Below are 115,343 nucleotides of genomic sequence, written 5' to 3' on the forward strand. Positions count from 1 at the left end.
CTATTTGTTTAATAATCCGTCAGTTAAAACTCAACAGGTTTTCTTTAAAGAATTCCAAAAGATTAACGGAACCGTACTGTTAAAAAAACGCCATTAACCCAAATCCTCTGGGCCGCAATACAACAATTTCTGCTTTCGCATTTAGAATTTGTTCCCTGCCTTGCAATGACGGTAATACTTATGATAAAAATGCCTGAGAAAAAGCCAGAAGCTTATCTTCCTCAAAATGTTTGGCTGTAAATTGAATACTTAACGGCAAACCTGCTGTATTATTGCCCAATGGCAGGGCTATTGCCGGATTTCCGGTTAAAGATGGTAATACAGTAAAAATATCGGCCATGTACATCACCAGTGGATCTTTCATGTGATCACCTATTTTAAATGCGGGTGTTGGTGCCACAGGGGATAAAATCAAGTCATAATCTTTGAACAACTCATCCAGTTTTTCTCTGATTAATCTTCTTACCTGTTGTGCTTTTTGATAATAAGCATCGTAATACCCTGCGCTTAAAACAAACGTGCCTAGCAAAATACGCCGTTTTACTTCTTCGCCAAAACCTTCGGCACGGGATAGTTTATAAAGTTCGTTTAATGATTTTGCTTCTGTATTCCGGTGACCGTAATGTACCCCATCATAACGCGAAAGGTTGGAAGAAGCCTCTGCCGTTGTTAAAATATAGTAGGCAGGAACAAGGTAATCCAGCAAATCAAAAGATACATACTCTACAGTGTGACCTTTTTGTTTTAAATCTTCTATCGATTTTAAAATAGCAGATTTAATTTCAGGATCAAGCGCATCGCTTTCCATTGTTTCTTTTAAAACGGCTATTTTTTGTTTATTACTGTTATGAAGATGGGCAGGATAGTCTGGCACTTGTAAAGGAGAAACGGTACTGTCGTTTTCATCTGCACCGGCTAAAACCTGTAATAATAATGCAGCATCTTCTACAGAGGAGGTAATTGGACCCACCTGATCAAAAGATGAGGCATAAGCAATAACACCATAGCGTGAAATGCGACCATAAGTTGGTTTTAAGCCAATTTGACCACAAAAAGCAGCAGGTTGTCTAACCGATCCGCCTGTATCTGTACCTAAAGCAGATAAACACATATCAGCCTGAACAGCAACTGCCGAACCACCTGAAGAACCACCCGGAACAAGTTCTGAATTGGCAGCATTTTTTACTTCTCCAAAGTATGAAGTTTCGTTAGAACCGCCCATTGCAAATTCATCGCAGTTTAAACGACCAATAATAACGGCATCTTCCTGCAACAAACGTTTTACAACTGTTGATGAATAAGGGGATACAAAGCCATCGAGCATTTTTGAAGATGCAGTAACAATATGATCCTGGTAACAAATATTATCTTTAATGCCGATAACCATTCCTGCCAGTTTACCAGCAGTACCTTCTTCTATCTTTTGCTGTACCGCTTTAGCCTGAACTTCTGCCGTATAAAAAAACACCTCATTAAATGCATTGAGGTGTTCATTATCCTTAATCTGCTTAAAATAATAAGTCAGTAAATCCGGTAAAGTTAATTGCTTTTGCGAAATGAGCGTTTGTATCTCTTTAAGAGAGCTGTATTTCTTCAAAACTTAATAATATTGTGGTTAAACGGTTTTATCGCGGTTTGACGGATCTACCTGATCTCCGTCAGCCCCATCTTTACCATCTTTAAATTCTTTAACACCTTTACCTAAACCACGCATAAGTTCAGGAATTTTTTTACCCCCGAAAAGTAATAGCACAACGACTAAAATAATCACAATTTCAGGTGTACCGAGCATTGCTGCTATTGTTGTATTTAACATAACTTTTTGTTTAAACTTTTTGACTATCAGTTACAATTTTTTCATCTATGGGCGTGCTCACTGAGGGATGAGTAACATTTGATTCCACCTTCTCATCTTCAGCAGATGATTCGGTTGGATGATGACGTTCATTGTTATTATTTTTTACAGTTTCTTCTGCCATTTCTTTATCTAAATCCAGGGCATTAATATTTCTGTGAATTTCACGTTTTACACCATCAGAAGCATCTTTAAATTCTCTGATCCCTTTGCCCAGTCCTCTTGCCAGTTCAGGTAATTTTTTACCTCCAAATAACAAAAGTACCACTACTAAAATGAGTATGATCTCCGATCCACCCATATTTAAAAACTCTAATAACGTGCCTTGATACATCACTAATATAATTTATACAAATATAAACATTAAAACTGTCTTCTTTACTTACTAATCCAGGCTTCGGGGTTAAGCTTGTTCATTCCTCTCATCACTTCAAAATGCAGTTCTGCTACATCACCTGTATTTGCTACGGTACCAATTGTTTGCTTGGTACTTACTTTATCACCTTTGTTTACGCTAACCGATCTTAAATTTTTATAAACGGTGAAGTAATCACCATGTTTAATAACCACAAAGTACTGTCCGTAAATTAAGTTAACCATAAACACATCCCCTTCAAAAACCGCACGAACAGAAGAACCTTCGGCAGTGGTAATGTCAATACCTTCATTATTCATCGATGCCTGATCTACCTTATGCACACCAAAATGCTGTGTAATGGTTCCTGTTGCAACCGGGTAAGGCAATCGACCTCTGTTATTTTCAAAACCTGCAGATAATTTAGCCGATTCGGGTGTAGCGGTAAGCAACTCGCTATTTGTTTTTGCTTTTGCAGCCGGTGCCGCAGCCGGAGCTGGTCTGTTTTCTGCTTTAGCTTTTGCTGCCGCAATTCGGGCCTCCTCTGCTGCTCTTCTTCTGGCTTCTTCTGCTACCCTTCTTCTTTCTTCTTCAATTGCTCTCTGAATGGCCAGTTTAATTGCCCTGTCCATTTGAGCTTCCTGCTTTTTCTTAGTCGCAATATCCCGTTTAAATTGTTTTTCCTGTTTGCTAAGTTGATTCAAAGCTGCTGCCTGCTCGTTTTTATCTTTGCCAAGCCTTTCTTTTTCTTTCTCCTGATCTCTTAATAGCGTACTTTTCTCTTTCAGCGTTCTGTCCAGAATGACAATTTTACCATTAAGGTCTCTTTGTGTATTCTCAATATAACCGGCTTGTTTTTTACGGTACTGGCTAAATTGTTGTAAATATTTTATCCTTTTATAGGCCTGATTAAAATCTCGTGCTGCAAAAATGAACATCATTTTATCGTACGAATTTCTATTGCGTTGTGCAAAACGAATCATCCCTGCATACTCTTTTTTAAGGTCGCCTAACTGACCTTGTAACGTATGTACGGTATTGGTGTTCTGAGAGATTTGGTTATCTAGATTTTTTATTTCGGAATTGATGGTTCCAATCTTATCCTGGCGTAAGCGAATCTGTGCATTTAAGGCATTGATCTGTTGTAACGTTAGCTTTTTACCATTAGAGGTTTTACTAAGATTTTTTTGTAACTGCTCAATTTCACGCTGAATAGCTTCCTTTTTCCTTTTAAGTTCATTTGCCGTTTGCGCAGTAGCCGAAAGGCCAAAAACACAAAAAACAAGAATAAATACGAGTCTGTGTAGCTTCATTAAGCCAAAAGTATAAAAATTTTACAGTAAAATATATTAAAATTGAGATACAGGCTACTTAAATACCTATAGCAAAGGCATCTTCACTCAATCTTCACACTGGATGGCGAATTTATTGCAACCGTCCAAATTTCACTTCTATCTTTTAAGAAATAAACGGGGTCAGCTACTTTATAAATGAAGTTAATGTTTAGTTTACTACTGTAAATCTCTTTGGTACATTAAACGGAAAATCTACCGGAACATTGCCATCAATTTTTGTAAATTCTAAATTGATATTAATCTTTTTCCCGCCAGATAAGGTATTGATTTTCAAAGCACCAGGAAATAAATACTCATTCACATTCTGATAACCATCATAAGTTACTTTTAAGGCCTGACCGGCTTTAGCATCATTCAAATTGGTTTCTGACAGCTTGAATAAAGTATTGAATAAGAATTTATAATCAAGGTTATCTTTACTGCCCGATACGGTCCAAACGCCATTATCCATTTTTAAATCAGACTGACCGGTTAAATAATCATCAATGGCATTACCGGTTAAAATGGTCTGAAGGGTATTAAAATTAACCTGTTTATTAGTGAAATTATAAATATAACTGAACGGCTTTTTAATGTATTCACTTTTAGCCCTGTTCATAATTTTAATACTATCAGGTGTAATAAGTGCCCTTGCAGGCTCAAAAGCGCCGCCTAAAGCTGTTATGCTTACCCAAATTACTTCTTTATCTTTTATCCTGAAGTTCATGGTCACGTCGTTTGCATCACCCGCAATATCCAAATTGGCCTTAGCTTTTAAAGACAATGTATTAAACTTAAGCTGTTTGCTTTTTAATAAGGTTAAAGCTTCTTCTTTTGAATGATCTGTTTTAGTTTCTGTCTTTGTTGACGGTGCAACCACTATTTCACGTTTCGGCTTACACGCTGAAACAAAAGTTACCGCAAAAATTACGAGCAGGCTATTTAAAATATTTCTTTTCATTTATCTTTTTAATTAATACATCCGAACCATTACCGGCCTCTTTAGCTTTTTGCCACTGCAACAACGCAGCGTCTTTATCGCCCTTCATGTAAAGAATGTCGCCATAATGCTCCAGGTAAACACCATTCCTGGCACTATTGTTTTGTAAAGCCTTCTCTATCCAAGTTTGTGCCAAAGCATATTTTTGTTGCTTAAACAGAATGAAAGCATAGGTATCAGTTACCGATGAATTATTGGGCATGGCATTGGCAGCAGTTTCTGCATATTTAGCTGCCTTGCTTAAATCATCGTTCTTTAAAGCCAGGTAATAGGCATAATTATTCATAATTAAATAATTATCCGGTTCAATGGAAATGGCCTTTTCAAAAGCAGTTTTTGCAGCGGTAAAGTTATTTTGGTTAATATAGATATCGCCCTGAAGTGCATACACTTGTGCTTGCAAACTTTTATTCTCTACATCTAATTGCAGTGCATTTTTTAAATTGCTTTGCGCAAGATCAAGTTTGCCAGTTTTAAACAAGGCATAAGCCACATAATAATACAAACCCGCCTGATTAGGATAAATACTTAAAGCCTCATCTCCAACTTTTATGGCCTCATCGTAATGCCCAAGCAGCGTATGAATATTGATAACCTGTTCCCAAACCACATAAATCTGTTCGCTTAGTTTTAAAGCCGCCTGGTATTGAACCAATGCTTCTTTTAATTTATTTTGCTGGTATAGAACGTCTCCGTAAAGAGAAAGTGCTTTAACATCGTTGGGATTTTTTTCAGCAACAATTCTGCTTAATTCGGTAATATTTTTGGCTACAGCAGGCTGCTCCGATTTTGGAAAAAGTGCTGCAATTATTTTCACCTTTTCATTGTGCGGCATTTCTTCACTCTGAAAGGCCTGTTTTAAAGCTGAAAAAGCCGCATCATCATTTTTTTGCTTCCGGTAAATATCAGCCAGTCCAAGGTTCACCTCATAATTGTTCGGTTCCAGTTTCTGCGCTTTTTCCAACACTTTTAATGCTTCAGCATCATTGCCTTTTTGCAACAATAAACCGGCAGCATATAAATAATTTTTAACATCTGCCTGGTTACCTTCCAGAAGTTTAACAATATCACTTTCAGTTGCAGTACCATTTTGTTTAAAACGTTGTCTGGCATTCGTTAATTCTCTTGATGCCCCAAACTTCTGCTCAATGTCATTGTATGTTTTTTTAGCCTCTTCAATCTGGTTTGCCAGAAACTGTGCATTTGCCTTGTCAAAGTAGAAGGCATCTTGATCTGGCTGAAGGCGAATTAGCTGGCTAAAAACATCAACCAGTTCAGGCATTTTATTGGTTCGTTTATAAATTTCGCTCAACAAACGCCAATACCATTGATTATCCGGGTTTATTTTAACGGCCTGCTTAATATTTTGCTCGGCCTCACTCAGCTTATCCATGCGATAATTGGCATTGGCCAATTCAAAAAGGGCAGCATGATTATTTGGATCGAGATTTACGATTTTAGCAAAATTTGTAGAAGCAAGCGGATAATTTTCGGACATTTTTTCCCTTAAACCCGCAAAAAACAATTGTTTTACCATGTTGCTGTCTGCAACACCAGCCGCAACATTAATTTGTCCAAAAGCATGTACACTAATGAAACCCAATGTCAGCAGGAAATATTGTTTTTTAAACTTCATTGTGAATGCACTTAACAAATTATAAAACTAAGCCTTTCCGGTATGCCCGTAGCCGCCCTCGCCCCTTGAGGTTTCCGTTAATTCTTCAACAGGCTGCCAGCTAACGGTTTCATGTTTGGCAATAACCATTTGTGCAATGCGATCGCCATTATTGATTTTAAAATCTGTATCCGATAAATTAACCAGCAAAACTTTCAGCTCGCCGCGATAATCTGCATCAATGGTGCCCGGCGAATTTACGATACTAATTCCATGTTTATAAGCCAAACCACTTCTTGGCCGTATCTGCGCTTCGTAACCTACCGGTAATTCTATGTACAACCCTGTTGGAACCAGCATGCGCTGCAAAGGTTTTAAATTTATTTCCTCTGAAACTGAAGCACGCAAATCCATGCCCGCCGCATGAGCAGTTTCATATTGGGGTAAAGCGTGTCCGGATTTATTAATGATCTTGATCTCCATCGGTTCTAATTCCTCTTTAACATTTTCATCAGGTTGTCTTTTTCAAAATAGAAAATACCAATCAAAAATACGATCAGCAAGCCATTTCCAATGTAAATATTTTGATTGAAGACTCCAAAGGATAAATAAACCAATACAATAGAAATAACCAGGTAAGCCGTCATTCGTTTTAAATTGTATGGAATCGGGTAGTGTTTTTGTCCAAGAATGTACGATATAACCATAATTATAAAATAAGCTAGCATAGATACCCAAGCTGAACCCATATAACTGAATTTCGGTATTAAAATGATGTTCATTACTATGGTAAATATTGCCCCAACCAGCGAAATGTATAATCCATACCTGGTTTGATCTGATAAACGATACCAGATTGACAAATTCATATATATACCTAAACAAACGTACCCAAACAATAAATACGGAACAGCAGGTAAGCCTACCCAGTATTTTTCGGAAATAAAATGTTTAATAATTTCAATATTAGCAGTTAAGCCAACAAATAAAATGGTTAAAGCGAGTACAAAATAATATAAAATTGTAGCATAAGTTACCCTGGCATTTTTGTTTTTTGCATGGCTGAAGAAAAATGGTTCTGCTCCTAAACGAAATGCTGTATTAAAAATACTAATGAAGATGGCCAGTTTACAAACTGCTCCATAAATACCAATGTCATGATCGGCAATGTTGTTGGGAAGATACTTGCTTAATAAAATTTTATCCAGGTTTTCGTTAATAATAAAAGATAAATTTGCAACAAGCACTGGCCAGCTGTAACCAAACATATTGCCAAATAATGCTTTATTAAATCTGAACTGAATCTCTAAAAACTGAGGAATCAGCATTAATAAGGTAACCACACTTGCAATTAAGTTGGATACAAAAACATAACCAACCCAGCGGCCTTTATACCAGGTTGACAACCAATCGCTAAAAACATGGTTCTTGATAAGAAATGGGATAACGAAAATAAAAATAAGGTTAAAGCTTACAAATACTCCAATATTTAAAAAACGGATTACGCTGTAATGCATTGGTTTTCCATCTGCCCGTAATTTTGCAAAGGGAATTACACTTATGGCATCTACAAATAAAATCCAGACAAAAAATTTAATGTATAATTTCTGATCATTTAGCTGATCAAGGCTGCCATTTAAAGTAAACCTAGCCAGATAATCGGAAAAAACATGCCCTGTAATCAGGAATAAGATTGATATAAAGGCAATGACTAAAAAACTGTTGTTGTAAACTTCCTGCTTTTTATCTTCATGTTTATTTAAGTACCGGAAAAAGGTGGTTTCCATTCCAAATGCCAAAATTGGATTGATAATGGATGCGTAACTAAACATCTTTGTAAAAATCCCATATACGCTTGTTGGATAAACCCTTGTATAAATTGGCGTTAGAATAAAGTTAAATAGCCTGGAAAAAATAGTGCTTAAACCATAAACTAATGTTTGACCCGCAAACTTTTTATATACTGACATATTTTAAAGTAAGATGGATGAGGTAAAATGTTCAATCTTTTGATTTACCATAACAGATTCTTTTTTACAACTTCGAAGTTGCGGTAGTTTTTGAGTTCACCATCAGTTACTTCCACATTTTCTACTTTAGATTTTTCCGGTCCTTCTTTACACCAATCCATAAAAGCATCTAGTATAAATTGTTCCGCTTCTGCTTCAATATAAACAGAGCCGTCCTTTTCGTTTTTAACAAAACCTTTAATGCCCATCTGATCGGCAACGGCTTTAGTGCTTGCTCTAAAAAAAACGCCCTGAACTTTGCCCGAAACGGTTATATTAATGTGTTTTACTTTTGATGGATGATCATTCATTATGATTAGTTATGATGCAAAGTTATAAGTTGAGCGAATAAGTAGGGTATCTTTTGGTTGATATTGAAATTATATTCAGGAACTTCTAGAAACTCAATGCTGTTATCTTCTGCTTTTCCAGTAAAAATTCACCCCAAATCTCTTCTAAGATAACCACAGCAGGTCTGATTTCTTTAAGCATCGAGCTTATTTGTCCAATTTCCAGTTCACCATTTTCCAGGTCGCCCTCAAACATGCCCAATTTCGCTCTTGCCCTGCCTAAAAGTTCCATCAGCCTTGTACGATCTGCACCTTCAGCCTCTGCCAGTGCAATTGTATCAGCGAATTCATTTTTTAATAACCGCACCGGAACCAGTTTTTTCATGGCCAGTTTGGTATCCCCTTCAACCGACGATATTATTTTATTTTTAAATGCCGGATGCGCAGATGATTCTTCCGCAACAGCAAAAGCAGAACCAACCTGAACGCCCTGAGCACCTAAAGCAAAAGCAGCAAGCATAGCTTTTCCACTGCCAATTCCGCCAGCGGCAATAACCGGAATTTGTAATGCTTCGGTAATCATCGGAATTAAACAAAGTGTAGTGGTTTCCTCTCGTCCGTTATGCCCACCAGCCTCAAACCCCTCTGCAACAACCGCATCAACTCCTGCTTCCTGTGCTTTTAAGGCAAATTTTGTATTGGCTATAACATGAACAACCGTAATACCATGCGCTTTTAAAACCCCAGTCCAGGTGGCCGGATTACCGGCAGATGAGAAGACAATTTTAACACCTTCTTCAATAACGATATCTATAATTTCCTTAATATTTGGATACAACAAAGGAATATTTACTCCAAAGGGTAAGTTTGTTGCTTCTTTACATTTTTGAATGTGTGTGCGCAATACTTCCGGGTACATGGAGCCCGCACCAATAATGCCCAAACCACCCGCATTAGATACCGCCGAAGCTAAACGCCAGCCGCTACACCAAATCATACCGGCTTGTATAATTGGATACTTGATGTTAAATAGTTTACAAATTGCGTTCATGTTTATCTTAATGTTTCAGGATTAGCAAGATTAGTGGGATTTCCGGTGGCGTAATTTATAATATTTTCAAATGCTTTACCAAAATACAATTCGTAACTGTTTTGCTCTACATAACCCAAATGCGGGGTACAAATTACATTTGGCATTTTTAAAAGTTCAAAATCTGTATTATAAATGGGTTCTGTTTCATAAACATCTAATCCCGCAAAACCAGGCCGACCGGCTTTTAAACATTGTAATAATGCACCATCCTCTATTAATTCAGCTCTTGAAGTATTAACTAATAAAGCCGAAGTTTTCATTTGGCTTAAATCCGTTTCCTTTACGATTCCAAAAGTTGCTTCGTTTAAACGCAAGTGCAGAGAAATAACATCGGCAGTTTTAAAAAAAGCAGTTTTGCTTTCTGCAGCTTCAAGTCCATCTTCAATTGCATTTGCTCTTGATTTTTCACTCCCCCAGATTAAAACTTTTGCGCCAAAAGCTTTGGCATAACCAGCAATCATTTTCCCTATTTTACCATAACCCCAAATACCAATGGTTTTACCATAAACCGTTGTACCGATATTGGTTTGCCAATGACCATTTTTCATGCCCTCTATAGCATTTGGAATCTGCCGGAGCCCATTCATAATCAATATCCAGGTTAATTCTGCGGGGGCAATAGGCGAGCCAACGCCTTCTGCAACAACAACCTTATATTTTGAACAGGCTTCCAAATCCAAGTGGTTGGATATTTTACCCGTTTGGCTAATCATCTTTAAATTTGGTAATCGCGAAAGTAAGGATTCAGTAATGGCTGTTCTTTCTCTAATTAACACCAAAACTTCTGCATTTTTAATTTTTTCTGCTAAAACATCAGGATCCTTTTCTGTTTCATTTAGTATTAAAACATCGTGATCTTTTAGTAAACCGTAGCAGTTCAGTGTTTTTACTGCTTCCTGATAATCATCTAATATGGCTATTTGCATGGCTTTAAATTATCTTTTGAACCTCATCATTTTCTATTACGAAATCGTTGGAGAGATTAATCAAGTTTAAACCGGGTATTTTACCAGGCTCTAAAGTTCCCAGTTGTTTTTGCATACCCAAAAATTCTGCACCATTTATAGTGGCCCATTGCAAAAGATCTTCAAAACCAATATGTTTTTGAGTTTGCAGGGTTTTCATTTCAGACAGAATATTGAGTTGGTGATTGCTCGCTAAACTATCTGTACCTAATGTTATTTTAACTTCCTCATCCATTAATAAATCCACATCAGGGAGTTTATTTTCGATGTAAAGATTAGCCTCAGGGCAAAGACACCAGTACAAGTCAGCATGAGTTTTTTTTGCAAACTCTACATCAGCCTTATTGGTTACCGTGTTATGAACCAGCAATGTTTTTTGATTAATGCAAGGCAACCACGTTTGTAAAGATGTTTTTCCTGAGGGTTGAAAGAAATCGATATTAAGGTTCAAAAAGTCGTATAATTTTAAGAAACCTCCAGATTTTGTTTCAAAAAAGGAGTTTTCGTCGGTTGTTTCCTGATTATGTACACTTAAAAAAGAATTTTCGGCTTTTGCATATTCATTAATCAGCTGAAATAATTTTTCGGATACCGTATAAGGGGCATGTGGAACAATGGAAGATGGTAATGGATCAAATTGTAATTTTATTCCTCTGGCATGCTCCATAACGGCATCAGCCCTTTCAGGATTAAAACCTATCGCTTCGATAAAAGTATGGTAATAGATTTTGCTTACTTCTTTGATCTCTTTTGAAGCCGTTTGGTTAGAAATATCGCCCACAGCAACAATACCGTTTTTAAACATTTGTTCGTCTGCACTTTTCATGGCTGCAGTTATTTGTTCTGCATCGTTCTGCCTGCTTTTAATAACAGATTGCACAAACTCCACTAATCCGGTCTGTATTTGAATTGCCCCAAGCATGTGCGATAATTCCAAATGGCAATGTGTATTAATAAAGCCAGGCACTATAGCACCTTTATATTTATTGATATTTTGCAAATCCAGATTAACCGCCTCTTCTTCGGAAAGCACCTCTTTAATTTCACCTTTTCCGGTTACCACTACCACTCCATTTTTAATAGGTGACTGATTTACGGGGAAAACCCAATCGGCAGAAAAGTATTTTAGCATAATCACAAATTAAAGGGAATAACGGGAAGCAAAAAAATTTATTTTTTGATCAGAATATTTTGTCTGTAATATTGATTTTTTGAAATCTCTGCTAAATTACTAAGAAGAATAAGAGATTATATGAAAGAAAAAAAAGAGCCTCCTATCGGAATCGAACCAATGACCTACTGATTACAAGTCAGTTGCTCTACCAGCTGAGCTAAGGAGGCTTTAATTTTCTGCAATTATAGAAAAAAAACTTCTTTTTTAAAACGCGATTTAAAATTTTCAGTCCATTATTCTTTCCGCTATACTATTGCTTTATTTAATCCGGAACATAAATAATTGAATATCAAATTTATTCAACAATAATATAGCAGTACAAATTGTACAGAAAATTTTAGTGCTTAATTATAAGACAACATTAATCCTGCTTTTTGGCACACCTACTTAAACCGATTTTAAATTTAACAGAGGTAAAAGCAGTTCTTTCTGTTGCGCTTACCCCCATTATGTGGAGTTTCTCCACACTTTTATTTCCGTTCGAGAAGTCATAAAACACTCATAACAAGCTGTTTAAAAAAATAATTCTCCTTTGGCACCATTATGTAACCTTAGCCAGTATTGTTACACATATAAATTTTAAAATCATAACTATGAAAAAGTTCATTTTATCAGCAGCATTAGCTGTAGCGGGATTTACAGCAGTACAGGCAAGTGAAGTAAAAGATTTAAAAACTACTGCAATCGTTGCAGTTCAAGATAGCGTTACTAAAACTCCTGTTAAGTTAGAAGAACTTCCTGAGCCGGTTACTACAGCTTTAAAATCTGACACTTATAAAGGATGGGCAGCTACTGAAGCCTGGTTAGTAAAAGATGGAACTAAGGAATACTATTTAATTAATGTTAAAAAAGAAGCTGAAACTGGTTCAGTTAAAATTGACAAAGACGGTAAACCAGTTCAATAAACTAAATATCATCTATCTATAGGTAAAGTCGGGTAAAACTGACTTTACTTTAAAAAAGTATATTACTTAACAGTCCTTCAACAGGGCATCATTTAAAAAATACAACTATGAAAAAGTTCATTTTATCTGCAGCATTAGCTGTAGCAGGATTTACAGCAGTACAAGCAAGTGAAGTAAAAGATTTAAAAACGAATGCAATTGTTGCAGTTCAGGATAGCGTTACTAAAACTCCGGTTAAGTTAGAAGAATTACCTGAACCAGTAACTACTGCCTTAAAATCGGATACTTACAAAGGTTGGACAGCTACTGAAGCCTGGTTAGCAAAAGAAGGAACTAAGGAATATTACATTATCAACGTTAAAAAAGAAGCAGAAACTGGTTCTATTAAAATTGATAAAGACGGTAAGCCAGTACAATAACCCGAAATATTACATCTACCTAATAACAAAAGCCGGATTTTCTCTGGCTTTTGTTATTTTTGCTATATGGCGAGAATCCTGATTTTAGAAGACGATACAACTTTTGCTCAATTATTAGAAGGCTTTTTAATTAAAAATAAGCACGAGGTTACGCTTGTAACCCATATTCGCCAATCATTTAAATTAATTGAACATCAGGAATTCGATTTACTCTTAATTGATTACCGATTGCCTGACGGGACGGGATTTGAAGTTTTAACGCACATCCGTGATCTTGGCCTTTCCATTCCAATTATCATCATGACCAGTTTTAACGATGTTAGAACTGCTGTAAAATCAATTCAGCTTGGTGCTTTTGATTACATCACTAAACCAGTAAACCCCGATGAACTTTTAATGGTGATTAAAAATTCCTTATTAAAAAAGGAAGGCAAAATCAAAGAACAAAAGGATACCGGAACCGATTTTATAAAAGGTAAAAGTGCCATTGCCGATAAATTATATGAACACATTAACCTGGTGGCGCCAACGGATATGTCGGTCATTATACAGGGTGAAAGTGGAACAGGTAAAGAATATGCCGCCAGAACTTTACATAAACAGAGTAAACGGGCCAATAAACCTTTTATAGCGATAGATTGTGGTGCTTTATCAAAAGATTTGGCTGCAAGCGAACTTTTTGGTCACATTAAAGGTGCCTTTACCGGTGCTTTAAATGATAAGAAAGGACAATTTGAGGCTGCAGATGGTGGAACTTTATTTTTAGATGAAGTGGGTAATCTGAGTTACGAAGTTCAGATTAAATTATTACGTGCTTTGCAGGAGCGGGTTATTCAGCCTTTGGGCAGTACAAAACAAATTCCGGTTAATGTGCGGATTATTACCGCAACAAACGACGATTTGGCAAACAGTATGCAGCAGGGCGAATTTCGGGAAGATTTATATCACCGTTTAAACGAGTTTAAAATACAATTGCCTGCTTTAAGGGATCGTGGTAGCGATTTAGAATTATTTATCAATCACTTTATCCAGTTATCCAACCGGGCTTTAGATAGAAATGTAGAGCGTATTTCTAGTGATGCTAAAGCTTTATTATTGCAGTACGATTGGCCTGGAAATTTGCGTGAATTAAGTAATGTAATTAAAAGAATGGTGTTATTAAGCACTGGAGAGGTTGCACAAGTTGAGGCCTTACCAGATGAAATGATGATTTCTATTAATCAACAGCTTCCTAAAAACAGCTCTTCTGATTTAAAGGCGGTTAATGAATCCAATGAAAAAGCTTTGATTACCGAAACTTTAATTAAGGTAAAACACAATAAATCTAAAGCGGCTAAACTTTTAAATATCGACAGGAAAACTTTGTATAGCAAAATGGAACGCTACGGAATTGAATAGATCAATTTCTATTAAACCGACATCGAATGATCCATCTCTTCCATAAAATCAATCAGACTGTCCAACTTTTTAAGTTCCAATAAAATACCCTTCCTGTTTTTTTCGGTTAGTCCATTGCCGTCAATTTCTATTTCGAGTACCCTAAAAGCAGAAGCTAATGTTTTGGCGCCCATTTGTGCGGTTCGGCCTGCAAGACGGTGAACCAATAACCTGCTTTTATCCTGATCGTTTTGAATTAAACAATCTTTTAATTCCGCAGCATCCTCTTTACAATCTTGTTTAAATCTGGTTAATATCTTATCCAGTAATTGCTGATCGCCGAAGGTCATCTTTTCAATAGAAGAAAAGTCAAACTCCGGTTGTTCAGCCGGAATTTCTGTTCTTTCAAAAATGGACAATAAATCTACCGCACGGAATGGTTTCATAATCAGCCCATCAAAGCCTTCGCTGAGTACAATTTTCCTTTCTTCGGGTAAAACCTGAGCCGTAATGGCGAAAAACTTGACATGAGCAGGCAATTTCTTCCTTAAAATATGGCAAAGTTCAATACCTGACATTTCAGGCATACGCATATCGATTAAAACATATTTAAGATTTTCATCCGGCTCTTCCTGCAAAATATTGGCCACCTGATTAAAGCCTTTGAAAGGAATCTTGTTTTTTTCAAAAATCAATCCGCACAAATCAAGGATTAATCTATCATCATCAATCACCCAAACTTTTCCAGGTGTAACGATGGCAAAATGTTCCAAATCCAAAGCATCGTTTACCCGTTCATTGGTATACTCGTATTTCAGGTAAATATTAAATGTGGTGCCTGTGCCGGGTTTACTTTTAACATAAATTCTTCCACCCTGATTTTCTATCAGCGACTTCACAATTGTTAAACCTAAACCCGTTCCGGCTTGGTTAATTAAGTGTTTTTCGGGCGTTTCTATCTGTTCAAATTCTCTGAATATTTTATTAATATCCGTTTCTACAAAACCAATTCCCGTATCTTTTATGGTAAAGTTAAAGTGCAAATCATCTTCCTGTCGCTTGCAGGATACAGTTAGCGTAATTTCACCTTTTAGAGTAAACTTAACCGCATTGCCCAATAAATTAAACAGGATTTGCTTTAAGCGAAAGGCATCTCCTTTAACGAATTCAATCCCTGATAAATCTAAATCTACTATTAAATTAAGAGATTTTTGCTCAGCCAGTGGACGCATAACTGAAATCACTTCATCCAAAACTTTCTTGAGATCAAAAACCTGATTGTTAAAGCTAAATTCGCCGGAGATAATCCGGTTGTAATCTAAAACCTCATTTACAATCTGCAATAAATGAATGGATGACTGATAAATGGCATTTACATCTTTTTTGCTGGGCGAATCCTGTTGGGTAATTAACTCTGCATAACCTAAAATAGATTGTAAAGGGGTTCTTATTTCGTGACTCATATTAGAAAGGAACCTTTGTTTTGCCTTTCCATGATATTCTGCTTCATCTTTTGCAGCTTCGAGTTCTTTCCTGTATTTGTTGCTTTTTGTAATATCTGATAAAATAAGGTACAGCAGAATTACCGTAAGCAAAAAGAAAGCAATTAAAATGGCGGTAATTTGGGTAATGCCATCATTTACCACTTCTTTTGCCTGAATGCCGTTTAAATCTACCTGGGCAACGGCCTCGCCCTCTACCTCACGCAAAATTTGCAGCATTTGTGCGGTTAAGGCATTACTGGCATTAGATAAGTCGGCTTCTTTCTTTAAAAATTTCTGGCTCTTCAGGCGTTGTTCAAGTTCAATGTTTTTCAAAGAACCTGTCATGCTTTTCATAATGCTGTCTTCAGCCTTTGCATTTAACGTATCCCGTTTTACCTTAAACTCCTCGTTAATAATTTTATATACATCAGACTTCTTTTTGCCAAAAAGTTTACTTAAAAACCCTCTTGATTTAGCTTCTTCATCCGGTGCAACAGTTGTGGTTGAAGTTGTTGTTTCTGTAGTAAGTACGGCACTATCCGTTTGTATTGACCTTTTGGCAACAAGCTCATTCAATTTCTGAACTTCTTCAGAAAAAGATTTGGTGTTAACCAGCGTTTCTCTAACTTTTAAATAATTTACAAACTGTTTATCCCGGTCGGTTAGCAGGTTTTTAATCGATTTAATCCTGGCCAGCTGGGCAGAGTCGCCAACATACAGTTTTCGAAGCGTATCCAAACTGGATCTTAATTTTCTGGATTCTCTTAAAAAACTATAATCCCCCTGTTTATTAAAGGCCTCATCACGTTGAAGTTGATCCAAACGGGCTATTTTATGCGATAAATCGTTAACAATTCTTAACCTGTCATTCGGCGCCGAAATTTCTTCAACTGTACTCAGCATACGGGTAAATGCAAATTTACTGATCCCCCAGGCCAGCAACAGCGCTAAACAGGCAAATAAAAACCCGAAAATTACTTTACTTTTTACTGCCCTGAAAAAACGTTTTTGAATTACAGCCGCCATTTAAATTCTGATTGTTTACCCTTTACAGTATTTATAACGATTTTTTTGAAGAAAAGGGATGTGCCTATAGTTCGCAAATAACGTACCACATAACATTTATAAGTTAATAAGTACCTATAAACCTATTTTTTGTTTAAAAAATCTATTCGTGCCAGGCTCAAAAACATTGATTAAATGTTTAATTTTATCCACCAAGCCTGACAAACATTATGAATCGTATTGACCGCCTTTTTGGAATTTTAACGCTGTTGCAATCAAAGAAATACGTCACTGCGGATAAAATTTCAGAACGTTTTAATATGAGTGTTCGCACCGTTTACCGGGATATTAAAGCGTTGCAAGAGCAAGGCATTCCGGTTAGTTTTGAGCAACACAAAGGTTATTTTCTGGTTCAGGGCTATTTTTTACCCCCGGTTTCCTTTAATATGGATGAGGCTAATGCTTTGTTGCTGGTAGAAAGTTTGGTTTCGGGTTTTGCAGACCGTTCCATTATAGAACATTATGCTACTGCATTAACGAAGGTAAAAGCTGTTTTGAAATCAAGCCAGAAAGAAAAACTCGATAGCTTAAATCAGCACATTAAACTCCAGATACCCGAACGGTTGCGTTTCAACTTTGAATATATTTCCTTAATACAGCACGCCATTTCAGAAAAAAACCTGATTGAACTGGAATATAAAAATGTAAAGGAAGAAGTAAGCAAGCGTCAGGTTGAACCGATTGGATTAGTTTTTTATGCCTTTAGCTGGCATCTCATCGCCTGGTGTCACATTCGCAATAATTATCGTGATTTTAATCTTATTCGTATTATTGCTCTTAAAAATTTAGGCATACCTTTTAAAAAAGTTGAGCACATGCCTTTAAGTGATTACATGAGGATGCTACCTGTTGATTATTAGACCCATGACAATTTTTTCGGTAAGCACAGGCAAATCCAAAATACTTACTTTAGAAAAATTTTAAGCCCGTATTTTTGTTTCTTTTGATGTCAAAAGAAAAGAACCCGTCCGGTCAGGACAAAATTTTCACATTATTTTTTTACGCTGCCATAGGGCTGTCACTCTGCACTGTTTTCTTTGTTCAACATTAGTTAACGAATAGAAAAACAAAACGAAAACATGGAAATCATTAAATTATTATTGACGGAATTAGAAGGAGAAGCTAAAACAACCAAAAAATTTTTAGCGTTGGTACCAGCAGATAAATTTGGTTGGGCTCCGCATGAAAAAAGTATGAAAATGAAATCTCTGTCGGCTCATATTGCCGAACTTCCAGCCTGGATTTCATTAGCTTTAACCACCGATGAATTAAATTTTGCCACAACACCTTATGTTGAACCTGAAGTATCAAATGCTGACGATTTAGTAGCACTTTTTGAAAAAAGTTATGCAGATGGTAAGTCACATTTAGAAAAAGCTAATGAGGCCTTGTTAAGTAAATCATGGATTTTAAAAAATGGAGATCATGTACTGGCAGATTACACAAAATATGAAATGATCCGCCAAACTTTTAGCCAAATCATACACCACAGAGCACAATTAGGTGTTTATTTACGCTTATTAAACATTCCGCTTCCCGGAAGTTATGGCCCAAGTGCGGATGATCAATCCTTTTAATTAATAGATACGAAGGCGCAAAGAACATAATGGTGTAAAATCTCTTATGCATATCTTTTGCGTCTTCGTTGTTTATAATTGCTTTGGTACATTTAATGCATGAAAAACATTTTTGCAATTTGTGGCAGCACCAAAGCATCATCAACCAATCAACTTTATATCAAAGCAATTGGCAGATTGCTTCCAACTGATTTTAATCTCGAAGTGCTGCCTTCTATTGCAGATATTCCACATTTCAATCCCGATTTAGATATTGATCCTTTACCTGAAAGTGTAATCCGTTTCAGAAATAAAATCGAAAGGGCTGATGGTATTTTAATTTGCACACCTGAATATGCAATGGGCTTGCCTGGTTCATTGAAAAACGTGTTAGACTGGACCGTGAGCAGCGCTTCTATCTCTAAAAAACCTGTACTTTCTGTTATCGCATCGTCTCAGGGCGAAAAGGCTTTTCAATCGTTAATTGATATTTTAACTGTGATCGAAGCAGAAGTATTTCCATTATTAATTTCGTTTGCTAAAACTAAAATAAACGATCAGTTTAACATTACTGACAAACATACTTTAGAATCACTTCATACTCAGATTACCGATTTTGTTGAGGCGGTAAACAGATTAAGGGCTAAAAACAATTTATTTCCGTAAAATTGCAGCATGAACAACTCTTCTGCAACCCGTTTAAATAAATTCATCAGCGAAAGTGGATTATGCTCCCGTCGCGAAGCAGATAAGTTTATCGAACGGGGAAGCGTTTTTATTAATGGAAAAAAAGCCAAAATAGGTGATCAGGTTTTTGCCGGCGATCGGGTAATGGTTAATGGCCATAACATTGAGCCCAAAGAGGAAGAAAATTTTGTTCTGTTGGCTTTTAATAAACCCGTTGGGATTACCAGCACAACTGAATCTAACGTACGCGATAATATTGTTGATTATGTAAACCACAGCGAGCGTATTTTTCCAATTGGCCGTTTAGATAAAGATTCCTCAGGACTCATTTTCTTAACCAATAATGGTGATATTGTTAACAAGATTTTAAGAGCCGGAAACAAACACGAAAAGGAATACATTGTTTCAGTTAACAAACCTATAACCGAAGATTTTATTAACGGAATGGCTAATGGCGTTCCTATTCTGGGTGTAAATACCCGAAAATGTAAGGTTAAACAAATCAGCACCTTTGTTTTCAATATCATACTCATTCAAGGATTAAACAGGCAAATCCGTCGCATGTGTGAGCATTTTGGCTATGAGGTAACCAAGTTAGAGCGTACCAGGATTATGAACATTAACCTTAAAGGCATAGCCCTGGGCGAGTGGCGGGAATTTAATCCTGAAGAGATGGACAGCATGATGAAAATGATTGAAAAATCGTCTTCGTCAGAAAGTGTTACCAAAGTTAAAAAGCCGGCAAAAAAGAAAGGAAATTCATGGGAAGAAATTCCGGAGTTAAAACAAGAACAACCTAAAAAAGCCTTTCGCCCTTCTAAACCTTCATCTCATAAAGGGCCGGCTAAAAAATCTACCGGCAATTCAGGCAAGCCTGCTGCAAAAGGAAATGCTAACCATCGAAATTCAAGGCCTGTAAAGGGTAAACCTGCCAGCAAACAAAACTCCAGAAATAAGAGATAATTGCATAAAAATGATGAGTTTAAACTGACACCTTGCTAAGAGTTGTTTAATAATTGCAATCTTACACCTTGCATTACAACACATTAGCTTTCAATCTTTCTGCTTACACCTTTTTTAAGTATCTTTGCGGCAAATGGTAACAGTAAAAAAAACCGATATCCGTGCATTAGATTTGCCGCAACTGCAACAGCATTTTATAGCTATGCAGCAGCCTGCGTATAGGGCTAAACAGGTATATCAATGGCTTTGGGAAAAATCGGCAACGAGTTTCGAAGATATGAGCAATCTCTCTAAAGATTTGCGTAAAGTATTAGACGAAAGTTTTGCAATCAATGCTGTTCAAGTCAATAATTCTCAATTCAGTAACGATCATACCATTAAAAATACCTTTCGTTTAGCCGATGGAAACATTGTTGAGGGCGTTTTAATTCCATTGGAAGATCGTATGACCGCTTGCGTAAGTTCGCAGGTGGGCTGTAGTTTAACCTGCAAATTTTGTGCAACTGGCTACATGGATCGTAAGCGCAATTTAAATGCAGATGAAATTTATGATCAGGTTGTTTTAATTGATAAACAGGCCAAACAGAATTACAATAATCCATTAACCAATATTGTGTACATGGGTATGGGCGAGCCATTGTTAAACTATGCCAATGTATTAAAATCTATTGAGCGCATTACCGCACCTGATGGATTGAACATGAGTTATAAACGCATTACGGTTTCTACAGCAGGCATTGCCAAAATGATTAAAAAACTTGGTGATGATGGTGCAAAATTTAATCTTGCGCTTTCGCTTCATGCGGCTGACGATAAAAAACGAAATGAAATTATGCCAATTAACGAGGCAAATTCGTTAAAAGCTTTGGCCGATGCACTAAAATACTATTTCGCAAAAACTAAAAATCCGGTTACTTACGAATACATTGTTTTCAATCATTTTAATGATGAAATTTCTGATGCAATGGATTTGGCTAAATTCTGTAAGCATATCCCTTGCAAGGTTAACCTGATTGAATATAATCCAATTTCTTTTGCTGATTTTACCAATGCCGAAGGCGATAAAATTGATGCTTTTGCCAATTATTTAAAAGGCCAGGGCATTACCACAAACATCCGCCGAAGCAGAGGTAAAGATATTGATGCAGCTTGTGGCCAGCTAGCAGTAAAAGAAGAAGCAAAAAACTAACTTCACCATATTATTACTTATTATTTCCATTAATTTAGAGGAATGGAATTGTTCAGTTTTAGGTTTCTGGCTTGAAAATAATAGTACCAGGGTTACCTTATCCTGATAAAAGGAATTAACTAAAAAGACAGTTTTTTTTACATAGGAACAGCACAATAGTTTGTACCGGTTAATGATCAACGTTCTAACGGTTTAATTGCATGAAATTTTTATTAGGTGTTATTTTCGCTCTGAGTTTTATTTGCTGTCGTGCAAATATGGCAAAACCCTATAATGAAGGCTCAGAACATTCGCTGCTTCTTTTCGGGAAAGAAGTTAGTGTAAATAAAGAATTTATTAAGATTAATGTTATCAAAGACACTTCAGCATTAAGTGAGCATTTTTATTTGGCACACTACCTGATTTCTTATGAGTTGAATGCAGCTCAAAACCAATTATTACCCCTTTTATTTATTGCAATTGATTTAGAAAATAAACCCGTTATAAAATTAAATGGCAAGGTTATACAAATCGAAGACCTGAAAAAAAAATATGCCAAAGACTCACTGGGTCAGTATTCATTTATAAAGCCGTATCGTAACGATGAGGTAAATATATTTTACAAAAAGGACGAATCGAAAACGGTTAGCATAAGTAATTTGGTATACTTTAATGCCAATGTTATTGCAGGTAAAAATGTTATTACTGTAGAGTACAATGCTTCTTTGGGTAATAATAATTTTGGCTTTGTTAGAAATTTCGATCTCGAATATGCCTTATTTCCTTCAAAATATTGGAAATCTTTTGGGCCTATTCATATTGAACTTAACATACCCAAAGAATTAGGAATGAAATCCTCATCGATTGGAAATCCAGAAGTTAACGACCAAAAATACTCCTGGGTTTTAAATCAGGTTCCTGAAGAAGATTTAAAAATTTCACTTGGCCCGAATTTACCCTTCCTTGCTAAAATTTTAATTGCCATTAGCCCCTTTGGCATTGCTATTCTTTTTACATTAGGCACTATATTTATCCATTATAAAAAAGTTAAAAACCACAGGAAATCTCTAAAAACAAGTTATAACTGGGCTTTAGCCATTGGAATATTTCTTGTCCCGGTTTTATTTTACACAGTTTATTTTTCTTCCTTTTCCTTAATCGATTGGATCCTTGGTGATATTTCTTTGGATAAGCATGGGTATGTATTCTTGTTTATTTTCACCCTGCCCGTATTTTGGATTATTTATGGCCTCTTCTCATGGGCGGTCGACATTTCATTGAAAAGCAAATTTAAGCCTAAAGCAGAATTAATTGTTTAAATTAGCTTAAACGCTCAAAATAATGATTACTGCAAAATTATGGTTCGATGATTTAGTCGGACTTTTATTCCCTCGTTTGTGTAACGCCTGCGGCAGTTCGCTTGTTCACAGCGAAAATCAAATTTGCATTAAATGCCTTTACGATTTGCCTTTTACCGATTATCATACTCATGAAGAAAATCGTGTAGCCAGGCAGCTTTGGGGAAGAGTACCGTTAAATGCTGCAATGGCTATGCTTTATTTTAAAAAAGGAACTAAAGTGCAAAAGCTGATCCATAACCTGAAATACAATAACAAAACGGAGGTTGGTCTTATTTTAGGAAATCTGCTTGGCGAAAGATTAAAAACCAGTTCATTATATCAGGACATAGATTTAATTGTCCCGGTGCCGCTGCACCTCAAAAAATTTCGTTTAAGAGGTTACAATCAAAGTACTTTTATAGCAGCAGGCATTGCTCAAAAAATGAATGTTCCTTTTGATGACAGCATACTTTTGCGCAGCATTGCCACCGAAAGCCAAACCCGGAAAAGCCGGTACAACCGTTACGAAAATATGCTGGAAGTTTTTACAGTTAAAAATCAGCAAAGTGTTTTAAATAAACATATTTTAATCGTTGATGACGTAATTACCACCGGTGCCACTTTGGAAGCCTGTGCCAGCATCCTGTTAAATAATGGTGCTGCTAAGATTAGCATTGCAGCATTGGCTTTTGCAGATTAATTAAGTATCTAACCAAAACACCATTGTTCTCTTCCACAATTTTATCTAAGTTTGATTTATGCGTTTATTAATTTGTGGTTTATTGATTATTTCATCGTTTTTGCTGGCTTGCCGGAAAGATGAACGCATTACCTCAGATCCAAACGCCAGATTAAGTTTCTCAAAAGACAGCGTCTTTTTTGATACAGTTTTTACTTCTACCGGGAGCACAACATCAAGAATTAAAATCCTTAACCTAAACCCTGATGCCTTAAATGTCTCGGAAATTAAACTGGCCGGTGGAGCATCTTCTTCATTCAACATCAACATTAATGGAGAAAACACCAATCAAAAAGCAAATCTGATTATAAATGGGAAAGACTCAATAAACCTCTTTGTTAAGGTAACCATAAACCCCAGTACGGCTAATCTGCCTTTTTTAGTGCAAGATTCTATTATTTTAAACTCCAACGGCAACCGGCAAGTTATACAACTTTTGGCTTATGGGCAAAACGCAGTTTTTGTTAACAATGCGGTTATTAACACCAATGCAACCTGGGCAGGCGCACTACCTTACGTTGTAAACAATACGTTAACGGTTAAAAGCGGCTCTACTTTAACGATAGCTCCGGGCACTAAAGTCTTTTTCCATAAAGATGCAGGAATGCACATAGAAGGAAGCCTAAATGCTGCAGGAACGTTAAACAATCCTATTTTATTTTGCAGCGACAGACTAGAAGATAACTATAGTGATGAACCCGGCCAATGGAAAGGCTTATATCTAAAAAATGGAGGCAATGCACTTATTAAAAATGCAGTTATCAAAAATGCCTCCGTTGGCATTACCTCCGATTCGTTAGCTGTTAATGCAACCCCAAAATTAATTTTAAGCAATAGCATTATTAAAAACATGCAGGTTGCGGCATATATTGGCTATCATTCGGAATTAATTGCTTTTAATAACCTGATGTATAATTGTGGGAATTACCTTATTTATGGCATTGGCGGTGGCAATTACAATTTAAAACAAAATACATTGGTGGGTTACAATCCGGGCTTCCCACGTAAAACAGCTGCTTTAACCTTTTCTGATTATTTATCCGCATCTGCTTATAATAAAATGAAAATAGACCTGATCAACAACCTGATTTGGGGAAGTTTAGTAAACGAACTTGATGTCCAGCAAAAATCGAAAACGATAATACAAACCAATATCTCCAATAATCTGATCAAAACAGGAAATACCAGTTATAACACAAATGCTAATATCTTAAATGCTGATCCGCTTTTTATTTCAACGGCGGCTAATGATTTTCAGTTGTCAAGCGCCAGTCCCGCCTTAAAAAAAGGAGTTAATCTGGCTTCTGATGCTTATTTCAGCCTTTATTTGAATAAAGATTTAAAAAACAAGGCAAGAATTTTTCCCTCATCCTTAGGCTGTTACGAGAATTATTAACTTTTTTTACTTTCTCAAAAACTATTTCTGGCAAATTACGTTTATATACCCGAGAGCGTTAATTTAGATGGTAAGGGTCGATATATACTGAAAAGGATTGTCGACCCTTTACTTTTTGTAACCGATAATCGTAGTGGTTACCGAATTATCTAAACCGGATTGTAGCGGCATCCCCGATTTTTCATCGGGATACAGCGTAAAGCCGGAACATGCTGATATTTGAAATACTGGCATTGCTTTTCTTAAAGCAAAAGAGCCTCACAAATTAATGCAAGGCTCTTTTAATATAATTTCCCAAAAAGGTATTAGCAATCTATTTGTATAATGGGAAAGCGCCTACCAGTTTAATTACTTCAGCTTTCACCGCGTTTAAGTTCGCTTCATCTTCCGGATTAGTTAAAACCTGATCGATAAGCTCTACAATTTGTGCCATTTCTGTTTCTTTTAACCCACGGGTTGTAATTGCAGCAGTACCTACACGGATACCTGAAGTTACAAATGGTGATTTATCATCAAAAGGAACCATATTTTTGTTAACCGTAATTTCAGCTTTCTCCAAAGCATTTTCGGCAACTTTACCGGTAATGTTTTTATTTCGAAGATCGATCAACATTAAGTGGTTATCTGTACCACCTGAAATGATACCATACCCTTTGGCAACAAAAGCTTTAGCCATAGCCTGTGCATTGGCTGCAACTTGCTTAATGTACGTTCCGTATTCTTCTGTTAATGCTTCACCAAAAGCGATGGCTTTAGCTGCAATAATATGCTCTAACGGTCCGCCCTGAGTACCTGGAAAAACCGCCATATCAAGTAAGTTGCTCATCATGCGGGTTTCGCCTTTTGGAGTTTTTAATCCCCAAGGGTTTTCGAAATCTTTGCCCATCATAATCATACCACCACGTGGACCACGCAAAGTTTTATGAGTAGTGGTAGTCACAATATGACAGTGAGGAAGTGGATTGGCTAATAAACCTTTTGCAATTAAACCAGCCGGATGAGAAATATCTGCTAAAACTAAAGCACCAATTTTATCAGCTACCGCACGGATAAAGGCATAATCCCACTCCCGTGAGTAAGCAGACGCACCACAAATAATTAATTTTGGTTTTTCTGCAAGGGCTACTTCTTCTAATTTTTTATAATCAATAAGTCCGGTTTCTTTTTCTACACCGTAAAAAAATGGCTGATAAAGTTTACCAGAGAAATTTACAGGAGAACCGTGTGTTAAGTGACCTCCATGAGAAAGATCGAATCCTAAAATTTTATCTCCCGGCTGCAAAACGGCAAGCATTACCGCAGCATTAGCTTGTGCACCGGAGTGAGGCTGAACGTTTACCCATGCAGCACCAAACAATTCTTTAGCCCTGTCGATCGCAATTTGCTCTACAACATCCACTACCTGGCAGCCACCATAATAACGCTTTCCTGGCAGTCCTTCTGCATATTTATTGGTTAGTACTGAACCAGCAGCTTCCATAACCTGCTTGCTTACAAAATTTTCTGATGCGATAAGCTCTAAGCCATGCTCTTGTCTGCTTAATTCTTTATCAATAAGTTCAAAAATTTGGGTGTCGCGTTTCATCCTATATTGGTTTCTAATTTTTTGGCAAAAGTAAAGAATTTTATTGAGAGAGACGTTAGAAGAATGGACAATAGAATTAAACAATGTAATTACTATTCAACATTTTGGATAGTAATTCATCAAAAATAAAACAGATTACCGCATCTTTAATTTACAGCCTTTACATTGAAGTTATTATAACCGCTGCCAATTGTAATTTCTACAATTTGCTGCTGGAGCATTTCCAGAATGGCCAGGAAATTATAAACGAAATGAACTTTATTCTCTGAATTTTTTAATACCAACGCAAAATCAATCTGTTTATTAATATCAAGCAGGTTTGCAATAAAATGTTTTTGTTGCTCAATGGTATACGGATATTGCATAACCGTGTGTTTAACCTCTTCGCTGCGCAACTCATACTTTTGCATTGTGCGATGGTAAACCATCAAAAGTTTGTACAAATCCAATGATAAAAGTTCATCCTGATGGGTAGAAGATTCTGCCGCAAATGATAAATCATATTCAATATTTCCTCTGCGTTCCTGCAGCATTCTTAAATCTTCAAAAACTTTGAGTTCTTCTGCTGCCGTTTTAAATTGTTTATAGGCAATCAGTCGTGCAATTAAATCCAGTTCCGGATTAATTTCATTCCCAGTTTCATCAACTTCAATTCTGGGCAGCAGCATTTTTGATTTAATGCGCATTAAAGTTGCCGCCACTAAAATAAATTCGCTGGCAACTTCAACGTTTAAAGCCAGTAAACGGTGAATGTAAGCAAGAAAGTCATTGGTTATTTTTGCAATTTCGACATCCTGAATATTAAGTTCATCCCGTTCTATAAAAAACAGCAATAAATCGAAGGGGCCTTCGAATACGGGGAGTTTTATTTCGAAATTTTCTGCCTGCATCAGTTAAAACAAACATAGTAATTTTTTGTCTACCCATTAGCCTTATAACAAACCAATTATAATGATTTTAAATAAGCATTTTAAGCAACATTATGCTTTAAGGATTGTTTAAGTTAAGTAATCACTTTACACTTAATAGACGATTTTTCTTCAATATTAAAACAAAAATACCGTAATTTGTATCTTGTTTTTTACCAAAATACCGCATGCAAGTAAAAGCTGGCCCACTATTATCTAAAATTAACTACCCTGCTGATTTAAAGCAGTTTAGCGAAACTGACTTAGAACAAATAAGCCAGGAATTACGACAGTACATTATTGATGTAGTAAGCATAAACGGCGGCCATTTTGGCTCCAGTTTAGGCGTTGTAGAGCTAACCGTTGCCCTACACTATGCTTTAAACACACCATATGATAAATTAGTATGGGATGTTGGACATCAGGCTTACGGACATAAAATACTGACTGGCAGAAGAGATCTTTTTCATACCAACCGCATTTATAAAGGCATAAGTGGTTTTCCTAAAATTTCGGAAAGTGAATACGATACTTTTGGCGTAGGACACTCTTCCACTTCTATTTCTGCTGCATTGGGCATGGCAGTAGCCTCACAATTAAAGGGCGAAACAGATCGTCAGCATGTTGCCGTAATAGGTGATGGTGCTATGACTGCAGGGCTTGCCTTTGAAGGCTTAAATCATGCCGGAATTGAGAATAGTAATGTTTTAGTTATCCTGAACGATAACTGCATGTCTATTGATCCGAATGTTGGTGCATTAAAAGAATATTTAACCAGTATAACCACTTCTAAATCTTATAACCGTTTCCGGGATGACATTTCCAATGTGCTTACCAGTCTTTCTAAATTAGGCCCGAATGCACATAAGTATGTTAAAAAGATCGAGAAAAGTATAAAAGGAACGCTTTTAAAACAAAGTAATTTATTTGAAGCTTTAAATTTCAGGTATTTCGGTCCTGTTGATGGGCATGATGTAAAACGTTTAGCATCTATTATAAAGGATTTATCGGCTATTCCAGGTCCAAAGCTATTGCATTGCGTTACCGTAAAGGGAAAAGGCTTTGCATTGGCAGAAAAAGATCAAACGAAATGGCATGCACCAGGTTTATTTGATAAAATTACCGGAGAAATCAAAAAAAGTGTTCCTGATAAACCACAGCCTCCAAAATACCAGGATGTATTTGGACATACAATGGTTGAACTGGCCGAAGCCAATAAAAAAATTGTTGGTATTACACCAGCTATGCCTTCCGGCTCATCATTAAACATCATGATGAAAGCTATGCCCACAAGGGCATTTGATGTTGGGATTGCAGAACAGCATGCGGTTACATTTTCGGCTGGATTAGCAACACAGGGTCTGGTTCCTTTTTGTAATATCTACTCTAGCTTTATGCAGCGGGCTTATGATCAGGTAATCCATGATGTTGCCATTCAAAAATTAAATGTAGTTTTTTGTCTGGATCGTGCTGGTTTAGCCGGAGCTGATGGAGCAACGCATCATGGCGCCTATGATATCGCTTATATGCGCTGCATACCGAACATGATTGTAGCTTCGCCAATGAATGAAGAAGAACTCAGAAACCTGATGTATACTGCACAGCAGGAAAACATGGGTCCATTTGTTATTCGCTATCCACGTGGAAACGGGGTAATGCCAGATTGGAAAAGACCTTTCAAAGCATTGGAAATTGGTAAAGGACGTAAAATCTGCGATGGTGAAGATGTTGCCATATTAACAATTGGCCATGTAGGTAACTTTGCTGTAGAGGCTCGTGCAGAATTAAATAGCGAGGGCTATCACCCTGCGCATTATGACCTACGCTTTGTTAAGCCGCTAGATGAACAAATGCTGCATGAGGTATTCTCAAAATACAAACAAATCATTACTGTTGAAGATGGATCGCTTCCAGGTGGGGTAGGCTCAGCTGTTTTAGAGTTTATGGCAGATCATAATTACAATGCAAATGTAATCCGTTTAGGTATTCCGGATCATTTTATAGAGCATGGAGAACAGCCTGAATTATGGGCAGAATGTGGCTATGACAAAACTTCAATTATAGAGACAGTAAAAAAAGTAGCTGTGAAGCGCACAACAAATAGTATGGTAGGATAATTCTACTTCAATGAATATTAAAAAGGCCGGCAAATTAAATTTGCCGGCCTTTTTAGCTAGAAAATTATATGTGCTTAAAAATCGTGATATATATTTCTGAATGTGCTTCTTAATCCAATTGTAATTAAACCTGTATTGTTAGTACCTAAACTATTGCTTTCTCTCCTATAAGTACCCGCAACTTCTAAACGTAAATTATACTTAGGGTTTAATAAATACGCCACCTGACCTTTTACATAATATAAATCTGTACCTATTCCCTGCCCTATATGGCTTCCATATTGAACTGAACGGGTATCATAACTTTTAAAGATATCACCACCATAGTTCATATCAGCAGGATCTAAACCATATCTGGAATACAAGGCCTGTCCCTGGAAATCGAAACGCTTATAGCTATAATTCAACATTCCTAAAAACTCTCTAAAGTTAGCACCTCGTGGATGTGCTAAAGATTGGTTGTAATTGGCATAATTAGAGATTCTATCAAAATGAGCATAAGTATACGGGCGGGCAGTGTTAAACTCTGCTAAATAATTTAAACCTGGGACTTCAAAAAGATCAGATCCGCGAACACCGAATTGTATTGCAAATTTATTAGCCCAATAACCGTTCCCTGCAAAAAATTCTTTAGCAGTAAACTCATCAAACATAAACTGACCATATAAAGTAGTCTTCTTTAACAATTCATATTTAAGATTCACGCCTAAACGCATTTTATCAGGGGAAGTCGTATTTGTACTCTCTACTGAACGCAGAAACATGAACGGATGGATGTAATTAAAATCAAATCCTCTTTTTCCTTCAACTTCTGCATCTGCCCAGGTAACAGCCTGAAAGAAACCAACAGAAAAACGATTCGTTGCATTCCAATCCACATAGTGGGCTGCCATCCATTTACCACGATCTCCTAAACGCCTGTCTGAAGCTAATTTTGGAGCTCCGGGATCTAACATATAAGCAAAAATAGTTTGGTATTGTACACTACCCAATGCAGCTCTTACTCTGAAGAAAGAATAATTTGATGATACGTCAGAAAGTAACATGGAGCGATAACCATCACCAATAAAATTTTTATCATAGCCCAAAGCAAAATTTAAATATTTACTCGGAGTATAAGAAAGTAATGCCGTAACATAAGACCAATCCTGCTTATCCGTGCCCAATTTACCATAGCCTTGGCCCGGTACAACTTGATTTTGAACAATAAAATTATTTACATAATTAGCAAACTTACCTTGATTTTCAAATCCATTAAGGTAAAAAGAAAATTGCTTCCCTACATTACCCCCAACCTGAAAACCGCGGGTATTTAACCAGGTTGTTCTATTATTACTAATATCTCTCCCGATTTGGAAATCTGGAAGAAGATCAGCGTAAACATTGTAATCATCGTTTTTAAATTCCAAAAGATGTTCCTGAAATAATTTCCGGTGAACCCAACTCCTTTTATTCAAACTATCTGTGCCGGCATTCATTAAAGAATCATACTGCTGGCTCAATTTACTGTCATCAGCATAAAATCCTTTTATTGCGGAGTGAAATTTAGATTGCTGATTATAAATTGATGGGTTCAGTTTTTGATAAAACTGATAATCATAAGGGATAATTCTATTTGGAGTTTCCTGAGCTTTTGCAGATAAAACAAAAAAGGCCATAAAGGCCATGTAAAGATATTTTCTCATCAATATTAATCGTTTATAAGTTTATCTAACTCTTCAAAAACAGAGTTCTTACTTTTAAATTCGGGTACAAGTTTTTTCATGTTCATCACAACCTGTCTGTCATTACCAGACCTGGCAGATAAAATCAATTCATAAATCTGATTTTCAACATCTTCAAAAATATACTCCCTCACCTTCCCTATCATGATTTTTTCATGATGAGTAGGCATTGTATTTTCATTATCGTTGAGTAATTCTTCGTATAATTTTTCTCCTGGACGTAAACCAGAGTATTCTATCTTAACATCAACATTAGGTTCTAAACCAGCCAAACGAATCATTTTTTTAGCCAGCTCAACAATCTTAACAGACTTGCCCATGTCAAAGACGAAAATTTCACCGCCCTTACCCATACAACCCGCTTCAAGCACTAAGCGACAAGCTTCGGGAATTGTCATAAAATAACGGGTAATCTCCGGATGGGTAACCGTTACCGGCCCCCCCTTTTCAATTTGTTGTTTAAACCGTGGGATTACAGAACCGTTTGAGCCTAATACATTACCAAAACGCGTTGTAATAAATTTTGTAATAGGTTTAACATTTAGTTCATTAATGTAGCTTAATCCGTTACTAAAAATGAAACCAGCCGTACTTAAAGAATTATTAAGGGATTGCACATAAATTTCAGCAATTCTCTTCGAAGCACCCATAATATTGGTCGGATTTACAGCCTTATCTGTAGAAATCATCACAAACTTTTGGACACCATATTTAACTGCTTTATCAGCAATAGTTTTAGTTCCTAAAACATTCGCCTTAATTGCTTCAGCAGGATTATCCTCCATTAAGGGCACGTGTTTATAAGCAGCAGCATGATAAACGTAGTGAGGTTTATAGGTGCTAAACAACTTGTCCATCCGTTGTTCATCACGAACATCTCCCACAAAAGCATGAAAGTTTTTATTCCGGTTATTTTCTTCTAATTCTAAATATAATTCATGCAATGCGGTTTCACTTTGATCGCAAAGAATAATCAGGCCGACATCAAATTTGGATAACTGACGAACAATTTCACTTCCAATTGAGCCCGCCGCTCCTGTAATAAGAATCCTTTTATTATTAAGCATCTCCCCGATCCCGTCAATATCAATCTTAATGGATTTGCGATTCAGCAAATCTTCGATATTTAATTTTTGAATCTGTGCTGGCTGCAGCTTTCCATTTGTCCAAACATCAGCTGGTGGAATATTTAGAATTTTAATATCATTTTCCAGACATAAATCTACTATCTGATCTTTTCGTTCATCGGGAATGGTATAGGAAGCAAAGATAATTTCATCCAGTTGATGTTCCTGGATTAAATACTCCAGGTTTTTGGCATCTAATATTTTTACTCCATCAATGGTCTTTCCAACTTTACGTTCATCATCATCAACAAAAGCCATGATATTTTTATTTACCCTGGCATCATGATCAAATGTGCGTTTGGTTGCTAATCCGGCTTCACCCGCTCCATAAATAATAACTTTTTTCTTATCAAGCTTTAAGTTCTTAATATATAAGAAAAAGTACTTAATCATTACTCTATATGTAATTAATAGTAAAAAGCTAGTTAATCCATTAGTTATAAGAATAGTATTAGAAATTAACGGGCCATTAAAAAAGCTAATAAAAATGAGATTAAGTACAAAGAAGTTACCGTTTGCAATGAGTACGGAAAATAAGATTCTAAATGAGTCCTGAGCGCTGGTATAACGAATAATTCCAGTATAAGTTTTTATATGAAAAAATACAGCAATATTAATTACAGCCAGAATTAATAAATTTCTGGCAAGTTCAGGTATTTCCACTGCCGTTAAGTCCAGATTATGCTTTAGACTGTAAGCAAAAATCAAGGAAAACGAACAAATGATCAAATCTAATAAGAAGATGATCCAACGGGGAACAATATTGATTTGCGTAAACAAAATACTATAGGCTTTTTTTATATAAAGATAAGTATTAAAATCATATCAAAACTAAAATATAAATACTTATCTAGTGATACTACCAAACAACTATCCTGCCAAAAGTTTCAATTTATATGGTACAAATTTGGCTCCTTTACTTCTAAGCTACTCTAAGTTAAGAAGATGCTTCTTCCCTTCTAACTTAAAGCGGGTTAATAAAAACAATAAACCACAGATAAAAATTAAAATTAAATTAAGTAAAGGCGAATCTTTAGTCCAAAAAATCAGGCACAAATTTATTAATAACTGAAGAGCAAAATATAAGGTAGAGACTCTCAAATGTGGCCATTTTAACTCATTAGACAAATATTGATAAAAATGACTACGATGTGCCTCAAAGATATTTTCTTTTCTAATTACCCTAAAAAATATGGTAAAAACAGTATCCAAACCGTAAAGTAAAAATAATAAGATATAACTAAAGTTCTGCGTTTTTAAAACTAGCTGACCTATTAAAAAAATTAAAATAAAAGCTATACTTACACTCCCAACATCACCTGCAAAACATTTTGCTTTTTCTCTAAAATTAAAGAAATTAAAAACTAGTAGAGATAGGCCAGTAAGTATAATCAGATTTTGATTTGTAAAAGCATACAAAGTATTCAGATAAAATAACGTTATAATGGTTACTAAACTATATGCTCCGGTAATTCCGTTAATACCATCCATGAAGTTGTAGGCATTAATGGTTCCGATTACGAAAATAGCTGCAATAATTAACCAATACCAGTTAAAATCAAATAAATTCCATTGGTAAAACATTAAAGCAACTGCAAGTAAGTGTATGCTCAGTCTTATTTTATTATTTAATGTTATAATATCATCAATAAAGCTGATGCCAGAGATTAAAAATAATCCGATTATGAAATATGGATATTCAAAATCAAACAAAAAGCAGAACAGAATGGCCGCAACGGCAAAAATTATCCCACCTCCTCTAATTGTAACCTGCGTATGCGAGCTTCGGTGATTGGGTTTATCAATTATATTGAAATGATCGGCTATTTTGAAATAAAAAAACTCTATCAAAAACAAGGAAATCAAAATAATTACAGTAGAAAGAAGTGACATCATAATTTATAAAATGCAAAGATAAAGAATTAATCTATGTTTGATTAGCTATGTTCGTCTGGACTCTCTTTAAAAGATTTTGCTGTAATTGTTAACCCTGTTCTAGTACTTAATGGCAGGTCAATATTTAAGGCTTTTTTTAATTTTTGATTACTAACCACATAATTTTCTGTTAATTTGTTTAAACGCTCTGTATTCAAGGGTATTTTAAAAACATCGCCTAATTTTGCAATTCCCTTAATTAAAACAGAAGAAATCGCCCAAAGTTTAGGCTTTTTTGATAAAGATTCCGCTAAAATACTTACCACTTCATTAGTTGATAAAGCTTCATCATCTGCGACTTGATAAACTCCCGAAGGAACATCTTTCTCTAGTAAGTTTGCAATTACAAAACATAAATTTTTGACGCTTAAAAATGACCGTTTATTTTTAAATGCAGCTAAAGGATAAGGCACACCTTTCTGAACAAATTTATATAATAGATTTAGGTTACCTTTATTTCCTGGCCCATGAATCATACAGGGACGTAAAATATAATAAGACTTTCCTTCTGGCAAGGGTTGGCTTTCTATATATTTTTCTGCCATTAATTTCGATTTGCCATATGGAGTCTGAGGATTAGGAATACTATTCTCGGTTAACACATCATTTACAGTGTCTGCCGCAGCTTTAACAGAACTTACAAAAATAAATTTTTTAGCATCCGACTTTAAGAAAGCATCATACAGTTTTTTTGTCAATTCAAAATTTACTTGATAATATTCATCTGGATTTGATGTTTTTTTAAGATCATGGGCCTTACCGGCAAGGTGAATAATAAAATAGCTATGTGCCAAATCTTCAATAGAAATACCCATTAACTGCTGGCGATTAATTGTCTTTATCTGGAATTTTTCAAGGTTTTTTATTAGATTTTGACCAACAAAGCCAGTAGAACCAGTTATTAGTATACTCATAGAATTGATGCTATAAAATTTTATAATTGCAAATATTTCTTAAATATTTTTCTTTTTTCATCTTTAGAGGGATAATTTATCAAAACTGCATTAAATTGACCTTTATAAACAAATAGACTTCCAACACCGATACCTATTACACCATACTTTTCTACGATTTTCTCAATTTCCTCTATCGAGCTAAGTCCGCCCATTATAGTTATCGGTACTGAAATATATTGTGAAAAATACGACAATAAATTTAAATTTATCCCATTTTTAGTTCCATCCCCATCAATGCAATTGATAATTATTTCCCCTATTCCAAATTGCTGTAATTCTTCACAAATTTTAACCGGGTCTTTATCAATTAATTTTTTACCATTATCTGTAAGGATCGAATAATTTCCATTTGCATTAACTTTAACATCAAGAACACCAACCACACTCTGAGAGCCAATTTTTTCATTTAACTTTTGTATAATATTAATATCTTCAAATAATATGCTACTCAGTGCAATCTTTTCGATACCAAGATTAACTATGTCCACTGACTGTTTAACGCTTTTTATTCCCCCGCCATAACAAACCGGCATTCTGCACTGTTTTGCAATTTTTTCTAACAGCTCCAAATTTGGTGACATATTATTTGCAGAAGCCGAAATATCAAAAATCAATAATTCATCCGCCTCAAACTCACTAAAAATTTTCGAAGTATTAATTGGATCACCAATATAAGCTGGGTTTTTAAAATTAATGGTTTTAACCAATTCATCATTTGATATTAATAATGAAGGTATTATTCTTGGCAGTAACATCCTATAACTTAATAAAATTCTTTATCAATTCACTTCCATTCAAATGGCTCTTCTCCGGATGAAACTGCACTCCATAAATATTTTCTTTGGAAATAACAGAATGAAAATCTATACCGTAATTCGTTGTTGCCTGTACATTTTCTAAAAGATTGCATCTCACATAATAACTATGTAAAAAATAAAATTCTGGCCGTTGAGCTAAACCTTTCAGAAGTTGAGAGTTAGTATGAATAGATAAATCATTATACCCCATATGGGGAAGTCTGATGCTAAATTCGTTACTTTGCAATTTAAGTACTTCACCATCAATCCATCCCAAACCTAAATTCTTCCCTTCTTCACTTTTTTCAGTTAACATATGCATTCCTATACAAATACCTATAATTGGAATATTTTTATTAAACACTACTTGTTCTATAACATCACGTAATCCTGATCTATTGAAACTATTCATCGCATTATCAAAAGAGCCCACTCCCGGTAATATTAATCTATTAGAATTTAAAATATGTTCTTTTTTAGTAGCGATACAATAATTTTCACCCAATAATTTTAATAAAGATACAATGGCTTTTATATTACCAATTCCGTAATCAATTATTGTTGTCATCTATAAAGTCTTTTTTCTTTTCCAAACAATCTAAGCATTTTAGAACCTATTTTTATAAGCCTTATTTTATTGGGATAATCATAAGCTGTCTTATTGGGCTTGTTAAATATATCCATTAACTGATCTCTGTTTAAATCTAATTTATCAGCTATATATTCAAATTCTACAGCTAATAATTCCTGAGACATTTCAGGCTTGCTAATTCTTATCAATGCCTCCTCCCTGGTCATTTGTCCGGTTAATATTAAACTAGAAAAGTGTACTTTCCTTCTATCATACCCAAATTTATTTGGCAACCAATAATCCTCGTAAAAACGGGTAAATCGTGATTCATGATGCTTATGTTGGAAAGGCGTCCATTTAAATTTTCTCGCTAATAATCTTTCTGCTTCTATTTTAACAAATGGAGTATAATTTAATGGTGTAAAAACCTTTATACCATACATATACCTATTTAATATTTTATAGTCTAAAATATCCATTATCGGAAATTTTTTTAGCTCTTTAGTACCAAATTGTTTATGAATATTCCCAATAAGTCTCGAATCTACTCCGGGATATGCACCCCAGTCATTAGGTTCCCTGCAGCATTCAGTGCTAAAATTACCTCCCGTTATCACATATTTAATCTTATATTTTCTAGCAAACCTGTATAAAGAGGAGAAAAAAGCTGCATCCTGAGGAATATCTTGATCTGGTATTTGTGATTTAAGAAAAGACAATTGAAGATCCTTCATTTCTTCCCAATTTATTACATCTGTTACCAAGTCTAAATTTAAGCCTTGTACTAGATTATCAATATTTTTGGAAGCTATATGTGTATTCCAACCCGCATCAACATGATATAGCAAAGGACGTAAGCCCATAATTTCTTTTACAACATATGCAGCATAAGAACTATCCAATCCACCACTTATGCCAAGTATACAATCGAAATTTCCAGTCTTTACTGATTTTATTTTTTCAGCCATTTTATGTAAAAAAGCCTGTTGATTATTCCCAAATTTCCAGTTTGGGACAATATTATCTCTAAAATTTGTAAAATAATCACTTTCTCCCATTTCATTAAAAGAAATGTTGAGATCACTCGTATCCATAATTGTTTTTTGACAAATTTGATAATCCATAAATAATCATAAAATTATTCTATTAGCTGCGGAGGTATTGTTGTAATGCCCACAATATTATTAATATCAATTTATATGCCGTTTAATAAAAAGAATTAACTAACATAGGTAAGGTTTATTTATATTATTACACCATCTACAATATATTAATTCTATAGAACAGCTAGACAGTTGTTAAATAATCAAGGTTATAGCACAATATCATAGTCTCTTTAATCCAATTGGAATAAATTACCATTCATTAATTTCGTCCTATAGTGATAGTCAATAAGTTTCTGAAAAACTTCTTTTTGGGATGACTTAAATAAATTAGCTTTCTAAATTTTACTTCTTCAACCTAATTTTTGCGGATACTATTTATGTTACGTTTTGTTACAGTGTAATTTTATAAAATATTAGACTAATTTTCGTTTAAGAGCGTAACTACAAATGTACTACAGTTAATAATTAAAAACATAATGTATTGATTATAAGCAAAAAAATATGATCAATAGAATAATGAATCTGTCTGCCCGTTTTAGTTTTTCCTAAGGCATAAGTCAATATCGTCGACAATATTCTTTATAAACAATAGCTTATTTTTCACTTTATTTGTAATTAATTCAATAATGTCATTAGTTGATGTATTTGATTATTAGTTTTAAGTATAGATGCTTTTGCATTTCCATTTGCAGAGCACATAGCTTCAAATATGGAGAGTTCATCCATAGGATCAAAAGTGATGCTTGGTTCACATACTGCATAAACATATTCCATGTCTGATGCAATAATTTTACATCCGTTTTCTATAGCCTCTATTAGGGGAAGACCAAAACTTTCACATAACGATGGATAAATTAAATAGGTTGCGGATGAATAATATTTATTTAGTTCGCTTCTATCTATAAAACCTATATTTATTAAAGGGAAACCCTCTAATTGTTTAGTTACTATTATTTTTAAAATTGCCGGGTAATTACTAGATACCGTTAAGGTTAGAGTGCCATAACCGTACTCACTATAAAATTTACAAAACGCATTAATTAATCTAATATGGTTTTTGTGCGGATCCGCATTTGCAATATAAATAAAGCTATTCGGCACCCTAATAGTTTCTGTATGTTTAAAAATTAATGGATAGAAAGGAATTACCAGCATTTTATCTTCCGGAAGACAAAATACACTGTTCAAATTTTCTTTAATAGATTTACTTTGTACAATTAAATAGTTAGTATTTTTAAGTAAATATTTAAAAACCAATCCTTTTAACTTAAATATACAGGTCGTTTTTAACGGCACATCCTTTGGTATTTTCAAGTATAACGCTTGATGGAAATATGTATATACTTTGGCATCTATATTAATATTTGGTGCTAGATCCGCAAAGCATAATACTGTACTAAATGTTGCTTTATTACTTTTATAAAACTTATATCTATTATAAAGTGAGGCTTTCATAAATATAATAGTACTATTCTCTATGTTTCTAAATGATGATTGCATACGAGAATCAAGCAAATAAGTTACGTTCTTTTGAGATAATAATAGCTCGTCTATCAGGTATTCAAGTAACACCCTACCTCCCCCATTATTTATATATAAAGCATCTATTAAAATCATTAAACTTTAGCAACTATTTATTTTCTTGTTTAAATTGTCTAAATAAATGAATTATTTTAATCAGCAAAACATCTCTGTTAAAATTTTCTTGAAAATAGCGCCCACCATTTTCGCCCATTTCTACCAATTGATTGGTTGGCATTTGACGTAATTTTATAACTTGGCTAGCAAGCGCAATTGGATCCTCTGCATTTGCAGTAAATCCAGCATTCGCAGCTTTTACAATATTTGCTCCTTCACCATCTAATGATGCCAATATTGGTTTGGAACATGCTAAATAAGATTGCAATTTTGACGGTATAGTTAAACTAAAAATAAAATCCTTTTTTAGACTTACCAGTAAGCAATCTGCACAGGCAAAAAAATAAGGCATCTTTTCGACAGGGAAAGAACCCAGGAGGATGAAATTTCCTTCTAATCCATACTCCAATACTTTTTGATGCAAATAATGCTTTTTTCTACCATCGCCTAATATTATCCATTTTATATCTGGTTGCTCTTGAGCTACAATTTTTGCTGCCTCAATAATGGTCTCAAAATCTTGTGCCTCTCCTATATTGCCTGCAAACATAATTTTAAACCCATTTGGCAACAAGCTTAGACAGTCGTTATTAATTGCCGTTTTCTTAAAAAAAGTTTCTACGGTATTTGGATAAAATTCAATTTTTGAGTTATCAATTCCTTGCTCATTAATAATGTTTCGAAATCCTTCTGATTGTATCAGGATTTTATCACATCTTTTGTAAATCCATTTTGTTAAACTATCTAAAAATTTAATTATGCTTTTGTTGTGTATGCCACCAGCCGCTGTTACGCTATGTGGCCATAAATCTTGCACCCAGATAAAAAGGCTGGCTTTTTTTAACCACTTTAAAAAGATTGCTGGAATTGCAGTTGTTATAGGAGAAGGTTGAAAAACTAGGATATGATCAAACTTTCCTTTAATTGTTAAAGACCGAAGAGTTCCAAAGATCATAAATGAGAGGTAGTTGAATGCCAAATTTAGCCCTTTGCCATTATGGCGTCGGAATAATGGTGCCCGATGTATTTTAATACCATTCCAAATCTCAGTTCGTTTACCAAAAAATGAGTACCCAGAATAGTATTTGCCTTTTGGGTAGTTTGGCTTACCAGTCAGCACCTCTATCTCATGTCCCTTTTCTTGTAAACCCAAAACAAAATCATTTATTCTAAAATTCTCAGGCCAAAAGTATTGCGACACAACCAAAATCCTCATCTTAATCTACTTTAATCAAATTTGTAACTATACAAATCTTTGTGTTTGATCATCCAATCTTTCATTTCCTTAATCATAACTTCATATTCAGGCACTTCGTAATTAAAATCCTGTTTAGTTTTAATTAAAGATTTATCAACCTTATAGCCATCGTAAGGTGCAATTTCAACATCGGCTTTATTAAAAATATTTTTAAAAAGTGTAGTTAACTCGTACTTATTTATCTTTTTGTTATTAACCAGATGTTGCAAACCTATTGCATTTTGCAATATAGCCTGATGTACCGCTTTTGCAAGTTCAATAGTGGTTACACCACTCCAAAATGCTTCATTGTAGCCATTAATTTTCCCATTTTGTTGCATAAACCAATGAAATAAGCCTATGCCATCTTGTTTCAACTCCGGCCCTATAATCGAAGTTCTAATAGTTAGATTGTTACCATAAGTCACTTCTCCTAAAGCTTTTGTTTCTGCATAAAAACCTTGTCCGTCTTTTATGCTATCCTCAGTATATGAACCTTTTTTCCCATCAAATACACAATCAGTACTGATATGTATTAATTTGAAGTTAATTATCTTTCCAATCTTCGCTAAGAAATGTGGAAAGTAACTATTTAATAAAATAGATTTCTCAGGATTATCCTCAGCATCTCTATTTAATATACCAATACAATTAACTACATAGTCAGGTTTTTCTTTTTCTAAAATCTGACTTAAAACTTTAAAATCAGTCACATCAACTTGATAAGAAGGCGCATGGCTATCGGTGCCTCTCGCTACATCTATAATCTCAAAATTCGTATTTTCTTTTAGATATGTATAAATTACATGACCAGCCATGCCTTTTGAGCCAATAATAAACACTTTTCTCATTTGTTCCAAGTTACTCTATTTACAATTGATGTATAACTTTGTATTGCTTTAATTACTCTATTTGACGTATTTTCTACTTTATACTCCCAAGGAAGTTCGTCTCCACTGCCCTGAGTTCCTTTAACGACCTCAATGGCTTGTAGGATTTCATCTTTACTTATGCTGCCCAAGACAATGGAGCCAGCATCTATAGCCTCTGGTCTTTCTGTACTTGTTCTAATACTTATTGCTGGAAAATTCATCATAGCAGATTCTTCACTAATCGTTCCGCTATCCGACAATACGATATAGGATTGTTGTTGTAAATGAACGTAATCAAAGAAACCCAAAGGCTGCACATTTTGGATTAGCGGATGAAATTGGATATTTTTTTCTTTTATCCTCTTTTGTGTTCTGGGATGAGTGGAAAATATAATTGGCATTTGATACTTCTCTGCAACAGCATTTAGGCTTTCTGCAAGAATATCAAAATGATTTTTTAAATCGATATTTTCTTCTCTATGAGCACTTACAACAATGTATTTTCCATGTTCTAATTTAAGTTTATCAATTATAACAGAATTTTCAATTTGCACTGCATATTTACTGAGAACCTCTTTTAGGGGTGATCCTGTTACAAATACGTGATCTTTTCTAAAACCTTCACTTAATAAATATCTTCTACTATGTTCTGTATAGCACAAATTGATATCACTGATATGGTCTGAGATTTTTCGATTAATTTCTTCTGGAACATTTTGGTCAAAACATCTATTACCAGCCTCCATGTGAAAAATTGGAATTTTCAACCTCTTTGCAGCAATAGTTGATAATACACTGTTAGTATCACCTAATACAAGCAATGCATCAGGCATTTCATCATACAATACTTCGTAGGATTTTGCAATGACATTACCAATAGTTTCACCTAAATTTTTACCAGCAACACTTAAAAAATAATTTGGTCTTCGAAGTTCAAGGTCTTCGAAAAAAATCTCATTTAATTCATAGTCATAATTTTGACCAGTATGAATTAGGATATGATCAAAAAACTGATCACATTTTTTTATACATTCTGCTAACCTTATAATTTCAGGCCTGGTGCCTACTATAGTGGCTACTTTTAATTTTTTCATATGTTGTGTGTACTTACATCCATTTTTTATCACCACTTATACCATAATCCGTTGTCAAATCTATAATCATCATTTATAGATTCGGCCAATGTGACATCAGAAAAAATCATCAATTTTGAAGATGCCTCTAACGCTTGGAAACCAGTGGCCATCCCAGAAGGAATATTAAGTATCTCGTTGTTTTTGGAATTTAACAAAAACTCTTCGTAAGGCAAATTAGCAGATGGACTAGTCCAATCATCTGGCTCTACTAATATTACCTTAAATGACCCTTCAACAACATAAAACCATTTTTGCTCATATTGATGGCCCTGCCAAGCCCTAATAACTGTTTCATCAAAGTGCGTGGTCGTGTAAAAACGTTTAATCGGGTTCATATCGAAATCATTAAAGAATGTTAGCACTCCTCTATTATCGCTATGAACACCTCCTTTAATTAATGTTGCATGCATTATCAATCTAATTATCCTGGATATTGAGTTATATTCTTTTCATTAAACACTTCTTTTCTAATCAATGGAAGTTTCGAAAGCAAAACCTTCATTCCTTCCACATCTTCCTGTTTGGTGTTATGAGAATGATAATCCTCAATTTTGGAAATATCTTTTTCACCTTCAGAAAAGTATTGTGCATAATTTAAATCACGGTTATCAGCTGGTACACGATAAAATTCTCCCATGTCTTCTGCCTTAAGCATTTCCTCACGTGTACAGAGTGTTTCATAAAGCTTCTCACCATGCCTTGTTCCAATAACTTTAATCTTAGTATCAGAATTACATAGTTCCTTTAATGCTTGAGCCAAGTCTCCGATAGTTCCCGCAGGTGCTTTATTTACAAATAAATCACCTTGATTGCCATGTTCGAAAGCAAACAACACCAAATCAACAGCTTCGTCCAAAGACATTAAAAATCTAGTCATGGCAGGGTCGGTTATTGTTATGTCTTCACCATCTTGTATTTGCTGTAAAAATAACGGAATTACAGACCCTCTGGATGCCATCACATTGCCATACCTGGTTAAACAAACAGTTGTTACATTATTGGTAATGTTTCTTGACGCAGCTACAGCTACCTTCTCCATTAATGCTTTTGAGATACCCATAGCATTTATTGGATAAGCGGCCTTATCAGTACTTAAACAAATTACTTTAGTAACACTATTGGCTACAGCAGCTTCAATTACATTATGCGTTCCAAAAACGTTTGTTTTTGTCGCTTCTAATGGAAAAAATTCACAAGAAGGAACTTGCTTTAAGGCAGCTGCATGAAATACATAATCCACTCCTCGCATAGCATTTTCAACGCTTATATAATCTCTTACATCGCCAATATAGAATTTCAATTTAGGGTGATTTAGAGCAACCCGCATATCATGTTGCTTCTTCTCATCTCTAGAGAATATCCTTATTTCACTGAAATGATCTGTGTGAAGAAATCTATTTAACACGGCGTTACCAAAAGAACCTGTCCCGCCTGTAATCAATAATATTTTGTCTTTAAACATACTAGGTAATTAAATTAATAATGTCTTTTATCTTATTGTTTATGATAAGTTGTGTTTTGTTTTCATGGCTCTCTAAAAAAGCCAGCCTAATTTTCTCTGCCAAATCTTCCACCTTATTTGGGTCAAAGGTAGCCAAAGGATTAATTATATCATAAGTATAAGGCAAATCAGCTGCTAAAATCTTACATCCCGCCTCAGCTGCCTCTATAATTGGTAAGCCAAAACTTTCTGTAAGTGAAGGCGTTATAAATGTGTTACAATTACGATACAGAGATTCAATCTCTATAAAATTGCATCGCCCATGATTAATGATATTAACACCTTTATTTTGTAGCCTTTTTATTTCAGTTATTAACGAAATAAAATTTGGCGGAACTGTTAAATGGAGCGAAATGGGCAAATTATATTTATCCAAAAGATATTCCCATGCAAAAAGTAAAGTTAAATGATTTTTTTGCTTCACCCCATCAGCAACATATAAAAAATTGCCATTATTAATTTCAAGTTGCTTATTTACATTGGTAAAACGACCTGATTCATAAAAGGGTAATACCTTTATGGAGTTTATTGAAAGAGAAAGGCCTTTAGACAATAAATTTGCCATATTTTTAGTTTGCACAATCCAATTGTAGTCTTTCTGATTCTTATATCTAATGTATTGTCTTTTAAGCAAAAAGCTAAGCCTTGTAGTATAGCTATAATCCTTGTTTTTACTATCAAGAATTAAGGCATTATGAAACAGTATATATACCTCGCTTTTCTTTTTTTTAACAGGCGGAGGCACATTAGCAAAACAAAATACTTTAGAAAAGTCATTTTGTGTTTTTTTATAAAACTTTAACCTGTTGGCCTCGGTCGGTCCAAGAAAAACCCTTTGATTAACGGGTATCTCATTTATTATACCTGACTCTAATCTATTATCAAAAAGAAAAAAAAAATTAAAAATCTTTTGCTCAAAAATCAAATTTTTAATAAAATACTCTAAGAGTACCTTACCTCCACTTTGATTAATATAAATAGCATCTAGTAAAATCATATAACTACATTGTTCCTTTTGCTCTTACTAAGTTAAAATAATAAAGTAAGGTTTGAATCTTTCCTTTTCTCCTGATATTATTATTTAAGCAAAATTTTGCCGCTTCAAAACCTCCTTGAGATACCACCCGAATATAATTATCCAATAATAAAGCATTCTGACTAGATTTATTTATCACCGATTTTTTTAAAGAAATAAACATAGCAAGCCTTTTTTTAATTGACTGGATTTCATCAATACTAAAAATACGTTTTACTCTGTTTAATAAAGAAGCATTTGTATATGAGCCAGAAACATTTAGGTTGTGCTGGCGGTAGAGCAGTAAAGGTTGCTTAATGTATGAGAAGTGACCATTATTGATTGCACATATTAATGCCAACCAATAATCATGGTTTTCTGCTGTAGAAGGAATAGGTATTGACCGTTCTAACAACTTTTGATTGATTAGCATTGTACACCCGTAAATATAATTTTGGCTTAGTAATAAATTTAAGCTTGGCCTCGTTGAATAATCTGGAACAGCTAATTGCAGATCTTTCCCATTATGATCAATCATACGATATGTCCCATAAACCATTAAAGGCCCATCGGAACCATGAGCTTTCTCAAGCGTGTTCATCGCATATAAAGATCGTTCTATTTTATCTTCTAACCAAATATCATCCTGATCACAAAACATAACATACTGGGCATCTTTCGATACTTGGCTCATTAAAATAGAAAAATTCTGGCAACTTCTTACATTCCCTTTCAAATCAGTTAAAACATTAATTCGGTTATCTACATTTTCGAATTCTTTAATGATTTGTAAGGTTTTATCAGTTGAACCATCATCTCTAATTAGCAATTCCCAATTAGAGTATGTTTGAGCAATAATACTATTAATTTGGGCCTCAATGTAGGATTGTCCATTGTACGTTGCCAGTACAATGTTTATTTTACTATTAGTCATCTGCTTAACTTAATCATTAACGGCATATTATTCCCTTTAAATTTGTAATGATAATAGTTTAATATTTAGTAAATCTTGTTTTAACAACAACCAAAAACTTGTAAAACAAATATTTTGTGAAACTTCCATACCCAATAGTTTTCAGCGTATCAGATTCCCTTTTATAATCTCTAAATAAAGTTTTAGCCTGTTTCAGTTTGTTAAAAATTGAATTGGCATTACCATAGGTTACACCTAAAAGATTGCTACTATGCTGTCTATATTTAATTAAGGGAACATCAATTACCGATATTATGCCATATTTTGCAACATTCAGGGCTATCCAATAATCAAACATAAAATTATTATCAGCCAAAGGAAAAATTAATTCTTTTGCTTTTCTATTAAAAATTGATTTTGCACCTCCGACTGTACAACAAACGCACATATAATTAAAACTTGTAAACTTCATAGGATTTATACCTGTTGAATGCCAAAATGAATCAGAAATTATATTTAAATCAGAATCGCATATAATAGCATCGGTATGTACTAATATTGCTTTATATGGATTTAATAGTTCCAACATTTTAATTCTTTCATATGAAAATTCTATTTTACTTTTAAGCCATACATCATCTGCATCACAAAACATATAATATTCTGATTCTACAACCTCCAACAATCGAAAAAAATTATTTCTACATCCTAGATTTTTTCCTCCTTTGTCTATTTCAAAAATTTTATCAGGATATTTGATGCAATAATCAGAGATCACTACTGCTGTTTGATCAGTTGAACCGTCGTTACGAATGTAAAGTGTCCAATTTGTAAATGTTTGAGCTATAATGGACTCGATCTGCTCAGAAAGATATTTTTCCGCATTATAGGCTGCTAATAATATAGCTATTTCCCTGTTATTAGTACACATCATTTAAAAACTTGAACAAGTATAATGTAATATATATTTATATATAAATAAATTGCTGAAATCATTACTACAATAAACGACGAAATACCTCTTTCCTTTATCACATAAAATAATGACGGTATTAGTAATATCTCTACTATTCCTAATAACTCTGAGACCCTCATAGCCAGAATAGTATTCTGTGAAAACATCAAATAAAAAGCCAAAGATACCCCATATATTTTCAATAAAATTGTCATATATTTCACTTTAATATACAATGTTTCATAAAAATATAGAAACACATAGAATAAAACGTATTTAACAACATAAAGCAGATTAAATACATTTAGTGAATTACTTGCAATTTCTTGAGCCTCCTGATATGCTTGTATCTTATACTTAATAGTATCTATTGGGATTGCTAGCATAATATCAATCTTCATAAAATGCATAATTATCCCTATTGGTATTAATAGATAAAGTGAAATTTTCCACTTTGAACTCAGATGATCATTTGTTAGAAACCATAGTGGCAACAAAACAAGTGCGGAGTAATGGAAAAAGAAAGCTGCGACAGTAAGTAAGAAAAACTTAAAAAATTTTCTTTCACTTAATGGCACAATAGCTATGAGAAAGATTGCTGAAGCAACCCCAGCTCTAATCTGAGTAAAATCATGTAAAAGGTAATAGCTTCCAAAATAAGTTATGATTGCCAAGAATTTTAACTGAGTTAATTTTTCAATAGCATAATATTTTAAAGAAATTCCTATAATTGCGTATACGATTAATACAACCTGAAAATCATTAAAAATTTGACGAGCAAAACTGGATATTAAGGCAAAAGTGGGCTCTGCTAATAAAAGAATAAGGGGTGACTCATAATAATATTTATATGCTACTGAATCAGGATCTGAGCCTACTTCTCTAAGACCCGCAATTAATATCAGGACTAGGGCTGATCCCCAATAAATGAGCGCCTTATTAATTGGATCCTTTGCGAGGAAATTATATGAAAATCCAGCTAAAATTAAGCAAATAAGAGTTCCAAATAACAAAATAATCAACAGAGTCATTTAAATTAATTTTTAGATTCTAAAAATGATTTAACTCTATTTAATATTCCTATTCGCTTATTTAAGATAAATAATGAATAACCAAATGTTAATATGCCCAAAAAGAAAGAAAAACTATACTGAGGCCAACCTTTCAAAACATAAACTCCAAAGTATGCCGAAACAGCTAATAAAATTAACATAAAGAATATTTTAATAAATCCCTTATCAAAACCAAAACCATATTTAATTTTTACGACAGTCATTAATATAACGGAAATACCTATTGATGCAATCAAAGAAGATATGGCCAAACCGTTTAGACCCCAAACTTTATAGGCAAAAACATTACATATAAAAAGTAACCCATTACCAATTAAAGAATCATAAATTAAATATGCTTTTTTATCACCATTTGCTAATATTACATATGACATGATTAGCCATATTCCCCTAGCAAGTAATGATAAAGCTAGCAAACGTAACATGGGCACCATTATCAAGAACTCTTTTGAAAGTAAAACTTTAACAATAATTGGCGCTGCAGTTATTAAAATTACTGAAATAGGGGCAATAATGAGAGAAACAAGTTCGGCTTGTTGATTAACCATTACTTTAACTTTCTGCCTATCTTGAAAAATCGCTGAGAGGCGGGGAAAAAAATCAGAGGCCAGCACTGCAATAACAATAGCAATACTTTGTGTGGTAATAGACGAAATTCCTTGAAAGAAACCAACATCGGCTATTTTCCCATACCTGCCAATAAATATATTTGTTAAATAAGTAAATCCCGTTAATATAACCATTCCAAGCATCAAAACGGTACCTAATTTAAGTATAGGCTTCCCAGCAGCTATTGTCTCTTTAACTGTTAAATTGATAGTTTTATCAAGTTTTATTTTTCTAGTAAGGTAGTATTGTGTTATATACAAAATTAATGAACCACTAGCAATTGAGATAGCAATACCCAATATGCCAAAGTAGTAGAAGAGTGGTATGCTAATTAATAAACTTAAGAAAGCCCCTACTATTGAGGCCTTTGCAAGTGCGGTTAAATTACGCGTGCCCTGTAAAAAGACTGTTTGCCCGTTTGATAAGGCGGAAAAAAATATTCCGAGTGACAATATTAGAAAATGTATGCTATAATCAAAATTTTGAAAAGCTATTTTACTTAGCCAAAATGCGCCAAATAAACAAACAAGCAATCCAAAACATCCGACAGCCCACACCATTCGATTAAAGATTAAATTTATTCTGCTCAGTTTCTTCTCATCTCCATTCTCAAATTCTTGTGAGATATCGCGAACAGCACTTTGAAAAATACCAAAACTTGAAAAACTACTAATAATAGAAATTGTGGATTGAAAAATTGCATTAATTCCCATACCATGACTCCCAAATATTACTGCAATTAGCTTAGCCCTCAAAATTGTTATAAGCATTTGAATAGCCTGTGCGCCTCCAAAAACGGCTGTAGATTTTAAAGTCTTTTTGTAAGAAGAATCTTTATCCATTATAACGATATATTTTACTTAGGCCTTTAACCAATTCATCTTTTAAAATAATTGGAGAATAAGAAAGCTGTATTAAAGAATCATCAAACATTACCTACTATCCTTTTTAAGAATATTTTGCAAAAAGGATGATATAGATAGATACATTACTGTTAAAATTCCTGCCAAAATTCCCCCCAAAACAATGCCCTTTAAATAACCTAATTTTTTTTTTTCTAATGGATATATTGGTTGATCAATTACTTGTATCAATGGGGTTTCTTTCAATAAAGCCATTTTAGTCATCTCTAAATTTTTAGCCATTTCCGATAAGATTACTTTATTGGTTTCTGCAGAAAACTGTGCTTTTTGTACCGGAGCGACTCTCTGTACCTGTCTCGTTGGATTTAAATTGGGAGTGGCATCGGCTACAGCTACTGCAGTATAAATCGCCCCATTCATTACTGATCTTACAGAGTCTGTTTTAAGCTGCAAAATTTTTACATTTTGTAATGTTTTTTTTGTCTTGGTATTTACATAAAATTCATTTACATTTTTTACCAATTCATCATTAAAGGCTTTAGCAAAAAGCTCATCTTTAGCTTTTACATCTACCTGAATAGTGCTTAATTTTTTATCAGGTTTAGTTACAACCAAATAGTTTTTATTCAAATCCAACACAATTACACCTAAAATACTGTCCCGCAAGCGATTGGTTTTTAAAATAGGGAACCCGTCCTGAATGCTATCTGCTCTAAAGTTTAAACTAAGCAATTTAGGTTTCTCAGCCCATTTCTTTTTCAATTCATTGCTTTCAATAAAACGATCGATTAACAGTTGATTTTTTCCTTTAATTATTATACTAGACAACAAGGTTTTCTCCAACATTGACCTGGACTTATACAATTGCAAAATGTTATCACCCTGAAAAATCCCCCCTCCAGAGCCACCCAAATCAACACCTGCCATAGAAGCTAAACCCGCCAAATTACCCAGCCCTCCGCTACCCTTTTCATCTTCTAAAACAAAAGTAGTTGTTGCTGTATAGATAGGTTTTTTGAAATATGCATAAGCGAAGCCTGAGATGCCGCCTAATAAACCAAAAGATAAAATGATAATCCATTTAGATAAGAGGTATCTCCACCAATCTCGAATTTTAAGGAGGAGGTCTTTCAAAGAAATCTCGTCGCTTTCAGTACTTTTATATTGTTGACTCTCTGTTGTCATTTTTTGATTGATATAATAATTAAAGAAACTACCTCAACAAACTTACAATAATAGCGGCTAATGAAGCAACCCCTGTTCCTATGCCAATCCATGCTTGTGCTGAAATCCTCTCCCTCTCTGCCCTTTTAGGAACTAAAATCTCTGCACCTGGCTTAACCACAGGATAATTATTAAAGAATAAAAATTTACTTACAGCTGCAGCCGATCCATTTGCATATTTAATATAGGTACCGTTTTTTCTAGCACTAGAAGTAAATCCACCAGCCCCATTAATATATTGCCTTAAACTTTTACCGGGCAAATAAACTATACTATTGGGATTTAGAACCTCTCCAGTAACCTTTATAGTCTGTAAGGTTCTGGGAACGCGAATCACATCTCCATCTTCAACAATTAAATCATATTTAGATAATGTATCTTTTAGAATTCGGACTAAGTTAATACCAACCAAATCGCTTTGAATCAATTTTTGTTCTACTTCTGCTCTTATGGTATCCTTAACTCCTGCTTCTTGAGCCCTTTTTAAATTTAGGAACTTCTTATCTTCCTCATCTTTATTGTTAATGGCATTTTTATCTCCAGGATTTACTTTTTCAGCACCTGGCCTTTTTAGTGAAGCCCCATCAGGGTACGCATATGAAGTTAGACCACCAGCACGCTTAATCAAGTCCGAGATCCGCTCATTTTTATTAAGAATGGTATAAGTACCGGGATAAAGAACTTCTCCCTCCAATTTTACTTGTTTTTGTACAGTATAACCTTCAGAATTTCTCACTGAAATAATATCAAAGGGTTTAAGCACAAATGGCTCTCCTTCTAATTTTAGGTCGGGGTTAACATTTACAGTGAATACTTCAGCTGTACGGGCAGCAACGGAGGTTGCATCGCTATTTTTTAGCCTTCTTGAAATCTCAATACGATTTGGCGTAGCGCCTTCTTTAAATCCACCAGCCATTTGAATCACTGATTCCAATGTCATGTTATCAGCATACTCAAACGTACCTGGAGCTCTAACCTCGCCTTGAATACTTATTTTGTATTCATCTCTTAAATCAAATAAGGAAGAAATGGTAATTTTATCTTCTCTTTGCAGTGGAATATCCGTTTCGGTACCGGCTATAATTTTGGCCACATCAAAGGATATTAACGATTGTGTATTATCCGGGTTTAATCGGTTAATATAGCCACGATTTAAAAATGCATCCTCAGTTAATCCATCAGATTTATTAATTAAGCCACGCAAGGTTAACCCTTTATCTAATTCATAAACACCCGGACGAAAAACTGCACCCAAAATTTCAACACGATTTGCAAAGCGATCTAATATAGCTTCAACAACAAACTTATCGCCATTTTTAGGACTGTAAGAATCAAATTCTGAAGCGGAAATGTCTGAAATTTTACGTTCTCTATCTGTATTTTGAAAAGATTTTATTTTAGCCGTATAAGCCTGCGTGGTAAAACCACCTGCAAAATTTAATACATCCTGTAAGGTTTCTCCTTTAACAACTTCAAAAAAAGCAGGAACTTTTATTTCGCCGGTAATTTCCACTCGTTTATCAAATACGGGCACATTAATTACATCCTGATCTTGTAATCGAATATTATTTTGTTGAATACCTTTTCGAAGAAAATCATAAACATCAACCGTAGAAATAACTTTATTATTTCTTATTACCTGAATTTTACGGAAAGATCCGTTATGAGATGGTCCACCTGACGCATAAAGTGCATTATAAACGGTTGACAACGAAGATAAAGTGTAAGTACCTGGCTTAACTAGTTGCCCTGTTAAGGTAACTTTAATGCTCCTTATATTTCCTAAATTAATAGCTAAGCTTGTTCTTCCTGATCTTAACGATGGGTAAGTTTTAGCCATAGCACTTCTAATTTTTGATTCGGCTTGTTCAATAGTTAGCCCTCCAACTGAAATCCGACCTACATATTGAAGATTGATAACTCCATCAGGACTCACCTGAAGATTATAACTGGCTTCGTTATCCCCTGTTAAATCAATCAATAACTTGTCATCAGGGCCTATTACATAACTTTTCGGGGTAGCAATGCGCAAATTGGGTTCAAATGTTATTGCTCCATTTCTAAACATCTCTGATCCGAAGATTTTTGGCCCAACTTCTTCGTCTGCTACTTTTTTCTCATTATCTACTTTACCTCCATCCGTCGTTTCACTTATTTCACGACCAGTACTGGCAGGTTTGTCTTCAACTTTAATAGCTGCTCCTTGTTTACGAACTTTCTCAACTCTAAGGCGAAGTTTCTGGATTTCATCAGCTTTCATTCCCTGAGCTGCTGCCATTTGCTCTAGCTGGGCATCTCCGTAGCCAATAGATTCAGCTCTTTTAATCATCTGCAAAATTTGCGCATCAGATAATTCATCAACTTTTATGTTAGCATAATTAGTTTGCGCTAAAGATATCAAGCTAAAGCTTAAACAGATTATTAAAAGCGTTAATGATTTTAGTATTTGTTGTTTCATAAAATGTTTTATCACAATTCTGTTTTAAACAAGGTATTTAAACCTATATAAAATGTAATTATTCAAAATAATTAAGCGTTTTAAATCCGCCTTGTTTCAAAAATTCATCTTTCTTCATTAGTTGCAAATCTGCCAGAGCCATATCTTTTACTAATGCCCGTAAATCATATTTTGGATTCCAACCCAATTGAGTTTTAGATTTTGTAGGATCACCCAATAGCAAATCAACCTCAGTTGGTCTGAAATATTTTGAATCTACCCGAACTACAGTCATTCCTGGTTTCAAAAACTCAGTTTTAACGCCTAATTTGTCTGCAAGCTCTTCATCAATATCTATAATCACCCCTTTTTCGTACTCGTCTTTGCCGCTAAACTCAATTTCTATGCCAAGTTCAGCAAAACTCATTCTAACAAATTCACGAACAGTTGTAGTAACACCAGTTGCAATTACATAATCTTCTGGTTTCTCTTGCTGAAGAATAAGCCACATGGCTTCAATATAGTCTTTCGCATGCCCCCAATCTCTTTGTGCAGAGAGGTTTCCGAGATATAGACAATTCTGTAATCCTAAAGAAATTTTGGCTGCTGCCCGGGTAATTTTACGGGTAACAAAGGTTTCCCCCCGCAACGGACTTTCATGATTAAATAAAATTCCATTACATGCAAACATTTTATAGGCTTCCCGATAATTTACAGTGATCCAATACGCATACATTTTAGCAACAGCATAAGGAGATCTGGGATAGAAAGGAGTAGTTTCACTTTGTGGTACTGCCTGTACTAAACCATACAACTCAGATGTAGAAGCTTGATATATTTTTGTTTTTTCAGTCAAACCCAAAATACGTATTGCTTCCAATAACCTCAAAGTTCCAATCCCATCAGCATTGGCTGTATATTCTGGCATCTCGAAACTTACATGAACATGGCTCATTGCAGCAAGATTATAAATCTCATCAGGTTGCGTTTCCTGGATAATACGAATTAAGTTGGTTGAATCTGTTAAGTCTCCGTAATGAAGTTTGAAATGAACGTCCTTTTCATGCTGATCCTGGTATAAATGATCAATCCGATCAGTATTAAATGAAGAAGAACGTCTTTTTAAGCCATGAACGAAGTATCCTTTCTTTAGCAAAAATTCTGCAAGATATGCACCATCCTGGCCCGTTACTCCTGTAATTAAGGCAACTTTCATAAACTATTCCGTAGGTATTAAGCTTGCAAACATACGCAATAATTTAATTGTAAAAAAAATGCAACGTTATAATCTCGCATCAACTAAATTCCGGTCGATGAAAGATTTAGTATCAAAAATGATTGCTCCTTCATCCTTAAATGCTTTAAAATCGAGTGATAAGAACTGTTTATGGGCTACGGCTAGAATAACAGCATCATACTTTTTCGACTGATTATAATCTATTAAGTTAATTTTATATTCTTGCAAAACGTCATCTTTGCTTGCCCAGGGATCGTACACATCTACATCAATACTAAAGGAACTAAGTTCTTTAAAAATATCGACAACTCTCGTATTTCTGGTATCCGGACAATTCTCTTTAAAAGCAAAGCCCAGAATAAGCACTTTTGCATTCTTAATAACTTTATCTTTCGCAATCATCATTTTAATGACTTTGTTTGCCACAAACATGCCCATATTATCATTAACTCTTCTGCCTGATAAAATTACTTCAGGTTTATAACCTAATGATTCTGATTTATGTGCTAAATAATAAGGGTCTACACCAATGCAATGCCCTCCAACCAGTCCAGGTTTATAATTAAGAAAATTCCATTTTGTTGCGGCCGCAGATAATACATCAGAAGTGTCAATATTCATTCGGTCAAAAATTAGGGCAAGTTCATTAACAAATGAAATATTAACATCTCTTTGTGCATTTTCAATAGCTTTTGAAGCCTCTGCGACTTTTATACTGGGCGCAAGATGAGTGCCCGCAATGATTATACTTTGATACAGATTATCAACTAGCCGGGCGATTTCAGGATTTGATCCGGATGTAACTTTTTTTATTTTAGTTAAAGTATTTACTTTATCTCCGGGGTTAATCCTTTCAGGTGAATAACCACAGAAGAAATCTACGTTATATTTAAGTCCAGATATTTTTTCAAGAACGGGAACACAATCTTCTTCAGTACAACCCGGGTAAACAGTAGATTCATAAATAACGATATCTCCTTTTTTAAGCACAACACCTAACATCTTGGAAGCACTTAAAAGCGGCTCCAAATTAGGCTGTTTCAAATGGTCTATCGGTGTTGGAACAGTAACGATATAAATATTACTCTCACTAATTTCAGGGAGATGGGAACTAAATGTTAAACCAATAGAGTCGTTTTTATTATTTGAAACTATTTCTAATAATTCCAAATCTGCTTCCTGTGTATGATCCTGTCCCTTTTTTAATTCTGCTACCCTGTTTTCATCAATATCGAATCCAATTACAGGATATTTTTTCGCAAATTCCAGTGCCAATGGTAATCCAACGTAACCCAAACCTATAATTGCAATTTTTGGAAGTTCTGTCATTATTATTATTCTGAGTGCAAAGATATAGGTTTTAAATAAATGAATATGGTTTAGATATTTTCTTAAAAAAACTAGCCCAAACCTCTGGTGAGAGATTTGGGCTAAAAAAATAATTTATTTTTTTTATTTTATCTGTTTAAGCAAATAACTACCATAACCACTTTTTACTAATGGTGTTGCAATAGCCCTAAGCTGATCTGCGGTTATAAAACCCATGCGATAGGCAATCTCTTCTATACAACCAATTTTTAAGCCCTGACGTTCTTCAATAATCTGAACAAATTGTCCGGCCTGCATTAAGGAAGTAAAGGTACCGGTATCTAGCCAGGCTGTACCACGACTTAATACACCAACTTTTAGCTTTCCACGCTCTAAATATATACGGTTAACATCTGTGATTTCATATTCTCCACGAGGAGAAGGCTTAATGTTTTTAGCAATCTCTACAACCTCATTATCATAAAAATACAAACCAGGCACAGCATAATCTGATTTAGGTTTTTCGGGTTTTTCTTCTATTGAGATTGCCTTTTTATTTTCGTCAAATTCAACAACACCATATCTTTCTGGATCAGAAACCTGATAAGCAAATACTACCCCCCCTTCGGGATCAGAACTAGCCTGTAATAGCTTGGCCATTCCATCACCATGAAAAATATTATCACCTAATACCAAAGCTACTTTATCTTTTCCAATAAATTCTTCTCCAATTACAAAAGCCTGTGCCAATCCATTAGGCTCATGTTGTAGGGCATAACTAAATTTACATCCTAAATTGGATCCGTCACCTAATAATTTCTCAAAGTTAGGCAAATCATGAGGTGTTGAGATAATTAAGACCTCTTTAATGCCGGCTAGCATTAAAGTTGATAATGGGTAATATATCATCGGCTTATCATAAACAGGCATCATTTGTTTACTACAAGCAAGCGTTAAAGGGTGCAAACGTGTTCCGCTCCCTCCGGCCAGAATTATACCTTTCATATTAGAAATTTATATGGTTAGTGATTTTTTAATTGGTCTAAACATTTAACTAAACTATCTCTCCAATAGGGAATAGATAAATTAAATGTAGTTTTAATTTTCGTTTTATCCATTACCGAAAACGGTGGACGAATAGCTTTGGTTGGATAGGCAGATCCGGGAATTGGATTAACCCTTACCTTAGTTTCACTTATTTCAAAGATAGCCTTTGCAAAATCAAACCACGATGTTACGCCTTCATTGCTATAATGATATACACCATAAGCCTTACTTTCGGCAGCGATAATATCAAAGATAACGTTAGCCAAATCAATTGCGTAGGTTGGCGTACCTACCTGATCTGCAATAATATTTAATTCATCACGATCGGCACCAAGCTTTAACATCGTTTTCACAAAATTGTTAGCGTATTCTGAATACAACCAACTTGTACGAATAATAAAGTGCTGCTCTAAAATAGAAATAATGGCTTTTTCTCCGTCTAGTTTCGTAGCGCCATAAACATTAATAGGTTTCGCCACATCGTTTTCTGATAGCAACTTAACCACATCACCCTCAAACACAAAATCTGTTGATATGTGAATTAAACCTGCTCCATGTGCTTTGCAAACTTCAGCTAAATATTGAGCTCCTGTTTCATTGACAGCTTTAGCTAAGTCTTTTTCTTCCTCTGCTTTATCAACAGCCGTATACGCGGCGCAATTAATAACATAAGCAGGTTTTTCTCTTTCAAATAAAACTGCCAGAAGCTCAGGATTTAGAATATTTGCTTCTGCCTCTGCAGGAAAAACAATTTCCGTAATTCCTCTTCGACTTGCTACAGTTTTAAGGCATTGCCCCAATTGGCCACCAGCACCAATAACTAGTATTTTACCCATTATGATAATGATGAAAATGAATTCAATAAAAGGTCTTTTTCAGAAACAGATTCTTTTCCCGCAGGGATTAACCAATCAATATTCAAATCAGCATCATTAAACATAATACCTTGCTCTGATTCTTTATTATAGAAATTATCACATTTATAAAAAAACTCTGCAGTTTCACTCAAAACAGAGAAGCCATGTAAAAAGCCTCTTGGAACATACAGCTGAAGTTTATTTTCTGCACTTAGTTTTACAGCAATGTGCTTACCGTAAGTGGGAGAACCGATTCTTGCATCAACTGCTACATCTAAAACCTCACCTTTTAAAACACGCACCAATTTAGCTTGCGCAAACTCACCCGCTTGTTTATGCAGTCCCCTGATTACCCCATAGGAAGAAAAAGATTGATTATCTTGTACAAAAGCACCCGATAAACCTGTTTTTTCTTCAAATGTATTCCGGTTAAAACTCTCGAAAAAATAACCTCTTGGGTCTTCAAACACCTTTGGTTTAATAATCACACAATCCTTTAGCCCTGTTTGTTCTATTTCCATTATTTAGTATTGTACTGCTGTTCGTAATATGATTGATAATTACCTGAAGTAACATTATTTAACCAATCTTCATTTTGAAGATACCAGTCAACTGTTTTGGCCAAACCTTCTTCAAATTGTAGACTAGGGACCCAATCCAATTGATTCTGTAATTTAGAAGAGTCTATTGCATAGCGCAAATCGTGACCTGCTCTATCCGTAACATAAGTAATTAATTTTGCAGATGTTCCAGCCTCGCGGCCTAATTTTTGATCCATAATGCTACACAACAAATTAATAAGATCAATATTTTTCCATTCATTATGCCCGCCGATATTATAAGTATCACCCGTTTTAGAGTTATGAAAAATTACATCAATTGCTCTCGCATGATCTTCTACCCATAACCAATCCCGAACATTTTCGCCTTTGCCATAAACAGGCACTGGTTTATTATTTTTAATGTTATTAATGGCCAATGGAATTAATTTCTCAGGGAAGTGATGAGAGCCATAATTATTTGAACAATTAGAAATTACACAATCCATTCCATAAGTATCGTGATAAGCTCTTACAAAGTGATCAGAACTTGCTTTTGAAGCAGAATATGGACTATGCGGATCATAAGCAGTTGTTTCTGTAAACATACCATCTTCTCCCAATGCACCATAAACTTCATCAGTACTAACATGGTAAAATCTTTTTTTATCATAATCACCTTTCCAAAATTCACGGGCAGCATTTAATAAGTTTACTGTTCCGATAACATTGGTCATTACGAAAGCTGTAGGATCAGTAATTGAACGGTCAACATGGCTTTCTGCTGCTAAATGAATAACTGCATCAAAATTTTCTTTTTCAAATAGTTTGCTAATTGCTATGGCATCCGTTATATCTTCTTTAACAAATCTATAATTTGGCCTGTTTTCAATATCCGTCAAATTGGCCAGATTACCTGCATAGGTAAGCTTATCCAGATTTACAATTTCGTATTGCGGATAATTATTCACAAAGCGACGAACCACATGAGAGCCAATAAATCCTGCTCCACCGGTAATTAGAATTTTTTTCACAGTATAATATTTTACAGTTTGCTAAAATAACATAGAATTTGCAATTAAACAATTAATATGCCATAACCTAGAAAAATGGCTAACATATCAATTTAATATTTGTAATGGTTTTGTTTCAACTATTATTAAATAAAAGGCTTCCAAAATGTTCTCCATTGATTCGTATTGATCAAACACACTATTTTTATTCAAATCTTCTATGCTATATTGTTTACTAAAAGCTGCATATAACCACTCAAGCATTCCATAGCGTAACTTTTGTATTTTACGAAAAGTTAATTCCTTCTTTAAAATGGCGTAAGGGTCATTCCTGCTTATTATATCTAAAGAAGAAGCATCATACTGAGCCACATAATATTCATTTTCCAGAATAGATTTGTTTTGAAACTTTATTAACCATTCACCAAAGGTTTCAGTGTTATTATTAAATCTTCTTTGAGGCAAATATTTAATTTGCCTGTCAGCAATTAGATATCCGGCATTCATCAATTGCGTAAATTGATTACAGAAAAATAAGAAATCTTTTGCGTTTGTAACACATCTATCTTTTGATAAAGCCTTTTTAAACCATTTTCGTAAATATTTTTTATGCCCAGCCAACCCATCAATGCTGAAAAAATATTCTACAAAGAGAAAGGGGTCATCCTTATACTTATCCTCTAAAGCCAGGGGGCAAGTACTGGCAAAACGATTAACGTTATGATCATTTTCTTTGATTACTTTATCAAAGTCAAAAAATTGACTAGCTGCTTCTGTGAAACAGCATTCGTCAAAAGAGATTTTCTTAATGCTTTTCATAATATTTATACTAAATTTTGTATTTTTCAACCTACATTCGTATAATCAAATTTAATCAAAAAATTAGATTTTCTATATTTTATTATAAAATCTTATCAACATTTCAAATGACTGAAAACCAGAGGCTCAAAACATTAATTGATATTTTACATTTTAAAACGCAAAAAGATTTTGCTGAGAAGATTAAAATCCAGCAGGGCTCTCTTTCAGATATTCTTCGCGAAAAAAATGGAATGGGTATATCAAATGCGATTAAAGATAAGCTTAACCTTATTTTAGGTGTAAATATAGAATGGCTTGAAAAGGGTATTGGTGAACCTATAATTAAAGAGTCTATAATTTCCAAACCAAAGGAAGGTGTTCCGTACTATGATATTAGCTTATCCGACACGGATAAATTTCTTTTAGAAGAAGATCGTGCAGAATATTTAGTTAATTACCAGCCATTTAATGATTGTACGGCATATCTTCCTGTTTATGGAGATAGCATGTATCCTAAATATGCTTCAGGAGAAATTATTGCTGTAAAAGAAATTACCAATCACGAAATATTGCAATGGGGAGAGGCCTATATCATCATGACAGATGCTAAAACCAACAATCTAAGGAGTATTAAGTTACTTTTTGAGCACCAAAATAAACAGAAAATTATACTTCGCTCCTCAAATCCCGATTATAAAGGGGATATCATTGTAGATCGGGACAATATTATAGCCCTTTACATTATTAAGGGTAAAATTACAAGAAATTCGATTTAAAGATTTTCCAATGCAACACTCTCTTCCAGAGATTTGTACCAGTCTTCTCCGTATTTACGGATTAGCGGTCCTTTTAAAAAGCTATAAACCGGAACTTTTAATTCCCGTCCAAAACTACATGCATCATGGCAAATATGCCATCTATCATAATTTAAAACATCAAATTCAGGATATTTAGTAATCCGGATAGGATATAAATGACAGGAAATTGGTTTTTGCCAATCTACGATTCCCTGTTCATATGCCTTTTCGATAGCACATTTAGTAATCCCGCCTTCAAAAAGAACATAAGCACATTCTTTATTTTTATCAACACATGGGGTAGTTAAGTCGCCATCTTCATCAATAACATATACGCCTTGTTCTTCTATTGCTTTTATACCCTTTTCATTCAGAAGGTGTTTAATTTTTGGATAAATTTCCTCTAAAACAGCTTTTTCTTCATTATCCAATGGTGCGCCAGAATCTCCCTCAACACAACAAATACCTTTGCATTTATTTAAATTACACACAAAGTTTTCTTTTAAAACATCTTCGTGCACAAGCACCTGTTCTACTTCTATCATCATTATTCTTTTGCTAATGCATATTTTAAGCCCGCAGCCGACTTTAACTCCATGGTTACGGCACCTACAAGTATTTCAACCTGTGCCTTTACAGGAACGCGGTTTCCATCATCGGTAACCCATAAATATAAGCGACTGTCTTTTTTAAAGATACGGCCGGGTTTTATAGATGGGCTAAATTTTAAGCACCTTATATTTCCTAATTTATTTTTTACGGTTTCTTTGCCTACATATTCTATTTCGAGTGCCGAAATTTCATCTCCCAAAAAATAGTTGAGTTTAAATTTATCCCCAATTTTCAGTTTACTTATATCTAAACTTCTTGCAAAATAATAGGCAGAAACTAAATCAAAAGTTTGCGTGGTTGGTGTTGTAAAAGTTCCTCTGTTTGAAACAACCTTTTTTTTATCTTGAGAAAAACGTGCTTTATCCTGTCTTCTATAACTTGCTTCCCGAATATTTTCCTGGTAGAAATATGGTGTTAATTCCGTTTTATCAATATATGAATCGTAATGATCTCTTATTTTATAAAAAATATCAAATGTACCTGAGGTTTGTGCGTCAACGGTAAGTTTATACGTTTGTTTATTATCAAATTTCAGATCAGAATTGGTGACTTTTATTGTTGCTTCTGCAGCAGTAATAAAGCCATATCTAAGCTTGTACTGCAATGTTTCTCCTTCCTGAAAAACAGGCTCTTTTTTCAAAGGCAACTCTTGTGCACTTGTAAACAGTGCACATGCCGTGACTATTGCGATTAAAAATAGTTTTTTCATTTGCGTATTATTTTCATTTGTGGTGATCCTGCAATAATCTGAGTCATTAATTTGCAGTAATCATGATGAAGATATGCAAAAAGTAAACCAATTTTAATCTTTTCTCTTAAATACCGGAACGGTAGAACATGGTTCTCCAAACATAATGCTTTTAACCACCGGGGTTAACAAATTCGTAATTTCGACATAGCCTGCTACCGGAACATCAATATCTCCACAACCTTTTACCACCACGCGTTCGTTCGCATAAGTTTGAGGGTCTATTTTGGAGATCGCTTTTGAAAACATCACGGCTTCCAGGGTTTCCAAACTGCCAAAAACAACCTCATTAGCAAAAGGACTAATGCGGTTAGCCAGTAACATATAGGCCCATGTTGGAACTATTGCATCAGCCGAACAGATAATGGCTACATTTTTATCCTGGTACTGCGACCAGTCGTGATTTTTAATAAATTCCCTGAAATCTTTTTCTCTCAGCATTAAACCATGGAAAAGATTGTCTTTAATATCATAAAGAACTCTTTCGCCTTTGTCGTAATAATCTTCAAGATTTAAAGTAACCAAACCGCTGTTTGCTACTTTATTAATGATATTTTCCTGGATTTCCATTTCGCTTATATAAAAAAACCGTTCCAACTTAACATTGGAACGGTTACAAAATTACGCAATTTCTAATTAATAGAATTTCACGCGATTGTCTTTTATCTTCGCATTATCTTGTAAAGCCTGGAAAGCAGCACCTAATGAACGCTGACCTAAACTTAACAACATACCTTCTTTTTGTTTAAACATGTTTGCAATTGGCGCAGGATTTGTAAACCCATCAACTGAGAATACATACACACCACGTTCGCCATTTACAGGAGCAGAAACTTTACCCGGTTGAGAACCGAATACATTACCCACCAAAGCATTTTCTTGTGCTACACCTGGAATAATTGGGTTAGCAAAAACAATATTTTGAACTGGATTAACGGTACGGCCAACTTTAGATGCGATTTGATCTAAGCTTGCTTTTCCAGCCTTCTCAAATTTATCTTTTAACATTTTAGCTTTTACTGCATTACGAACCATTGGCTCGATTTCTTTTTTAACCGCCTCTAATGGTAAAATACCTTTAGGATTAACCGCTGTTAAGTGTGCAACAACATAAGCATTTGTCATGTTATAAATTTCAGGCAATACATCACCCTGATCTGCTGCATAAGCATCCTGAATTAACTTACGTGGATTATCCAGGCCTGGAGCAAAACCCTGGGTTGGTGTAATTTTATCAGCAATAGCAACTTTTAGGCCTTTTTGCTGAGCCAGTTTACTAAAATCGTTTCCTTTAACTTCGCTTAAAAAATTGCTTGCTGCTTTATAAGCGGCTGCCTGAGTTTTACTACTTGCACCTAATGCTTTCTCAACATAAGCCAATTTAGCTACTTTAGATGAACCAATTTGTTTTTCAATTTTGATTACATGGTACCCAAACTGAGATTTAACAACTTTAATATCTCCGGCTTTACCATCAAATGCGGCGTTTTCAAATTCAGGAACCATAGCGCCACGGGCAAAAGTACCCAGTTCACCGCCTTTATCTTTCGAACCATCCACACTATAGTTTTTAGCTAACTCAGCAAAACTAGTTCCTTTAACAACTAATCCTTTTAATGAATCGGCAAGTTTTAATGCTTTGTCATCTCCGCCAACTTTAGCCGGATCAATTAAGATATGGCTTGCTTTAACTGAATCAGGAGAAAAACGGGTTGCAATAACTTTAACTACCTTATAAGAATTGCCAGATAATTTTGGCCCGTAAAAACTGCCTGCTGGCAAAGAGAATACTGCTGAATCTACTGCAGGATCTAATTTACCTTTAGTTAAATAAGTATATGGAACTTTAACGTCAGAATTGATCGCTGCAAAAAGTGAATCATTTTTAGCTACTTTAAAATCTTCAGCTATTTTATCAATCTGAGTTTTAATTGCTAATGAATCTGCTGCAGTTGGGCTAATGCTAAAAGTAACATATTCAAAAGCACGTGTATCCTGAGGATTATTGAAACGGGCTTTATTTTCGTTATAATAATCTGAATAATCCGATTCAGCTAACTTAACAGAAGCATCAGGAATTGAGGTATAATCCAGGCTTACATATTTAAAGTTAGCCAGTTTATTACGGTTGGTATACTCATCAGTTGCTTCTAATGAAGTTACATAAACCGAATTACGGATTAAGTTTGAATATTTTTGTTGCAAAGCCTGGTTCTTAATTTCCATTTGCAACATATTTGATTGTTGCAAAGCCTGAGGATCTTTTGACTTAAGAAACTGGTTTAATGATAATTTGTTAATCTGACCAGTTTGAGGATCAGAAAAGTATTGTTTGATTAGTGGACTAGGATTTTGGCCAACCAATAAATCCATAAGCTCATCATTAGAAACAGTTAAACCTAAACGATCATACTCTTTAGTTAACAAAGCAGCTGCTAATTCTGCATTCCATGCCTGATCTACAGCCATAGCTGTCATCTGTGCATTTGCGCTACCACCATACTGTTGTTTAAACTGGTTTAAGTTCTGATCTACTTTTGGAGTGAACTCATCTATGCTGATATCTTTCCCATCAATTGAACCTACCGTTTTTTGATTTGCGGCCCAGAAAGGCTTACCCACGTTAATTGCATCGCCTACTAAAAATGCAACAATTGCAAAACCTATTGCAAAGACCAGAATATAGCCTGCTCGGTTACGCAAAAATGTCATTAATCCCATATTGTACTTATAATTTATTTAGTTTTTTAAGAGGGCGCAAGATACAAATTTGCGGTAAAAAAGAAAACACAAAATTTTATTTATCAACTGTTTAACTTTTAAGCAAATAGCGCCGTTTGTTTTGAATGATTTTATTGTCAGATCTGTTTATTAATTTATGGCAATAGCTTTGAAATTTATACGATTAAGGCGCTATTCCCTCTTTCATATTTAATTCTCCGCTGCCGCTATCCATTTTATAGGTGCTAAAATCCTGAGGGGCTTCAAAATTTATTCCTTCCGCTATATTTCCGTCAATACCTTTAACATAAACGCGTTGGGTAGAATAAAAAAGCTTTTTGTTTTCATCCCAGATTAACTCTTCAGAGGAAAAGGTATCCCCTTTATTATTTTTAACCAGAACATTTTTCTTAAATATTGTTTTAAGCTCCTGATCGCGGCGCATGGCATAATCACAGGTAAGTGTTCCATCGATTGTACCATTTTGATTAAAAAAATCAATTTTTACTCCTTTTATCATTTCCTGATAAGTGCCACCGGTTGAGGGCGTAACTTTATCTAAAATTGGAGCAACACCCCGGGCTTTTACTCTTGCAGAGTCGCTGTAAATTATATCTACACCCAGAGTACGGTCGCGGCTTAAGATTACCTTTTTTGTGGAAACAGAATTGGCTTTTTTTAGGTCATCCTCTCCACAGGAAGTCAAAAAAAGCGACAACCCAAGAACCAAACCATATAAAACCGTTCTAAATTTCATTAATCTACTCTATACCTGCGGAACCAGGTATCATTCAAAGTAAAGCCCAGGTGAAAGTTAATAAATTGTTCTTTTACAAGGTTATTATTTAGCGTTCCTCTCTGACCTAATTCTGTGGTAAAGTTTATTTTATAAAATGCTGATCCTGCATTAGCCGAAGGAAGCGGGAATCCAAAACCAAAAGATGCAGCCATTTGTTTAATATCCTGATTGCCAATTTTAATATAGGTTTTATCGTAACTCACTCCTAAACGGTAGTCTACACGTTTGAAATAACTATTATATGAAGTATAATCTGGCGTAAACTGACCTCCAAGCGAGGCGCCATAACTATTTTGCAAACCTTGATTAACATCGTTTATGCTTAACTGAGACCATTTACCTAATCTAAAATCAGCACCCACTAACCATTTATCGCTTTGCTGAACAGAAATACCAAAGTTATGGCTCATTGGCAACTTTAAACTTGATTTACCATTTACAACAGAACTTAAGGTATCTGTAGCGGTTTGTTCATTGCCACTTCCATCTCTAAGATATTGAGTGGCATAAAATGATTGTGTTGAGTTAACTTTGCCTGAAGTACTTCCTGAGTAACCCAGTGTAACAACAGTTTTTGCACCCACATTAAAATCGTATTGGATACCGTAAGAATAATTGAATCCTCCAACACTGTTTTTATTCTGAAGTTTTGCGTTATAAGCACCGGCAACGTTGTACTCGGTTGCCCGGGTGGTTAAAAGATTACCAAAAATGTACTCTAAATTACCCCCAATTCTAAGGTGATCGCCAATGCGGTAACCATAACCCAGATATGCTTTTGATAAACCGCCCTCTCCTTCGTAACGCTGATCTACAGACATGGTATCTATTTTAGTTGTATTTTTGTAAGAATATCCTAAATCAGAATACGGCATAAGCCCAAAACTTAATGCAGATCTTCTGTTAACCGGAATAGCAAAAGCCAAATGACTGAAAGTAGAGTTGAAACTCGTTTCGCTTAAATTTGCACGGGATAAATTGGTTAAATCAGCACTCATACCAATATCAATAGTTGTTAAATTGATACCCGAGTAAGAGGCCGGGTTTTGCATATTGATATAATTGAAACCTGTAACCTTATTTACAGCTGTAGAAATTCCGCCCATAGCCCTAAGTTGAGGTAGCAGGGAGCCTTTCATATTTCCAATTCCATATCTTGAGTATGGAGATGAAGTGGTAACCTGTGCCTGAACACCTAAACCACAAACTAGAACGAGTATGGCTGCAATATAATTTATTCTTTTGTACATTTTAATCTGCAATAGCTTCATTTAATCCTTTTAACACTAAAAAGGGATCTGTTATAATTTGAGGCGCAAAGATGCTGTTTTGTAATTGCTTATACAAAAAATTAGCATCTCCCCCCGTTAAAATCACCCTTAAAGTACTTTCTTTTTTATTATTTAAGGCAATAAAGCCTTCAATTTCATTTATTATGCCTTGTAATACACCATTTAAAATGGCACTTTGCGTATCATTTCCATCCGGAATTACCGCTTCTGTATCCCAACTCACTAACGGTAAACGCCGGGTAAAGGTATGCATTGCCTTAAACCTCATATTTATCCCAGGGCTAATGCTTCCCCCATAATATTCCTTAGCACTATTCAGCAGTTCGTAAGTAATGCAGGTGCCGGCATCTATCACCAGGCTTGCTGTATTTGGAAATAATCCATTTGCAGCTAAAACAACAGCCCACCTGTCTAACCCTAGAGTAACCGGGGTTTTATATTTGTTTTGCACACCATTGGTTAACAAAGTTGAAAACCGGGTATACTGCGTATGTTGTTGCAAAAATGTTTCAAGTTCGGAAATTTCTTCCCTCACTGTACTGATTATGGATTTCTCTGGTGAGAACTTCTCAATCAAAACAGCCAGATCATTTACGCTGAGTTTATCAATTCTTTGATTATATATAATTTCCTTACCTGCAAAAACAGCAATTTTGGCAGCAGAATTACCTATATCAATGCTCAGTTTATGCATTTACACGACAAATATTTACAAAACAGTTAATCTCTTTTCCGGCAACTAAAACACAAATGATTTGCTTCATGTTATTGGAATTCAAAAAAGTCATTACTCCAGCCTTTATGCCACAAAGCTATTAATCTTTAGCAAGTTTCGGGTGCGTATTTTGTTAAAAAAGGTTAAACAAAAAGAAAATACTGTACAGAAAGGACAAATAACAGAAATAATGTTTCGTAAAACCAGCGTTTTTTTGCGTTGCTAAAGTAGTAGGCCAGCAACACGGCCCCTGGGGGTACGCAGAGTAAAAAATGCCAGGTTCTGAAATCCGGTTTAAGGTAAAAACTTGCCGCAGCTACAATAAACATAAAAAACAGCAGCTGAAAGCCCTTACGTGTACTGATAAAACTCCTGAAGAAATTTTCGCGGAGTTGCAAGGAAGCCAGAATAAGAATTACTGCAACAGGAATCAATACGAGATAATCGTTATAATTTATTTTAAAAACAGATGGGAATTTATTTCCTAAAGGTTTCCAGATTTGATAAAATGAGCTCAGGTTATTATTCCAGTAATAAAATACAGCAAGAAAAAAGAATACGGTTAAGTAGCCAACCAATCCGCCTACCCACTCTCTCCAGTTAAAAGAACGAAACAGCAATAAAGCCAAAAAAATCGTTAAAAACATAGCGATGAAAGGGAAATATATCAAAGTACCAATGGCAATGATCATCCCGATATCGAAAACAGTAGTAATAGAATTGGCACTTTTACCGAGCTTCAAAAATTTATCAATCATCCAGATCAATAAAAAATTACAGATCAGTGCAGGGCTCAACACCATAAACGGCATAAATAAACTCGATCCGGTAACAAACATTAAAGCCGGCAGGAAACTGGGTTTGCTTAGTAAATTATGATTATTGATGATTCTGTTAAAAATCAGCGACTGAACAAAAACCAGTATTCCGGCAAAAAAAACGTTGGCCGCCGGAGAGAAAGCATTTTCCAGGTTAATATTAATCAGCAACCGTGCAAAAGGTTCCAAAAAATCGAAATTGAGTTGTTGAGGCATCTCATAAAAAATGGCCATACGCATAAAAAATGTGTAAGCCAGCAATAAGATGAGGTTAACCGGATTTAGCTTTCTAAACTGATTGATCATGCCTTTTTAAAGAGTAGGCAAAGTAAAGAAAATATTTTGAGACCTAAGCAGAAAGCACAAATACTAAATTTCTCTGGCGTACTTCTTCACCATATCGTCAATAATCTGCGCTGTTTCATCCGGAAAATTAAATTGATGCTGCTGTGGGTTTTCTACCCAGTTTTTAATAATCGGCAACCAGTTTCGGGTACTGCCCCAAATTACAGGCAACCCAAATTGTTTTAAAGCATAAGCATTACATTGCTGCTCAAACTGAAAGCGCATCGGTGCTACTAATAGTTTTTTACCTAAATAAAGTGCTTCTGCAGGGCCTTCAAAGCCTCCACCAGTAAACATCCCTTCGCAGGTAGCCAGGCTTTTATTAAACTTTTCATTATTAACAGGTTCAACCATTACATTGCCTTCCTGGTAAGCTACTTTATTATGCTTAGAAAACACATGCCATTGTACATCAGGAATTTGCACCAGTAATTTCACTAATCTTTTATCGTCAATTGCTGGCAGATACACGGTATAATGACCAAGATTCTGGCATTCCATCTGCCTTATTTCTGCCCTGATTACCGGTGTATGAATAAAACGATCATAACGATCAAAATGAAAACCAATGTGATGAGTTGTTGGGGCGTAATGACTTAAAATAACCTTACCCCAATCTATCGTTTTAGGCCTTGGCACTTTTTTAGATTTAAAAGCAGCCTGATGACTCAGTGAAACACTTTCTATGCCCTGCAATTTACAGGCCCATGCACTTACGGGCTCAAAATCATTAACGATTAAATTATAATCTTTTAAAGGCAATTGCTTCATATCTTTTCTGAAACGGAAAAGATTCATGTTTAACCAAGTTTTAAAATGATCTACACCACCTTTTTTACCAAAAATAAAACTAAATCCATGCAACTGGTATTTTACAGGCTGACTCAGTTTTACATCGGCTTGGGTACCGCTTATTAAAATATCCAACTCACCATATTTTTGTAAAAGAGGAATAATTTCCCTCGCCCTACTGATATGACCATTGCCTGTTCCCTGTATTGCGTAAAGTATTTTCATTTTATTTGCCCGAATATCAATATTTATTAGGCAATTTCATACTTAATATTGTTTAAAAGTAAATTTATATCCAGCTTACTTCTTAAATCTTCAGCATCCGACAGGATTCCTTCATCGGCTTCATCCTTTACAAAATCTTTGTACTCGTACTTAAAAATGCTCCAGCTTTGCTGATTATATTCCAGCGCCGTTAAACTCTCTACCCAGTCGCCACTGTTTAAATAGGTAACTTTACCATCTTCTGTATTAATTTCCCTTTTTTCAGCCTGGTGTATGTGTCCGCAAACTACATAATCGTAACCTTTTTCTATAGCCAGCTCTGCTGCAACCTGTTCAAAACTATTGATGAATTTTACAGCATCTTTAAACTTTGCCTTTATTTTTTTGGAGAAACTCATTTTCTCTTTACCCATTGCATTTAAAACCCAGTTTACAAAGCTGTTGATCAGAATGAGTGTATCGTAACCAACTGCCCCCAGTTTGGCCAGCCATTTAGAATGCTGCATGGTTACATCAAATACATCCCCATGAAAAAACCAGGCTTTTTTACCGTCAAGTTCTAAAATCAGTTTATTTTGAAGATAAAATGAGCCCATTTCCATTCCATCAAATTTCCGCAGCATTTCATCATGATTTCCGGTTAAATAATGAACCTTTACCCCCTCGGATACAAATTTCATTATTTTACGAATTACTTTCATATGGGCTTCGGGCCAGTAACTTTTACTAAATTGCCATATATCAATAATATCACCGTTTAAGATTAGTGTTTTAGGTTTTATACTTTTCAGATATTTTAAAAGTTCTTTCGCATGGCAGCCATAGGTGCCCAGATGCACATCGGATATTACGACTACATCGACATTTCTTTTATCCATAAATAAGATTTTTTGGGGGCAAAAAATTGGGTACCGCCTGATTGAGGCAGTTTAAAAAAGAGAAAGTTGTATTACCACTCTTCTTCCTCATCGAGTTTTACCTCAAAGGGGCTAAAGAAATAAAGTACAACAATTAATAAACAGATGGCAAAAAATGATTCTAACATACTATCAGTTTTACAATACAAAGGTAAGACGCTGTTTATCAAACAAATGTTACGACATTGTTAAATTTTTAGCCGCATTTGATAAAGAATGTTAAAATGACATCAACAGGGGAAAAAAGACTACGATTTATCCATTCGTTACCTACCATGAAGCAAAAATAACCCCAAATAAAAACCCCATAAGATTTTTCCTACGGGGTTTAGTTCTTTTATAAAGGCCCTTATGCTTTAACGGCTTTCTTTTTTTTGTTTTCTAAATAAATACCAAAAGCTAAACCTGCTAATAATAAAACAGTACCTGCCAAAGATATTTGCTCTCCGGTGTAATAAGATGCCGGATGGAAAATAAATTCAAGTTTATGATTGCCAGCTTCCAGTTGTGCAGCCCGTAAAACGTAATCAGCTCTAAAATATGGTTTTTCAACCCCATCGATAAACATTTTCCAGCCTTTATCGTAATAGATTTCTGAGAAAACAGCTACTACATCTTTGGCACTTGAATATTCGTAAGTTAAATGATCAGGGTTGTAATTGGTTAATTTAATAAAACCTTCCTGGCCACTACCAAGGCGTTTTGTATCAATTAAGCCTTTATAACTTTCATCAACAATAGCTTCTTTTTTAGGATCGAAACTGCTGATTGCTTTCATTTCTTCGTCTGCATTTTTAGCAAATTGTACACTTGGTACAAACCATGCATTTCCGGCAGCGCTAGCATTACGTTCCATTTTATACGATCCGTTTTGAGGATCCTGTGAAATGATATATTTGGTATTCAACATATCCAAAACATCATGATTTATGCTCTTTGCAAATTGATTCTGAATTAATTCATCGTAACGTTTTAGTTTAGCCGCGTGATAACCACCTATCGTTTTATGAAAGGCAGAGGTGCTTGCTGTATTAAAAGTATTAACTGACTGATCGTAAACCCTGAAGTTAGGGTCTTTATCAGCCAGAATGAAATTATCAACGTCACGAGGTTGAAAATAAGTTTCCAGTGAAGATTTACTTTCGAAGTTGTTATTGTTTAAGTACCTTTTATCGATCTGCCACATATCAACCAATACCGCTAAAGCCAATAAACCGAAAGCAAATTGCATATTCATTTTTTTAGTAATGAATGCCCAAACAATACCAAAACCGGCTAAAATGAAGAAGAATGAACGGAATGCATCGGTACGTGCAATAGAAATCCGGTCATCAACCAAAGCGTTTGCAATTTTTTGTGCAATGCTTGCATTGTTTTGAAGACTTTGTGTAAGCGCCTGAACAATTTCCAGGTGGTTTGAGGCTTTAAAGCTGAAAAATAAGGTTGGTGCAATCCCTACCAGCAATGCAAAACCACCAGTAAGACCTGCTGACCAGGTTAATTTTTTAACTAAAACTTTTTGATCAATATTACCTTCCTGTGCTTCTTTTAAAGCCAAAAGAGCCAAAACAGGAACCATTAAACCAACTACCGCTAAGATAGATTCAACTGCTCTAAATTTGTTGTATAGTGGAAAATAGTTAAAGAATATATCACTGATGTAAGGAAAGTTTTTTCCGTAAGAAAGTAAAATGAATAATATGGTTGTAAATAAAATCCACCATTTTAAAGGACTTCGAACGATAAATAAACCGAACACAAAAAGAAAGCAAATGATGGCTCCAAAATAGTAACCACCCTGGGTAAAAGGTTTTTCGCCCCAATATTGCTGCATATTTAATTGTTGCCCTAAGGATAGAATAGCTTGTTTAGTTTGATTCTCGTCACCTCCGGTAATTTCAGAAACTGCTTTATACATATTGCTTTCCGGCTTAACCAAAACTTCCGAGCTTGTTGCACCTCCGTATAAATCAGGAATTAGAAAGGTAAAACTCTCTCCTACGCCCTGGCTCCATTGGTAAGCATATTCTTTTGACATGCCTGCATCCTTTGCTGTGGCTGTTGAGGTTAAATTAGATTTACCGCGGTTGGTTTCTTTTGCATACTCGGCTGTTGACCATAATAAACTGGCGTTAATCATTACGGCAATTACAATCGATAATGCCAGAAAACCAAAAGCTTTACCAAGCGCACTTAGTGTTTTTGTTTTATAAGCCTGATAAATTTCGACCAAAACAAAAACAAGAATAGCAAGAAAAAGATAATAGGTCATTTGTACGTGATTGGTCCTGATTTCCAGTGCCAAAAACAACGCAGTTAAACTAGCGCCATACCAGTACCTGCCCCTGAGTGTTAAAATTATACCCGCTATTATTGGTGCAAAAAAACCAATTGCTAAGGCCTTGCTACTGTGTCCGCTGGCAATTAGTACAAAATTATAGGTTGTAAAGGTAAATGCAATGGCACCTGCCGCCGCGAGCCAGGGATTAATTCTTAATACAATAAATAAGAAATAAGATCCAAAAAGCAATAATAAAACCGTTCCAACCGGATTAGGCAGTGCTTTGGTAATTATAGCAATACCATAGGTAGCACCATTATAAGCATATTGAACCCAAATTTGATAAGCCGGCATACCGCCGAACATTTGATTTGTCCAAAGAGGGCCTTTTCCATCCTTCTCTTTAAAATCCATAATCTCTTTTTGCATGGCCTGCGATTGAAGCACATCACTTTGTGCTGGCGCTTTACCCTGTAAAACAGGACTGAAGTAGGCAAACGTAATGACTACAAAAATTGCAATAATGGCTAAATGGATGCCATTTTTATTAAACCAGTTATTCATTAAGGTTTGTTTAAGTTTAAACGAATGTCAAAAATAAAAAATTGAGCGGTATAAAAAAGGAATTAATTGCATGCCCGGGTAATAAAAATTATATTCATTCAAAGCCCGGGCAACTTATCAATTTTTATGACGGCTTAAAAACATCCTTTTAGTAAGAACTTTCAAAAAAAATAAACTTTCAATAATTATTGAAAGTTTAAAAAAACTATTTATATTTGTTCATGGAATTAGCAGCAGCAAAACTGAAATTTATTGAAGCATGGGGCAAATTAGGCTCTGAATGGGGAATAAACAGAACGATGGCTCAGGTACATGCCTTGTTGTTAATTTCTGCTGAGGCACTCACAACTGAAGAAATTATGGAGAACTTAAGTATTTCGAGAGGAAATGCCAACATGACACTCCGCGATTTAATTGGTTGGGGGCTCATTGAAAAGCAACATAAAGCTGGTGAAAGAAAAGAATATTTTTTTGCAGATAAAGATGTTTGGAACATTGCCCGCCAAGTGGCTAAAGAACGTAAGAAAAGAGAACTTGAGCCTGTTTTAAAAGTACTTACCGAATTATCTACGGTAGAAGGTGATGAAAAAGATCCGGAATTTAAAACATTTAAAAAATCGATAAATGACATTAATAAATTAGCCAATAATGTAGATAAAACACTGGAAACCATGCTAAAAGCAGAAGAAAGCTGGTTCTGGGGTTCGGTGTTAAAAGTTTTTAAATAAAGAAATACTCAATTAAGCCTTAATCGGCTTAATTTTTTAAATCAAACTTTCATTTTTTACTGAAAATACTAAAAATAAAAGAATATGAAAACGCTTGAAAACCATGTGATCTTATTCGATGAAGAATGCCCAATGTGCAACCTTTATACCAAAACTTTTACTCACACAGGTATGCTTCCGCAAAATGGCCGTGAGGCTTATCAAAAAATGCCAGATGAGATTTGTACACTGGTAGATCGGCAAAGAGCTGTAAACGAAATTGCTTTGGTCAATACAAAAACCGGAGAAGTGCTTTATGGTATTCACAGTTTATTTAAAGTAATTGGAAATGCTGCTCCTATTTTAAATCCATTATTTGCGCTTCGCCCATTTATCTGGCTTATGACTAAATTCTATGCTTTTATCTCTTACAATAGAAAAGTCATTATCCCGGCCGAAGTTAAAGATCATCAAATGCAGCCAACGTTCAAACTTAGGTATCGTTTGGCCTATTTATTATTTACCTGGCTTATTACAGCCTATATTTTAACCAGTTACGCACATTTACTAACCGATTTTGTCCCTTTGGGCAATCAATACCGTGAATATTTAATTTGTGGCGGTCAGCTATTTTTTCAGGGTGCTATAATTCTCCTTTATAAAAAAGATAAGCTTTGGGATTACCTCGGAAACTTGATGACCATTTCTTTTGCCGGTTCTCTGCTCCTGCTTCCAGTCTTAATGGCTGCAAAATACTTCACTTTCCATCCAATATTTTTTATTGCGTACTTTTTAGAGGTCGCTGGTTTGATGTTATTAGAACATCTGCGCAGAAGTAAAATTTTAAAATCAGGCTATTTGCTCAGCATTACCTGGGTTATTTACCGCTTAATTGTTTTAGGTTTAATTTTTAGTTTATAAAAACATGAGATACGGAAAAATTATTTTGGTTGGCGGAAATGGCTATGTTGGAGGAGTTTTAGCCAATAACTTTAGCGGCATTGCTGATGAAGTGATTATTATTTCAAGAAAACCTGATGCTCGGAAAGGAAATATAAAGACTGTGTTATGGGACGGAAAAACACCCGGTGAATGGCAAAATGAACTAACAGGAGCAGATTTACTGGTTAATCTTTGTGGCAAAAATGTGAATTGCCGTTATACGACCAAAAACCGGGCAGAGATTATAAGTTCAAGGCTAGTGCCTACTCAATTGCTTGGTGAAGTTATAAACCACATGGATAATCCACCAAAACTCTGGATCAATGTAACTTCTGCCACTATTTACCGCCACGCAGAAGATCATCCTCAGGACGAACTTAGCGGTGAAATTGGTTATGGCTTTTCTATTGAGGTTTGTAAACTTTGGGAGGCTTGTTTTTTTGAAAGCAAAACCCCAAAAACACGTAAAATAGCGCTCCGTATGGGTATTGTTATCGGCAGAAAAGACGGTGCTTTCCCTCGTCTTCTTAATTTAGTTAAATTGGGGATGGGCGGTAAACAAGGTGATGGTCAGCAATATGTAAGCTGGATACACGAACAAGATGTTGCGCTAAGTATTGAATGGCTAATTAATCAACCCGAGATTAATGGCGTGGTTAATTGTACCGCACCGGATGCTATAAAAAATGAAGTTTTGATGGCTACCATCAGAAAAGCTTATGGCATGCCCCTCGGGTTACCCGCACCTGCATGGCTTTTAGAATTTGGGGCTAAATTAATTGGAACGGAAACAGAACTCATCCTGAAAAGCCGCTGGGTTAAACCAACCGTTTTAATTCAAAATGGGTTCCGTTTTCAATATGGAAAATTGGAAGATGCTGTACATGATATTATTAGCCTGAGGATTTAACTATGCCTAAAATTTTGCTTAAAACTATGATAGATGCTCCCATTGAGAACTGTTTCGATTTATCCAGAAGCATCGATTTGCATGTTCAATCGATGAGTTCATCCAAAGAACAGGCGATAGCTGGTAAAACTTATGGATATATAGAACTAAATGAGGCGGTAACATGGAAGGCTAAACATTTTGGCTTTACTTTTCAAATGACAAATGAAATTACCAAATTAAATAAACCCATCGAATTTATTGACGAGATGATAAAAGGGCCTTTCAAGAAACTAAAGCACATCCATCAATTCAGATCAGTGAATTATCAAACCGAAATGACAGATATTTTTATATACTGTTCGCCATTCGGAATTTTTGGTTACCTGGCAGAAAAATTATTCTTAAATAACTATATGAAGAAATTGTTAATGAAAAGGAATGCGGTTATAAAAACACAGGTAGAAAAAAAGCCTGAAACAAGTTTCAGGCTTTAGGTTTTTATTTAATTTCTTCGTAATCTACAAAATCACCCAGCTTATCGGTTTTACTCTGATCCGGTTTAGGCGGCATATAATCAATTGAGATTGAACCTTCGGGTTTTGATCGTCTTTGCTGGCTTTGTTGCCCTCCTGTTGCTTGCTGTTGCATTTTAGACGCGAGGTTATTAAACAACATTGGTAACAACAGGCGAATCAACACTCTGATTACCCAAAGTACCATTATGGCTATAATTATGAATTTTATTAACTGCATATTAATTTACTATTAATACAAATATAGACGTAGGTAAATTTATTTTGTTACTTATCTGTCCTTTAATTGCAATTTGATTACAATCGTCAAATATACGAATTAAGTATAATTCAGGTTTTATTAATCCTCTACAATCTCTGCAACACGACCAATCTGGCCATCTTCCAGTCTTACTTTAATTCCACGGGAATGAAATGCCGAAGAAGTTAACAAATTTTTTACTACACCGTAGGTAATGTTACCAGACCGCTGATCTTTTTTTAAAATAATCCCTACTTCCAGTCCCGGGTAAATATTCTTTCTGTTTTGTCCGTTCATTTTTTTCTAAATAATACCAATAATTAAGGTAGTTTACTAAAATCGATCACTGGTTTTTTGTTTCCGGGATTTCTGATAAACAGAACTTTCGGAACTGTATATTGACTAAAAAAGCCACAGTTTTTCAAAAAGAAAGATCCCTGATCAACGCCACCAGCAAAATCCATCCGATAACCTTTCATCCCGGTATTATCTGTTGTAAATCTCGTTCTGTTTAACTCTGTCCAGCTTCCTTTTTCATCCGCAATCCATTGGTTATTAAATTTTACCATTCTGGTTTGGTCGCCTTGGGTCGGGATAAAATTCTCTAAAAAGGAATGGAAATGTTTTAGATACGTTTGTGTTTGCGGTCTTTTAAAACTCGCAATTAGCTGCCATTTATTTATTTCAGGAGCAAAGAAATAAGCAGTATACGTTGTTGTACTATCTTTTCCTGGCACACCATGCAATAAAAATTTGTAGGTATTTCCTGCTTTCCAGTTAAACCTTAAATAACTTTGTCCACCTGAACCTTCATTTCCAAATTCTCCAGTTTGTACATTTTCACCCTTTTTAAGCATGGTAATTTTATGAGACTCAGGGATACTTTTCGGATCGTCTGTTTTGAAAGGGCTCCAAACCGAGAATAAAATCCTGCGTTCTGTTGCCGAATTTACCTGCATTCCGAAATATCCTTCCCCAAAGCCATTGGCCATAAAATATGAACCAATAAGGTCATTTCCAGCAGGCACGGTTACTTCGTTGTAAAACCATTCTGCATTCGCATTTTCTGGCAGTTGATAATTTAAATGTACCGATGGACCACGTCTGCCCCAATGAAAAAAGCTTCCTTCGTTATTTTTAACATAGGCCGTTTTCTGATCGATAGCAGTTCCACTAACATTTAGCTTTGCAATGGATGGAAAACGCGTTTTAGTTTTATCAATTCCTTTAATGGTTAAAGCAACATAACCTGTATCTTTAATTTCCCAGGTTCCGGCAGGCTCATTGATCTTTTTTTCTTCTTCAAAAAGAACTTTTTTCACCTCATTATTTACCGAAAACTCTAAAGTGGCAGTGCCCTCAACCGAAATTGTTTCTCCTGTTGAAACCGTAATATTGCCGGGTTTTGCAATTCTTAGGTAAACTGTAAAATATTCGTTCGGATCTGTCCAGTTTTCAATTCCTTTATTGGTCACCGTTCGTCCGCCATCTATATGTTTTGAGCTAAAAGCATTACCGCCCATTGGAATGGTGATATTGGTATCCTGCGCTAAAACTGAAAAACTAATGGGGGTAAAAATTAATAAAAAAGCAAAAAGTTTAAGGGATTTCATTATTTGGTTTGATTTTATTTAGGGAATTTTTCGTTAAACATTTTTTCTAAGGCAAACATTTCGTCACGCAGTTTGGCTGCCTGTAAGAAATCCATATCTTTTGCGGCTTTCTGCATTTCTTTACGGGTATTATCGATGGCTTTCTGCAAATCAGATTTACCCATATATTGCACGATTGGATCAGCCGCTATGCTGATTTCAGCATTTTCCACGTAAGCTCTTGCCAAATTATCGCTTGCTTTTTGAGAGAAATCCAATACGGAAGTTTGCTCCAGAATTGCCTCACGCGATTTACCCACCGTTGTTGGTGTTATTCCATGTTCCAAATTATAAGCAATTTGAAGTTCACGACGACGATTGGTTTCTGAAATGGTTTTTTCCATACTATCTGTAATTCCATCCGCATACATAATCACCCGTCCTTTATCATTACGTGCAGCACGCCCGATGGTTTGAATCAATGATTTTTCAGAACGTAAGAAACCTTCCTTATCTGCATCCAGAATGGCAACCAGCGTTACTTCCGGCAAATCCAAACCTTCTCTCAATAAGTTAATCCCGATTAAAACATCAAATTCACCTAATCGTAAACCCCTCAAAATCTCAACACGTTCCAGCGTTTTAATTTCGGAGTGAATGTATCGGGTTTTAATATTCAGACGGTCCATATATTTTGTCAGCTCCTCCGCCATACGCTTGGTTAAGGTCGTCACCAAAATACGTCCACCCTGTTTTATCGTAATGTCTATTTCGTCCAAAAGATCATCAACCTGATTAATGGCCGGCCTGATCTCAATTACCGGATCTAATAAACCTGTTGGGCGAATAACCTGCTCTACCACAACTCCATCAGATTTTTCCAGCTCGTAATCTGCAGGTGTAGCGCTTACATAAATCGTTTGGGGCGCCAGGGCTTCAAACTCATTAAAATTTAAGGGGCGGTTATCTAATGCCGCAGGCAAACGGAAACCATACTCCACTAAAGAAAGTTTCCGCGACCGGTCTCCACCGTACATAGCCCTGATTTGTGGAACTGTTACGTGACTCTCATCGATGACCATTAAATAATCATCAGGGAAGTAATCCAGTAAGCAGAAAGGCCGCATGCCAGGACTACGTCCATCAAAGAAACGCGAATAGTTTTCAATCCCTGAACAATAGCCGAGCTCTTTCATCATTTCGATATCGAAATTGGTTCGTTCTTCCAGTCGTTTTGCTTCCAGTAAATGCCTGTCGGCAATTAATTGGTTTTTGCGAATTTCCAGTTCTTCCTGAATACCCCAAATCGATTGTGTAAACCGATCCTTCGGCGTCACAAATAAATTGGCCGGATAAATGGCCATATCTTCCAGTTTTTCTATGGTTTTACCCGAAACAGGGTCAATAGCAGAAAGTTCTTCAATATCATCACCAAAAAAAGAAATGCGGTAGGCATGATCCAGATAAGCCGGATAAATATCAACGGTATCGCCTTTAACCCTGAATGTTCCACGTTTAAATTCCGTAGTCGCTCTAGAATAAAGAATCTCTACCAAACTATGTAAAAATGCATTTCTGGAAATCCTAAGGCCTACACCAAAACGAAAAACCATTCTCGAAAAATCTTCAGGATTTCCCATACCATAGATACAGGAGATGGAAGAAACCACAATAATGTCCCTGCGCCCGCTCATTAAGGAAGAAGTGGTGCGTAAACGTAATTTTTCAATTTCTTCGTTAATGCTTAAGTCCTTTTCTATATAGGTGTTGCTGGATGCGATAAAAGCTTCCGGCTGGTAATAATCGTAATAGGAAACAAAATAATTTACCGAGTTTTCGGGAAAGAAGTTTTTAAACTCTCCGTATAACTGCGCCGCCAGGGTTTTATTATGGCTTAAAATTAAGGTTGGCTTTTGCGTCTGCTCAATAACATTAGCTACGGTAAAAGTTTTGCCCGAACCGGTTACTCCTAATAAAGTTTGATAATGTTCGTTTGCATTTACACCATCAACAAGCTGTTTTATAGCGCCCGGCTGATCGCCTGTTGGTTGATATGCGGAAGTGATTTTAAATTTCATAGGCAATATCAAATGTACGAAATCCGGTTGAAAGCTTAAAGTTCAAAACCTTGTTCAATAATATTTGATGCTCTGGTGATAATAGCATAAAAAAGCCCTGCAGATTTTGTTTCTGCAAGGCTTATAAATATTATTTCAATACTACTTACCAGAAGCTTTTTGCATTGGGTTTTGCCCTACTGACTGGCCTCTTACCGCAGCATTGGCTTTGGTTTTATACATTTTAAATTTACTTTGATTTGCTTTACCGCCCCATGCATTGTTACCGGTGTCAATATCTGCTGTCTCGCGAAGCGGATCAACCAGAATAGAAGCAACCTCCTTATCTTTCACATAAAATTTGGATGTTTTTAACTCGTTATGTCTCCAGATTTGTGCAGGAATACGGTCAATTTCTTTCGTTCCGTCTTTGTACGTAAACTCTACAATAATTGGCATGACCAATCCGCCTTTGTTGCTAAAGCTTAATTCATAAAAATATTTATTCTCATATTTTTGCTGATCGTTGTCGGCTACAACTTCAAACGGGGCTGTCATTTCAGTTTTAGTTGCAGTTGTGGTATCAACCGTAACTAATCCTCTATCATATTTATAATAGAAATCTTGTGCAGCAGGAGTTTTATCTACATAGAAACTGATCTTTTTATCTGCACGGTTTCTGATTTTAGAAATATCATCAAAAGCATTTAATGCAGGACGATCAATTTTTACCATCCTCGATCTCGCTGCAGGCAAAGTAGTTGGGAAATCGGCTTTGGCAAATTTCACACTATCCAAAGAAATGTCGCATGGATCGGTGCCATAAAACCAGCCTCTCCAAAACCAGTCCAGATCTTCGCCACTGGCATCTTCCATGGTGCGGAAAAGATCAGCAGGTTCAGGGTGTTTAAAGGCCCATCTTCTTGAATATTCTTTAAAAGCATAATCAAATAACTCTCTGCCCATAATGGTTTCACGCAAAATATTTAAGCCCGTAGCAGGTTTTGAATAGGCGTTAGGCCCAAACCGGGCAATATTTTCAGAATTGGTCATAATTGGCTCCAACTCATCTTTTGGTAATTTCATGTAGTCAACAATGGTGTATGCCGGCCCTTTTTTACTTGGAAAAGTATTATCCCATAGTTCTTCGGTCAGGTATTCAACAAAAGAGTTTAAGCCCTCGTCCATCCAGGTCCACTGGCGCTCATCACTGTTTACAATCATTGGGAAGAAATTATGCCCAACTTCATGAATAATTACACCCAGCATTCCATTTTTAGTGCTTTCACTGTAAGTTCCGTCCGCATCTGTACGGCCATAGTTAAAACAAATCATCGGATATTCCATTCCATTTGCAGCCTCTATACTTTGTGCAACGGGATAAGGGTAAGGAATGGTAAAATCTGAATATGTTTTAATGGTATGCGCTACTGCACGGGTAGAAAATTTGCTGTATAAATTATAGGCTTCCTTTCCATAAAAACTCATACACATTACGGTATTGTTGTTGGCGGCAATTTTTTGTGGCATGGCATCCCAGATAAACTTACGTGATGAAGTCCACGCAAAATCGCGAACATTATTGGCCTGAAACACCCAGGTTTTTTTTGTTGTTGCTTTTTTAGTTTCAGCAGCCTTTGCTTCGGCAAGTGTTTGAATTTCTACCGGAGCTGTTGCCGTTTTAGCAGTATTGTACCGGCCTAACTGAGTTGGATTTAAAACAGCGCTGTAGTTAATGCATTCTCCGGTTGATCCAATAAGGTGGTCTGCCGGAACCGTCATTTGCACCTTAAAATCACCAAAAGTTAAAGCAAACTCGCCTCTCCCGGTAAACTGATGATTTTGCCAGCCCTGAAAATCACTGTAAACACACAAACGAGGATACCATTGTGTCATCGTGAACAGGTAATTGCCATCTGCGGGGAAGAATTCATAACCACCACGACCGCCAATACTCATTCTATCGGAAATTTTATAATTCCAATCGATATTGAAAATAAATTTTTGACCTGTTTTTAAAGCAACGGGCAAATCAACCCTCATCATGGTCTTATTTACGGTATAGCTTAATTTTTGACCTGCGGCATCCGTTAATTTGGTAATGTTAATTCCATAACCATTATTTGTTTTATTGCCTAACTGATCAATTCCCTGAGTGGTTCCGGCAGCAGGCATTTTTGTTGCATCCTGATAGTTTGCATTTTTATCTGTACTGTGTTGATTTTCGTCAAGCTGAAGCCAGATATAAGTTAAAGGATCAGGAGAGTTATTGGTATAAGTAATGGTTTCTGATCCTGTTAGCAGCAGATTTTTTTCATCAAGTTCGCACTTAATGTTATAATCTGCACGCTGTTGCCAATACTTAACACCAGGTGCCCCACTGGCTGTACGTTGCTCATTTGGTGTTGGCAGAATGGTACCAAGCTGCTCAAACTTATTTCCGTGATTACTCCCCGGGTTATTCTGAATGTTTTGAGCGAAAGCCAGGCTCCCAGCAAAAAGCATCAGGCCGGTTAGTGTAAACAGTTTATTCATGTTTTATTAATTTAAAATGGTATTCTTTCTAAAGCCATTTTTAAAGCCAGGCTAAATACGGCTGCGGATACAAATAGCACCCAATTTACTCTTTTAATTTGGGTATAGTTAAAAACAACCCAGGTAACGGCTAAGATAATCATAACCACGAATATTTGTCCGGCCTCCAATCCAACATTAAAGCCAAATAAACCCCAGCCTACATGCTGATCCTTTGCCAGCATCATACGGATAGAATTTGCAAAACCCATTCCATGAATTAATCCAAAAACTAAAGCCAGATAGTAGTTTATTCTTATCGACCTTAATGAAAAGTTTTTCCTGAACAAGTTACTGATCGCGGTTAAAACAATTGTACAGGGAATCAGAAATTCTACCCATTTACTATCAAAACGGACAATATCTAAAACACTTAATAAAAGTGTTAACGAATGCCCAATAGTAAAAGCTGTGACTAAAATTAATACTTGTTTGAGATTTTTATAACTATAAATTGCTACAAGTGCCAAAATAAAGAGCTGATGATCCAGTGCATCCGCACTTATGATGTGTTCCCAACCCAATTTGAAGTAAAAAATAAAATCTTGTAAGGGCATTTTTAAATTTTAGCTTTATTAAATAAGCTTTAGTACTTTTGAATGCTTAAAATTAAAATTTTAATTACAAAAAAGCCATAATTGCCATAATGCAACTCTTAAATACCAAATTTGTTACCTTATTTCTGGTGTTTATACTCTCTGCAACAGCAAAAGAGAAAAAACACCCACTTCATGTAAGCACAACTGAGGTAAATTTTAATGCTAAAGATAAAACACTTGAAGTAAGTTGCAGAATTTTTACAGATGATTTTGAATCCATACTTTCAAAGCTGTACAAACAAAAAACAGATCTTTCCAAGCCGGCTATGAAAACAGCGATGGATGAACTGGTAAAAAAATACCTCACGTCTCATTTGCAACTTAAAACCAATGGAAAAGCAGTAGCCATGAGTTACGTAGGTTTTGAAATTGACCACGAGGCAACAAATATTTATCTGGAAGTTGAAAAAATATCGTCTGTTAAATCCATCGAAATTGACAACAATATTTTATACGATTTATTTGACGATCAAATGAGTATTGTGCATGTTGTAAAAAATGGAAACCGGAAAAGCACTAAGATTCTTTACCCTGATAAAAAATTTATTGCAAACTTTTAATTCTGATCTTTGTATTAAGTATTAAATCATTTTTTAATAATTGTTAACTTTAATTTAAAGTACATTGCCAAACAAATGACCATAATTTTGTCGCAGAATTTGTTTGTAATCTTAATTTATACGTCCCTATTGTTTAAATAAGTTATGCACTTGATCATTTTTTCTGTTACGTTAACACCCAGGATTAAGTATGTCTTTAATTTTATATTTAAGGATATTTTAAAGGCTGAAGTAGAGTTTACCGGAAACAGACAGTATTTTTTACAAAGCGATCAGGCTAAAATCAGCTATGGAGAACAACCACTGGGTGATGAATTATTTTTTAAAAGCACAGCACTTCTGTTTTCCAATAAAGTTGAAGATTTCACTATAAAAACAATCAAATTTGGCGATTATCAGGTTCCATTTCCGGTGCAGGATTCTACCCTGCCCTTTGATGTTTTCGCGGCTTCATTTTTTATCGTCAGCAGATTTGAAGAATATTTACACGAAAAAAAATCAAGTGAGGTATTCAGGCCTTCAAAAAGTTATCAGTATAAATGGAAATTGCTTGATAAACCTATTATTGATGGCTGGGCATTGATTTTAAAGAATATAATCCAGAAAAAATATCCGGCTTTTAAATTTCATGATAAAAGCTTTAGTCATCAACCCACATTAAATTTTAAAATATCGCCTGCTGCGCCAAGCGGTTTTTTACTTAAATCAAAATTCTTTTTTCAGGCTATATTTAAAAAAGAAATGAATTATTTCGGCGCTAAATTCGATAGCGTAACGGGCTTAAAAATAAACCATGAAGTACTGATTGCAGAGGTTGAAAAATTATTTGTACACAAGAAAAACAGACCGGTTTATTTTATTGAATTCCCGAACGTACCTATTGAATTTATTCAAAAAGGTAAAATTTCTAAGTTTTTAGAAAACAGGCAGGTGGGCTTACTCCGGCCTTGTACCAACGAAGCCCAAAAAGCAATTTCCATTAAAGAAACGTTGCTAAAACTTAAAAAACTTTATCCCGGTCAGGTAAATTTAATGAGCCAGCAACTGGAAATTCTGAAATTCCCGGCCTGTTATTTAAATCTTTTAAACTCGGGTATTACTTCCGATTATTCAATGGGTTATGCAGATACGCCTGGTTTTAGAGCAGGCACCTGCACCGCCTTTAACTGGTACGATCTTCAACTGGAAAAGGTTACCCCATTAAGCATAAAACCCTACTGCATAACCGATACAGCGCTTGAGTATTTACCCACAAAAGAGGGCTTAAAAATAATACAGGATTATGTTGCCATTGTACGCTTCGTTGATGGTTCTTTTTATAGCAGTTGGCAATTAAAAAATTTATCAGCGGGTTTAAAGTTTAAAAAACTTAAAAATCTATTTAGCGAAATGCTAAAATATGCCGGTAATTAAGGCTTTCTATCATACTGTTACCGGAAAATATTAAATTTACATAGCACAGCCTGTATTAAATTGTATTTTAGCCGATAAACTGATTATGATTTTTAACCTTAGCAAAACCAAATCGATAGCGAATACTTTTATATCCGAACTCCGGGATATAGAAATCCAAAAGGACTCTATGCGTTTCAGAAAAAACCTGGAGCGTGTCGGAGAATTTTTCGCCTACGAAATCAGCAAAACGCTTCCTTATAAAATCAAAGAAGTAACCACTCCACTGGGTATTTCAAACTGTGAGGTATTAGAATCGCAGCCAGTTTTAGCAACCATTTTAAGAGCTGGTTTGCCGCTACAACAAGGTTTGTTAAATATTTTCGATCAGGCAGATTGCTGCTTTATCTCCGCGTACAGAAAGGTGAAGAAAAGTGGTGATTTTGTAATTCAGATGGATTACGTTTCTACGCCCGATTTAGATGGCCGCGTTTTAATTATGGCAGATCCAATGCTGGCTACCGGACAAAGCATGGTGATGTGTTGCAAAGAATTAATTAACCGGTATAAACCATCAGCATTACACATTGTTGCCGCAATTGCCAGTACAGAAGGTGTAGCTTATGTGCGGGCACATTTACCAAAAGCTACGCTTTGGTTGGGCGCTATTGATGAAGAGATGACCAGCAAATCTTACATTGTACCAGGTTTAGGTGATGCCGGAGACCTGGCTTACGGAGAAAAAATATAGTGAATATTCTTTTTGTTTGCAGCCGAAATAAATGGAGAAGCACAACAGCCGAAACCATTTATAAAAACCATGCTGAACATCAGGTCAGATCTGCAGGAACAGAACCTTCCGCCAGAATCAGGGTTAATGAAAAACTTATCCATTGGGCGGATCTGATTTTTGTAATGGAGAAAAAACACAAACAACGAATTACCGAAAAGTTTTCTTATTCAGTAGCGGATAAGGAGATTATTATTTTAGATATCCCTGATGATTACCAATATATGGATGAAGAGCTGATTGAAGAGATTAATGTAAAAGTTTCAGATTATTTCTAAATCGGTTAGAATAGCCTTTACCTTTGGTAGAAAAATTAATCATGAAAAAACACATCTTCTTCGACCTTGACCATACCATTTGGGATTTTGACCGCAATGCCGAAGAAACGTTAAAAGAGCTTTACCATACTTACGATTTAAATAAACTTGGCTTAACTTCATGTACCGAATTTATTGCCACCTATACTGAAAACAATCACCTGCTTTGGGCAGACTATCACCTTGGAAAAATCACCAAGGATTATTTAAGGGCCGAACGCTTTAGCAAAACTTTTATTCAACTAGGCATTCATCCTGATGCCGTTCCACATCAGTTTGAAGATGATTACGTAAATATTTCGCCTACAAAAACTAATTTATTTGAAGCTGCCGAAGAAGTACTGGCTTACTTACAACAAAAATATACGCTACACATTATATCCAATGGGTTTAAAGAAACAACCCTGACTAAAATGAATGTTTCCAAGCTTAATCCTTATTTCCAAAATGTAATTATTTCTGAGGATGTTGGTGTAAACAAACCAAGTCCTGTAATTTTTCAGCATGCTTTAGATAAGGCAAAAGCCCGTAAAGAAGAAAGTATTATGATTGGTGATAGCCTGGAAGCCGATATTTATGGTGCCCTGAATTTTGGAATGGAAGCTATTTTTTTTAATCCCCATAAAAAACAAAAACCTCAGGATGTAAACCTTGAAATCACACACCTTAAAGAATTACTCATTTTATTTTAAGCAGGTTTACAAAATTTGTGGTTCTGGCATTTAATATGTTTCAATCCTTTAATGACAAGGATTCATTTTTAGAGTTCCTGGCGAAACCGTAATTCAATATCTTTTAAATGAATACAGCAAAAGTTAATTCATCAATCAGTAAGGTAATAGCTGCTTACCAAGACAAACTATCTGTTTATTCTGATGAAGTTTTTCAAATTATTCCTCCAATTAATGGCTGGAGTTATAGCGAAGTATATTCTCATATTTTTGATTCGAGCTTACTTTCGGTTATGGCCTTACAACATTGCGTGGATAATAAAGGAGAAGATAAACCGACTGCTTTTGCAGTAAAAGTGATTTTATTTTTAGGCTTTTTACCGCCTGCAAAAAAATATAAAGTACCCAAAAAATTGATGGACAGGGTTAAAAAAATTAGCAAAGCTGAGGCACTTGATCTTATCCATCAATTTGAAAAAGATTTACAAGCCGTATATGGTTCAGTAGCCAACGCCAAAGAGCAGAGCAAAATCAAACATCCACGATTAGGTTATTTAAACGCAAAACAATGGTTTCGTTTTATCGAAATTCATCTAAAACATCATTTAAAACAATTGAACCGTATAGAAAAGAGTTTTCAACGTTAATTTTCGCATATTTGGATAACCAACCATCCGGCACATGAAAAATTTATATTATTTAACAGCAATAGTTTTGCTTAGTGCTTGCAGCAATAACAAACCAGAACCTCAGGCCGTTACACCTACGCCAACCGGAATGGCTGGTTTGCAACAAACTAAGGTTGCATCGCCTGTAAATCAGTTAAAAAGTAATTTAATATACAATCCTGCTCATGGGCAACCCGGACATAGTTGCGCCGTGGCCGTTGGCGCACCTTTAAATCGACCCGCTCCGGCTAAACCAAACTTAAATCAGCCTCAATCACCTGCCCCTGTTTCTAATCCTGCTCCGGTTGCTAAATCAACTTTAACGGCCGTAAATGCAAAAGGGCAAAAGCTAAATCCAAAGCATGGAGAATCGGGGCATAGATGCGATTTAGCCATTGGTGCTCCGTTAAACTCTAAACCTTTAGCTGCTCCAAAAGTTATGACCAGCAGCCCTGTTGCAGACAATAAGGCTTTAGAAGCCAAAAACGGAATAAAAATAAATCCTAAGCATGGTGAGGCCGGACATCGTTGTGATATTGCTGTGGGTGCTCCATTAACATAAAAACCTGAAACATTTTTTTCACATCTTTGCAGCAATGAAATTACCCACCATAAAAGGTTTTGACGAAGCTGCATTTAACAAGTATTTAAAAAATACGGGTTGGCTGATGTTTGGAAAAATGCTGAGTCTTATCGTGGGTTTAATTGTAGCCCGTTACCTCGGCCCCTCCTCTTTTGGTGATTTAAACTTTGGACTGGCCATTGTTACCATTCTTGCAGCCGTTGGAGCACTGGGTCTGGATACTTTTATTATCCGCGAAATTATTCAGGAACCTGCAAAACGGGACGAAATTCTTGGAACATCTCTTTGGCTCAGAATTATAACTTATGCATCGTTAATTCCTATCGCTGTAGGCATTTATTGGGTAAGTCACCAACTTTCCGAAAGCCCGGGTAAACCATTAACATTAATGGTGGGCTTGCTGGCACTGGCCTATTTTTTTAAATCTTTTAATGTAATTGATGCTTATTTCCAATCACAGGTTCAATCCAAATATGTTGTTCATATTCAAAACATCTGTCTGATTATCTCTGCGGTTTTAAAAATAACAGTGGTTTCCTTAGGTTTGCCACTTATTTATATTGTTTTAACCTTTGTTTTCGATGGGTTAATTTTAGCACTGGGCCTGATTCTTGTTTATCAAAAAAGGGGTTTCAATATTTTTAAATGGACTTACAATAAAGCAAGGGCAAAATCTTTACTAAAACAATCTTCACCACTTATTTTATCTGCAGTAATGGTTTCTATTTACATGAAAATAGATGTCATTATGTTAAAAAGTGTGGGCAGTAAAGCCGTGGGTATTTACAGTGCTGCAGCAAATCTGAGCGAAGCCTGGTATTTTATTCCTGTAGCAATTGTAACCTCTGTATTTCCAGCTTTGGTAAATGCCCGGAAAACAGATTATGACCGGTATATTAAACGATTGGGTAATTTATACGATTTACTTACTTTCATCTGTTTACCCGTTGCAATAATTATTAGTTTCACTGCAAATCTTATTATCCATATCCTGTACTCTAACCGGTACGAGGGCGCTGGTGCCATGTTATCTATCCATATCTGGTCGGGTATTTTCGTTTTCCTGGGAAGTGCAAGTTCTCAATATTTAATTGCAGAGGGGTACACCAAAATTTCTTTTTACAGAACAGCAGCTGGTGCAATTGTAAATATACTTTTAAACCTTTGGCTTATTCCAAAATATGCAGGTATTGGGGCATCAATTGCCACCTTAGTAGCCTGTTTTGTTTCTACATTTTATCTTTTATTAATTCCGAAAACACGTCAGCAAGGTATAATGATGTTAAAATCATTATTTTTGGTCACAGCATTTCAAAAAATATTTAAACGTTGAGCAATCTTAAAGCATTAGCAAATTTAATTTCAAAGCCCTTAAGGCTTAAAGCATTATTATCATACGGTCATAAAGGTTATTTAAATAGCATTGGCTGGTTTACTGCCTTCGACAAAAAACAAGCTGTTGATGGAAACGGTAAGGCTTTGCCATGGGTAACCTATTCTTTTATAGATTTTATTAAGGAAAGAATTAATAAAACCCAGCATATTTTCGAATATGGTTCTGGTAGTTCTACTTCATTTTATGCAGAAAGAGCCGCCACTGTCACTTCTGTTGAACATGATAAAAGCTGGTTCGAAAATGTAAAAAATACAAGCCCCTCTAATGCTGAAATGATTTTTTGTCATCTCGAAAAAGATGGCGAATATGCTAAAAAGGCAACTTTACTGAATAAGAAATTTGATATTATTATTGTAGATGGGCGTGACCGGGTAAATTGTTGTAAATACAGTGTAGATGCCTTATCTGCTAACGGAGTTTTGGTTTTAGATGACAGTGAACGTGAGGTTTACCATGCAGCCAGAGTACTTTTAAAAGAAAAAGGATTTAAAGAAATTAGTTTCAGCGGTATTTCGCCTGGCCTGTTTTACGAAAAAGCAACTTCAGTATTTTACAAAGCAGACAACTGTTTAGGAATATAATCTCCAATTAAAACACATGTTAAGCGAAGAAGTAAAAACGGCATACGATAATTTTTATACCCAAAGTGATGTAGCCTGGCGTATGCTTGGAGCCAAATACAAGGCCCAAAATATTATCGATGTTTGTAAAAGCATAAAACCTCAAAAGGTACTCGAAGTTGGTGCCGGCGACGGAAGCATTCTGCATTTTTTAAATGAATGGAATTTTGCACCTGAAATTTATGCACTTGAAATTGCGCAAAGTGGTGTAGATTTAATCCTCGACCGGAAATTAAGTAACCTGAAAGAGGCGAAAACTTTTGATGGGTATAAAATTCCTTACGAAGATGATAGCTTTGACCTGGTTATACTTGCTCACGTTTTGGAGCATGTAGAGCATGAAAGGATTTTACTGCGTGAACTTAAAAGAGTGGCTAAATATATTGTGGTTGAAGTACCAAAAGATTATCGTTTTGGTGTGGATAAGCGTATGAAACACTTTTTAGATTATGGCCACATCAACATGTACACCCCAACATCTTTGAGGTTTTTACTGCAAAGCGAGGGTTTGGAAATTATTGAGGATAAGGTTTCTATGACCGCTACAGAAACCGTTAAGTTTAATGAGTTTATTAACAGAAAAGTTCAAAAAACATTTGCCAAAAACTTAAAAATAGAACTGGAATACCGGATCAAAAAAGCCCTGGGTAATTTACTGGGGCAAAAGAAAAAGGAACAGTTTGCAAATGCCTATACTGTTTTAACAAAAAAATCTGATCATAACCTGCATATTTTTTAAACCATGCAAAACCTTGCACCCATTGCACTTTTTGTTTATAACCGTCCGCAGCATACCTCGCGAACCTTAAAGTTTTTGCAGCAAAATGAGTTGGCAGCTGATAGCCGTTTATACATATTCTCTGATGGTGCAAAAACAGAGAAAGATGAACAAAAAGTGGCTGAAGTGAGGGCTATAATCAATAATATCGATGGGTTTAAATCCGTTAAAATTATCGAACGTAAGGAAAATTCCGGTTTGGCCAATTCGGTTATTGCAGGGGTATCACAATTAATAAAAGATTACGGGCAGGTTATTGTGCTTGAAGATGATTTGGTAACCTCTCCACATACGTTAACCTACTTTAACGATGCGCTAAATCACTACCGAAATGAGGAAAAGGTTATGCACATTGGTGCTTATATGTACCCTTTACCCGAAAGCTTGCCACAAACCTTTTTTTACAGGGCGGCCACCAGCTGGGGATGGGCAACCTGGGAAAGGGCCTGGAATAATTTTGAACCAAATATTGATACCCTGATCAGCCAGTTTGACGGCAAGAAAAAGAATGCATTTTCCATTGATAAAACGATGAATTTTTGGAAACAAATGCAGGAATTTAAGGCTGGTAAAAATAACAGCTGGGCCATTCGATGGTATGCATCTATATTTTTAAAAGGCGGATTAACGCTAAACCCATCTCAATCTCTTGTAAACAATATTGGCCATGATGGCACCGGCGTCCACTCGGGTATTAATGATATTTACAATGTAATTATCAATCCAAAACCCATTACACAATTTCCTGAAGTAATCGCCGAAAACCCTGAAGCTTATCAGGCCATTAAGAACTTTTTAGCCAACCGAAAAGGAAATCTTTGGGATCGCGTTAAGCGTTTCTTGACAGAAAAACTGAATAAATTGCCAATTTTTTAGTTTTAATAATCTTTATCTTAGAATTTCAAATCTAAATGCAGATGAAAATTCTACCCTTTTTATCCCTGCTGCTTAGCAGTCTTTTTACTTTCGCTCAAAACGCACCTAAACCTTATGGCGCAACTCCTTCAAAAAGGCAGCTTGCCTGGCATGATGTAGAAGTTTACGGCTTGATTCATTTTACGCCAACCACTTTCGAAAATAAGGAATGGGGATTTGGTGATGCAGATCCTAAAGCTTTTAATCCTACGGATTTTAATGCGGAACAAATTATTAAGGCGGCAAAAGCAGGCGGTTTAAAAGCGGTAATTCTCGTTTCTAAACACCACGATGGTTTTGCCCTCTGGCCAACAAAAACAACTGCGTATAACATCTCAAAAAGTCCTTTTAGAAATGGAAAGGGAGACATGGTTAAGGAAATTGAGCAGGCGGCACGTAAAAACGGGTTAAAATTTGGGGTTTACTGCTCGCCATGGGATAGAAACAATGCATTGTACGGAACAGATCAATATTTAGCCATTTATCAGGCGCAGTTAAAAGAATTATACAGCAATTACGGTGAGCTTTTTATGAGCTGGCACGATGGCGCTAACGGCGGTGATGGCTATTACGGAGGTGCAAAAGAAAAACGTTCTATTGACAACACAACTTATTACGACTGGAAAAATACCTGGGGAATGACCAGAAAAATGCAACCTATGGCCAGCATATTTAGTGATATTGGTCCTGATGTACGTTGGGTTGGCAGTGAGGATGGTATGGCAGCGGCAACCAGCTGGGCAACTTTTACACCGCTTCCGCCTGAAGGAAAAAGTGTAGCCGTTCCCGGGCAGGCCAACTACCCCCAGAGCCCGATGGGCATTAGAAATGGTAAATTCTGGATGCCTGCTGAATGTGATGTTCCTTTACGTAAAGGATGGTTTTACCATGCAACTGAAAAACCAAAAACTTCTGAAATGCTTTTTGATTTATATTTAAAAAGTGTTGGTTATGGTGCAGGCCTGGATTTAGGTTTAGCACCCGATACCCGTGGCCAGTTGCATGATGACGACGTAGCGGCTTTAAAAGGTTTTGGCGATCTTGTTAAGCATACTTTTGCTAATAATTTAGCGAGTGGCGCTGTGGCTAAAGCAAGCAATACGCGTGGCAAAAACTTCAGCAGCAGTAAAGTTCTGGATCATAATAAACAAACTTATTGGGCAACTACAGATCAGGCGCACACTGCCAGTTTAGAACTTGATTTAAAATCATCTAAAACTTTTGATATTATTAGTTTACAGGAATTTATTCCTTTAGGTCAAAGAATTGAAGCTTTTAATGTAGAGATTTTTGAAAATGGCAGCTGGAAAAAAGTTTATGAAGGCGAAAGTATTGGTGCTAAAAGATTAATTAAACTTGAAGCGCCGGTAACTTCAAATAAAGTTAAATTAAACATTACCAAATCACCCGTATGCATCACTTTAAGCGAATTCGGACTTTACAAGAAAACTTCATAATTAACGCATTTTACTTAAGGTATCGCTCAGTTTATAGCATAACATAACCACATCACCTATTTCTGTCGATGTAGTTTTGCTGTATCTGAATGTGCTGTCTGCCTGAACATCTTTATACATTAACATAGCTGCACGATAAGATTTTCTGGCAATTTCAGCTTTCTTTTCCCGGTCAAAAGCATCGATTTTCTTTAAGGTTAAAGACTGCATTTTTTTTGTGATTTCTATATTCTTTTTAGCAGGAATAATCCCTTCTGAATTAATTAGAAATAATTTTTCGTCTTTGCTTTGCGATATTTTCAAATGCATCAAACCATTAAAAGACATTAAATTTTTATTGAAATCATCTTTTAATTTATAAAATTCTTCGGTTTGATACCTGGGGCTAAAATGCAATACCGCTCCGGAAAGCAGTAAAAACAAGATAACAGAAACCGCATACCTTGCTATGGGTTTGAGTACAATAAAATTGTTCGCTTTAAAAGTTAAAATATAACATAAAACAAACCCGGAAATAAAGCCTCCAATGTGTGCTGCATTATCAACTCTTTGGCCAAATGCACCGTTTATTAAAATATAGCTGACTACACAAAGCGTGCTGATTAACAGAGATTGCCTGGCGTATTTTTCGTAAAAATTATTAATAAGCAAGGCGAGAAATGCCCCATACAAACCCATTATCGATCCTGATGCCCCAATCATGATACCCATTTGGTGAAATGACAAACTCAACAATCCGCCACAGGCGCCACTTAACAAATAAATAAACAAGAATTTTTTCCATCCAAGTTTATTTTCAATCATCAAACCCAGATAAATTAAAGCATACATATTAAAAAACAGATGCCATAATGAACCATGAATAAACTGATAAGTGAATAATCTCCAGAATTGCCCTTCTAAAACCAGATTCCGGTTATTTACACCAAAATTTAAAATCATTTCCAGAAACTCATTCGTAAGGTTAACGTCTCCAGAATTGGGTTGTCTTGAAAATAATATTGATGCGTATATCGCTGAAATGACAAACATTAAAGCGTAATACAAAACATTAAGAACAACAAGAATTGGGGTTACCAAATATCCCTTTTGAGGGAAAAAGAGATACAATACATTTTTGATTTTATTTTTTGTAGCAAGAGGTGCCTTTTCAAAATAAGTATCATCCTGGGTAGCAATCATTTCATGAAATTCTGTTAATTTCTGATCCCAAACTTCCTGCAAATGGTATTGTGCATATTCAAATTCGTGAAAGAATTTTTCAAGGTTTGAATCATTTTTACCATAATCATTGAGTAAAAGCTGTATGCCAACACATTCACTTTTCACAACTGCAAAATTATTTAAAATCCGAATGGAAATTTCTTCACTATACGATTGAAAAGAAATGGGCGTATAGGCAATTAATCCCGTTTCGGAAATATGGCTAAGTTTCCAGCCTAAATTTTCGATCACCTGCCGGGCAATAATCAAATACCGGTCGGCCGGAAAATCAGCCAAAGGAATATATTTTTCAATTTTGGGCGAGTAGCCCCAACTGATGGACATAGAGCGTTAAATTTTCTTAGCCTCTAAGATAATATAAGGCGACAAACTTTTACTCTCGAAAGGAATAATTTTGGTAAAAACTTTACCCGTTAACCAAACTGCTTTTTTAAATAAACGCACCGCAGCAGATTTTTGCTGTTCGTTTTCCAGCCAAATGCTAAACCGGCCAAAATAACCAGCCTTAATTTCCTTTAATCCGGCCTTTTCGCAAATTGAGGCCAACAGAGCAGGATCCATGCTGTTAATGTTATGTTTATCGTAGTTTTCTTTGTCGAAATTTCTTTGAAACCAGCCATTTACGGCCTTAAAGTTTGGCAAGGTGATAAATAAAGTTCCGCCCGGCTTTACAAAAACAATGTGGCGGTTAATAATATCCGCCGTATCATTAAAATGTTCAATTAATCCGCAACTTAACACTAAATCATATTGCTGTGTTGGCTCATAATTAAATAAATCGGTTTCAATGATGTGAATATCCTTTTCTGTTAAGCCATTTTTCTCCAGAAGTTCTTTTACAACCGGTGGATGAACAAAATAATCCAGCAGGGTAACATCAAGCTTTAAATATTTTTTTAAAAAAACTGCATAATAACCGGGGAAACCGCCCAGTTCTATTGCGGTTTTAATATTGTTTTTACTGACTAAATCTGCAAGCTGGCGATGAAACAAGTAATTTGCTGGTAATTGAACCGCTAGTCCTTTTTTACTTTCCCAATAATTTACCCAAAAAGCCCTGTCAGTTAATAAATTTGTCATGTCTTAAAATAATTCAAAGCCCAAAGAAACACAAAGAATAAGAGATTTGATATTTTTACGTTTAATTATTTTATATATTGTAATCGTAAGGCACCAATAGCAGGCTTAAACAATAAAATGTATTTTTGATCGATTTGAAAGTAGTACACCTAAACACTTACGATGGAAATGGAGGCGCAGGCCGTGCATGCTTACGCCTAAGCGATGCGCTGCAGGCATCAGGAGTGCAATCTAAAGTACTGGTATATTATAAGTTTGGCCAAAATCCAAAAATTGATACTTTTAGCAAAAACCCAATAGCAAAAGCCCGGGCCGTTTACAATATTTTAGCAGAGCGGTATTTTTCAAAGTGGCTGAGCAAATCGGTTAAAACTCCTTTCAGTTTACAATGGTTTGGTCGTTCGGTAATTAAACATCCTGATGTTAAAAATGCGGATGTGATTCATTTACACTGGATAAACCATGGTTTTTTAACTCCAAAATTTCTGGCTGAACTCGATGAACTGGAAAAACCTATTGTATGGACATTTCATGATAGCAATGCTTTTACAGGCGGTTGTCATGTACGCTACGGCTGTGAAAATTTTCATCAGCAATGCGGGAATTGCCCGGTACTGAAACTCAGCGGCGATAACGACATTTCTCATAAAACCTGGTTGCGTAAACAAAAAGCTTATACCGAACTTAATTTTCATGTGGTTGCCCCCAGCAACTGGATGGCTGCATCGGTTAAGTTTAGCAGTTTACTCGGTACCAGAAAAAGTTCTGTAATTCCGAACACCATCGAAACCAATATTTTTAAACCTTATGTTAAGGCCGAAGCAAAAAAAATATTAAAAATAAATCCTGAACAGTTTGTATTAATGAGTGGTTTTATGCCTTCTAAGAATGATAAACATAAAGGTACGCCATATTTAATTGAAGCACTGGAAATTTTGTCCAGAAGGGCGGGCATTAAAAAAGAAAACATAGAACTGGTTATTTTTGGAAACAAAGAAAATGCAGAAATGCCCACCTTTCCATTTAAAACTACATTTCTGGGCACCATTAGCAAAGATGATCATCTGGCCAAATGTTACTCGGCGGCAGATGCTTTTATAACTCCTTCGCTGGAAGATAATTTGCCCAATACGGTGATGGAGAGTTTAGCTTGTGCAACACCTGTGGTTGCTTTTACAACCGGTGGAATACCAGATATGGTTCAGCATTTACAAAACGGGTACCTGGCCGAATATAAAAATGCAGAAGACCTGGCAAATGGTATTGAATGGCTGTATTGGCACAATCAAAAAGAAACCATTCAAAAGGAAGCGAGAAGATCTATTTTAGAACATTTCTCAGAAAAGGTAGTTGCAGAGCAGCATATTGAACTTTATAAGACGTTGATAGACTTACAACCAAAATAAATCTTAAAACAGGGCTAATAAAAAGCCTTTTTTTCCAACTAAGAACTATTTTACCTGATAATTCTTCTGTTTTTTCTGAAAATTCTGTTGGTACAGTTTCATTTTCTGCTTTTCGAATAAAATATCGCTCAATGTTTATTAAATTTACTGCAAGACAAAATAAATTCCCTTGCCCAAACTAACTGTAATTACCATCGTATACAATAATGCCCGTGATATTGAACGGACAATTAAATCGGTATTAAACCAAACTTATAAAAAGATAGAGTACATTATTATTGATGGTGATTCTACGGATGGTACGCTGGAAATTATTCAACAATATAAGGAACAGGTTTCAAAAATCGTTTCCGAGCCTGACAAGGGAATATACGATGCCATGAATAAAGGCCTCGCTATGGCTAGTGGTGATTATGTTTTATTCATGAATTCTGGTGATGAAATTTATGATGAAACAACGGTTGAGGAGGTTTTCGATACCGCTGCAGGTGCAGATATTTATTATGGCGAAACCGAAATGTATAATGATAACTGGGAAAGTTTAGGTCGCCGGAGACACGAAGCACCGGAAGAATTTAACTGGACAAGTTTTAAATTTGGAATGAACATCAGTCACCAGGCCATTTATATTCGTCGCAGCATCCTTGTGCCTTACGATTTAAAGTACAAATACAGCTCGGATATCGACTGGATAATTAAGGCGGCTAAAAAAGCTTCGAGCATTGTAAATGTGCATCGTTATGTAGCTAAATATCTGGTTGGTGGAATGAGCAAGAAAAAACATCGTGAAAGCCTCAAAGAACGCTTTTCAATCTTCAGTAAATACTACGGCTTTATTCCCAATCTCTTTAATCATATTATAATTGCCGGAAACCTGGCATTGTACTTCATAAAACATAGAAGAACAAATGATTAAAAGCTAAAAAATTTGTTTCATAATCATCCCGTTAAACTATTTTAATACTGGCATGATACTTTTGTGACATATCAACAAATTATGTTGCAACAAATCAAAAAACATCGCCTCTATTTTAGCCTGATTGCGACAACACTGTTAATTTTCTTTATGGTTTGCGTAATGTTCAGCAAAACAGAAAGTTTTGTTTTTTTAAATGCTTTTCATTGCCCTTTGCTTAATATTTTTTTTACCTTCTACACTTTTCTAGGTGATGGCCTTACATTTATAGTTGTTATCATTGTGTTTATTTTCCTTAAGAAGAGGAAAAAGGCGGTAACCTTATTATTAGGCTATTTAAGTTCTGGATTTATTGCTCAGGCTTTAAAAAGGTTTTTTTACTTTCCGAGGCCAAAAGCATATTTTGAAAGCATTTCTTTTCCATATCAGTATTTTTTACCTGATGTTACAGTACATGCTTCAAATTCATTTCCTTCCGGCCATACCACCTCTGCATTTTGTCTTGCAACCCTATTAACGCTCATTTTTAAAAAACAGAAAATCTGTATTCCCTGTTTTATTGCTGCCGTTTTAGTGGGTTATTCCCGGATATATCTAGCGCAGCATTTTTTGCAAGATGTAGTTTTAGGTGCATTTTTAGGTGTTCTGTTTGGTTTGTTAAGTTATCACTGCGTGTATAAGCAAAAAATGCTAAAGGCCATTAAGAAGCTGCTAAAAAACAAAAAGCAATTGCCCATTCCGCTATCCAACAGCTAATTTGGTTCTGCAATTTTTAAAACAATACTTTGGCTCAGCTGTCTATAGTAAGATTACTATTAAAAATAGCAAACAAAATTTACAGGAGGTGTACTTAATGGGTTAACATATCCAAACGTTTTGGACGCTCTTTCTAGATTCACTCAGAGACGGTTGACGAAGGTCAGCCGTTTTTTTATTGAATGGTTGTTTATAATTTAACTTGCCTGATGATGTTCTTAATGTTCAACTCAACAATATCCGTCATTGTTTTACACTTTAAGTAATGCGCATCCTTAAAATACTCAGCCATTGCATTTTTTAGAGACACAATATTTTCAGGTGTCGTTAATTCCTCTTTATTGGAAACATCCCGTAAATCGGTTAAGCGGTGTCGTTCACTCCTAACCCGGTGCACAATTGACGACCTTTCTTCCTGCTGATATTGCAGTACAGTTTTTTCTGTCAATTGCTCCATGCTCATTTTCACGTAGGGCAAATTCTCTTTAAAAAACTGTGGCAAATAAACTTTAAGGTTCCCTTCGTAAAACTGCTGATCAAAATCTATTGCCCGTATTCTAAACTGGATATCATCGAAATCGGGCGTAATCTGAACGACAAAATTATAAGCCCTCATATCGCCTAACAGCATAATCAAACAACGTTCGTTAAATTTTACAAACTCCTTTGCAATACGCGTAGGATTAAATTCGGGCGAATAAAGCTGACCTTTGGTAAATACATCACCCGGAATACCGGCAATATGCTCTTCCACTAAAGTATCGCCATCAACTAAATAATTGACCTGGTTTGGCGATAAAATTTCTTCCATCTCCAGCCCGTATATCCTTGAAGCATCTGCCTTTTTGATGTAAAAATAATCGTAAACATCGTTTAAGCGGTTTACAATTCTGATCCGGAAAGGGTGGGTATTACCAAAAGTACAATATTCAATTTTATCGATGTATTTATGCTGAACGATGCGAAGATTTCCTGATGCTTTTAAGTTTGCATAAATTTCTTTCAACCCATTATGCAGATTTTCAATTAAATCCTGTGCATAAATTGGTCCTTCCCAAAGAGAATCTTTCCCATTTTTATCCATTAAAGGAAAAGCCTCATTAAACTGCATTAAATCGTTGTATGAGATGGGTAATTTTGCTTCACGCTGGTAACTGCGCAGGTATTTCTGCAAGGCAGGCGTAACCGGAAAAATAGGCTTCTTCTTTGATATTTTTACATCGTTATTTTCCATTCGCAGGTAATTTAACTCAATGTACTATTTCTTATAATATTTCGGGAAGTTAAATTAGTTTTTTGGATAACTAAAAGGAAGGCCCGCTAAATACCTGCTGATTTTACGGTAAGGATAATTTCCGGCACCATGATCTGCAAACTGAACAATAATGGTATTTGTTTTTGGATCAATATATAATCTTTGTCCAAGCATACCCTCCGCAGCATAATCTCCATTGTCTCCTGTTTGAGGAATCCACCATAAGTAATGATGTGCTGATTTTTGCCAGCCTTTTGCTGAAGCAGGCTTCTCTGTCCCAATGCTACCAGATTCATTAACCCACGGTTCAGGAACAACCTGAGTTTGATTATATTTTCCTTTATTCAAGTAGAGTCTTCCAATTTTAGCAAAATCAATGGCTGTAACCTGAAAGCGGCTCGCCGTATTGGCCAAACCATTTTTATGATCCAAACCCCAGGTTGCGTTGTATTCTGTCCCTATTTTTCTCCAGGTATTTTCTTCAAAGTATTGAGTAACTGATTTCCCGGTTGCTTTTTCCAATACCCAACCCAACAAAATCGGGTCTATACTTTTATATTTCCAAACGGTACCCGGCTTATTAACAAGCTTAACTTTCATCAATTCTGCTTTCATATCATGGGTATAGTAATATTTGGCTTCATCAGATAAAAAAGCTTTAATAATCCCACCCAAAGCGTCCTGAAAATCGAGCCCGGATTTCATGTCAACCAGATTCTTTAAAATGATTTCATTAAAAGCGGGGTTAGATTTTAGCTCAGGGATATAATCCGTAACCTTATCGTTTAAACTTCTTATTTTTCCTGCTGCCAGAGCCTGTCCAATCATGATGGAAATCATACTTTTAGCTCCTGAAAAAATAGTGGTTAAAGTACTGTCAGTATAACCGCCTGCATATCTTTCATATAAAATGCTGTCATTTCTAATCACGAGGAAGACATTAATTTTTCCGGTTTTTATATAATCCTTTAATGTAATCGCCTGATTGGTTCCATCCAGTACATGAAGCGTATCCAAATCATTCCGTGGTTTGCCAGTTCGGATAAAATGAAAAGCAGCATCACTTTTATGTACAGTTGCCTGTGGAAAAATCTTATAGGTTTCAGCGTCAGGGGTTCTGTATTTTAAAACACGGATTAAATAAGGGTGCCAAATGAACAATATTACTGCAAATAACAGAATCAGGAGAAAAACAGTAAGGAGGATTTTTTTAAAAGTCTTCATTAATTATGCTGAACTGCAAATATAAGTTTTTGAAATCAGGCCTGTTTCAAATATTGATTTTCAACATAGTTAAGTTCCTGTTTTGGTTTATGCTTCCACCGGCGATGGCTCCACAACCAAAAAGCTGGCGATTCTTTAATATTGTCTTCCAGTATTCGGGTATGCAATTCGGTAATTTCAAATTCGGCTGTTTTAACAGGTTCCAAACAAAGCGGAATACAATCTACTTCATAATATCCCCTTTTCAATACCTTTACCTTTAAATAAAACACAGGGCGATTGGTTTTTTTGGCTATTTTTTCGATGCCCAACTGAATAGATGCCGGTTGATTTAAAAAAGTAGTCCAGTAATGTAAATCGTTTACCGTTGGCGACTGATCGTTTCCAAAACTAAAAACACTGGCCTCATTTTTAGTTTCGCCTACGGCACGAAGTGTTTGACGCATAGGCACCATTTTATTGCCAAAGCGACTGCGAACTTTTATAAACCATTTATCGAAAGTTGAGTTGGTAAGTGGTTTGTAAATTGGATAATGGTTTGCTGATATCGCCAAACCAAAGGCTAAAGTACCCCACTCCCAGTTTCCATAATGTGCCGAACAAATTAATACGCCTTTATTTTCTTTGAAATATTCTTCCAGCTTTTCTAAACCATTAAATTTATATCGTTTTTGCAATTCAACTTTTGAAATGCTTGTCATTTTAATTACTTCCAAAATTAAATTGCTCAGGTATTTATAATATTGCTTCTCAATAGCTAAAATCTCAGGTAAGGGTTTTTCTGGAAATGATTTCACCAAATTCTCACGAACTACTTTTTTTCTGTAGCCGAAAAGAGGATAAAGAAGTACATAAACGACATCGGCAACAATGTACAATACCGATAAAGGAAGCAGGGATAATATAGATAAAAAAAATATTCCCAAATGGGAAAAGCCCTTTTTAATCATACTATAGTTGATAAGCAACAAATTTAAAATCTTGGCTAAAAATTTATGCCACAACAATGTTAGATTTTAAATTCTAAATCATGGGATGTGATTATATGGCGCAAAAATAGAGGACTAAAAAAATTTAATTGCCATGTAATTGTTAGATTGTTAGTGCTAAAGTTTTTATGAAAAACCGCTGACTAAAAACTGCCCTGGCGATTGATAACGCTGTTTAATAAACCTTATTGGAGCGGTATACTTTTAAATAGCAGAAACATGGCCGGGAGGTATTTGTAACGTATGAAGCGAGTACCGCTGACCTGAGCATAACAGCAGTTTTTAAAAGATTTAGCAGAAAGAAGGACTTGCGTTAAAATAAACCAGTGCCAGTGCTTTCCAAAACATCAACCTATTTTTTGTGTTAAAAAGCTTAAAAAAGCACCTTTCTTCTGCATCATAAATTGCAAAAACAAACAAAAAAATCCCGTTTCGAATAAACGAAACGGGATTATATTTTGCAAATAAGCTTTAAAGCTTATCATTATTTAAGCAAATTGCTTTCCTTTAACTTTACGCTCTTGTTCAGTTAAGTAAATTTTACGTAAGCGCATGCTTGCAGGCGTTACTTCAATGTACTCATCAGCCTGGATATATTCCATCGCTTCTTCTAAAGAGAATTTAATTGCCGGAGCGATACGGGTGTTATCATCAGTACCTGATGCACGCATATTGGTTAAAGCTTTACCTTTTACCACGTTTACCACTAAATCATTATCACGGATGTGCTCACCCATAATCTGACCTTCGTAAACATCAACTCCCGGATCAACGAAGAAACGACCTCTATCCTGTAGCTTATCAATTGAATAAGCCGTAGTTTGACCTTTTTCCATTGAAACCAACACGCCGTTTAAACGACCAGGAATTGTACCTTTCCAAGGCTCATAAGCCTTGAAACGGTGCGCCATAATTGCTTCACCAGCAGTAGCTGTTAAAACGTTATTACGTAAACCGATAATACCACGCGATGGGATTTCGAATTCTAAGTGTTGTAAATCGCCTTTCGGTTCCATAATTAACAACTCACCTTTACGCTGAGTTACCAATTCGATTACTTTACCCGAAACTTCAGCAGGTACATCTACAATTAAAGTTTCAATTGGCTCATTCTTTTTACCGTCAATTTCTTTAACGATAACCTGTGGCTGACCAACCTGTAATTCATAACCTTCACGACGCATCGTTTCGATTAATACAGATAAATGGAGAATACCACGGCCATAAACCAACCAAGAATCAGGAGACGCAGTTTCAACAACTTTTAAAGCTAAGTTTTTCTCAGTTTCTTTAATCAAACGTTCTTTAATACGTTGAGAAGTTACCAATTTACCTTCTTTACCAAAAAATGGAGAGTTGTTAATGGTGAACAACATATTCATTGTTGGCTCATCAATACTGATTACCGGTAATTGTTCTGGCGCTTCAAAGTCAGCAATAGTATCACCAATATCAAAACCATCAATACCTACAACCGCACAAATATCACCTGAACTTACTTCTGTAGTACGGATTTTTCCTAAACCTTCGAAAGTATAAAGTTCTTTTACTCTTGACTTAACAATTCTGCCATCACGTTTAATTAAAGTAACCGGTTGGTTTTCTTTAATGGTACCGCGGTGAACACGACCAATTGCAATACGACCTACAAAAGATGAATAATCTAAAGAGGTGATTTGCATTTGTAAAGTACCTTCGTTAATTGGTGCCGGCGGAATATTAGCCACAACAGCATCTAATAAAGCAAAAATATCAGTAGTTGGTACTTTCCAGTCTGTACTCATCCATCCTTGTTTAGATGAACCGTAAATTACAGGGAAGTCTAATTGCTCTTCAGTAGCCTCAAGGTTAAAGAACAATTCGAAAATTTGTTCGTAAACCTCTTCAGGACGACAGTTTTCTTTATCTACTTTGTTTACCACCACAATTGGTTTTAAACCAAGTGCCAAAGCTTTTTGCGTTACGAAACGCGTTTGAGGCATTGCACCTTCAAAAGCATCGCAAAGTAAAAGTACTCCATCGGCCATTTTTAAAACACGCTCTACCTCACCGCCGAAATCCGCGTGACCAGGAGTGTCAATAATGTTAATCTTTACATCTTTGTATTGTACCGACACATTTTTAGATACGATTGTGATACCACGCTCACGCTCTAAATCGTTGTTATCCAATATCAAATCGCCCGTTTGTTCGTTGTCACGAAAAATAGAACAAGAATGTAAAATCTTATCAACCAATGTAGTTTTACCGTGGTCAACGTGTGCTATAATAGCTATATTTCTAATCTTTTGCATAAAATGCGCCTCAAATTTGGCGCAAAGATAGTGTTTTGAAATGGATTTTCAACTATACGGCTCACTATTTAATGCGATGATAATGTTGTAATTATCTCATAATTAATTAGAAAAGCAAGTGTATGGATATTTAGGCAATTGGATGGCGAACCGAAAATATTCATTAATTTTATTCCCCATGGAAACAAACAAGGGTATTGAAACTTTTTATGCAGAAACGAGGCAAAAATGGCGGGAATGGCTTGAGCAAAATGGCCAGTTAAAAACCGAAGTTTGTCTGATTCTATATAGCAAAAATGCTAAAACACCAAGCGTAAACTATGTTGAAGCGGTGGAAGAAGCCTTGTGTTTTGGCTGGATAGATTCTTTAACCAATAAAAGAGATGCCGACAGCCGGTATCAGCGTTTTTCGCAACGCAAACCCAAAAGCAACTGGAGCTCATCCAATAAAGAAAGAGTTGCCAAACTGACTGAACAGGGATTGATGACGGAACATGGTCAAAAAATGATTGATCTGGCAAAGCAAAACGGAAACTGGGAAAGCATTAATTAATAATAATATCACCAATACACCCCTATTGAAAATACCAAATGAAAATTGAAACGCACACCATAAACGATACCCGGATTGCAGAATTAATTTCGGACAGGTTGATCATTAAAACCGCAGAGGATGGTATTGACTTACTGGGAAATTTATATTATCAGGATTTTGATAAAATTATAATCAGCGAACAAAACATCACCTCTGACTTTTTTGATTTAAAAAATGGAATGGCAGGAGAAATCCTTCAGAAATTTTCAAATTACCGTGTTCGTTTAGCCGTAGTTGGTAATTTTAGTCCATATCAAAGTAAAAGCATTAAAGATTTTATATACGAGAGTAATAAGGGCAGGCATATTAATTTTCTGGATTCAACAGCGGAAGCTTTAAAAAAACTTTCCATTTGATTTTAAAAGTAATCTGAGCGCAATGACAACAACAAAAATCTCCGTTATAAAAACAGCTATGCTTTTGACCTTTCTGATTTTACCTGTTCTTGCATTTTCTCAAAAAGCATTTGAATACGAATATTACGTTGGAAAAACAAAAGACATGTCGATTAAGCTTTCGCTTGCGGATGGCTATATTGCAGCCAGCGAAATCAGGACTGTTGCGTTTAAAAATAAAAAAGCTTCAAAGTTTTTAACGGAAACCGGATATGAACAGCCCAACCGAAAAATGAAATTTTATCATTATTCGCCTTCGCAAAAAGAATTTCCGGATTATTTTATTATTGAAAACATTAAAGATACTTATGAGGTTGTGCCCGAAAAAATGGCGGGTAAATATTACTTCAACAACAAGGCAATTGATTTTACGCTGAAAAAAGTAAAATCCAGTCATTAGGGTTACCATTACCAACCGATAGTATTAATGGTGATGTTGCTGTTCGACATCTATAATTCAGCATGACTAAAAAGATTCTACGCCATACCCGAAACTTCCTGTTCTTTTTTATCGGGTCTATTCTGCTTTATTTTGCCTGTGCTTTTTGTTTATCACGGATCACCATTAATAAAAATCCGCTAAACAAGCAGGAAATAGCGATTTACATCATGACAAATGGTGTACATACCGATATTGTGGTTCCGGCAAAACATCTACTGATGGATTGGACAAAAGAAATTAAATATTCTAACACTCAATCTGCAGATAGCAGCTATCACTACCTGGCTTTGGGTTGGGGAGATAAGAAATTTTATCTGGAAACGCCCGAATTTTCAGATTTAAAGCTTAATGTAGCACTGGGCGCCATAACCGGCTTAAATTCATCTGCCATGCACGCTACTTACTATAAAAACATCGTTGAAGATGAAAGCTGCAAAAAGCTAATGATCGATTCAGTTCAATATGCAGCTTTAGTTGGCTATATTTCAAAAAGTTTTGATCAGGATGCAAACGGGCATTTCATCAACATTAAAACTAAAGCCAATTATGATCATGCCGATGCCTTTTATGAAGCTGTTGGGAGTTACAGTATTTTTAAAACCTGCAATACCTGGGCAAATAGTGCTTTAAAAAAATGCGGGCAAAAAAGTTGTTTATGGACAATCTTCGATACCCCTATCTTTTTAAAATATCAATAGACAAATTATCCTTCGAATGCCCAATTCAGGAAAGCAGGCATTGCGCTCTCCCAGGTAGGCACATCATGTTTGCCGCCAACCTTTTCGTAGTAAAAAACATTTTCCGGCCTTTTATAACCTTTCTTCAATAATGCTTTTACAATGTCGATCGTATCATCAATAGAATCAATAATCATATTTTTATTACGGTCTGCTTTTTCATCTTCAGTACCCGTCATCAGCCAAAATTTCATTTCAGGCTTTGTAGAAGTATGATCAATCAGTGAATGCATAATCCGGTCAGCATCTGTATAACCATCTGCCAAATCTTTTTTGCGCCACCAGAATGCGCCTGAGAAAACACCAACTACATCAAAAACATTAGGGTTGTTCCAGGCGATATCAAAAGCGGATAAACCACCTAAAGAGAAACCTGCAAAGGCAACCTTTCCGGTTACAGGCATTGCAATTTTCTTTTTAACAAAAGGTAAAAGCTCTTTAATGATAAAATCGGTATACAAATCTGCTTTAGCACCTCTGCCTTTAAAATCAGGTACGCTTGCAACACCATATTCCATTAAGCGCTCTGTTGATGCTTTAATGGCAACCACAATTAACCGGTTATTTCTTTTTTGTAAATGTGCTTCTTCTAAAATTGTGGTAAAATCCATTTTGGCCACATCCTGACCATCATTTAATAAAAGAAGTTCTATTTTTTCGTTCCCTAAAATACCTTCAGGTACGTAAATATCTATTTCAACCTCCCGCTTTAAATAAGCCGAAGGCACTTTATAACTGACTGTATTAACTTTTACTGATAAAATTGTATTGTACATATGCTTCAATCCCCTATCACACGGCTTATCGCCTCAGAATTCGGGGCAAAGGTACAAAACTCAATAAACTATTAATTAACCACGATCAATTTTTACATAAAGCTTTAATTTTCATTGCTTATAGGTTCTTTTTATAAAATTTAATTTATACCTTAAAACATTCAATTTTTTATATGGTTAAAGAAGAACATAAAAAGTGGTACAGCCCGAATTTAAGTGCTGAGATCGACATGCTCACTTTTGGCCACGGTGGTATCCCTATTCTACTGTTTCCAACGAGTATGGGCCGGTATTTCGAAAATAAAGACTTCAAACTAATAGACTCCGTTGAGGGGTTTATTAATGAAGGAAAGATTAAGATTTACTGTCCGGATGGCATTGATAAATTAAGCTGGTACAACAAAAGTATCCATCCCGCAGACAGAGTAAAAAATCATATCTGGTACGACAAATATCTGCTTGAGGAAGTTGCGCCTTTAGCCAGACATGAAACCGGGCATAATAAAATCATTACTGCAGGTTGCAGTTTTGGGGGTTATCATGCAGCAAACTTTGCATTCAGGCATCCCTGGCTCGTTAGCCATATGTTTAGCATGAGCGGCGCTTTTGATATTACCGGACAGCTTGATGGATTTTACAATGACGACGTTTATTTCAACAATCCTGTTGATTATGTTCCGAATAGCAGTAACCCCGATTTGCACTACATGAAAATTGTTTTGGGTACTTCAGACCGGGATATGTGTAAGCCGGATAATGAGCGTTTATCTAACATTTTAAATCAAAAAGGCATTAATCACTGGCTGGATATAAGGCCAAATGCTGATCACGACTGGCCGATCTGGAGGGAGATGTTTCCGGATTATATTGCACAGCTTTAAATTAAATTTACTAATCATCAGCCATTTGGATAACCAGTAAAAACAATTAACGAATTAACCAGTTACACCATAAAATTAAATAGTACCAATGAAGAAAATAGGGATTTTATTCGGCCAGGAGCGCTCTTTTCCTGAGGCCGTAATTGAAAGGATTAATCAAAAAGCAGAGAAAGGCATTACTGCCGAGGCTGTTAAAATCGATAAAATATTTCAGAATGCTCCTTTAGATTATGCGGTAATCATCGACCGTATTTCGCAGGACGTTCCTTTTTACAGAGCATCACTTAAAAATGCAGCCATTACCGGAACTGCTGTAATTAACAACCCTTTTTGGTGGAGTGCTGATGAAAAGTTTTTCAATAATGCACTTGCAGAACAAATTGGTGTGCCTGTTCCGAAAACAGCATTGATTCCATCCAGAGAACACCCAACAGGAACCACAGGCGAATCTTTTTCAAACCTGGCCATGCCTTTAGATTGGGACGCAATTTTTGAATACACCGGATTTCCGGCTTATATGAAACCTTATGATGGTGGCGGATGGAGAGATGTTTATAAATTGCACGATAAGGAAGATTTCTTTGCTAAACATTCTGGTACTGAACAACTGGTTATGCTTTTACAGGAAGAAATCATCTTTGACGAATATTTCAGATGTTATTGTATTGGTGGCAAACATGTGCGCATTATGCAATACGATCCACGAAACCCACATCATTTAAGATATGCGGTTGAAAAAGCGCCATCAAGTGCTAAACTTTTAAAAACAGTTGAAGAGTATACCCTTAAACTTTGTAATTACTTAGGCTATGATTTTAATACCGTAGAATTTGCAGTACGCGACGGTGTGCCTATTGCAATAGATTTCTGTAATCCGGCACCAGATGCTGACGTTAAAAGCGTTGGACAGGAAAACTTCGACTGGGTAGTGGAAACGACGGCTAATTATGCCATTGAAAGAGCTAAAGCACAAAAACCTGGTCAGGATAACTTAACCTGGGGCGAATACATTAAAGCCTCTGTTGCCGGAAAGCCTTTAGTTGTACAAGCAAACAAACCCGCAGCAGCAAAACCTGTTGCAGCTAAAGTAACAAAAGAAAAAGCTCCGGCTAAACCCAAAAAAGCCGCTGAGAAGAAATAACCAAGGGATTTAAATTAAATGAGCATCAGGATGAATGAATTCACGCTTGGCGTAGAGGAAGAGTACATGGTAGTTGATCCCGTTACCAGGGAACTAACCTCGCACGACCAAAAAATTGTTGAGGCTGCACAAAAAATACACAAAGACCAGGTTAAAGCAGAAATGCACCAGGCTGTTGTTGAGGTGGGTACGGGCATTTGCCGGACCACAGAAGAAGCACGTAAAGAAATTTCACAGCTTCGTTATACCGTATCACAACTGGCTGGCGAACAAGGCTTGCGTATTGGTGCTGCAGGAACACACCCATTTTCGCATTGGGAAAAACAATTAATTACCGAACATCCCCGCTATAATGAAATTGTTAATGAGCTGCAGGAAGCTGCCCGCTCGAACTTAATTTTTGGTTTACATGTGCATGTTGGCTTTCAATCCCGCGAGCTGGCTATCCACATTGCTAACCAGGTCAGATATTTTTTACCGCACGTTTTTGCCTTATCAACCAATTCGCCGTTTTGGGAATCCAGAAACACCGGTTACAAATCTTTTAGAACCAAAATTTTTGATAAATTTCCACGTACAGGTATTCCTGATATTTTTAACAGTATTGAAGATTACGACAACTACGTAAAACTGCTGATTAAAACCAATTGCATGGATAATGCAAAGAAAATTTGGTGGGACATTCGTGTACATCCATTTTTTGATACGGTAGAATTCCGCATTTGCGATTGCCCGATGCTGATTGATGAAACAATGGCTTTCACTGCTTTATTTCAGGCATTATGTGCCAAACTGTATAAACTTCGTTTACAAAACATGGAGTTTATAAGTTATTCAAGAGCTTTAATTAACGAGAATAAATGGCGTGCCGCACGTTATGGAATTGATGGCAATTTGATCGATTTTGGTAAAGAAATGGAAGTAAATTGCCGCAACCTGGTGTTGGAACTGCTTGATTTTGTGGATGATGTTGTGGATGAATTAGGCTGCAGAAATGACATTAATTATGTGCATAAAATATTGGAACATGGCACAGGCGCCGACAGACAGTTGGCAGTTTACGAACAAACTGGTAACTTTGAATCTGTTGTAGATTATATTACTAATCAAACACTTATAGGCGCAAGTAATTAAAAATGGATAAATTTAGATTAAAGGTCGCCGTTATTGACTTAAATAACGGCGCTCCTAATCAGGGAATGCGGGGAATTCAGGAGATTTTATCCCGTTTTAAAGAAGAACACAATATTGACCTTTCTTTCGATATTTTCGATTTAAGACAGAAAGGCGAAATACCGGGTATTGACTACGATGCTTATATTTCAAGCGGTGGCCCGGGCAGTCCGGTTGAAAGCAAAGGCGAAAAATGGGAGAATGATTTCTTTCACCTGCTGGATCAGATCGAAGCTTTTAATGAGGCCAATGATGAACAGAAAAAGTATGCATTTTTAATTTGCCACTCTTTTCAACTGGCTTGCCGGAAATATAATTTAGGCAATGTAACAGAGAGAAGATCAAATGCTTTTGGTATTTTCCCGATTACGCTGACAGAGGAAGGTGAAAAAGATGAAATATTTGATGGCATCACCAATCCTTTTTTCTCTGTTGACAGTCGCGACTGGCAGGTAATCGAGCCAAATTTAGAAGCTTTTGAAGCAAAAGGAGCAAAATTATTAGCCATAGAAAAAGAGCGTAAACATGTAAATCTGGAGCGCTGTATGATGTCTATTCGTTTCACAAATGAAATTATCGGCACTCAGTTTCACCCGGAGGCAGATCCCGTAGGGATGAAAATGTACCTGCTTCAGGACGAAAAGAAAAAGGTGATTATCGATACTCATGGTGAAGAAAAATATTTCGATATGCTAAACAGTCTGGATGATCCGGCAAGAATTGTACTTACACAAAGTGTTATTCTGCCAAACTTTTTAAATAAAGCAATCGGAAATCTCCAGGAGGCATAAACTCAAAACACTTGCAATAAAAGCATTTAAAATTAAGGTAATAATCATTACGGGCTGCGGAACAACTAGAGATCAATCCAAAACGGAAGGTTGTTTTGTGCCCCGCAGTGAGGTAAAATTTATATAATATTCCATGATACCTGCTCAAAGACAAAAATATAATCAGGAATTTACAGCAGAAAAGTATGAGAAATTCATGCAAGAGCTTCAGGCAGATTATCCTGAAATTCCATTCAGAGTTGCAGAAACACCTATTTTCATTCCAAAAGCATTAAAAGAAAAGCTAATTGCAGCAGGAAATGAAATTGTGTCCCTGATTAAACAGCCTAATTTTAAAGCCTTAACGCAAAATGCAATTCCTGCACAATGGAATGTACCCAATGAGAATGATCAACCGCACTTTTTGACCTTCGATTTTGGGATTTGTAAAAATGAAGCAGGAGAATTAACTCCTATGCTAATCGAAATGCAGGGATTTCCATCGCTTTATGGTTTTCAAATCCACCTTGCAAACACTTACCGTGAATCTTTTGATTTGGATAACACCACAAGTCATTATTTAAATGGATTCGATGAAGAAAAATATACCGGTCTGCTAAAAAAAGTTATTCTTGGTAAACACCAGCCGCATGAAGTTGCCTTAATGGATGTAGATGCGCTAAACCAAAAAACAGCCATTGATTTCTTGGTTACTCAAAAAATGCTGGGCATTAAAATCTTAGCCCTTGAAGAAATTAAACAGGTAGGAAAACAACTTTTTTATGAAGAAAATGGCAAATTAATTCAACTTAAAAGAATTTACAACCGCCTTATTTTTGATGAAGTTGCCGAAAACACAGCCATTTTTAAAAACAGCTTCGACCCAAGGCAGGAGCTGGATATAGAATGGGTAACACATCCAAACTGGTTTTATCGGATCAGTAAATACACCATGCCATTTTTAGACAGCGAATTTGTACCCGAAACCCGTTTTTTGAACCAGGTAGATAGCATTCCGGCAGATTTGGAGAATTATGTATTAAAGCCATTATTTTCTTTTGCCGGCATGGGTGTTATTATCGATGTAAACGAAGCTGACATTAAAGGCATTAAGGATCCTGAAAATTGGATACTACAACGAAAAGTGAGTTATGAACCTGCTGTACAATCTTTGGATGGAGGTGTAAAAGCCGAAATCAGGTTAATGTACTTATGGGCAGATGGTGAAGAGCCTCAGCTTTGCATTAATTTGGGCCGGTTAAGCCGCGGCAAAATGATAGGCGTTCGGTACAATGCAGATTTCGACTGGGTTGGTGGTACCATTGGTTTTATGGAACAATAACAATATCGCGAATAAAGGCCTGGTTAAATTGCCAATTAAAATTACATTGATTTGAACACAAAAAGGCAATAGCCACGTATATTTGTATTATGAGTATTCAAACCATATTAGTCTTTTTACTTTTTGCGGTAGCATTAGTGTATGTTGGCCGCATGGTTTATAAATCGGTACAGGTTAAAAAAGATGGCTGCGGCGGCAATTGCAAATGCGGTGTAGATTTTTCTGATATTAAACCTGAAAAGAAGTAATTTCTATTCTTTATGATCGATCAGTTTAAAAATTACCTTCAGGAAAAAATAGATTTAACTGATGAACAGTTTAACAGCATTTCTTCACCACTTCGCGTAAAAAAGTTCGAGAAGAATGAAATCATACAGTACAAAGGAGACATTTTTAAATATGGTTTTTTTGTAGGCAAAGGTTTATTAAGAGCCTATTCTATCGATTCTAAAGGCAAAGAGCATATTTTACAATTTGCGCCGGAAAAGTGGCTGATTTCGGACCGCAATAACATGGTGAATGAACCGTCTATATTTTTTATCGATGCCATTGAAAATACAGAAGCTATATTATTGCCAAATGATTTTTTAGCTGAGGCTGCCCGAAAAGTTCCTTGTTTACTTGCCTTAAATGTAACCATGCTTAATAACTCAATTCGTTTTATGCAAAAACGAATCAATATGTTATTGAGTGCAACTGCAGAAGAAAGGTATCTTGATTTTATAAAACTTTATCCAAATCTTACGCTTCGCGTTCCGCAATGGATGATTGCTTCTTATTTAGGCATTACTCCTGAATCGTTAAGCAGGGTTCGTAAAGAGTTGGCAAATAAACACTTCCGACCTTAACATTAACCTCATAATGAATCGGTTACCAAACAAATAAATATTTAATTTAGTTGTTTACCCCATATTTCTTTCTATCCTCTCATTACTTATCATACATCAATTCTCACTTGAACATCCCGCTGTACTTTTGTGTTGTAAATATTAAACAATCTAATATTAAAAGATATGGCAACTACAAAATGGGTTTTAGACCCAACGCACAGCGAATTACAATTTAAAGTAAAACACTTAATGATTACTACTGTAACGGGTAGTTTAAAATCTTTCTCGGCAGATTTAACTTCTGAAGGTGATGAGTTTGAAAATGCTCAAATTTCTTTCAAAGGTGACATCAATTCTATTGATACGGGTAATACAGATCGTGACAATCACTTGAAAAGCGATGATTTCTTTGATGCAGAAAAATTTGCACACATCGAATTCAAATCAAATTCAGTAGAAAAAGATGGCAGTGATTACATCGTTAAAGGTGACTTAACCATAAAAGGCGAAACAAAACCGGTAAAATTAACAGCCGAATTTGGCGGTATTGCAACAGATCCATGGGGTAATACAAAAGCAGGTTTTACTTTAAGCGGCAAAATCAACCGTTCAGAATTTGGTTTAACCTGGAATGCGGCCTTAGAAACCGGCGGTGTTATGGTGAGTGAAGAGGTTCGCATATTGGGCGAATTACAATTTGTAAAACAAGCATAGTTTGCATACTCAGTCTGCATTTAGCAGGCTGATTTAAATTTTCCATGGAGGTAATGATGGAAACAAAAATAAAAGGAATAAAAAATATCTTAAAAGCACCCGCCCCACATATGGTTGGCGATGGCTTTAGAGTCCATAACTTTTTCCCAGGCGGTTATGAAATCAACATGAGTCCATTTTTTTTATTGGATTATGGCTCAAAAATAGAATTCTCTGCCCGTAAAGAACCCAGAGGTGTTGGTGTTCACCCGCACCGCGGTTTTGAAACCGTAACCATTGCCTATCACGGGGCGGTAGCGCATCAGGATAGTACAGGCAACAGCGGAATTATTTATCCTGGTGACGTACAATGGATGACGGCAGCCAGTGGCATTTTACATAAAGAATATCATGAAGAAGCGTACAGTTTAGCAGGTGGTCCTTTTCAAATGGTACAATTATGGGTTAATTTGCCTGCTAAGGATAAAATGAGCAAGCCGAAATACCAGGCCATTAAACAAGCCGATATGGCGGTATTCAATTTACCCGCCGATGGAGGTAAAATTGAAGTAATTGCTGGCAATTATAAAGGCATAAAAGGTAATGCAGATACTTTTACCCCAA

Annotated in this window: 111 protein-coding genes and 1 tRNA gene (1 of these 112 running past the window's edge); 45 read left to right on the top strand and 67 right to left on the bottom strand. The window is 35.6% G+C overall.

Annotation, left to right across the window (positions count from 1 at the left end; all coding sequences use genetic code 11):
* Positions 1-178 precede the first annotated feature (178 nt).
* From gatA to O0955_RS02625, 13 genes are all read right to left on the bottom strand, one after another.
* Positions 179-1,597: an Asp-tRNA(Asn)/Glu-tRNA(Gln) amidotransferase subunit GatA gene (gene gatA / locus O0955_RS02565; protein ID WP_269425958.1), complete on the bottom strand. Its 1,419-nt coding sequence runs from the start codon at positions 1,595-1,597 to the stop codon at positions 179-181.
* 18 nt (positions 1,598-1,615) lie between these two features.
* Positions 1,616-1,816: a twin-arginine translocase TatA/TatE family subunit gene (gene tatA / locus O0955_RS02570; RefSeq protein WP_269425959.1), complete on the bottom strand. Its 201-nt coding sequence runs from the start codon at positions 1,814-1,816 to the stop codon at positions 1,616-1,618.
* Between the two features lie 10 nt (positions 1,817-1,826).
* Positions 1,827-2,189: a Sec-independent protein translocase subunit TatA/TatB gene (locus O0955_RS02575; protein ID WP_269425960.1), complete on the bottom strand. Its 363-nt coding sequence runs from the start codon at positions 2,187-2,189 to the stop codon at positions 1,827-1,829.
* Positions 2,190-2,233: 44 nt separating this feature from the next.
* Positions 2,234-3,523 (bottom strand): murein hydrolase activator EnvC family protein, encoded by a 1,290-nt coding sequence (locus O0955_RS02580; protein WP_269425961.1) that lies wholly within the window; start codon positions 3,521-3,523, stop codon positions 2,234-2,236.
* A 190-nt stretch (positions 3,524-3,713) separates the two neighbouring features.
* Positions 3,714-4,505: a lipoprotein insertase outer membrane protein LolB1 gene (gene lolB1, locus O0955_RS02585; RefSeq protein ID WP_269425962.1), complete on the bottom strand. Its 792-nt coding sequence runs from the start codon at positions 4,503-4,505 to the stop codon at positions 3,714-3,716.
* Positions 4,483-6,180, bottom strand: coding sequence for a tetratricopeptide repeat protein (locus tag O0955_RS02590; protein ID WP_269425963.1), 1,698 nt, complete (start codon positions 6,178-6,180; stop codon positions 4,483-4,485). The genes lolB1 and O0955_RS02590 overlap by 23 nt, the downstream gene beginning before the upstream one ends.
* A 27-nt stretch (positions 6,181-6,207) precedes the next feature.
* Positions 6,208-6,642 (bottom strand): dUTP diphosphatase, encoded by a 435-nt coding sequence (gene dut, locus O0955_RS02595; RefSeq protein WP_269425964.1) that lies wholly within the window; start codon positions 6,640-6,642, stop codon positions 6,208-6,210.
* A 5-nt stretch (positions 6,643-6,647) separates the two neighbouring features.
* The gene (locus O0955_RS02600) at positions 6,648-8,129 is read right to left on the bottom strand and encodes a lipopolysaccharide biosynthesis protein (protein WP_269425965.1); all 1,482 of its coding nucleotides are present in this window, start codon (positions 8,127-8,129) and stop codon (positions 6,648-6,650) included.
* Positions 8,130-8,173: 44 nt separating this feature from the next.
* Entirely contained in the window at positions 8,174-8,479 is a 306-nt protein-coding gene (locus O0955_RS02605) for an acylphosphatase (RefSeq protein WP_269425966.1), read from the bottom strand.
* A gap of 85 nt (positions 8,480-8,564) precedes the next feature.
* Positions 8,565-9,509: an NAD(P)H-dependent flavin oxidoreductase gene (locus tag O0955_RS02610; protein WP_269425967.1), complete on the bottom strand. Its 945-nt coding sequence runs from the start codon at positions 9,507-9,509 to the stop codon at positions 8,565-8,567.
* Between the two features lie 2 nt (positions 9,510-9,511).
* Entirely contained in the window at positions 9,512-10,477 is a 966-nt protein-coding gene (locus O0955_RS02615) for a D-2-hydroxyacid dehydrogenase family protein (protein ID WP_269425968.1), read from the bottom strand.
* 4 nt (positions 10,478-10,481) lie between these two features.
* Positions 10,482-11,648, bottom strand: a complete 1,167-nt coding sequence (locus O0955_RS02620) for an amidohydrolase family protein (RefSeq protein ID WP_269425969.1) — start codon at positions 11,646-11,648, stop codon at positions 10,482-10,484.
* A 136-nt stretch (positions 11,649-11,784) separates the two neighbouring features.
* Positions 11,785-11,857, bottom strand: a tRNA-Thr gene (locus O0955_RS02625).
* A 426-nt stretch (positions 11,858-12,283) separates the two neighbouring features.
* On the opposite strand from O0955_RS02625, the gene O0955_RS02630 reads away from it, so the two are divergent.
* From O0955_RS02630 to O0955_RS02640, 3 genes are all read left to right on the top strand, one after another.
* Entirely contained in the window at positions 12,284-12,595 is a 312-nt protein-coding gene (locus O0955_RS02630) for a hypothetical protein (protein WP_269425970.1), read from the top strand.
* A 107-nt stretch (positions 12,596-12,702) separates the two neighbouring features.
* Positions 12,703-13,014, top strand: coding sequence for a hypothetical protein (locus tag O0955_RS02635; RefSeq protein WP_269425971.1), 312 nt, complete (start codon positions 12,703-12,705; stop codon positions 13,012-13,014).
* A 66-nt stretch (positions 13,015-13,080) separates the two neighbouring features.
* Positions 13,081-14,412 carry a sigma-54-dependent transcriptional regulator gene (locus O0955_RS02640; RefSeq protein ID WP_269425972.1) on the top strand — a complete coding sequence of 444 codons (1,332 nt, stop codon included), beginning with the start codon at positions 13,081-13,083 and terminating at the stop codon, positions 14,410-14,412.
* An 11-nt stretch (positions 14,413-14,423) separates the two neighbouring features.
* On the opposite strand, the gene O0955_RS02645 is transcribed toward O0955_RS02640, so the two are convergent.
* Complete coding sequence (locus O0955_RS02645) at positions 14,424-16,901, bottom strand: hybrid sensor histidine kinase/response regulator (protein WP_269425973.1); 2,478 nt, start codon at positions 16,899-16,901, stop codon at positions 14,424-14,426.
* Positions 16,902-17,110: 209 nt separating this feature from the next.
* Here O0955_RS02645 and O0955_RS02650 point away from each other — a divergent pair, with 209 nt between their 5' ends.
* The 8 genes from O0955_RS02650 to O0955_RS02685 all read left to right on the top strand — a co-directional run bounded on the left by O0955_RS02650 (position 17,111) and on the right by O0955_RS02685 (position 24,789).
* Positions 17,111-17,800 carry a helix-turn-helix transcriptional regulator gene (locus tag O0955_RS02650; RefSeq protein WP_269425974.1) on the top strand — a complete coding sequence of 230 codons (690 nt, stop codon included), beginning with the start codon at positions 17,111-17,113 and terminating at the stop codon, positions 17,798-17,800.
* A gap of 219 nt (positions 17,801-18,019) precedes the next feature.
* Positions 18,020-18,517: a DinB family protein gene (locus tag O0955_RS02655; protein WP_269425975.1), complete on the top strand. Its 498-nt coding sequence runs from the start codon at positions 18,020-18,022 to the stop codon at positions 18,515-18,517.
* Between the two features lie 99 nt (positions 18,518-18,616).
* A complete protein-coding gene (locus tag O0955_RS02660; protein WP_269425976.1) occupies positions 18,617-19,162 on the top strand; it encodes an NADPH-dependent FMN reductase in 546 nt (181 codons plus the stop codon).
* Between the two features lie 9 nt (positions 19,163-19,171).
* Positions 19,172-20,146: a 23S rRNA pseudouridine(2604) synthase RluF gene (gene rluF / locus O0955_RS02665; RefSeq protein WP_269425977.1), complete on the top strand. Its 975-nt coding sequence runs from the start codon at positions 19,172-19,174 to the stop codon at positions 20,144-20,146.
* 133 nt (positions 20,147-20,279) lie between these two features.
* Positions 20,280-21,335, top strand: coding sequence for a dual-specificity RNA methyltransferase RlmN (rlmN, locus tag O0955_RS02670; protein ID WP_269425978.1), 1,056 nt, complete (start codon positions 20,280-20,282; stop codon positions 21,333-21,335).
* A 200-nt stretch (positions 21,336-21,535) separates the two neighbouring features.
* Positions 21,536-22,633, top strand: a complete 1,098-nt coding sequence (locus O0955_RS02675) for a hypothetical protein (RefSeq protein WP_269425979.1) — start codon at positions 21,536-21,538, stop codon at positions 22,631-22,633.
* Between the two features lie 22 nt (positions 22,634-22,655).
* A complete protein-coding gene (locus O0955_RS02680; RefSeq protein WP_269425980.1) occupies positions 22,656-23,354 on the top strand; it encodes a ComF family protein in 699 nt (232 codons plus the stop codon).
* A gap of 58 nt (positions 23,355-23,412) precedes the next feature.
* Positions 23,413-24,789 carry a hypothetical protein gene (locus O0955_RS02685; RefSeq protein ID WP_269425981.1) on the top strand — a complete coding sequence of 459 codons (1,377 nt, stop codon included), beginning with the start codon at positions 23,413-23,415 and terminating at the stop codon, positions 24,787-24,789.
* A gap of 313 nt (positions 24,790-25,102) precedes the next feature.
* Here O0955_RS02685 and glyA read toward each other — a convergent pair whose 3' ends face one another.
* Positions 25,103-26,374 (bottom strand): serine hydroxymethyltransferase, encoded by a 1,272-nt coding sequence (gene glyA, locus O0955_RS02690; RefSeq protein ID WP_269425982.1) that lies wholly within the window; start codon positions 26,372-26,374, stop codon positions 25,103-25,105.
* Between the two features lie 146 nt (positions 26,375-26,520).
* Positions 26,521-27,264: a segregation and condensation protein A gene (locus tag O0955_RS02695; protein WP_269425983.1), complete on the bottom strand. Its 744-nt coding sequence runs from the start codon at positions 27,262-27,264 to the stop codon at positions 26,521-26,523.
* Positions 27,265-27,470: 206 nt separating this feature from the next.
* On the opposite strand from O0955_RS02695, the gene dxs reads away from it, so the two are divergent.
* The gene (gene dxs, locus O0955_RS02700) at positions 27,471-29,399 is read left to right on the top strand and encodes a 1-deoxy-D-xylulose-5-phosphate synthase (RefSeq protein ID WP_269425984.1); all 1,929 of its coding nucleotides are present in this window, start codon (positions 27,471-27,473) and stop codon (positions 29,397-29,399) included.
* Positions 29,400-29,473: 74 nt separating this feature from the next.
* On the opposite strand, the gene O0955_RS02705 is transcribed toward dxs, so the two are convergent.
* The 27 genes from O0955_RS02705 to O0955_RS02835 all read right to left on the bottom strand — a co-directional run bounded on the left by O0955_RS02705 (position 29,474) and on the right by O0955_RS02835 (position 59,908).
* Complete coding sequence (locus O0955_RS02705) at positions 29,474-31,084, bottom strand: gliding motility protein RemB (RefSeq protein WP_269425985.1); 1,611 nt, start codon at positions 31,082-31,084, stop codon at positions 29,474-29,476.
* A gap of 5 nt (positions 31,085-31,089) precedes the next feature.
* Positions 31,090-33,030 carry a polysaccharide biosynthesis protein gene (locus O0955_RS02710; protein WP_269425986.1) on the bottom strand — a complete coding sequence of 647 codons (1,941 nt, stop codon included), beginning with the start codon at positions 33,028-33,030 and terminating at the stop codon, positions 31,090-31,092.
* A gap of 147 nt (positions 33,031-33,177) precedes the next feature.
* Positions 33,178-33,963, bottom strand: coding sequence for an MraY family glycosyltransferase (locus O0955_RS02715; protein WP_269425987.1), 786 nt, complete (start codon positions 33,961-33,963; stop codon positions 33,178-33,180).
* 224 nt (positions 33,964-34,187) lie between these two features.
* Complete coding sequence (locus tag O0955_RS02720) at positions 34,188-35,099, bottom strand: NAD-dependent epimerase/dehydratase family protein (RefSeq protein WP_269425988.1); 912 nt, start codon at positions 35,097-35,099, stop codon at positions 34,188-34,190.
* 20 nt (positions 35,100-35,119) lie between these two features.
* Positions 35,120-35,896, bottom strand: a complete 777-nt coding sequence (locus O0955_RS02725; RefSeq protein ID WP_269425989.1) for an AglZ/HisF2 family acetamidino modification protein — start codon at positions 35,894-35,896, stop codon at positions 35,120-35,122.
* A gap of 1 nt (position 35,897) precedes the next feature.
* Entirely contained in the window at positions 35,898-36,506 is a 609-nt protein-coding gene (gene hisH / locus O0955_RS02730; protein WP_269425990.1) for an imidazole glycerol phosphate synthase subunit HisH, read from the bottom strand.
* Entirely contained in the window at positions 36,503-37,633 is a 1,131-nt protein-coding gene (locus tag O0955_RS02735; protein WP_269425991.1) for an N-acetyl sugar amidotransferase, read from the bottom strand. The genes hisH and O0955_RS02735 overlap by 4 nt, the downstream gene beginning before the upstream one ends.
* 597 nt (positions 37,634-38,230) lie before the next feature.
* The gene (locus O0955_RS02740; protein WP_269425992.1) at positions 38,231-39,232 is read right to left on the bottom strand and encodes a glycosyltransferase; all 1,002 of its coding nucleotides are present in this window, start codon (positions 39,230-39,232) and stop codon (positions 38,231-38,233) included.
* A 13-nt stretch (positions 39,233-39,245) separates the two neighbouring features.
* The gene (locus O0955_RS02745) at positions 39,246-40,469 is read right to left on the bottom strand and encodes a glycosyltransferase family 4 protein (RefSeq protein ID WP_269425993.1); all 1,224 of its coding nucleotides are present in this window, start codon (positions 40,467-40,469) and stop codon (positions 39,246-39,248) included.
* Positions 40,470-40,480: 11 nt separating this feature from the next.
* The gene (locus tag O0955_RS02750; RefSeq protein ID WP_269425994.1) at positions 40,481-41,341 is read right to left on the bottom strand and encodes a dTDP-4-dehydrorhamnose reductase family protein; all 861 of its coding nucleotides are present in this window, start codon (positions 41,339-41,341) and stop codon (positions 40,481-40,483) included.
* Entirely contained in the window at positions 41,338-42,456 is a 1,119-nt protein-coding gene (gene wecB / locus O0955_RS02755) for a non-hydrolyzing UDP-N-acetylglucosamine 2-epimerase (RefSeq protein ID WP_269425995.1), read from the bottom strand. Before wecB ends, O0955_RS02750 begins: the two co-directional genes overlap by 4 nt.
* 29 nt (positions 42,457-42,485) lie before the next feature.
* Positions 42,486-42,908, bottom strand: coding sequence for a WxcM-like domain-containing protein (locus tag O0955_RS02760; RefSeq protein ID WP_269425996.1), 423 nt, complete (start codon positions 42,906-42,908; stop codon positions 42,486-42,488).
* Positions 42,909-42,919: 11 nt separating this feature from the next.
* Positions 42,920-43,960 carry a polysaccharide biosynthesis protein gene (locus tag O0955_RS02765; RefSeq protein ID WP_269425997.1) on the bottom strand — a complete coding sequence of 347 codons (1,041 nt, stop codon included), beginning with the start codon at positions 43,958-43,960 and terminating at the stop codon, positions 42,920-42,922.
* A gap of 1 nt (position 43,961) precedes the next feature.
* On the bottom strand, positions 43,962-44,996 hold the full coding sequence (locus tag O0955_RS02770) for a glycosyltransferase (RefSeq protein WP_269425998.1): 1,035 nt from the start codon (positions 44,994-44,996) through the stop codon (positions 43,962-43,964).
* A gap of 4 nt (positions 44,997-45,000) precedes the next feature.
* Positions 45,001-45,948: a glycosyltransferase family 2 protein gene (locus tag O0955_RS02775; RefSeq protein ID WP_269425999.1), complete on the bottom strand. Its 948-nt coding sequence runs from the start codon at positions 45,946-45,948 to the stop codon at positions 45,001-45,003.
* A gap of 58 nt (positions 45,949-46,006) precedes the next feature.
* The gene (locus O0955_RS02780; protein WP_269426000.1) at positions 46,007-46,861 is read right to left on the bottom strand and encodes a glycosyltransferase family 2 protein; all 855 of its coding nucleotides are present in this window, start codon (positions 46,859-46,861) and stop codon (positions 46,007-46,009) included.
* Positions 46,858-47,913, bottom strand: coding sequence for an EpsG family protein (locus O0955_RS02785; protein ID WP_269426001.1), 1,056 nt, complete (start codon positions 47,911-47,913; stop codon positions 46,858-46,860). The genes O0955_RS02780 and O0955_RS02785 overlap by 4 nt, the downstream gene beginning before the upstream one ends.
* Positions 47,914-47,918: 5 nt before the next feature.
* Entirely contained in the window at positions 47,919-49,406 is a 1,488-nt protein-coding gene (locus O0955_RS02790; protein WP_269426002.1) for an oligosaccharide flippase family protein, read from the bottom strand.
* A gap of 90 nt (positions 49,407-49,496) precedes the next feature.
* Positions 49,497-50,612 carry a Wzz/FepE/Etk N-terminal domain-containing protein gene (locus tag O0955_RS02795; RefSeq protein ID WP_269426003.1) on the bottom strand — a complete coding sequence of 372 codons (1,116 nt, stop codon included), beginning with the start codon at positions 50,610-50,612 and terminating at the stop codon, positions 49,497-49,499.
* 28 nt (positions 50,613-50,640) lie between these two features.
* Positions 50,641-53,109, bottom strand: coding sequence for an SLBB domain-containing protein (locus tag O0955_RS02800; protein WP_269426004.1), 2,469 nt, complete (start codon positions 53,107-53,109; stop codon positions 50,641-50,643).
* A 58-nt stretch (positions 53,110-53,167) separates the two neighbouring features.
* Complete coding sequence (gene gmd, locus O0955_RS02805) at positions 53,168-54,304, bottom strand: GDP-mannose 4,6-dehydratase (protein ID WP_269426005.1); 1,137 nt, start codon at positions 54,302-54,304, stop codon at positions 53,168-53,170.
* A 66-nt stretch (positions 54,305-54,370) separates the two neighbouring features.
* On the bottom strand, positions 54,371-55,654 hold the full coding sequence (locus O0955_RS02810) for a nucleotide sugar dehydrogenase (protein ID WP_269426006.1): 1,284 nt from the start codon (positions 55,652-55,654) through the stop codon (positions 54,371-54,373).
* A 123-nt stretch (positions 55,655-55,777) separates the two neighbouring features.
* Complete coding sequence (rfbA, locus tag O0955_RS02815) at positions 55,778-56,638, bottom strand: glucose-1-phosphate thymidylyltransferase RfbA (RefSeq protein WP_269426007.1); 861 nt, start codon at positions 56,636-56,638, stop codon at positions 55,778-55,780.
* 17 nt (positions 56,639-56,655) lie between these two features.
* A complete protein-coding gene (gene rfbD / locus O0955_RS02820) occupies positions 56,656-57,516 on the bottom strand; it encodes a dTDP-4-dehydrorhamnose reductase (RefSeq protein ID WP_269426008.1) in 861 nt (286 codons plus the stop codon).
* Positions 57,516-58,058 carry a dTDP-4-dehydrorhamnose 3,5-epimerase gene (gene rfbC, locus O0955_RS02825; protein ID WP_269426009.1) on the bottom strand — a complete coding sequence of 181 codons (543 nt, stop codon included), beginning with the start codon at positions 58,056-58,058 and terminating at the stop codon, positions 57,516-57,518. Before rfbC ends, rfbD begins: the two co-directional genes overlap by 1 nt.
* A complete protein-coding gene (gene rfbB, locus O0955_RS02830) occupies positions 58,058-59,110 on the bottom strand; it encodes a dTDP-glucose 4,6-dehydratase (protein ID WP_269426010.1) in 1,053 nt (350 codons plus the stop codon). The genes rfbC and rfbB overlap by 1 nt, the downstream gene beginning before the upstream one ends.
* An 87-nt stretch (positions 59,111-59,197) precedes the next feature.
* Positions 59,198-59,908: a hypothetical protein gene (locus tag O0955_RS02835; protein ID WP_269426011.1), complete on the bottom strand. Its 711-nt coding sequence runs from the start codon at positions 59,906-59,908 to the stop codon at positions 59,198-59,200.
* 107 nt (positions 59,909-60,015) lie between these two features.
* Between O0955_RS02835 and O0955_RS02840 the strand changes: the two genes are divergently transcribed.
* A complete protein-coding gene (locus tag O0955_RS02840; protein ID WP_269426012.1) occupies positions 60,016-60,666 on the top strand; it encodes a LexA family transcriptional regulator in 651 nt (216 codons plus the stop codon).
* Here O0955_RS02840 and O0955_RS02845 read toward each other — a convergent pair.
* The 11 genes from O0955_RS02845 to O0955_RS02895 all read right to left on the bottom strand — a co-directional run bounded on the left by O0955_RS02845 (position 60,663) and on the right by O0955_RS02895 (position 73,516).
* Positions 60,663-61,232 carry a DUF3109 family protein gene (locus tag O0955_RS02845; RefSeq protein ID WP_269426594.1) on the bottom strand — a complete coding sequence of 190 codons (570 nt, stop codon included), beginning with the start codon at positions 61,230-61,232 and terminating at the stop codon, positions 60,663-60,665. The two genes, O0955_RS02840 and O0955_RS02845, sit on opposite strands and share 4 nt — an antisense overlap.
* A gap of 2 nt (positions 61,233-61,234) precedes the next feature.
* Entirely contained in the window at positions 61,235-62,008 is a 774-nt protein-coding gene (locus O0955_RS02850; RefSeq protein WP_269426013.1) for a DUF3108 domain-containing protein, read from the bottom strand.
* 93 nt (positions 62,009-62,101) lie between these two features.
* Positions 62,102-62,617: a DUF2480 family protein gene (locus O0955_RS02855; protein ID WP_269426014.1), complete on the bottom strand. Its 516-nt coding sequence runs from the start codon at positions 62,615-62,617 to the stop codon at positions 62,102-62,104.
* 66 nt (positions 62,618-62,683) lie between these two features.
* Positions 62,684-64,768 carry a peptidylprolyl isomerase gene (locus O0955_RS02860; RefSeq protein WP_269426015.1) on the bottom strand — a complete coding sequence of 695 codons (2,085 nt, stop codon included), beginning with the start codon at positions 64,766-64,768 and terminating at the stop codon, positions 62,684-62,686.
* Positions 64,769-64,952: 184 nt separating this feature from the next.
* Entirely contained in the window at positions 64,953-65,525 is a 573-nt protein-coding gene (locus O0955_RS02865) for an LptA/OstA family protein (protein ID WP_269426016.1), read from the bottom strand.
* Complete coding sequence (gene bamG / locus O0955_RS02870; RefSeq protein WP_269426017.1) at positions 65,525-66,817, bottom strand: BamG family beta-barrel-assembly machinery protein; 1,293 nt, start codon at positions 66,815-66,817, stop codon at positions 65,525-65,527. The genes O0955_RS02865 and bamG overlap by 1 nt, the downstream gene beginning before the upstream one ends.
* Position 66,818: 1 nt before the next feature.
* Positions 66,819-67,553: a type III pantothenate kinase gene (locus O0955_RS02875; RefSeq protein WP_269426018.1), complete on the bottom strand. Its 735-nt coding sequence runs from the start codon at positions 67,551-67,553 to the stop codon at positions 66,819-66,821.
* A 164-nt stretch (positions 67,554-67,717) separates the two neighbouring features.
* A complete protein-coding gene (locus O0955_RS02880) occupies positions 67,718-68,698 on the bottom strand; it encodes a DUF6427 family protein (RefSeq protein WP_269426019.1) in 981 nt (326 codons plus the stop codon).
* 63 nt (positions 68,699-68,761) lie between these two features.
* The gene (locus O0955_RS02885; RefSeq protein WP_269426020.1) at positions 68,762-69,754 is read right to left on the bottom strand and encodes a glycosyltransferase family protein; all 993 of its coding nucleotides are present in this window, start codon (positions 69,752-69,754) and stop codon (positions 68,762-68,764) included.
* A 26-nt stretch (positions 69,755-69,780) separates the two neighbouring features.
* Positions 69,781-70,632 carry a UDP-2,3-diacylglucosamine diphosphatase gene (locus O0955_RS02890; RefSeq protein ID WP_269426021.1) on the bottom strand — a complete coding sequence of 284 codons (852 nt, stop codon included), beginning with the start codon at positions 70,630-70,632 and terminating at the stop codon, positions 69,781-69,783.
* A 388-nt stretch (positions 70,633-71,020) separates the two neighbouring features.
* Positions 71,021-73,516, bottom strand: coding sequence for a YfhO family protein (locus O0955_RS02895; protein ID WP_269426022.1), 2,496 nt, complete (start codon positions 73,514-73,516; stop codon positions 71,021-71,023).
* Between the two features lie 221 nt (positions 73,517-73,737).
* Between O0955_RS02895 and O0955_RS02900 the strand changes: the two genes are divergently transcribed.
* The 4 genes from O0955_RS02900 to O0955_RS02915 all read left to right on the top strand — a co-directional run bounded on the left by O0955_RS02900 (position 73,738) and on the right by O0955_RS02915 (position 76,551).
* Positions 73,738-74,244, top strand: coding sequence for a GbsR/MarR family transcriptional regulator (locus tag O0955_RS02900; RefSeq protein ID WP_269426023.1), 507 nt, complete (start codon positions 73,738-73,740; stop codon positions 74,242-74,244).
* A gap of 84 nt (positions 74,245-74,328) precedes the next feature.
* On the top strand, positions 74,329-75,144 hold the full coding sequence (locus O0955_RS02905) for a DUF393 domain-containing protein (protein ID WP_269426024.1): 816 nt from the start codon (positions 74,329-74,331) through the stop codon (positions 75,142-75,144).
* A gap of 4 nt (positions 75,145-75,148) precedes the next feature.
* Entirely contained in the window at positions 75,149-76,075 is a 927-nt protein-coding gene (locus O0955_RS02910) for a TIGR01777 family oxidoreductase (protein WP_269426025.1), read from the top strand.
* 2 nt (positions 76,076-76,077) lie between these two features.
* Positions 76,078-76,551, top strand: a complete 474-nt coding sequence (locus tag O0955_RS02915; protein ID WP_269426026.1) for an SRPBCC family protein — start codon at positions 76,078-76,080, stop codon at positions 76,549-76,551.
* 4 nt (positions 76,552-76,555) lie between these two features.
* Here the strand turns inward: O0955_RS02915 and O0955_RS02920 are convergent, their stop codons facing one another.
* The 6 genes from O0955_RS02920 to O0955_RS02945 form a co-directional block, all read right to left on the bottom strand.
* Positions 76,556-76,810 (bottom strand): DUF4834 family protein, encoded by a 255-nt coding sequence (locus tag O0955_RS02920; protein ID WP_269426027.1) that lies wholly within the window; start codon positions 76,808-76,810, stop codon positions 76,556-76,558.
* Between the two features lie 120 nt (positions 76,811-76,930).
* The gene (locus tag O0955_RS02925; RefSeq protein ID WP_269426028.1) at positions 76,931-77,128 is read right to left on the bottom strand and encodes a YwbE family protein; all 198 of its coding nucleotides are present in this window, start codon (positions 77,126-77,128) and stop codon (positions 76,931-76,933) included.
* 23 nt (positions 77,129-77,151) lie between these two features.
* Positions 77,152-78,444 (bottom strand): DUF3472 domain-containing protein, encoded by a 1,293-nt coding sequence (locus tag O0955_RS02930; RefSeq protein ID WP_269426029.1) that lies wholly within the window; start codon positions 78,442-78,444, stop codon positions 77,152-77,154.
* 14 nt (positions 78,445-78,458) lie between these two features.
* Complete coding sequence (uvrB, locus tag O0955_RS02935) at positions 78,459-80,501, bottom strand: excinuclease ABC subunit UvrB (RefSeq protein ID WP_269426030.1); 2,043 nt, start codon at positions 80,499-80,501, stop codon at positions 78,459-78,461.
* A 141-nt stretch (positions 80,502-80,642) separates the two neighbouring features.
* On the bottom strand, positions 80,643-83,015 hold the full coding sequence (locus tag O0955_RS02940) for a M1 family metallopeptidase (RefSeq protein ID WP_269426031.1): 2,373 nt from the start codon (positions 83,013-83,015) through the stop codon (positions 80,643-80,645).
* Positions 83,016-83,026: 11 nt separating this feature from the next.
* Positions 83,027-83,611: a HupE/UreJ family protein gene (locus O0955_RS02945; protein WP_269426032.1), complete on the bottom strand. Its 585-nt coding sequence runs from the start codon at positions 83,609-83,611 to the stop codon at positions 83,027-83,029.
* 89 nt (positions 83,612-83,700) lie between these two features.
* Between O0955_RS02945 and O0955_RS02950 the strand changes: the two genes are divergently transcribed.
* The 12 genes from O0955_RS02950 (at position 83,701) to O0955_RS03005 (ending at position 93,800) form a co-directional block, all read left to right on the top strand.
* Positions 83,701-84,213, top strand: coding sequence for a DUF6702 family protein (locus O0955_RS02950; RefSeq protein ID WP_269426033.1), 513 nt, complete (start codon positions 83,701-83,703; stop codon positions 84,211-84,213).
* Positions 84,214-84,357: 144 nt separating this feature from the next.
* Positions 84,358-85,626: a DUF7033 domain-containing protein gene (locus tag O0955_RS02955; protein ID WP_269426034.1), complete on the top strand. Its 1,269-nt coding sequence runs from the start codon at positions 84,358-84,360 to the stop codon at positions 85,624-85,626.
* Positions 85,627-85,711: 85 nt separating this feature from the next.
* Complete coding sequence (gene upp, locus O0955_RS02960; protein ID WP_269426035.1) at positions 85,712-86,356, top strand: uracil phosphoribosyltransferase; 645 nt, start codon at positions 85,712-85,714, stop codon at positions 86,354-86,356.
* Entirely contained in the window at positions 86,356-86,673 is a 318-nt protein-coding gene (locus O0955_RS02965) for a low molecular weight protein tyrosine phosphatase family protein (RefSeq protein ID WP_269426036.1), read from the top strand. The genes upp and O0955_RS02965 overlap by 1 nt, the downstream gene beginning before the upstream one ends.
* Positions 86,674-86,714: 41 nt before the next feature.
* Positions 86,715-87,404: a YjjG family noncanonical pyrimidine nucleotidase gene (locus O0955_RS02970; protein WP_269426037.1), complete on the top strand. Its 690-nt coding sequence runs from the start codon at positions 86,715-86,717 to the stop codon at positions 87,402-87,404.
* Positions 87,405-87,511: 107 nt separating this feature from the next.
* Entirely contained in the window at positions 87,512-88,030 is a 519-nt protein-coding gene (locus tag O0955_RS02975; protein WP_269426038.1) for a DinB family protein, read from the top strand.
* A 34-nt stretch (positions 88,031-88,064) separates the two neighbouring features.
* Positions 88,065-88,613 carry a hypothetical protein gene (locus tag O0955_RS02980; protein WP_269426039.1) on the top strand — a complete coding sequence of 183 codons (549 nt, stop codon included), beginning with the start codon at positions 88,065-88,067 and terminating at the stop codon, positions 88,611-88,613.
* Between the two features lie 34 nt (positions 88,614-88,647).
* Positions 88,648-89,967, top strand: coding sequence for a flippase (locus O0955_RS02985; RefSeq protein ID WP_269426040.1), 1,320 nt, complete (start codon positions 88,648-88,650; stop codon positions 89,965-89,967).
* Positions 89,964-90,611 (top strand): O-methyltransferase, encoded by a 648-nt coding sequence (locus O0955_RS02990; protein WP_269426041.1) that lies wholly within the window; start codon positions 89,964-89,966, stop codon positions 90,609-90,611. Before O0955_RS02985 ends, O0955_RS02990 begins: the two co-directional genes overlap by 4 nt.
* Before the next feature lie 16 nt (positions 90,612-90,627).
* Entirely contained in the window at positions 90,628-91,389 is a 762-nt protein-coding gene (locus O0955_RS02995; RefSeq protein WP_269426042.1) for a class I SAM-dependent methyltransferase, read from the top strand.
* A gap of 3 nt (positions 91,390-91,392) precedes the next feature.
* On the top strand, positions 91,393-92,304 hold the full coding sequence (locus O0955_RS03000; protein ID WP_269426043.1) for a glycosyltransferase: 912 nt from the start codon (positions 91,393-91,395) through the stop codon (positions 92,302-92,304).
* Positions 92,305-92,345: 41 nt separating this feature from the next.
* Positions 92,346-93,800 carry an alpha-L-fucosidase gene (locus O0955_RS03005; RefSeq protein ID WP_269426044.1) on the top strand — a complete coding sequence of 485 codons (1,455 nt, stop codon included), beginning with the start codon at positions 92,346-92,348 and terminating at the stop codon, positions 93,798-93,800.
* Here O0955_RS03005 and O0955_RS03010 read toward each other — a convergent pair whose 3' ends face one another.
* Positions 93,801-95,348: a rhomboid family intramembrane serine protease gene (locus O0955_RS03010; RefSeq protein ID WP_269426045.1), complete on the bottom strand. Its 1,548-nt coding sequence runs from the start codon at positions 95,346-95,348 to the stop codon at positions 93,801-93,803.
* Between the two features lie 6 nt (positions 95,349-95,354).
* Positions 95,355-96,104, bottom strand: a complete 750-nt coding sequence (locus O0955_RS03015; RefSeq protein ID WP_269426046.1) for a class I SAM-dependent methyltransferase — start codon at positions 96,102-96,104, stop codon at positions 95,355-95,357.
* A gap of 125 nt (positions 96,105-96,229) precedes the next feature.
* Between O0955_RS03015 and O0955_RS03020 the strand changes: the two genes are divergently transcribed.
* From O0955_RS03020 to O0955_RS18185, 3 genes are all read left to right on the top strand, one after another.
* Positions 96,230-97,510, top strand: coding sequence for a glycosyltransferase family 4 protein (locus tag O0955_RS03020; protein ID WP_269426047.1), 1,281 nt, complete (start codon positions 96,230-96,232; stop codon positions 97,508-97,510).
* 169 nt (positions 97,511-97,679) lie between these two features.
* Entirely contained in the window at positions 97,680-98,426 is a 747-nt protein-coding gene (locus O0955_RS03025) for a glycosyltransferase family 2 protein (RefSeq protein ID WP_269426048.1), read from the top strand.
* A 162-nt stretch (positions 98,427-98,588) separates the two neighbouring features.
* The gene (locus O0955_RS18185) at positions 98,589-99,182 is read left to right on the top strand and encodes a phosphatase PAP2 family protein (RefSeq protein ID WP_428982397.1); all 594 of its coding nucleotides are present in this window, start codon (positions 98,589-98,591) and stop codon (positions 99,180-99,182) included.
* A gap of 190 nt (positions 99,183-99,372) precedes the next feature.
* Here the strand turns inward: O0955_RS18185 and O0955_RS03030 are convergent, their stop codons facing one another.
* From O0955_RS03030 to typA, 4 genes are all read right to left on the bottom strand, one after another.
* Positions 99,373-100,416, bottom strand: coding sequence for a hypothetical protein (locus tag O0955_RS03030; RefSeq protein ID WP_269426049.1), 1,044 nt, complete (start codon positions 100,414-100,416; stop codon positions 99,373-99,375).
* Between the two features lie 54 nt (positions 100,417-100,470).
* Positions 100,471-101,661 carry a serine hydrolase domain-containing protein gene (locus O0955_RS03035; protein WP_269426050.1) on the bottom strand — a complete coding sequence of 397 codons (1,191 nt, stop codon included), beginning with the start codon at positions 101,659-101,661 and terminating at the stop codon, positions 100,471-100,473.
* 35 nt (positions 101,662-101,696) lie between these two features.
* Entirely contained in the window at positions 101,697-102,611 is a 915-nt protein-coding gene (locus O0955_RS03040; RefSeq protein WP_269426051.1) for a lysophospholipid acyltransferase family protein, read from the bottom strand.
* 527 nt (positions 102,612-103,138) lie between these two features.
* A complete protein-coding gene (gene typA / locus O0955_RS03045) occupies positions 103,139-104,944 on the bottom strand; it encodes a translational GTPase TypA (protein ID WP_269426052.1) in 1,806 nt (601 codons plus the stop codon).
* A 178-nt stretch (positions 104,945-105,122) separates the two neighbouring features.
* On the opposite strand from typA, the gene O0955_RS03050 reads away from it, so the two are divergent.
* The 4 genes from O0955_RS03050 to O0955_RS03065 all read left to right on the top strand — a co-directional run bounded on the left by O0955_RS03050 (position 105,123) and on the right by O0955_RS03065 (position 107,074).
* Complete coding sequence (locus tag O0955_RS03050) at positions 105,123-105,497, top strand: YdeI/OmpD-associated family protein (RefSeq protein WP_269426053.1); 375 nt, start codon at positions 105,123-105,125, stop codon at positions 105,495-105,497.
* Between the two features lie 38 nt (positions 105,498-105,535).
* A complete protein-coding gene (locus O0955_RS03055; protein WP_269426054.1) occupies positions 105,536-105,895 on the top strand; it encodes a DUF4180 domain-containing protein in 360 nt (119 codons plus the stop codon).
* Between the two features lie 22 nt (positions 105,896-105,917).
* Positions 105,918-106,334 carry a hypothetical protein gene (locus O0955_RS03060; RefSeq protein WP_269426055.1) on the top strand — a complete coding sequence of 139 codons (417 nt, stop codon included), beginning with the start codon at positions 105,918-105,920 and terminating at the stop codon, positions 106,332-106,334.
* Positions 106,335-106,396: 62 nt separating this feature from the next.
* Complete coding sequence (locus tag O0955_RS03065; RefSeq protein WP_269426056.1) at positions 106,397-107,074, top strand: TIGR02117 family protein; 678 nt, start codon at positions 106,397-106,399, stop codon at positions 107,072-107,074.
* A gap of 5 nt (positions 107,075-107,079) precedes the next feature.
* Here O0955_RS03065 and O0955_RS03070 read toward each other — a convergent pair whose 3' ends face one another.
* A complete protein-coding gene (locus O0955_RS03070) occupies positions 107,080-107,889 on the bottom strand; it encodes an alpha/beta hydrolase (RefSeq protein WP_269426057.1) in 810 nt (269 codons plus the stop codon).
* Positions 107,890-108,062: 173 nt separating this feature from the next.
* Here O0955_RS03070 and O0955_RS03075 point away from each other — a divergent pair, with 173 nt between their 5' ends.
* The 9 genes from O0955_RS03075 to O0955_RS03115 form a co-directional block, all read left to right on the top strand.
* Positions 108,063-108,770, top strand: coding sequence for an esterase family protein (locus tag O0955_RS03075; protein WP_269426058.1), 708 nt, complete (start codon positions 108,063-108,065; stop codon positions 108,768-108,770).
* 88 nt (positions 108,771-108,858) lie between these two features.
* A complete protein-coding gene (locus tag O0955_RS03080) occupies positions 108,859-109,911 on the top strand; it encodes an ATP-grasp domain-containing protein (RefSeq protein ID WP_269426059.1) in 1,053 nt (350 codons plus the stop codon).
* Between the two features lie 30 nt (positions 109,912-109,941).
* Entirely contained in the window at positions 109,942-111,045 is a 1,104-nt protein-coding gene (locus tag O0955_RS03085) for a carboxylate-amine ligase (RefSeq protein ID WP_131538372.1), read from the top strand.
* A 2-nt stretch (positions 111,046-111,047) separates the two neighbouring features.
* Positions 111,048-111,875, top strand: coding sequence for a type 1 glutamine amidotransferase (locus O0955_RS03090; protein WP_269426060.1), 828 nt, complete (start codon positions 111,048-111,050; stop codon positions 111,873-111,875).
* Between the two features lie 133 nt (positions 111,876-112,008).
* Positions 112,009-113,196 carry a hypothetical protein gene (locus tag O0955_RS03095; RefSeq protein WP_269426061.1) on the top strand — a complete coding sequence of 396 codons (1,188 nt, stop codon included), beginning with the start codon at positions 112,009-112,011 and terminating at the stop codon, positions 113,194-113,196.
* 89 nt (positions 113,197-113,285) lie between these two features.
* Positions 113,286-113,444: a FeoB-associated Cys-rich membrane protein gene (locus tag O0955_RS03100; RefSeq protein ID WP_269426062.1), complete on the top strand. Its 159-nt coding sequence runs from the start codon at positions 113,286-113,288 to the stop codon at positions 113,442-113,444.
* Positions 113,445-113,456: 12 nt separating this feature from the next.
* Positions 113,457-114,044 carry a Crp/Fnr family transcriptional regulator gene (locus O0955_RS03105; RefSeq protein WP_269426063.1) on the top strand — a complete coding sequence of 196 codons (588 nt, stop codon included), beginning with the start codon at positions 113,457-113,459 and terminating at the stop codon, positions 114,042-114,044.
* Between the two features lie 165 nt (positions 114,045-114,209).
* Positions 114,210-114,740: a YceI family protein gene (locus O0955_RS03110; protein ID WP_269426064.1), complete on the top strand. Its 531-nt coding sequence runs from the start codon at positions 114,210-114,212 to the stop codon at positions 114,738-114,740.
* 53 nt (positions 114,741-114,793) lie between these two features.
* Positions 114,794-115,343 carry the 5' portion of a pirin family protein gene (locus tag O0955_RS03115; RefSeq protein WP_269426065.1) on the top strand. 329 nt of this gene lie beyond the right edge of the window, so the window shows 550 of its 879 coding nt (coding positions 1-550); the start codon lies at positions 114,794-114,796; its stop codon lies beyond the right edge, outside the window.

The sequence above is a fragment of the Pedobacter punctiformis genome (assembly GCF_027213715.1).
Lineage (GTDB): Bacteria > Bacteroidota > Bacteroidia > Sphingobacteriales > Sphingobacteriaceae > Pedobacter > Pedobacter punctiformis.

Bases quoted from the DNA above. Each gene is read 5' to 3' on its own strand.
- O0955_RS02860 (WP_269426015.1), bottom strand. From the start codon at position 64,768: ATGGGATTAATGACATTTTTGCGTAACCGAGCAGGCTATATTCTGGTC.
- O0955_RS02675 (WP_269425979.1), top strand. From the start codon at position 21,536: ATGAAATTTTTATTAGGTGTTATTTTCGCTCTGAGTTTTATTTGCTGT.
- O0955_RS02605 (WP_269425966.1), bottom strand. From the start codon at position 8,479: ATGAATGATCATCCATCAAAAGTAAAACACATTAATATAACCGTTTCG.
- rfbC (WP_269426009.1), bottom strand. From the start codon at position 58,058: ATGGAAATAGAACAAACAGGGCTAAAGGATTGTGTGATTATTAAACCA.
- O0955_RS02590 (WP_269425963.1), bottom strand. From the start codon at position 6,180: ATGAAGTTTAAAAAACAATATTTCCTGCTGACATTGGGTTTCATTAGT.
- O0955_RS03105 (WP_269426063.1), top strand. From the start codon at position 113,457: ATGATCGATCAGTTTAAAAATTACCTTCAGGAAAAAATAGATTTAACT.
- O0955_RS02575 (WP_269425960.1), bottom strand. From the start codon at position 2,189: ATGTATCAAGGCACGTTATTAGAGTTTTTAAATATGGGTGGATCGGAG.
- upp (WP_269426035.1), top strand. From the start codon at position 85,712: ATGATTTTTAACCTTAGCAAAACCAAATCGATAGCGAATACTTTTATA.
- O0955_RS02785 (WP_269426001.1), bottom strand. From the start codon at position 47,913: ATGACTCTGTTGATTATTTTGTTATTTGGAACTCTTATTTGCTTAATT.
- O0955_RS02750 (WP_269425994.1), bottom strand. From the start codon at position 41,341: ATGAGAAAAGTGTTTATTATTGGCTCAAAAGGCATGGCTGGTCATGTA.
- O0955_RS02740 (WP_269425992.1), bottom strand. From the start codon at position 39,232: ATGATTTTAATAGATGCTTTATATATAAATAATGGGGGAGGTAGGGTG.
- O0955_RS02855 (WP_269426014.1), bottom strand. From the start codon at position 62,617: ATGGAAATCCAGGAAAATATCATTAATAAAGTAGCAAACAGCGGTTTG.
- O0955_RS02615 (WP_269425968.1), bottom strand. From the start codon at position 10,477: ATGCAAATAGCCATATTAGATGATTATCAGGAAGCAGTAAAAACACTG.
- O0955_RS02640 (WP_269425972.1), top strand. From the start codon at position 13,081: ATGGCGAGAATCCTGATTTTAGAAGACGATACAACTTTTGCTCAATTA.
- rluF (WP_269425977.1), top strand. From the start codon at position 19,172: ATGAACAACTCTTCTGCAACCCGTTTAAATAAATTCATCAGCGAAAGT.
- O0955_RS02735 (WP_269425991.1), bottom strand. From the start codon at position 37,633: ATGGATTATCAAATTTGTCAAAAAACAATTATGGATACGAGTGATCTC.
- O0955_RS02660 (WP_269425976.1), top strand. From the start codon at position 18,617: ATGAAAAACATTTTTGCAATTTGTGGCAGCACCAAAGCATCATCAACC.
- O0955_RS02810 (WP_269426006.1), bottom strand. From the start codon at position 55,654: ATGACAGAACTTCCAAAAATTGCAATTATAGGTTTGGGTTACGTTGGA.
- O0955_RS02775 (WP_269425999.1), bottom strand. From the start codon at position 45,948: ATGACTAATAGTAAAATAAACATTGTACTGGCAACGTACAATGGACAA.
- O0955_RS03055 (WP_269426054.1), top strand. From the start codon at position 105,536: ATGAAAATTGAAACGCACACCATAAACGATACCCGGATTGCAGAATTA.
- O0955_RS02900 (WP_269426023.1), top strand. From the start codon at position 73,738: ATGGAATTAGCAGCAGCAAAACTGAAATTTATTGAAGCATGGGGCAAA.
- O0955_RS02645 (WP_269425973.1), bottom strand. From the start codon at position 16,901: ATGGCGGCTGTAATTCAAAAACGTTTTTTCAGGGCAGTAAAAAGTAAA.
- O0955_RS02720 (WP_269425988.1), bottom strand. From the start codon at position 35,099: ATGAGTATACTAATAACTGGTTCTACTGGCTTTGTTGGTCAAAATCTA.
- O0955_RS03095 (WP_269426061.1), top strand. From the start codon at position 112,009: ATGATACCTGCTCAAAGACAAAAATATAATCAGGAATTTACAGCAGAA.
- bamG (WP_269426017.1), bottom strand. From the start codon at position 66,817: ATGTACAAAAGAATAAATTATATTGCAGCCATACTCGTTCTAGTTTGT.
- O0955_RS02905 (WP_269426024.1), top strand. From the start codon at position 74,329: ATGAAAACGCTTGAAAACCATGTGATCTTATTCGATGAAGAATGCCCA.
- O0955_RS03085 (WP_131538372.1), top strand. From the start codon at position 109,942: ATGAATGAATTCACGCTTGGCGTAGAGGAAGAGTACATGGTAGTTGAT.
- O0955_RS02745 (WP_269425993.1), bottom strand. From the start codon at position 40,469: ATGAGGATTTTGGTTGTGTCGCAATACTTTTGGCCTGAGAATTTTAGA.
- O0955_RS03060 (WP_269426055.1), top strand. From the start codon at position 105,918: ATGACAACAACAAAAATCTCCGTTATAAAAACAGCTATGCTTTTGACC.
- O0955_RS02600 (WP_269425965.1), bottom strand. From the start codon at position 8,129: ATGTCAGTATATAAAAAGTTTGCGGGTCAAACATTAGTTTATGGTTTA.
- rfbA (WP_269426007.1), bottom strand. From the start codon at position 56,638: ATGAAAGGTATAATTCTGGCCGGAGGGAGCGGAACACGTTTGCACCCT.
- O0955_RS02835 (WP_269426011.1), bottom strand. From the start codon at position 59,908: ATGAAAAGCATTAAGAAAATCTCTTTTGACGAATGCTGTTTCACAGAA.
- O0955_RS02865 (WP_269426016.1), bottom strand. From the start codon at position 65,525: ATGAAATTTAGAACGGTTTTATATGGTTTGGTTCTTGGGTTGTCGCTT.
- O0955_RS02955 (WP_269426034.1), top strand. From the start codon at position 84,358: ATGCACTTGATCATTTTTTCTGTTACGTTAACACCCAGGATTAAGTAT.
- O0955_RS03000 (WP_269426043.1), top strand. From the start codon at position 91,393: ATGCAAAACCTTGCACCCATTGCACTTTTTGTTTATAACCGTCCGCAG.
- O0955_RS02760 (WP_269425996.1), bottom strand. From the start codon at position 42,908: ATGCATGCAACATTAATTAAAGGAGGTGTTCATAGCGATAATAGAGGA.
- O0955_RS02620 (WP_269425969.1), bottom strand. From the start codon at position 11,648: ATGCTAAAATACTTTTCTGCCGATTGGGTTTTCCCCGTAAATCAGTCA.
- O0955_RS02850 (WP_269426013.1), bottom strand. From the start codon at position 62,008: ATGAAAAAACTATTTTTAATCGCAATAGTCACGGCATGTGCACTGTTT.
- O0955_RS02885 (WP_269426020.1), bottom strand. From the start codon at position 69,754: ATGAAAATACTTTACGCAATACAGGGAACAGGCAATGGTCATATCAGT.
- O0955_RS02780 (WP_269426000.1), bottom strand. From the start codon at position 46,861: ATGATGTGTACTAATAACAGGGAAATAGCTATATTATTAGCAGCCTAT.
- uvrB (WP_269426030.1), bottom strand. From the start codon at position 80,501: ATGAAATTTAAAATCACTTCCGCATATCAACCAACAGGCGATCAGCCG.
- O0955_RS02890 (WP_269426021.1), bottom strand. From the start codon at position 70,632: ATGGATAAAAGAAATGTCGATGTAGTCGTAATATCCGATGTGCATCTG.
- O0955_RS18185 (WP_428982397.1), top strand. From the start codon at position 98,589: ATGTTCAGCAAAACAGAAAGTTTTGTTTTTTTAAATGCTTTTCATTGC.
- O0955_RS03010 (WP_269426045.1), bottom strand. From the start codon at position 95,348: ATGTCCATCAGTTGGGGCTACTCGCCCAAAATTGAAAAATATATTCCT.
- tatA (WP_269425959.1), bottom strand. From the start codon at position 1,816: ATGTTAAATACAACAATAGCAGCAATGCTCGGTACACCTGAAATTGTG.
- O0955_RS02685 (WP_269425981.1), top strand. From the start codon at position 23,413: ATGCGTTTATTAATTTGTGGTTTATTGATTATTTCATCGTTTTTGCTG.
- O0955_RS03030 (WP_269426049.1), bottom strand. From the start codon at position 100,416: ATGGAAAATAACGATGTAAAAATATCAAAGAAGAAGCCTATTTTTCCG.
- O0955_RS02680 (WP_269425980.1), top strand. From the start codon at position 22,656: ATGATTACTGCAAAATTATGGTTCGATGATTTAGTCGGACTTTTATTC.
- O0955_RS03065 (WP_269426056.1), top strand. From the start codon at position 106,397: ATGACTAAAAAGATTCTACGCCATACCCGAAACTTCCTGTTCTTTTTT.
- O0955_RS02845 (WP_269426594.1), bottom strand. From the start codon at position 61,232: ATGATAGAAGTAGAACAGGTGCTTGTGCACGAAGATGTTTTAAAAGAA.
- O0955_RS02915 (WP_269426026.1), top strand. From the start codon at position 76,078: ATGCCTAAAATTTTGCTTAAAACTATGATAGATGCTCCCATTGAGAAC.
- gmd (WP_269426005.1), bottom strand. From the start codon at position 54,304: ATGAAAGTTGCCTTAATTACAGGAGTAACGGGCCAGGATGGTGCATAT.
- typA (WP_269426052.1), bottom strand. From the start codon at position 104,944: ATGCAAAAGATTAGAAATATAGCTATTATAGCACACGTTGACCACGGT.
- O0955_RS03050 (WP_269426053.1), top strand. From the start codon at position 105,123: ATGGAAACAAACAAGGGTATTGAAACTTTTTATGCAGAAACGAGGCAA.
- O0955_RS02800 (WP_269426004.1), bottom strand. From the start codon at position 53,109: ATGAAACAACAAATACTAAAATCATTAACGCTTTTAATAATCTGTTTA.
- O0955_RS03070 (WP_269426057.1), bottom strand. From the start codon at position 107,889: ATGTACAATACAATTTTATCAGTAAAAGTTAATACAGTCAGTTATAAA.
- O0955_RS02770 (WP_269425998.1), bottom strand. From the start codon at position 44,996: ATGATTTTACTAGATGCTATTTATATTAATCAAAGTGGAGGTAAGGTA.
- O0955_RS02980 (WP_269426039.1), top strand. From the start codon at position 88,065: ATGAAAAATTTATATTATTTAACAGCAATAGTTTTGCTTAGTGCTTGC.
- O0955_RS02975 (WP_269426038.1), top strand. From the start codon at position 87,512: ATGAATACAGCAAAAGTTAATTCATCAATCAGTAAGGTAATAGCTGCT.
- O0955_RS02795 (WP_269426003.1), bottom strand. From the start codon at position 50,612: ATGACAACAGAGAGTCAACAATATAAAAGTACTGAAAGCGACGAGATT.
- O0955_RS02765 (WP_269425997.1), bottom strand. From the start codon at position 43,960: ATGTTTAAAGACAAAATATTATTGATTACAGGCGGGACAGGTTCTTTT.
- wecB (WP_269425995.1), bottom strand. From the start codon at position 42,456: ATGAAAAAATTAAAAGTAGCCACTATAGTAGGCACCAGGCCTGAAATT.
- O0955_RS03080 (WP_269426059.1), top strand. From the start codon at position 108,859: ATGAAGAAAATAGGGATTTTATTCGGCCAGGAGCGCTCTTTTCCTGAG.
- hisH (WP_269425990.1), bottom strand. From the start codon at position 36,506: ATGACAACAATAATTGATTACGGAATTGGTAATATAAAAGCCATTGTA.
- O0955_RS02630 (WP_269425970.1), top strand. From the start codon at position 12,284: ATGAAAAAGTTCATTTTATCAGCAGCATTAGCTGTAGCGGGATTTACA.
- O0955_RS02790 (WP_269426002.1), bottom strand. From the start codon at position 49,406: ATGGATAAAGATTCTTCTTACAAAAAGACTTTAAAATCTACAGCCGTT.
- O0955_RS02995 (WP_269426042.1), top strand. From the start codon at position 90,628: ATGTTAAGCGAAGAAGTAAAAACGGCATACGATAATTTTTATACCCAA.
- O0955_RS02940 (WP_269426031.1), bottom strand. From the start codon at position 83,015: ATGAATAAACTGTTTACACTAACCGGCCTGATGCTTTTTGCTGGGAGC.
- O0955_RS02880 (WP_269426019.1), bottom strand. From the start codon at position 68,698: ATGATCAATCAGTTTAGAAAGCTAAATCCGGTTAACCTCATCTTATTG.
- dut (WP_269425964.1), bottom strand. From the start codon at position 6,642: ATGGAGATCAAGATCATTAATAAATCCGGACACGCTTTACCCCAATAT.
- O0955_RS02635 (WP_269425971.1), top strand. From the start codon at position 12,703: ATGAAAAAGTTCATTTTATCTGCAGCATTAGCTGTAGCAGGATTTACA.
- O0955_RS02840 (WP_269426012.1), top strand. From the start codon at position 60,016: ATGACTGAAAACCAGAGGCTCAAAACATTAATTGATATTTTACATTTT.
- O0955_RS03005 (WP_269426044.1), top strand. From the start codon at position 92,346: ATGAAAATTCTACCCTTTTTATCCCTGCTGCTTAGCAGTCTTTTTACT.
- O0955_RS02920 (WP_269426027.1), bottom strand. From the start codon at position 76,810: ATGCAGTTAATAAAATTCATAATTATAGCCATAATGGTACTTTGGGTA.
- O0955_RS03015 (WP_269426046.1), bottom strand. From the start codon at position 96,104: ATGACAAATTTATTAACTGACAGGGCTTTTTGGGTAAATTATTGGGAA.
- O0955_RS02610 (WP_269425967.1), bottom strand. From the start codon at position 9,509: ATGAACGCAATTTGTAAACTATTTAACATCAAGTATCCAATTATACAA.
- O0955_RS02705 (WP_269425985.1), bottom strand. From the start codon at position 31,084: ATGAGAAAATATCTTTACATGGCCTTTATGGCCTTTTTTGTTTTATCT.
- O0955_RS02985 (WP_269426040.1), top strand. From the start codon at position 88,648: ATGAAATTACCCACCATAAAAGGTTTTGACGAAGCTGCATTTAACAAG.
- O0955_RS02875 (WP_269426018.1), bottom strand. From the start codon at position 67,553: ATGCATAAACTGAGCATTGATATAGGTAATTCTGCTGCCAAAATTGCT.
- rfbD (WP_269426008.1), bottom strand. From the start codon at position 57,516: ATGGGTAAAATACTAGTTATTGGTGCTGGTGGCCAATTGGGGCAATGC.
- O0955_RS02910 (WP_269426025.1), top strand. From the start codon at position 75,149: ATGAGATACGGAAAAATTATTTTGGTTGGCGGAAATGGCTATGTTGGA.
- O0955_RS02580 (WP_269425961.1), bottom strand. From the start codon at position 3,523: ATGAAGCTACACAGACTCGTATTTATTCTTGTTTTTTGTGTTTTTGGC.
- O0955_RS03110 (WP_269426064.1), top strand. From the start codon at position 114,210: ATGGCAACTACAAAATGGGTTTTAGACCCAACGCACAGCGAATTACAA.
- O0955_RS03090 (WP_269426060.1), top strand. From the start codon at position 111,048: ATGGATAAATTTAGATTAAAGGTCGCCGTTATTGACTTAAATAACGGC.
- O0955_RS03035 (WP_269426050.1), bottom strand. From the start codon at position 101,661: ATGAAGACTTTTAAAAAAATCCTCCTTACTGTTTTTCTCCTGATTCTG.
- glyA (WP_269425982.1), bottom strand. From the start codon at position 26,374: ATGAAACGCGACACCCAAATTTTTGAACTTATTGATAAAGAATTAAGC.
- O0955_RS02650 (WP_269425974.1), top strand. From the start codon at position 17,111: ATGAATCGTATTGACCGCCTTTTTGGAATTTTAACGCTGTTGCAATCA.
- O0955_RS02945 (WP_269426032.1), bottom strand. From the start codon at position 83,611: ATGCCCTTACAAGATTTTATTTTTTACTTCAAATTGGGTTGGGAACAC.
- O0955_RS02930 (WP_269426029.1), bottom strand. From the start codon at position 78,444: ATGAAATCCCTTAAACTTTTTGCTTTTTTATTAATTTTTACCCCCATT.
- O0955_RS02925 (WP_269426028.1), bottom strand. From the start codon at position 77,128: ATGAACGGACAAAACAGAAAGAATATTTACCCGGGACTGGAAGTAGGG.
- lolB1 (WP_269425962.1), bottom strand. From the start codon at position 4,505: ATGAAAAGAAATATTTTAAATAGCCTGCTCGTAATTTTTGCGGTAACT.
- O0955_RS03040 (WP_269426051.1), bottom strand. From the start codon at position 102,611: ATGATTAAAAAGGGCTTTTCCCATTTGGGAATATTTTTTTTATCTATA.
- O0955_RS02970 (WP_269426037.1), top strand. From the start codon at position 86,715: ATGAAAAAACACATCTTCTTCGACCTTGACCATACCATTTGGGATTTT.
- O0955_RS02950 (WP_269426033.1), top strand. From the start codon at position 83,701: ATGCAACTCTTAAATACCAAATTTGTTACCTTATTTCTGGTGTTTATA.
- O0955_RS03100 (WP_269426062.1), top strand. From the start codon at position 113,286: ATGAGTATTCAAACCATATTAGTCTTTTTACTTTTTGCGGTAGCATTA.
- O0955_RS02725 (WP_269425989.1), bottom strand. From the start codon at position 35,896: ATGTTACTGCCAAGAATAATACCTTCATTATTAATATCAAATGATGAA.
- O0955_RS03075 (WP_269426058.1), top strand. From the start codon at position 108,063: ATGGTTAAAGAAGAACATAAAAAGTGGTACAGCCCGAATTTAAGTGCT.
- O0955_RS02895 (WP_269426022.1), bottom strand. From the start codon at position 73,516: ATGAATAACTGGTTTAATAAAAATGGCATCCATTTAGCCATTATTGCA.
- dxs (WP_269425984.1), top strand. From the start codon at position 27,471: ATGCAAGTAAAAGCTGGCCCACTATTATCTAAAATTAACTACCCTGCT.
- O0955_RS02695 (WP_269425983.1), bottom strand. From the start codon at position 27,264: ATGCAGGCAGAAAATTTCGAAATAAAACTCCCCGTATTCGAAGGCCCC.
- rlmN (WP_269425978.1), top strand. From the start codon at position 20,280: ATGGTAACAGTAAAAAAAACCGATATCCGTGCATTAGATTTGCCGCAA.
- O0955_RS02655 (WP_269425975.1), top strand. From the start codon at position 18,020: ATGGAAATCATTAAATTATTATTGACGGAATTAGAAGGAGAAGCTAAA.